We start from the raw sequence: 112,405 nt of genomic DNA, 5'->3' as shown, positions 1-112,405 counted from the left end.
TCCCGGGCCGGGTCGGTGACCCGGCTGCGCACCGGCCGTCCGGGCGCGGAGAGCAGCAGCAACGCCTTGGCGACCGCGCTGGTCAGGTCATGGTCGGCGCCCTGGATCAGGCCACGGGCACCGGCATTGATGCTCGCCGCCGCGGCCTCGGACTCCTCGGTGCCGAGCAGCACCACGGCGGCCTGCGGCGCCCGAGCCAGCACCCGGCGGACGAAGCCCGCGCTGTCGGGCCGGGTCAGGGCGGTGTCGGCAAGCACCACGTCGACCGGCCGCTCGGCGAGCCGGAGCATCACCTCGGGATCGGAGACGGCCGTCCGGACGACGCCGGACAGCCCGAGCCGCGCCGCCGCGGAGGTCAGGTGCTGAGCCGCGAGTGGTGTCCGAACGCACACGAGAACGCTACGCACAGTGGTCTCCTCTCCGCCTCAGAGCAGACCACGGCGGGGTGTGCCGGGGAGGAGGTTCCGGGCAATCATCCGAACTTTTCCGGCAGATGGGGCATATGCCGCCGACTGCCCGAGCTTTTCGATCACGGATGTGTGAGCGCGGGAAAGCCCGGGTACCGAGGGGTCCAGGCCGGAACCGGTGTCCCGCGCGGACCGCCGCCCGGTTGCTCACCAGACGGATTCTCCGCGGTGCCGCGCGGGAGGAGGGGTGCTGATGTCGAACGTACGTAGGCTGCCTGGACCCATCGTCGACCTCTGGGACTGGCAGCGACTCGGTGCCTGCCGGGGCCGGGACAGCGCCCAGTTCTTCCACCCGGACGGCGAGCGCGGCTCGTCGCGGCTGCGCCGCGAGTCCGGTGCCAAGGCGGTCTGCCGGGCCTGCCCGGTACGCGCCGAGTGCGCCGCGCACGCCCTGTCGGTCCGCGAGCCGTACGGGGTCTGGGGCGGGTTCAGCGAGTCCGAGCGGCTGCGGCTGCTCGCGCTCGGCTGGGAGGACCTGGCCGACCGCCGGCAGACCCGGGTGGACGTGGCCCGGCTGGAGGCCCGCCTCGGCCGGCCGCACAAGTCCGCCGTGCCGGACCAGCGCAAGGTCGCCTGACCGGCCCGCAGCGACCACCGCGACGCCGCGCTCCTCCGGGGCGCGGCGTCGCGCCGTGTCTGCGCGCGGCCGGGTGGATCAGCCGACTGTGACCGGGAGGGTGTGCCAGCCGGTGGCGCCGTCCGGGGCGACCGGGCTGCGCTGCTCCGGCTGCGTCTCCCCGGTGGCGTCCGTGGCCCGGACCTGGAGGGTGTGCTCGCCCGGCGTGGCGTCCCAGCGCCACGACCACTGCACCCAGGTGTCGACCGAGACCGTGGGGGCCAGGGTCGCCTCGTGCCAGGGGCCGCCGTCGACGCGTACCTCGACCCGGCGGATGCCCCGGTGCTGGGCCCAGGCCACCCCGGCGACCGTGACCGGCCCGGCGGTCAGCCCGTCGCGCCGGCGGGGCGTGTCGATCCGGGACTCCGTCTTGATCGGCCCCTGCGCCGACCAGCCGCGCGGCACCCAGTACGCGTCGAAGTCCGCGAAGCTGGTCAGCTCCAGCTCGGTCACCCACTTGCAGGCGGAGACGTACCCGTAGAGGCCGGGCACCACCATCCGTACCGGGAAGCCGTGCGCCACCGGCAGCGGCTCGCCGTTCATCCCGACCGCCAGCAGCGCGTCCCGGCCGTCCCGCAGCACCGCCGTGGGGGTGCCGCAGGTCCAGCCGTCGACCGAGCGGCCGACCACCTGGTCCGCACCCTCCTCCGGCTCGACCTCGGCCAGCAGGTCCCGGATCGGCACGCCCAGCCAGCGGGCGTTGCCGATCAGGTCGCCGCCCACCTCGTTGGAGACGCAGGCCAGGGTGATGTCGCGCTCGACCATCGGCCGGGCGAGCAGGTCGTCGAAGCTCAGCTCGAGCGGCTTGCGGACCCGGCCGTGGATGCGCAGCCGCCAGCTCACGGGGTCCACCTGCGGCACCACGAGGGCCGTGTCGATCCGGTAGAACTCCCGGTTCGGGGTGACGAACGGGGCGAGCCCGCGCACCCCCAGGTCCGCGCCGGCCGGCACCGGCGGGGCGGGCGCGACCGGTGCGGGCAGGCGTACCGCCGCGCGGGCCGCCGAGACGCCGCGCCGCCCGGCCAGCCAGTGCCCGCCGAGCCCGGCCACCGCCGCCGTGCCGGCCAGCAGGCCGACGCCGCGCAGGAACCGGCGGCGCGACTCGTCCCCGGCGGGCTCCGCCGGCTCCCACCCGGCCGGGCCCTCGTCCGGCGCGAGCGCGGCGACGGCCGGCGGCACGGCGGGCCGGGTGGCTGCCTCCGGCGGCGGGCTCGAGATGTCGGCCCCGCGCGCCGGGCCCGGGCTGACCGCCTCGCGCAGCGGGCCCGGGCTGGGATCCTGGCGCAGCGGGCCCGCGACGAACGCCCAGAGCGTGAGCGCGCCCAGGACGCCGCCGACCAGGGCGGGCAGCGCGTCGAAGGCGTCCGCGCCGGCCCGGGTCAGCGCGGCGGCCACCCCGAGGGCGGCGAACGCGGCGATGCCGGCCAGCCCGATCCGCAGCCGCCGGGCCGCCAGCACGCCGATCAGCGCCGCGATCGCGGCCAGCAGCACCGCCGTGCCGACCAGCAGGGCGATCTTGTCGTACCGGCCGAAGACCGCGATGGCGAACTGCTTGACCGGCTCCGGCACCACGTCGACGACCAGCCCGCCGACCGCGATCAGCGGGGCGGACCGGGGACCGGTGAGGACGGCCACCGGCTCGGCGACACCGATCGCGACGGCCGCGGCCGTGACCCCGGCCAGCGCGGCCCGGCCGCGCGACATGCTGCTCACGGCGACCAGTCTCCCCGGCCGGAGCGGACGACCGCCAACCTCGTCAGGGTTTCGTAAGCAGAGACGGGTCAGGGCACACCGCCGCGATGGCGGTGTGCCCTGACCGTCAGGCCGTACGGCGCGGGATCAGAAACCCGGGCCGTGCTGGTGGCCGTGGCCGTGCGAGTGGCCGTGCCCACCGGCGGCGGCCGGCTCGGGCTGCTCCGGCTTCTCCACCACCAGGCTCTCGGTGGTGAGCAGCAGGCCGGCGATGGAGGCGGCGTTGGTGACCGCGTTGCGGGTCACCTTCACCGGGTCGAGGATGCCCGCCTTGACCAGGTCGACGTACTCGCCGGTGGCGGCGTCGAGGCCGTTGCCCCACTCCTTGGCGGCGACCTTCTGCACCACCACGTAGCCGTCGTGGCCGGCGTTCTGGGCGATCCAGCGCAGCGGCTCGACCAGCGCCTTGCGCACGATCGAGACACCGACCTTCTCGTCACCGGTGAAGCCGAGGTCGTCGTCGAGCACCGGCAGGATCTGGACCAGGGCGGCGCCGCCGCCGGGGACCGTACCCTCCTCGACCGCCGCCTTGGTCGCGGCGATCGCGTCCTCGATGCGGTGCTTGCGCTCCTTCATCTCGACCTCGGTGGCCGCGCCGACCTTGATCACGGCGATGCCGCCGGAGAGCTTGGCCAGCCGCTCGGCCAGCTTCTCCCGGTCCCACTCGGAGTCCGAGGCCTCGATCTCCTTGCGGATCTGCGCGACCCGGTCGGCGACCTCGCTGGCCTGGCCGCCACCGTCGACGACGGTGGTGTTCTCCTTGTCGACCACCACGCGGCGGGCGGTGCCGAGCACCTCCAGGCCGACCTGGTCGAGCTTGTAGCCCAGCTCCGGGGCGACCAGCTCGGCGCCGGTCAGGATCGCCATGTCCTGCAGCATCGCCTTGCGGCGGTCGCCGAAGCCGGGGGCCTTGACCGCGCAGACCTTGATGGTCTTGCGGAGCGCGTTGACCACCAGGGTGGACAGCGCCTGGCCCTCGACGTCCTCGGCGACGATCAGCAGCGGCTTGCTGTTCTGGAGGACCTTCTCCAGCAGCGGCAGCAGCTCCTCGATCGCCGAGATCTTCTGCGTGGTGATCAGGATGTACGGGTCCTCCAGGACCGCCTCCTGCGCCTCCACGTCGGTGACGAAGTTCGGCGAGATGAAGCCCTTGTCGAACTGGAGACCCTCGGTCACCTCCAGCTCGGTGGTGAGCATGGAGCCCTCCTCGACGGTGATGACACCGTCGCGGCCGACCCGCTCCATCGCCTCGGCGATCAGCTCGCCGATGGTCGCGTCCTGCGCGGAGATCGTCGCCACGTTCGCGATCGACTGCTTGTCGGCCACCTCGACGGCCCGGCCGAGCAGCGCCTCGGAGACCTTGCCGGCCGCCGCGTCGATGCCCCGCTTCAGGCCGGTCGGGTTGGACCCGGCGGTCACGTTGCGCAGGCCCTCGCGGACCATGGCCTGGGCCAGCACGGTCGCGGTGGTGGTCCCGTCGCCGGCGACGTCGTTGGTCTTGGTCGCCACCTCCTTGACCAGCTGCGCGCCGAGGTTCTCGTACGGGTTGGTGAGCTCGATCTCCTTGGCGATCGTCACGCCGTCGTTGGTGATCGTGGGCACACCGAACTTCTTGTCCAGGACGACGTTGCGCCCGCGCGGGCCGAGAGTGACCTTGACCGCGTCCGCGAGGGCGTTGACACCGTGCTCCAGCAGGTGCCGGGCGTCGTCCGAGAAGCTCAGGATCTTCGCCATCTGTATCCCTTCGAAGCGACGTTGCCCCGGCCCGGCGAGCCGGACCGGGGCAACGACACTGATCGGTTGCTTACTTCTCGATGACCGCGAGGACGTCGCGGGCGGAGAGCACCAGGTACTCCTCGCCGGCGTACTTGACCTCGGTGCCGCCGTACTTCGAGTAGAGGACGGTGTCGCCGACCTTCACGTCGATCGGCACGCGGTTGCCCTTGTCGTCGATCCGGCCCGGGCCGACAGCGAGGACGGTGCCCTCCTGCGGCTTCTCCTTGGCGGTGTCGGGGATCACGATGCCCGAGGCGGTGGTGGTCTCGGCCTCGTTCGCCTGGACCACGATGCGGTCCTCGAGCGGCTTGATCGCAACCTTGGTCGCGGTAGTCACGGGCATACCCTCCTGGGGTACTTGGTGTCGTTGCCGGTCGGCGAGCCGACCGGCGTCAATCTGCCACATGCCACCGGGCGGGGCCGTCGTCGCGGGTGCCGGTCCGCCTGGCGTTCAACCCCCGGGCACCAGGGCCCGGGTGTTGGCACCCTCAGGGCGAGAGTGCTAATCGCAGGTTATTCCTCGGCTAGCACTCCGTCAAGGAGAGTGCCAACGCGTCGCCCCTCGTGTCGCCGGAGAAACCACCGTCCGGGCCCGCGACACGCCCGGCGCCGGGCGGCGCGCCGGGACCACGGCCCCCGGAGTCGGCGCCCTCGACGGTCCGGCACCGGGGCGGCAGCGGACCGCCCGGGGGCGGCCGGGAGAATGCCCGGGTGGACCTGGAACAGCTCGCCGCGTTGCGTACCCCCGAGGGGTCGGCCGCGCTCGACGCGGCGGCCCGGGTGGCCGGCGGCGACCCGCTGGCCGCGGCGGCCGCGCTCCGCTCCGCCGGGCTCCCGGCCGGGCTCGCCGCCGCCGCGCTCACCCAGGCCGAGCTGCGCCGCCGGGCGGTGGGCAAGTTCGGGCCGGCGGCCGCGGGCATGTTCCTCACCCGTCCCGGGCTGGAGCAGGCCACCCGCCGGGTGGTCGCCGACCGGCGGGCCGCCCGGCTGCGCGCCGCCGGGGTCGGCACCCTGGCCGACCTCGGCTGCGGCCTCGGGGCGGACGCGCTGGCCGCCGCCCGCGCCGGCATCCGGGTGTACGGGGTGGAGGCCGACCCGGTGACCGCCGCGATGGCCGCCGCGAACGCCGAGGCCGCCGGGCTCGCCGAGCTGTTCACCGTCGAGTGCGGGGACGCCACCGCGTTCGACGTGACCCGGGTCGAGGCGGTCTTCTGCGATCCGGCCCGGCGCCGGGCCGGCACCGGACGGCGCGTCTTCGACCCGAACGCCTACGCGCCGCCCTGGGACTTCGTCACCGGGCTCGCCGAGCGGGTGCCGTACACCGTGGTCAAGGTGGCGCCCGGCCTGGACCACGCGCTGATCCCGGCCGGCGCGGAGGCCGAGTGGGTCAGTGTGGACGGCGACCTGGTCGAGGCGGCGCTCTGGTGCGGCGCGCTGGCCGAGGTGCCCCGCCGCGCCACCGTGCTCCGGGAGAAGGTCTCCGGTGCCGGCGCGGCCCCCGTTCGGCAGCTCACCGGCTCCGGCGCCGAAGCGGCGCCGGTCGGGCCCACCCGCCGCTTCCTGTACGACCCGGACCCGGCGGTGGTCCGCGCCCACCTGGTCGCCGAGCTGGCCGGCACGCTGGGCGGGAACCTGGCCGACCCGAGCATCGCCTACCTCTACGCCGATCAGGCCCGGCCCACCCCGTACGCCCGCTGCCTGGAGCTGACCGACGTGCTGCCGTTCTCGCTGAAGCGGCTGCGCGCCCTGCTCCGGGAGCGCCGGGTCGGCCGGGTGGAGATCCTCAAGCGCGGCTCGGCGCTCGAGCCGGAGCGGCTGCGCCGGGACCTGCGGCTGGCCGGGGACGACTCGACCAGCGTGGTGCTGACCCGGGTGGCCGGCGCGCCCACCGTGCTGCTGGGCCGCCCGGTTCCCGCCTGACGGTTTCCGCTCGCCCGCCGGCCCGGCGACGGCTAGCTTGGCGGGCATGGCGGGACAGGGCACTCCGGCGACGGCACTGCTGAGCCGGCGGAAGATCTCCCACAGCACCCACCCGTACGACGTCTCGCCCGACGCGCCGAACTACGGCGGGCTGGTCGCGGCGGCGCTCGGCGTACCCCCGGAACGGGTGTTCAAGTCGCTGGTCACCGAGGTCGACGGCGGCCTGACCGTGGCGGTCGTACCGGTCACCGGCGAGCTGGACCTCAAGGCGCTCGCCGCCGCGGTGGGCGGCAAGCGGGCCGCCCTGGCGGACCGGACGGTGGCCGAGCGGGCCACCGGTTACGTGCGCGGCGGGATCAGCCCGCTCGGCCAGCGCAAGCGGCTGCCCACCGTGGTGGACGCGTCGGCGCTGGACCACCCGACGGTCTACGTCTCGGCGGGTCGCCGCGGGCTGCAACTGCAACTCGCGCCGACCGACCTGGTGGCGCTGACTGGCGCCGTCACCGCCTCGATCGCCACCGGCTGAGCCGGGCTTCGGCCGGCCCCCAGCGCCGGCCCGGCGCCCGGCGCTGGGAGCGTTCCCGCAGGTCTTCGCGGGAACCCTGGCCATGGGATGACAGCGGGGCGACAATCGCGTTGCTGAATTGTTACCGCTGCCAACAAACTTCCGATCTCGGCTCCCTTGCGCGGCTCGGGACGCGGGGAATACGTTGCCGGACACAACAAACACCGACAACGACTCCCCCAACCCCCGAAAGGACCCATGCACATGCGCAAGGGCTTCCTCACCTTCGCGGCCGTCGGTCTGCTCGCGACCGGCAGTATGGCCGCCTGCGGCGACGACGGCGGTTCTGACAAGGCCGGCGGCTCGACCGACAAGAAGCCGAAGATCGGCGTCATCCTGCCGGACAGCAAGTCCTCCGCTCGCTGGGAGGGCGCGGACCGCAAGTACCTCAAGGCGGCGTTCGACGCGGCCGGCGTCGAGTCCGACATCCAGAACGCCCAGAACGACAAGAACGCCTTCCAGACCATCGCCGACCAGATGATCACCAACGGCGTCAACGTGCTGATGATCGTCAACCTGGACTCCGGCACCGGCAAGGCCGTGCTCGAGAAGGCCAAGTCGCAGGGCGTGGCCACCATCGACTACGACCGGCTGACCCTGGGCGGCTCGGCCCAGTACTACGTCAGCTTCGACAACGAGGCCGTCGGCAAGCTCCAGGGCGAAGGCCTGGCCAAGTGCCTGACCGACAAGGGCGTCAAGAACCCCTCGATCGCCTACCTCAACGGCTCGCCGACCGACAACAACGCGACCCTGTTCAAGAACGGGTACGACTCGGTGCTCAAGCCGAAGTTCGACTCGAAGGAGTACACGAAGGTCGCCGACGACTCCGTGCCGGACTGGGACAACGCGCAGGCCGCCACCATCTTCGAACAGCAGCTCACCAAGGCCCGCGGCAAGATCGACGGCGTGCTGGCCGCCAACGACGGCCTCGGCAACGCGGCCATCTCGGTGCTGAAGAAGAACAAGCTCAACGGCAAGGTCCCGGTGACCGGCCAGGACGCCACCAAGGAAGGCCTGCAGAACATCCTGCTAGGCGACCAGTGCATGACCGTCTACAAGGCCGTCAAGAAGGAGGCGGACGCCGCCGCCGGCCTGGCCATCGCGCTGGCCAAGGGGGAGAAGAAGGAGACCGGGCAGACGGTCAAGGACCCGGAGGGTGGCCGGGACGTCCCGTCCGTCCTGCTGGAGCCGAAGGCCATCTACAAGGACAACGTCAAGGACGTCGTGGACGACGGCTACGTCACCAAGGAAGAGCTTTGCACCGGTAACTTCGCCAAGCTCTGCGCCGACGCCGGCCTCAGCTGACCCATCCCGCCTCAGGCGGCGCCGCCCGGTACGGATCTCCGTGCCGGGCGGCGCCCACGCCGGACGGGCTCCGAGCCCTCCCCTCCGTGCCAAAGGAGAACCCCGTGTCCGCTACCCCCCTGCTGGAGCTACGCGGGATCGACAAGAGCTTCGGTCCCGTCCAGGTGCTGCGCGACGTGGCCTTCACCGCCTACCCCGGTGAGGTGACCGCGCTGGTCGGCGACAACGGCGCCGGCAAGTCGACCCTGGTCAAGTGCATCAGCGGCATCTACCCCACCGACGGCGGCGAGTTCCACTTCGACGGCCGGCCGGTGAGCATCAACAGCCCGCGCGACGCGGCGGCGCTCGGCATCGAGGTCGTCTACCAGGACCTCGCGCTCTGCGACAACCTCGACATCGTGCAGAACATGTTCCTCGGCAGGGAGAAGCGCAGCGGGATCGTGCTCGACGAGCCGACCATGGAGCAGTTGGCCGCCGAGACCCTGGCCGGGCTCAGCGTGCGTACCGTCAAGTCGCTGCGCCAGCACGTCGCCAGCCTCTCCGGCGGGCAGCGGCAGACCGTGGCCATCGCCAAGGCGGTGCTCTGGAACAGCAGGCTGGTCATCCTGGACGAACCCACCGCCGCGCTCGGCGTCGCGCAGACCGCCCAGGTGCTCGAGCTGGTCCGCCGGCTGGCCGACAACGGCCTGGCCGTGGTGCTCATCTCGCACAACATGAACGACGTCTTCGCGGTCTCCGACCGCATCGCCGCGCTCTACCTCGGCCAGATGGTCGCCCAGGTGAAGACCACCGACATCACCCACTCGCAGGTGGTTGAGCTGATCACGGCCGGTCGCTCCGGCAACCTCGGCCTCGCCGACCCGGGCAGCAACGGCACCGGCGCCGCGCCCGCCGACACCACCCCAGGAGCCGTCCGATGACCACCACCGCCGTGAAGAAGGAGGGCCCCGCCGCGGTCGCGCCGGCGCCCACCGTCGGCATCCACCTCAGCTCCTACCTGCGCCGGGTACGCGGCGGCGACATCGGCGCGCTGCCGGCGGTCTTCATGCTTCTCGCGCTGGCGATCGGCTTCTCGGTCGCCCGCCCGTCGTTCTTCACCGCCGGCAACTTCGCCAACCTGTTCACCCAGGGCGCCGCGACCACCCTGATCGCGATGGGCCTGGTCTTCGTCCTGCTGCTCGGCGAGATCGACCTCTCCGCCGGCTTCGCCAGCGGCGTCTGCGCGGCCATCCTGGCCAACGCGGTCACCGAGCGCGGCTACCCGTGGTACGTCGCGATGCTCGCGGCCATCGTCACCGGCGTGCTGATCGGCACCGTGCTCGGCCTGCTGGTGGCGAAGGTCGGCATCCCGTCCTTCGTGGTCACCCTCGCCGGCTTCCTCGCCTTCCAGGGCGTCGTGCTGATGCTCATGAAGGAGGGCTCCAACATCTCGGTGCGGGACGAGACCATCCTCGCCATCGCCAACCGCAACCTCACCCCGGCGCTCGGCTGGGCGCTGACCGCGGTGGCCGTCGCCGGGTACGCGGCCACCCAGTTGCTGCGGTACCGCAACCGGGCCGCGCGCGGCCTGCTCACCGACCCGATCGCGGTGGTGCTGGCCCGGATCGCCGGCCTGGCCGTCATCCTCGGCGCCGCGGTCTACGTGCTCAACCTGGAGCGCAGCCGCAACGTGCTGGTCGTCTCGCTCAAGGGCGTGCCGATCGTGGTGCCGGTCATCGCGCTGCTGCTGGTGCTCTGGACCTTCGTGCTGCACCGCACCAGCTACGGCCGGCACGTCTACGCGGTCGGCGGCAACGCCGAGGCCGCCCGCCGGGCCGGCATCAACGTCGACCGGATCCGGATCTCCGTCTTCGTCATCTGCTCCACCATGGCGGCGATCGGCGGCATCGTGGCGGCCAGCCGGGCCAACTCGGTGGACCCCAACACCGGTGGCAGTAACGTGCTGCTCTACGCCGTCGGCGCGGCGGTGATCGGCGGCACCAGCCTCTTCGGCGGCAAGGGCCGGGTCCTCGACGCCGTGCTCGGTGGCGCGGTGGTGGCGGTCATCGACAACGGCATGGGACTGATGGGTTACAGCTCGGGCGTGAAGTACGTGGTCACCGGCGTGGTCCTGCTCGCCGCCGCCACCATCGACGCGCTGTCCCGGCGGCGGGCCGCCGCCACCGGCAACCGCTGAACCTGGCGTGGACATGGCGTTGGCGATGCGCGCGGGCCCGAGCCAGGACGAGGTCCGCCGGCAGAACCTGGGCGCGCTGCTCCGCTACGTCCACGTGCACGGTGCCACCAGCCGCGCCGAGCTGACCACCGCGCTCGGGCTCAACCGCAGCACCATCGGCGCGCTGACCGCCGACCTGGCCGGCGCCGGCCTGGTCAGCGAGGGGACGCCGAAGGAGACCGGCCGGGCCGGACGACCGTCGCTGGTCGTCCGGCCCGAGTCGGCCCGGGTCTACGCGTACGCGTACAGCGTCGAGGTGGACCGGCTGCGGGCCGCGCGGGTCGGACTCGGCGGTGAGGTGCTCGACCGCCGGGAACTGGACCGGCCACGCAACCTGGTCGCCGGCGAGGCCGCCCCGCTGCTGGCCGGCGCGGTCAAGGAGATGCACCAGTCGGTGCCGCCGGGCTCCGTCTGCGTCGGCGCCGGGGCGGCCGTCTGCGGCATGGTCCGCCGGGAGGACGGGCTGGTCCGGCTGAGCCCCACCACCGGCTGGGTGGACGAGCCGATCGGCGCGGCCCTCGCCGCCGAGCTGGGCATCGACGTGCCGATCACGGTCGGCAACGTGGCGGACGTGGCCGCCTACGCCGAACACGCCCGGGGCGTCGCCGCCGGCTGCGACAACGTCATCTACCTCTACGGGGACGTCGGCGTCGGGGCCGGCATCATCGCCGGCGGGCGGCGGCTCACCGGGCACGGCGGCTACAGCGGCGAGGTCGGCCACATGGTGGTGGTCCGCGACGGGATGCGCTGCGACTGCGGCCGGCGGGGCTGCTGGGAGACCGAGATCGGCGAGCACGGGCTGCTCCGGGCCGCCGGCTGGTCCGACGCCCGGGGCCGGGACGCGCTGGTCGCCGTCTTCGACGCCGCCGACCGGGGCGACGCCCGGGCCCAGACCGCCGTCCGGCAGGCCGGCGACTGGCTCGGCTTCGGGGTGGCCAACCTGGTCAACATCTTCAACCCGGAAATGGTCATCTTCGGCGGCACCATGCGCGACCTCTACCTGGCCGCCGCCGCCCAGGTACGCAGCCGGCTCAACTCCAACGGGCTGCCGGCCTGCCTCGAACACGTCCGGCTGCGTACCCCCAAGCTCGGTGACGACGCGGCCCTCATCGGGGCCGCCGAGCTGGCCTTCGAACGCCTCCTCGCCGACCCCCTGGACGCCGGCTGAACTGATCGGGGTCGTGATCCGTACCAGTGTGCGGACGGGCGGCCGGCGGGTGCGGCCGTCCGCGACATCCGCGTACCGGTCCGGACCGAGGAGGCACCCCCACCATGGCACCGCTGGAATCCGCCCGCCGCCGTCTGGCGCTGCTGCTGCTCGCGCTCGTCGCGGGGATCGGCGTGCTGCCCGGCACGGCGATGGCCGCCCCCGCGCCCGGCCAGCAGCTCAACGCCGCCGACATGACCCTGCTCAACGGGGTACGGCTGGCCGGGCTCTGGGAGATGCCGGCCGGTCAGATGGCCGCCGAGAAGGGCCAGTCGAAGCGGGTACGCGAGATCGGCGCGGAGATCGCGCGCCAGCACGCCGTCCTGGACCAGCTCGTGGTCCAAGCGGCGAACAAGCTGGGCGCCACCCTGCCGACCACACCGACCACCCAGCAGCAGGGGTGGCTCACCGAGATGCAGAACGCCACCGGCGCCCGGTTCGACCAGATCTTCGTGACCCGGCTCCGGGTCGCCCACGGCAAGATCTTCCCGGTGATCGGCGCGGTCCGGGCGAGCACCCGGGACCCGATCGTGCGCAAGCTCGCCGAGCAGGCCAACACGTTCGTCAACGACCACATGACCATGTTGGAGAGCACCGGGCTGGTCCGCTGGCAGCAGCTCCCGCCCGCCGCGCTGCCCCCGGCGCAGAGCGACTCGCTGGTCGCCGCCGCCGCGGCCAACGTCGGCACCGGCGGCGGGGTGCAGGTCAGCACCACCGTGGTCTGGGCGGTCTTCCTGCTCGCCCTGCTCACCGGCGGCTACGCGACCTGGCGCATCCTGCGCCGCACCTGAGGTGGTGGGCCGGCGCCCCCGGCACGGCGGACCGCGTCGACCGGGAGCGCCGGCCCACCCCGGTCAGCCATGCCAGGACCGCCAGAGGGCCGCGTACGAGCCGCCGGCCGCGACCAGTTCGTCGTGCGAACCCAGCTCGGTGATCCGGCCGTCCTCGACCACCGCCACCCGGTCCGCGTCGTGCGCCGAGAAGAGCCGGTGCGCGATCGCGATGACGGTCCGGCCCGACAGCACCGCGGCCAGCGAGCGTTCCAGGGCCCGGGCGGCCCGCGGGTCGATCAGCGAGGTGGCCTCGTCGAGCACCAGGGTGTGCGGATCGGCGAGCACCAGCCGGGCCAGCGCGAGCTGCTGCGCCTGGGCCGGGGAGAGCGGATGCCCGCCCGCACCGACCCGGGTGTCCAGCCCGTCCGGCAGCGCCGCCGCCCAGTCCAGCGCGTCGACCGCGGCCAGCGCGGCGCGGATCCGCGCCGGGTCGGCGTCCGGGCGGACCATCGCCACGTTCTCGGCCAGGGTGCCGATGAAGACGTAATGCTCCTGGCTGACCAGCGCGACGTGGCCGCGCAGGTCGGCCAGGGGCAGCTCGGTGAGCGGCCGGCCGTCCACCGTCACGGCGCCCGACCGTGGCGCGTGCACCCCGGCCAGCAGCCGGCCCAGGGTCGACTTGCCCGCCCCGGACGGGCCCACCATGGCCAGCTTCTCCCCCGGCCGGGGCACCAGGGTCACCCCGTGCAGCACGTCGTGGCCGGCCCGGTACGCGTAGCGGACGTCGTGGGCGGCCAGCCGGCCGTCGGTCGTCGCGGGCCGCACCGGGGACGGGGCGCCGGCCGGCGCCGGCCGGTCGGCGGGCTCGGCCGCCACCCCGAGCAGCCGGGCCAGCGAGGCGCCGCCGACCTGGAACTCGTCCAGCCAGGAGAGCAGCCGGTCGACCGGGTCGACCAGTTGCTGGGCGTAGAGGGTCGCGGCGGTGACCTGCCCGAGGCTGGCCCAGCCCTTCAGGTAGAACCAGCCGCCGAGCAGCAGGGTGCCGGCCACCGGCAGCAGGTAGCCGATCTCGGCGATCGGGAAGAAGACCGTCCGCAGCTGCAACGTGTAGTACTCGGCCGCGTACGACCGGCGGATGTCGGTGGCGGTGCGGGCGCGGCGGCGGGCCTGCTGGCGCAGCGCCTCGGTGGTCCGGGCCCCCTCGGCCGTCTCGCTGAGCCCGTCGGTGATGTCGGAGTACGCGGCGTTCTCCCGCAGGTACCCCGCCGGCGCCCGGCGCAGGTACCAGCGGGTGCCGGCCACCAGCAGCGGCACCACGAACACGCAGGGCAGCACCAGCAGCGGGCCGGTCAGCACCAGCGCGCCGAGGATCAGCAGCACGGTGACCCCGGCGATCAGCGTCTCCGGGGCGGCGAACCGGACCGTCCGGGACAGCGCCGCGACGTCCCGGGAGGTGCGGGTGAGCAGGTCGCCCGTACCGGCCCGCTCCACCGTGGAGAGCGGCAGGGCGAGCACCCGGTCGACGAACTCCTCGCGCAGCTCCGCGAGGACCCGCTCGCCGAGCCGGGCCGAGGCCAGGTGGGCGAAGCGGACCAGCACCGACTGGGCGATCACGAAGCCGGCGATGGCCAGCGCGATCCGGTCGACGGTGACCGCGCCGACCCCGCGCGAGATGCCCTCGACCAGGTCGCCGAGGAGCCGGGGCGCGACCAGGCCGGCGGCCGCGGCGAGCGCGTGCAGGCCGAGCGCGGCGGCCAGGGCGCGCGGGTGCCGGCGGGCCAGCTCCCGGGCGTACCGGCGGACCTGCCGCGCGTCGGCGACGGGCAGGGCGTTGCTCACCGCTCCTCCTCCCGGCTCACCGTGGCCCGGTACCGGGGCTCGGCGGCGAGCAGCTCGTCGTGCCGTCCCTCGGCGACCACCTTGCCGTCCTCCACGAAGATCACCTGCTCGGCGCGGCCCAGCATCAGCGGGCTGGTGGTGCAGACCAGCGTGGTCCGGCCGCGCCGGGCCGCCGGCAGCCGGTCGGCGATCCGCGCCTCGGTGTGGGTGTCCACCGCGCTGGTCGGCTCGACCAGGATCAGCGTCTCCGGGTCGGCGACCAGCGCCCGGGCCAGCCGCAGCCGCTGCCGTTGCCCGCCGGAGAACTCCCGGCCGCGCTCGGCGACCGCGCCGTCCAGGCCGCCCGGGAGCGCCTCGACGATGTCGGTCGCGCTCGCCGCGACCAGCGCCGCCTCGACCGCCGGGCGGTCGCCCCGGTCGTGCGGGTCAAGCTCGGCGCGGAGCGTGCCGCTGAAGAGCTGCGCGTCGTTGTCGGCCACCAGGATCCGCTCGCGCACCGTCGCCAGCGCCACGTCCCGCAGCGGTACGCCGTGCAGCGTCACGTCCCCGTCGGCGTACCGGCCGAGCCGGTCGGCGATCTCGACCGCCTCCTCGGGGCTGGTGGCGGCCAGCGCGGTGAGCCGGCCCGGCCGCAGCACCACCCCGGACCGCACGTCCACCAGCTCGCCCGGCCCGGCGGGCACCGGCACCGGGCGGGCCGGGTCGGTGAACTCGGGGGCGAGGCGGAGCAGCCGCACCACCCGGCGGGCCGCCACGTGCCCCCGGGCCATCTTGTCGGCCGCCTCGGTGAGGTTGCGCAGCGGGCTGACCAGGAACGCGGTGTAGCCGTAGAAGGAGACGAGCTGGCCGGCGCTGATCTCGCCGCGCAGCGCGAACCGCGCCCCGAGCCAGGTCACCAGCACCACGAAGACGCCGGGCAGCAGGATCTGCGCCGCCTGGAGCAGCGACTCCACCCGGGCCACCCGCAGGCCGTCCGCGCGCAACGTCTGGGACTGCTCCCGGTAGCGGGCGCCCAGCACCGGCTCGCCGCCCACCCCGCGCAGCACCCGCAGCCCGGAGACGATGTCGGCGGCCCGGGCGGTCAGCTCGCCGGTCGACTCCCGGTACGCGGCCTGCTGCCGGTGCAGCGGCCGGATCAGCAGCGCCACCAGCGCCATGAGCAGCGGCACCCCGAGCACCACCACGAGACCGAGCGGCACCGACGCGGTGAGCAGGATCACCGACACGGTGCCGATGGCGACCACCGCGCCGGCGCCCCGGGCGGTGATGTCCACCGCGCTGCCGATGTGCTCGATGTCGGCCGTACCGATGCTCACCACCTCGCCGGCGGCGACCCGGCGGGGCAGCGCGGCGCCCAACCGGTTGGTGGCCTCCACGGTGAGCTGCACGGTCCGGTAGGCGGCCGCGAGCCAGTTGTGCACCGCGCAGCGGTGCCGCAGGATGCCGGCGATCGCCTGGACGACGCCCAGCCCGAGCAGCACGAGGCCCCAGCGGAGGAGGGCGTCCGGGTCGCGCTGGGTGAGGCCGGCGTCGACGGCCCGGCCGACCGCGGCCGGCATCAGTGCCTGGGCCACCATCCAGGTGACCCCGAGGGCGATGGCGCCGCCGAAGATCAGCGGCTGCCGTCCGGCGAGCCAGACCAGGTAACGGGTGGCGGACCGGGCGTCGGGGGTGCCGGGGTCACCGGCCGGTGCGAAGCGCATGACCACCCGACGCTAGGTGCCGGGCCGGGGCGGGCGCCAACCAGTTTCCGGCCGCCCGGCCGGCCGGATCAGCGGTCGACCTGGGTGAAGTCCCAACTGTGCGGGGGGCGGGCGACCAGGGTGGGCGGCGGCTCCGGCAGGGCTCGGGGGCTGCTCCGCCACTTCGAGATGACCACCAGCCGGTGGTCGGTGGAGGAGAACACCTCGCTGGACAGGTGCAGCGGGTCGTGCTCGAACTCGGGCAGCGCGGTCTCGCAGACCCAGGTGATCAGGTCCGCGAAGCCGTACGGCTCGGCCTTCGCCTCCCACATCCGGACGATCACGTCGTTCCCTTCCGCCTCAGACACTGACCACGGTCAGCGGCATCGCCGAGTCGGCGGGCAGGTCCAGGCGGCTGGGCGCGACGCCGGCGGCGACCAGGTGCGAGCCGAGCGCGGCCACCATCGCCCCGTTGTCGGTGCAGAGCCCCGGCCGGGGCGTACGCACCCGGATGCCGTGCTTCGCGGCCCGGTGCTCGGCCATCGCCCGCAGCCGGGAGTTGGCCGCCACCCCGCCGCCGATCACGAGGGTATCGATGCCGCTGGTCCGGCAGGCGTCCAGGGCCTTGCCGACCAGCACGTCGCAGACCGCCTCCTGGAAGGACGCGGCCACGTCGGCGACCGGGACCGGCTCGCCGGCCCGCTGCCGCGCCTCCACCCAGCGGGCCACCGCCGTCTTCAGGCCGGAGAAGGAGAAGTCGTACCGGTGCCCGGCCAGGTCCTTGGCGGCGGTCAGCCCGCGCGGGAAGGCGATCGCCGCGGGGTCGCCGGCGCGGGCCTCCCGGTCGATGAAGGGGCCGCCGGGGAAGGGCAGGCCGAGTAGGCGGGCCACCTTGTCGAACGCCTCGCCGGCCGCGTCGTCGATGGTCGAGCCGAGCGGGGTGACCTCCCGGGCGAGGTCGTCCACCCGCAGCAGCGAGGAGTGCCCGCCGGAGACCAGCAGGGCGATCGACGGCGCGGGCAGCGGGCCGTGCTCAAGGGTGTCCACCGCGACGTGCGCGGCCAGGTGGTTGACCCCGTACACCGGCTTCTCGGCGGCGACCGCGTACCCCTTGGCGGCGGCGACCCCGACGAGCAGCGCGCCGGCCAGGCCCGGCCCGGCGGTGACCGCGATCGCGTCGATGTCCGCGATCGTCACGCCGGCCTCGGTCAACGCCCGCTCCATGGTCGGCACGATGGCCTCCAGGTGGGCCCGGCTGGCCACCTCGGGCACCACGCCGCCGAACCGGGCGTGCTCCTCGACGCTGGAGGCCAGCGCGTCGGCGAGCAGGGTGTGCCCGCGGACGATGCCCACCCCGGTCTCGTCGCAGGAGGTCTCGATGCCGAGGATCAGGGATTCGTCAGCCATGCTCGTCAGTCCTCGTTGCGCTGCATGACCAGCGCGTCGGTGTTGCTCGATTGGTAGTAGCCGCGACGCACGCCGATCGGCTCGAAGCCGTACGTCGCGTAGAGCCGCTGCGCCGGGGCGTTGTCGGCGGCCACCTCCAGCAGCGTGCTGCGCGCGCCGAGCCGGGCCGCCTCGGCGAGCAACGCCTCCAGCAGGCGGCGGCCGATGCCCCGCCGCTGGACGTCCCGGCGGACCGCGATGGTCTGCACCCAGGCCTCGTCGGGCAGGGCCACGGTCAGCCCGGCGTAGCCGAGCACCGTGCCGTCGTCGTCCACGGCCACCCGGTAGAAGTGCCCGTTGGCCAGCTCGTTCCAGAACATCGCGGGGGACCACTGGTCGGCGCCGAAGGCGTCCGCCTCGATCGGCAGCACCTGCTCGATGTGCCACCACCGGAACCGGTCGAGGTGCAGGCCCGGCTCACTCCTCGCGCTCACGGCGCCACCTTTGTTCGCGACTGCGGGGCTCGCAAGCCCGGCTCACTCCTCGCGCTCACGGCGCCACCTTCGTTCGCGACTGCGGGGCTCGCAAGCCCGGCTCACTCCTCGCGCTCACGGGAGGACCGGCTTGTGGCCGGTGGCCGCGACGGCGTCCGGGCGGCGCAGGTAGAGCGGGGTGAGCGGCTCACCGGGGGCGCCCGCACGGACCCGCTCGGCGGCGAGCCGGGCCAGCGCCGTCGGGTCCGGGTACCGCGGCTCGGCACGGACCGGCAGACCGAGGACGTCCGCGTACCGGTGGGCGCCGTCACCGACCGCGACCGTGACGGCCAGTTCCCGGGCCCGCTCGGCGGCGACCGCCGGGGTGTCCACGTTCGGGCCGGCGATCCGCTGGCCGGCGCCGTCGTAGACGGCCCAGTAGATCTCGCGCCGGCGCGCGTCGCTCGCGGCCAGCACCGGCTCGCCGGCGGCCGCCGGGTGCCCGATCGCGTCCAGCGAGCAGACCCCGTAGGTGGGGACGTCGAGCACCTGGCCCATGGTGGCGGCGGTGACCAGGCCGACCCGCAGCCCGGTGAACGGCCCCGGGCCGAGCCCGGCCACGATCGCGGCCAGGTCGGCGGGGCGGGCGCCGGCGTCGGCCAGCACCGCGTCGACCTGCGGGGCGAGCAGTTCGCCGTGCGCCCGGGCGTCGACGGTGCACCGCTGGGCGCGGGCCCCCACGCCGTCTGCCGAGACCTCGACCAGGGCCGCGGTCACCGCGGGCGTCGAGGAGTCCACCACGAGTACGAGCACGGTAAGCCAGAGTAGCCGCCCTCCGGTCACCGCCGGTCACGGCCTGTCCCCACGAGACGCCCACCGGTGAGCTGCTCCCCCACCGCCCCCCGCCTGCGCCGCGCGGAGCCGAGCTCGCGCGCCCGACGAGCCGGCGGACCGAGCCGGCGGACCGAGCCGGCGGACCGAGCCGGCGGACCGAGCCGGCGGACCGAGCCGGCGGACCGAGCCGGCGGACCGAGCCGGCGGGCCGAGCCGGCGGGCCGAGCCGGCGGGCCGAGCCGGCGGGCCGAGCCGGCGGGCCGAGCCGGCGGGCCGAGCCGGCCGCGAAAGCGGCCGCTCGGCCCGCCGAGAGCGGGGCCGGCGGTGCGTCGGCGGGCGTTGCGGAGTGTGACGGGCGCCCAGCCGACACCGAGCTTCTTATCGATATGCCGCAGAGGCATAAAGATGACTGAGAGGCATATCGCGGAAAATTGCTCGTCCATCATCCAGGGATGCCTGACAGCAGACTGACCCGGCAGATCGCCGCCGCGCTGCGGGACGAGCGGGAGCGCCGGGAACTCACCCAGCGGCGCCTGGCCGACCTGGCCGGGCTGAGCCAGGGCACGGTCGCCCGGATCGAGCGGGGCGACCGGGTGCCGAGCCTGCCGGTGGTGGAACGACTCTTCGCCGCGCTCGGACAGCAGCTCCGGCTGGCGGTGGAGCCGCTGGACAGCCACCTCGACGCCGCGCTCGCCGGCCTGGCCGGACGGCCGCTGGCGGAGCGGCTCGACGAGCTGGGGTTGGACCGGACGCTCGACGCCCTGGGCGAGCTGCCGTACGTGCTGACCGGAGCGACGGCGGCGTTACTCCAGGGCGTCCCGCTACCCGTGGCGGCCGTCGAGGTAGCGGTGCGCTGGCGGGACGCGGCCCGCCTCACCGCCTTTCTCGAGCGGGAGTACGGGCTGCGCTGGAACGCCCGCTGGGAGGAGTGGGGCGGGTTGCGGCTCGAGCCGGAGGAACCGGGCGAGCACCGCTGGCAGACCCGCCAGGGCGAGCTGCGGGCCCGGATGTGCGACGAGCTGCCCGAGCCGGTGGAGGTGCGGCACGGCGAGCGCAGCTACCGGGTCGAGCCGCTGATCCAGGTGGAGCTGACCGACCGGCGCGCCGCCGACCTGCTCCGCCGCCACCGGCAGCGCCTCGGCGCCGCGCCGGCCGCGCGCGGCCCAGCCCGCTGAAACCCGGCGCCACGCGCGCTCGGCCCAGCCCGCTGAAACCCGGCGCCACGCGCGGTCGGCTCAGCCCGCTGAAACCCGGCGCCACGCGCTCGGCTCAGCCCGCTGAAATCCGACGCCGCGCCAGCCGTCCGGTCAGCCGGCTGAGCGCTCCCAGTCGATGGTGGGCAGCCCGGCGTCGGCGAGGGCCTTGTTCGCGGCGCTGAACGGGCGGCTGCCCAGGAAGCCGCGCGGGTTCATCGGGCTCGGGTGGCCCGCCTCCAGCACCACGTGCCGCGGGTTGGTGACCAGGGCGGCCTTCTTGCGGGCGTACCCGCCCCAGAGCAGGAAGACCACCCGCTGGTCGAGGCCGTCCAAGGCCCGGATGGTCGCGTCGGTGAACTCCTCCCACCCCTGGTTGGCGTGCGAGCCGGGGGTGGCCTCCCGAACCGTGAGCACCGAGTTGAGCAGCAGCACGCCCTGCGCGGCCCAGCCGTTCAGGTTGCCGCTGCGCGGCTTCGGCACACCCAGGTCCTCGGCCAGCTCCTTGAAGACGTTGCGCAGCGACGGCGGCACCGTCACCCCCTCCCGCACGCTGAAGCTCAGCCCGTGCGCCTGCCCCGCCTTGTGGTACGGGTCCTGCCCGAGGATCAGCACCCGGGTCTGCGCGGGGTCGCACAGCCGGTAGGCGGAGAACAGGTCCTCGACCGGCGGAAAGACGGTCCGGACGGCGTACTCCCGGGCGACGAACTGGGCGAGCGCCGCGGTGCGCGCCGGATCCAGGTGCGGGGTGAGCACCGCGCGCCAGGCGTCGGGCAGCAGCGCCAGCAGGTCGAGGGTGGGAGCGTCGTCGGGCATCGGCAGCCTTTCAGCGGTCGGATCGGTCCCCGGCACTGTAGGCAGCCGGTACGACAGCCGTCAGTCCAGGGTGGCCAGCCGGCGCGCCCAGTCGCCACCGACCGGTTCCAGGCTCACCACCCGGGTGTCGTCGTCCCGCCGGTCGATCCGGATCCGCAGGTGGGCGTCGACCAGCTGCTCCACCATGCCCTCGCCCCACTCCACCACGGTGACCGCCTCGTCGACCGAGGCGTCCAGGTCGAGGTCGTCGATCTCGGCGCGCGGGTCGGCGGACTCCCCCAACCGGTACGCGTCGGCGTGCACCAGGGTCACCCGGCCGCCCCGGGCCGGGTCGGGCCGGTGCACCCGGGCGATCACGAAGGTCGGCGAGGTGATGTCGCCGCGTACGCCCAGGCCGGCGCCGATGCCCTGGGTCAGCGCCGTCTTGCCGGCCCCGAGCGGGCCGCTGAGCAGCAGCAGGTCGCCCGGGCGCAGCAGCCCGGCCAGCCGGCGGCCGAAGTCGTGGGTGTCGTCGACCGTCTTCAGCTCCACCAGCACGCTCACAGCGCCTCCAGGAACCGTTGCAGCGCCGCGTTCACCTCGTCGGCGTGCTCCAGCATCACCACGTGCCCACTGTCGTGGATCTTGACGAACTCGGCGTGCGGCAGCCGCCGGACGATCTCCTCGGAGTGGGTCACCGGCGTGATCATGTCCTTGTCCCCCACGATCACCAGCACCGGCGTACCGGCCAGCGCGGCCAGCGCCGGGAACCGGGAGTGGGTGGCCAGGGTCCGCAGATACCGGGTGACCGTGTCGGCGGAGGTACGCGAGTTCATCGTCTCGACGTACGAGACCAGGGCGGCGCTCGGCTTCGGGGTGCCGAAGCCGTACTTGCGGGTGAGCAGCCAGGCGACGTTGGTGGTGGACTGCCGCGCCTTGTCGATCACCGTGCCGCCGTACCGGGTGGCGTTGCTCATCATGTAGAGCACCGGCGCGCCGACCCGGCCGAGCAGCGCCGGGGCGACCAGCTTGGTCTCGGCGAGCAGGCCGCCCGAGGTGGCCATCAGCACGGTGCCGACCACCCGGTCGCCGAACAGCTCCGGGTACAGCTCGGCCAACGCCATGATCGTCATCCCGCCCATGGAGTGGCCGACGAGCACCAGCGGACCCTCCGGAACCACCTCGTCGATCACCCGACGCAGCGTCCCGCCCAGCGTGGCCAGGTCGTAGTCACCGGTCTCCAACCGCCCCGACCGGCCGTGCCCGGGCTGGTCGTACGCGACGACCCGGTAGTCACCCCGGGCGGCGAGCATCTTGCGCTGGAAGTGGAACGTCCCCATGTCCAGGCAGAAGCCGTGCACCAGCACCACCGTCGGGTGCCCGGCGACCGGCCGGGTCGGCTCGACCACCTCCACCTGGATGTCGGTGCCGTCCGGCATCTCCACCAGGAACGCCCGGTCGTACGGCTGCTGGTCGAAGACCTCGCCGGCGTACCGGTCGGTGGGGTCGTTCTTGAACCGGCGGACCAGGACCCGCTCGCTCACCACGCCGGCGGCGAGCCCCGCGGCGGCGACGCCGACGGCGGCGCCGACCACCCCGGCGACCCGGCCGGCGGCGGTCCGCGGCCGGGGCACCCGGAACCGCGGACTCACGGTGCGTCCATTGTTCGCGACTGCGGGGCTCGCAACCCCGGCTCACTCCTCGCGCTCACGGGGCATCCTTCGGTTCGCGACTGCGGGGCTCGCAACCCCGGCTCACTCCTCGCACTCACGGCGCCACCCTGGTTCGCGACTGCGGGGCTCGCAACCCCGGCTCACTCCTCGCGCTCACGGCGCCACCCTGGTTCGCGACTGCGGGGCTCGCAACCCCGGCTCACTCCTCGCGCTCACGGCCGTTCGCCGTCGTAGACCCGGGGCACCCGCACACCGCCGAAGCGGGTGACGATCTCGTAGTTGATGGTGCCGACCGCCTCGGCCCAGTCGTCGGCGGTGGGCTCGCCGTCGGCACCGCTGCCGAAGAGGGTCGCCACGTCACCGGCGGCCACCTCGTCGTCGCCGCAGTCGATCACGAACTGGTCCATGCAGACCCGGCCGGAGATCGTCCGCCGCTTGCCGGCGAGCTGGACCGGGCCGGTGTTCGAGGCGTGCCGGGGCACCCCGTCGGCGTAGCCGAGCGGGACCACGGCCAGGTTGCTCTCGGCCTCGGTGAGGTAGGTGTGGCCGTAGGAGACGCCGGTGCCGGGCGGGACCCGCTTGGTGAGCATCACCCGGGCCCGGGCGGTCATCGCCGGGCGCAGCCCGAACTGCTCGCCGGCGACCGGCGACAGGCCGTAGACGGCCAGACCGGGCCGGACCAGGTCGAAGTGGGTGTCCCGGCGGGTCAGGGTGGCGGCCGAGTTGGCCAGGTGCCGGTAGCGGGGGCGCAGGCCGGCCCGTTCCACCATCTCCAGCCCCTCGTGGAAGACGGCCAGCTGGCGGTCCGTGGTGGGGTGGCCGGGCGAGTCGGCGTACACGAAGTGGCTCCACACCCCGACCACCTCGACCAGGCCGTCGGCCTGGGCCTTCGCGGCGGCCTCCAGCAGCGCCGGCCAGTCGGCGACGGTGGCGCCGCCACGCGCCAGCCCGGTGTCGATCTTCAGGTGGATCCGCGCCGGGCGGTCCGCCCGCCGGCCCGCCTCGATCATCTCGTCGAGCTGGGCGAGGCTGGCGCAGCCCAGGTCCACGCCGACCGCGACGCCGTCGTGCAGCGGCAGGCCCGGGTCGAGCAGCCAGGCCAGCACCGGCGCGCTGACGCCCTGCTGGCGCAGGGTGAGCGCCTCGTCGAGGGTGCAGACCCCGAGCCAGTCGGCGCCCGCGTCGAGGGCCGCCCGGGCGGCCGGGAGCATGCCGTGGCCGTAGCCGTCGCCCTTCACCACCGCCATCAGCTCGGCGCTCGTTCCCGACTTGAGCCGGGCCACGTTCTCCCGGATCGCGTCCAGGTCGACGCGCACCTCCGACTGCCACATGCCCCCAGCCTACTTCCGCCGGTGATCTCGGTGGCCCTGAGCCGCGCGGCCGGGTCGGCGCGGGTGGCGCGGCCGGGCCGGCGCGGGTGGCGCGGTCAGCCCAGGCCGGCGATCACCGGGCGGAGGGCGGTCGCCACGTCGGGCGCGGTCACCGGACCGCCGCGGGCCGCCTCCCGGCCGGCCAGCCCGTGCAGGTACGCCGCCGCGGCCGCCGCCCGCTCGGGCGCCAGCCCGGCGGCGAGCAGCGAGCCGAGCAACCCGGCCAGCACGTCCCCGGTGCCCCCGGTGGCCAGCGCCGGGGTGCCGGTCGGGTTGACGTACGCCCGGCCGTCCGGGGTGGCGACGATCGTGCGGTCCCCCTTGAGCAGCACCACGGCGTTCATCCAGGCGGCCAGCCGCTGCGCCGCCGCCACCCGGTCCGCCCCCGGGGTCTCGCCGCAGAGCCGGGCGTACTCCCGGTCGTGCGGGGTCACCACGATCGGGGCGTCCCGGTCCCGCAGCCGGTCGGCCATCTTGCCGTCGACCAGCAGGGTGAGCGCGTCCGCGTCGAGCACCACCGGCACCGGCGCGGCGAGCACCGCGCGCAGCTCGGCCACGGACTCCTCGCCGGTGCCCAGCCCGGAGCCGCAGACCCAGGCCTGCACCCGGCCCGCGTCGGCGACCCGCCCGGTGGCGATCACCGACGGATGCTGGTGCAGCACCTCCGCCCGGGCGCCGCCCGCGTACCGGACCATGCCGGTGGGACCGGCCAGCGCGCCGCCCACGGAGAGCACGGCCGCGCCCGGATAGGTGGCCGAGCCGGTCGCCACCCCGACCACGCCCCGGCTGTACTTCTCCGACGACGGGCCGAGCCGGGGCCACCAGTCGATGACGTCCGACCGTTCGACGACGCGCAGCGCCGGCGCCGCCCGCAGCCACGGGCCCAGGCCGATGTCGACCAGCTCGACATGGCCGGCGAGCGTGGCGGCCGGGCCGACCACCAGGGCCGGCTTCAGCGCGCCGAAGGCCACCGTCACGTCGGCGTGCACCGCGCAGGGCCGGCCGGAGTCGGTCAGCGGCACGTGGCCGGTGTCCACCACCACGCCGCTGGGCACGTCGACCGCGACCACCGTGGCCCGCGCGCCGTCCCGTCCGATCCGCCCGGCCAGGCTCGCGGCGAGCTGGTCGGCGGTCTCCCGCAGCCCGCCGGTGCCGCCGATCCCCACGATGCCGTCGAGCACCAGGTCCACCACGGCCGGCGGCCGGTCGACCACCCGCCCACCGGCGGCCCGGAACGCGGCCAGCCCTTCGGCGTGTGCCCGGCCCGGGGTGAGCAGCAGGGCGGCGACCGCCGCGCCCCGCCGGGCCAGCCGCGCGCCCGCGTAGAGCGCGTCGCCGCCGTTGTCCCCGGAGCCGACCAGCAGCAGCACCCGGGCGCCGTAGACCCCGCTCGCGGCACCGCGACCCGGCCGGTGCGGGGCGAAGCGGTCGGCGAGCAGCAGCGCGCACCGGCGGGCCAGCCCGGCCGCGGCCCGCTGCATCAGCGTCCCGGGCGGGACGGTGGCCATCAGGCCGGCCTCCGCCGCACGTACGTCCGCGACCCGCCACACCGGTCCCATGCCATCCCGTCCCGTCCGTATCCCTCCGGTCGGGCCGGCCGGCCCGACCGGTCGACTCAGCGTTCCGCGACCACCATCGCCGAGGCGATCCCGCCGTCGTGCGACAGCGACAGATGCCAGTGGTTGATCCCCCGCTCGGCCGCTGCGGCCGCCACCGTGCCGGCGACGGTCAGCCAGGGCCGGCCGGCCGGGTCCGCCACCACCTCGCAGTCGTGCCAGTTCAGCCCGGCCGGCGCCCCGAGCGCCTTGGCCACCGCCTCCTTGGCCGCGAAGCGGGCGGCCATCGACTCCGCCGAGCGCGGGTGACCGGTGCGGGTGTAGCGCTCCGTCTCGGTGAACAGGCGGTCGGCGAGCAGCGGCGTGCGCGCCAGGGACCGGGCGAACCGGTCCACCAGCACCACGTCGATGCCGACAGCCACGATCACGAGGCTCACCCTACCGGCGGCGGGGGCCGCACATTAGCCGCCGGGCACGCCGGGGGCAACGCCCTGTGGAGAACCGCCGGTACGGCCGCCGGCCGCCGTCCACAGGGCCGGCCGGGGTGCTCCCGCGCCACGTAGCGTCCCCGGTGTCCGTTCCGCTCCCGCCGGCCGCCGCGCCGGCGGCCCGTCGCCCCCGGGGAGGGCTTCGATGTCCGAGGAGCCGTTGACCGTCGAGCCGGAACTGCTCCGCGCGGTGGCCCGGGAGCTGGGCGACGACGCGTACCGGCTGGCGCACGGGCTGGCCGCCGCGCCGGGTCTGCTCGTCCCGGCGGACGGGTGGCGGGCCGGGGCGGCGCTGGCCGATCTGGAGGCGGCGGTGCACCGCTGGTGCGGGTCGCTGGCCGCCCGGCTGGCGCGCACCGCCGACGCGGTCCGCGCCGCCGCCGAGGGCTACGAGGCGGTCGACGAGCGGGTCGCCGCCCGGCTGACCGGGATCCCCCGGTGACCGGCCCGGCCACCCCGGTCGGGTACGCCCAGCTCTGGCGGGCCGACCCGGCCGGCTGGTCGGCCGCCGGGGCGGCCTGGCGGGCGCTCACCGATCCGCTCCGGCACCGGGCCGACGCGCTCGACGCCCGGGCCGCCGCGCTGCGTCCCGGCTGGTCCGGCGGGGCGGCCACCGGCGCGCAGGGGCGGCTCGGCGGGCTCCGGACCGACCTGGCCGACGTGCTGCCCGCGCTGCTGGAGGCCGACCAGACGCTGGCCGAGCTGGCCGCCCGGCTGCGGGTGGCGAAGGCCCGGCTCGCCGCCGCCGTGGTGCACGCCGAGGCGGGCGGCCTGTCGATCGACCGGACGGGCGCGGTCCGCCCCGGTCCGGGCCGCCCCCGGGCGCAGGCCGGTCCCGCGGTGGTCCAGGTCGCCGCCGAGGTACGCGGCGCGCTGGCGCTGGCCGGCGCGGCGGACCGGGAGGCCGCCGGCCGGCTGACCGGGTTGGCGACGGCCGCGGTCACCGGCTGGGTGAGCGTCCCGCCCGCCTGGCGGCCGCCGCCAGGGGCCACCCCCGCCGAGGTGAGCCGCTGGTGGTCCGGGCTCACCCCGGCCGAGCGACGGTGGCTGGTCCGGCACGAGCCGGCCCGGGTGGGCGGTCTCGACGGGGTGCCGGTGGCGGCCCGGGATCAGGCCAACCGGCTGCTGCTGGCCGAGCGGCGAGCGGAGCTGACGGCCCGGCGCCGCCGGCTGCTGCGGCCGGTGCCGCCGGGGCCGGCCGAGCTGGCCCGGCTGGCCGCGCTCACCCGGGTCGAGGCGGCCCTGCGCGGCCTCGACGGGCTCGCCGAGCGGCTGGCCGCGCCGGGGGACCCGCGCGCCTACCTGCTCGGGCTCGACCCGGCGGCGGACGGGCGGGCGGTGGTGGCGCTGGGCAACCCGGACCGGGCGGGCGCCGTGCTGACGTACGTGCCGGGGATGACCGCGGACCTCGCCGATGCCCCGGGTGAGCTGGGCCGGGCCGCCCGGGTGCTGGACCGGTGCGCCGCGCTCGCCCCGACCGAGGAGGCCGCGGCCGTGCTCTGGCTGGACTACGACGCCCCGGACTTCCTGACCGAGGCGTCCGGTGCCCGGCAGGCCGAGGAGGCCGGCCCCGCCCTGCACCGGTTCCAGGAAGGGCTGCGCGCCTCGCACGACGCCCCGCCGGCCCGGCAGACCGTGCTCGGGCACAGCTACGGCTCGCTGGTGGTCGGCGCCGCCGCCCGCGACCACGGGCTCAGCGCCGACGCGCTGGTCTTCGTCGGCTCCCCCGGCGTCGGGGTCGACCACGCCGCCGAGCTGCGGATGCCGCCCGGTCAGGTGTGGGCCGCCACCGCGCCGGACGACGTGATCCGGCTGACCCGGCCGCCGGAGGAACTGGCCCGCCGGGCCGTGCTGGCCGGTACGCCGCTCGGCCCGGTGCTGGCCGTGCTGCCCGGCGAGCACGAGCTCTGGTTCGGCCGGGACCCGAGCGACCCGGATTTCGGCGGCCGGAGTTTTCCCAGCGGCCGGCACGGCCACACCGGCTACTGGGACCCGGGCAACCCGGCACTGGACGGGATGGCCCGGATCGTGCTCGGCCGATGACCGCGCCCCGCGCACCCGGCCCGGACGGGCGGCCCGCGCCGGACCCGCACGCGCCCCGCACACCCGGCCCCGGCGGGCGGCCCGCGCCGGATGCGCGCGGGCCCCGTCACCGGCGTACGGCGGCGGGGCCCGGGCGGGGTCGACTACTCGACGGTGACCGACTTGGCCAGGTTGCGCGGCTGGTCGACGTCGTGACCGCGGGCGGCGGCGATCTCGGCGGCGAGCACCTGCAACGGCACCGTGGTCACCAGGGGCGCCAGCAGCGTCGGCGTGCGCGGCACGTAGATCAGGTGGTCGGCGTAGCGGACCACCGCCTCGTCCCCCTCCTCCGCGATCACGATGGTGCGGGCGCCCCGCGCGCGCACCTCCTGGATGTTGGAGACGACCTTGTCGTGCAGCATGCCCCGGCCGACCGGCGAGGGCACGATGCAGATGACCGGGGTGCCCTTGTCGATCAGGGCGATCGGGCCGTGCTTCAGCTCGCCGGCGGCGAAGCCTTCGGCGTGCATGTACGCCAGTTCCTTGAGCTTGAGCGCGCCCTCCAGGGCCACCGGGTAGCCGACGTGCCGGCCGATGAACAGCACGGTCGGCTCGGACTTCAGCTCCCGAGCCAGCTCCCGGACCGGCTCGATCCGGTCCAGCAGCTCGCGCAGCTTGCCCGGCATCTCCTGGAGCTGGGCCACCACCGCGCCCACCTCGTCGGCGAACTTGATCCCGCGCACCTGGGCCAGGTGCAGGCCGATCAGGTAGCAGGCGACGAGCTGGGTGAGGAACGCCTTGGTGGAGGCGACCGCGATCTCCGGGCCGCCGTGGGTGTAGAGGACGGCGTCGGACTCGCGCGGGATGGTGGAGCCGTTGGTGTTGCAGATGGCCAGCACCCGGGCCTTCTGCTCCTTGGCGTGGCGCAGCGCCATCAGGGTGTCCATGGTCTCGCCGGACTGCGAGATCACCACGATCAGGGTGGACCGGTCCAGCACCGGGTCGCGGTAGCGGAACTCGCTGGCCAGCTCGACCTCGCAGGGGATCCGGGTCCAGTGTTCGATGGCGTACTTGGCGACCAGGCCGGAGTGGTAGGCGGTGCCGCAGGCGACGATGAAGATCTTGTCGACGTCGCGCAGGTCCTGCTCGCTGAGGCGGACCTCGTCGAGGGCGATCTCGCCGGTCTCGGTGAGCCGGCCGAGCAGCGTGTCGGCGATGGCCTGCGGCTGCTCCTCGATCTCCTTGAGCATGAACCAGTCGTAGCCGCCCTTCTCGGCGGCCGAGGAGTCCCAGTCGATGTGGAAGTCCTTGCCGGTGGCGGGCTGCCCGGCGAAGTCGGTGATCTCGATGTCGTCCGGGGTGATCAGGACGATCTGGTCCTGACCCAGCTCGACCGCGTCGCGGGTGTGCTCGATGAACGCCGCCACGTCGCTGGCGAGGTAGTTCTCCCCAACACCGCGGCCGACGACCAGGGGCGAGTTGCGCCGGGCGCCGACCACCGCGCCGGGGATGCCGGCGTCGGCGGCGAGCAGCGTGAAGGCGCCCTCCAGCCGCTGGCAGACCACCCGCATGGCGGAGGCGAGCAGCTGCGGGCTGTCCACCTCGCCGGCCGAGCGCAGGTCGGCCAGCGCCCGGGCGAGCAGGTGGGCGGCGCACTCGGTGTCGGTGTCGCTGGCGAACTCGACGCCGTCGGCCTCCAGCTCGGCGCGGAGCTTGGCGAAGTTCTCGATGATGCCGTTGTGGATCACCGCGACCCGGCCGTCGGGCGACAGGTGCGGGTGGGCGTTGCGGTCGGTCGGGCCGCCGTGGGTGGCCCACCGGGTGTGGCCGATGCCGGTGGTGCCGTCGCCGATGCCGATCGGGCTGGCGGCGCAGTCCTCGGGGTTGTCGGCCGCCCGCTCGGAGAGGACCTTCTCCAGGTTGGCCAGCTTGCCGGCCTTCTTCTCGATCAGCAGCTCGTCCTCGCAGACGACGGCCACGCCGGCCGAGTCGTAACCGCGGTATTCCAGCCGCCGCAATCCGTCCAGCACGATGCCGAGCGCCGGGCGCGCGCCGGCGTAACCCACGATTCCACACATGGTCCGCAGCCTAACCCAGTTTCGCTCATCGCGCGTGCTCGGAAGCCCGGTAAACGATCACAGAATTTGAGCGAACTGGTGAGCGGAGGGCGAGGATCGGACAAACCACTCGAACGCCCCGGCCGGCCGGCCGCATGGCGACGGATCGACGGCCGGCGGCCCGGCGGAGCCCTCGGGGGGACGCCTCGCGCGGGTACCCGCGAATGGCGGCCCGGCCCTACATTGAAGGCCCTGGTCGGGCCGACCGGCCCCGACCCGCCCGTCCCGCGTTCGTCCGCGCCGTCCCCCTGCGAGCTGAGCCCGATGTCCGAGACGACCCCGACCCCCGAGCCGGGCCAGCACAGCGGCCCGAGCGATCCCACCGCCTCGCCGGCCGCCCCGGAACCCACGACCTGGACGCCGCCGGACCCGCTCAGCGCCCCGCGGCCCTGGGCCCCGCCGGCCCCCTGGACCCCGACCCCCTGGACCCCGAGCCCGTGGCAGGCGCCGGGGTCGGCCCCGGACGCCGCCGGAGCGACCCCGCAGCCCGGAGCCGAGCCGCCGGCCAGGCCGGGACCGCCGCCCGACGCGCCGGCGGCACCCTCCGGCTGGACACCGGCACCGGGGCCGGGCGGCTGGCCCGCAGAGCCCGGCCCGGGCGGCTGGCCCGCAGAGCCAAGGCCGGGCGGCTGGCCCGCAGAGCCGGGACCCTCCGGTCGGCCGGCGGCACCGGGATCGACCGCTTGGCCGGCGGAACCGGGGCCGGGCGGCTGGCCCGCGCCGGGGGCGGGCGGTCCGGGTGCCCCGGCGGGCCCGCCGCCGCCCGGCGGCGGCCCGCCCGCGCCGATCTGGTCCGGCGGCGCGCCCGGTTCGGGCTGGCCCCCGGCCGGCTACCCGCCGCCGTACGCGTACCCCACGCCGGCCCGGGGCCGCTCCGCCGGCGGAAGGGTGGTGGCCGTCGTGGTGACCGTGGTCGTCGCCGTGGTGCTCGCCTTCTGCGGCTGCATCGGGCTGGGCGTGCTCGGCAGCTTCCTGAACGACCCGGGCGCCTCCGGCGAGCCGTACCACCCGACGTTCGACGGACCCGACGCCGACCCGACCGACGAGCCGGCCGGGGACGCGGCACCGGCCCCCGCCACCACCCCCTCCGGCGGGCCCGGCCGGTTCACCGTGCTGTACGAGGTCACCGGCACGGGCGCGGCGAACGTCCAGTTCTACGACGCCAACGGCGTCTTCCGCCACGTCAACCGGGTAGCGCCGCCCTGGCGGCTGGCGCTCACCGCCAACGACCGGAAGCACCTGCAGATCGTCGCCCTGGCCGCCGACCAGCGCAACGACGGGGTGACCTGCCGGATCACCATCAACGGCACGGTCGTCTCCCGGGACTCGAGCGCGACCGGAGGCATGGCGAGCTGCTTCGGCTCGTGACGACCCGGCGGTCGTGCGGCGTCCGCGCCGGCCCGTAGGCTGGCCGGCGTGACCACGACCGATCCGCTGGTGGCCCGGATGCGGCCGTTCGGCACCACCATCTTCGCCGAGATGTCCGCGCTGGCCGTCCGCACCGGCGCGGTCAACCTCGGGCAGGGTTTCCCCGACACCGACGGCCCGCCGGAGATGCTCGCCGCCGCCGCCCAGGCGCTGCGCTCCGGCCACAACCAGTACCCGCCCGGTCCGGGCATCCCGGCCCTGCGCGCGGCCGTCGCGGCTCACCAGCGGCGGTTCTGGGGACTGGCGTACGACCCGGACGGCGAGATCGTGGTGACGGCGGGCGCCACCGAGGCGATCGCCGCGGCCATCCTCGCCCTCTGCGAACCCGGCGACGAGGTGGTCTGCTTCGAGCCCTACTACGACTCGTACGCGGCCTCGATCGCCCTGGCCGGCGCGGTCCGCCGGCCGGTCACGCTGCGCCCCGGCGCCGACGGCCGGTACGCCTTCGACCCGGCCGAGCTGCGCGCGGCGTTCGGGCCGCGGACCCGGCTGGTGCTGCTCAACTCGCCGCACAACCCGACCGGCAAGGTCTTCACCCCCGACGAGCTGGCGCTGGTCGCCGAGCTGTGCCAGGAGCACGACGCGTACGCGGTCACCGACGAGGTCTATGAGCACCTGGTCTTCTCCGACGCCGCCGCGCCGCACGTACCGCTGGCCACCCTCCCCGGGATGCGGGAGCGGACCCTGCGCATCTCCTCGGCCGGCAAGACGTTCTCCTGCACCGGCTGGAAGGTCGGCTGGGTGAGTGGCCCCCGGCCGCTGGTCTCCGCGGTGCTGCGGGTGAAGCAGTTCCTCACCTTCGTCAACGCCGGGCCGCTGCAACCGGCCGTCGCGGTGGCGCTCGCCCTGCCGGACGCCTACTTCACCGACTTCCGGGACAGCCTGCAACGCCGCCGCGACCGGCTCGTCGCCGGCCTGGCGGACGCCGGGTTCGACGTGTTCACCCCGGAGGGCAGCTACTTCGTCACCGCCGACGTGACCCGGCTGGGCGGGCGGGACGGGGTGGAGTTCTGCCGGTCGCTGCCGGAGCGGTGCGGGGTGGTGGCCGTACCGACCCAGGTCTTCTACGACGACGCGGAGGCGGGACGGCGGCTGGTCCGGTTCGCCTTCTGCAAGCGTCCCGAGGTGCTCACCGAGGCCGTCGCCCGGCTGCGCGAGCTGAAGGAGGGCCGATGACCGACGGGTACGCCGACCGGCTGCGCCGGATCAGCGCGCAGCGCGGCTGCGACACGGTGCTCTCCGGCACCCGGCCGGCCTCGGTGCCGGAGCAGTTGGCGGCGCTCGGCGCCATCGCCGGCGACGCCGCGCTGCCGGACAGCTACGGCGAGGGCGGGGCGGTCGAGGAGCTGGAGGGCCGGGTCGCCGAGCTGCTCGACGTCGAGGCGGCCGTCTTCTTCCCCACCGGGACGATGGCCCAGCAGGTGGCGATGCGCCTCGGTGCCGAGCTGACCGGCCGGGACAGCGTCGGCCTGCACCCGCTCAGCCATCCGCTGGTGCACGAGCGGGACGCGTACGCGGTGCTCGGCGGCCTGCGGGCGGTGCGGACCACGGCGGCGCCCCGCAACCCGACGGCCGAGGAGGTCGCCGCGCTCGACGAGCCGATCGGCACGCTGCTGCTGGAGCTTCCGCTGCGCGACGCCGGGTTCGTGCTGCCGACCTGGGACGAGCTGGTGGCGGTGGTCGGCGCGGCCCGCCGGTGCGGCGCCCGGGTGCACCTGGACGGGGCCCGGCTCTGGGAGTCCACCGTCCACCTCGGACACTCGACGGCCGAGGTCGCGGCCCTGGCCGACAGCACGTACGTCTCGTTCTACAAGTCCCTGGGCGGCCACTCGGGCGCGGCCCTGGCCGGCGACGCCGAGCTGGCCCGGTACGCCCGTGCCTGGCGGCACCGGCACGGCGGGAACCTGTTCCAGCAGTGGCCGGCCGCGCTGGCCGCGCTCGCCGGGCTGGCGCGCGAACTGCCCCGGCTGCCCGGGTACGTGGCTCACGCGAAGGTGGTCGCCGCCGCGCTGGCCGCGCTGCCCGGCGCGCGGGTCCATCCGGCTCCCCCGCACACCCATCAGTTCCGGCTCTGGCTGCCGCATCCGGCGGAGGCGCTCAACGCGGCCAACCTCGCACTCGCCGAGGAGGAGCGGGCGTGGTTCGTCGCCGGCTGGCGGGACACCGAGGTGCCCGGCCTGGCGCTGGCCGAGGTGACCGTCGCCGGTCCGGCGCTGGAACTGGGCCCCGACCAGATCCTCGACCTGGCCGACCGGTTCCTCCGCCGGCTCCCGCCCGCCTGACGCCCCCCACGCCGGCCCGGCCGCGGGGGCCCGCCGGCCCGCCGGACCGCCCCGCGGACCGGTGGGCCACGTTCGCGGTCAGCCGGCGGCCTGGGCGGGACCGCTCGCCGGCCTCGGCGCGCTGTGCGTGGACGGGCTGCCGGTGAGCGTGGCGAGCAGCGCGCCGCCGTCGGCCAGCAGCACCGCCTCGGCGTCGTCGACGAAGGCGAGGTCCGCCTCGACGTGCCGGCTCGCCGCCGCGAGCAGCAGCCCGACCACCGGATCGTCGGTCCGGCGGCGCAGGCCGTCGAGGTTGCGCAGCTCGCGCATCAGGTGGCCGCGCTGATTGGTGAGGACGGTGCGCACCGTCGCCGCCTCGCCGGACCGGGCGGCGGCGGTGATCTTCAGGAAGAAGTCGTCCCGGAAGCCGCCGCTGCGCGGGCTCGGTTCGGCCAGCCAGCGGTCCAGTTCGGCCCGGCCGGCCTCGGTGATCTCGTAGACCACCCGGTCCGGCTTCACCGGCTGGGCGTGCCGCTCGGCCACCACGAGGTCGTCCCGGGAGAGCCGGTCGAGGATCTGGTAGAGGTGCCCGATGTTGAGTGGGCCCCACTGCGGGCCGACCGCCGCCTCGAAGGCGCCCTTCAGCTCGTAGCCGTAGCTGGGACCGCGGGCGAGCAGGGCCAGGACCGCGTGCTGGATCGCCACCGTCTCCTCCGATCCGGTTCCGGACAGGCACCCCGAGGGGCCTTGCATTGTCACAATGTATCGCGCACAGTGTGAGTCAGCACACGGGGAGGCGCGAATGTTCCATGTCATCTGGGGGCAGCTTCGTGGCCGTGCGGGGCGGTCGGTGGCGCTGCTGGCCGGGGTCCTGGTGGCAACCACCGGCTTCACCGTCCTGACCGGCGCCACCACGACCTCCCGGCTGGAGGTCACCGGCACCGTGGAACGGAACACCGGGGCCGCGTACCAGATTCTGGTCCGTCCCAAGGGGACGCGCACCCCGCTGGAGGTCGAGCGGCGGCTGGTCCGCCCCAACTATCTCTCCGGCCTCTTCGGCGGCATCACCACCGCTCAGTACGAGCAGGTCAGGGCGGTGGGCGGGGTCGACGTGGCCGCGCCCATCGCGATGCTGGGCCACTCCACCGCGCCGGTGCCCATGTCGTTCGACGTCACCGACGCGGTGGACCGCGGCCTGGACCGGCAGGTGATCCGGGTCGACCCCACCTTCGTCGCCGAACGCGGCCTCTCCACCGCGCCGGCCAAGCCGCGCTACGTGTACGTGACGAAGCACCGCCTCATCTACCCCCGCTTGGAAGGCGACCTCTCGGCGCAGACGGTGCCGTACACCGACGGCCGGTCGTACCCGTGGGACGACCTGTGCGGGCCCGTTCCGCGGGAGGTGTTCCCGGGCGGGGTGAGCCGTCCGATCTGCGATCCGATGTTCGGCGGGCTGCAGGCCAGTCCCGCCACGCTCTCCGAACGGCAGGTGTGGAGCCTGGACTCGGTACGGCTGCTGCCGGACGGCCGGTTCGAGGCGGCCAACGGGCTGCTCGCGCCGGGCAACGCCCCGACCACCACCGACCGCCTGGTGCTCAGCTATCAGCTGACCGTGCCGTTGCTGGTCGCCGCCGTCGACCCCGGCGCCGAGAACCGGCTCGTGGGACTGGACTCCGCGGTGGTCAGCGGCCGGCCGGTGCGCGCCGACGACCCGGTGGCCGAAAGCCGGGGCGGCACGTTGGTCACCCAGACCGCACCGGCGCTCGTCACCAACCGTCCCTTCTTCGACAGCACGGTGCGGGTCCGGTTCACCCGACTGCCCACGGCCCGGCCGGCCACCGTGCCGGCCATCGACCTCGAGCAGACCCTGAACCGCGCCACCGGCATCCCGGCCGGCACCGGTGCGGTCGACGCCGGCGCCGCCTACCAGGCCCACCTGGCGAAGGGCGTCGCCGGGGACGCCTGCTGCCGCGGCCAGCTCCAGCGGGTCATCCAGGCCGGCCCGGTGACCTATCGCGAGCTGCCGGACGGCACCCTGCGCGCCGACGCGGTGCCGCCCGCGGACCGCGACGTCTACGGCACCCAGTTCACCTACAACTTCCTGCCCCGGCCCTGGCTGGCCGAGGACACCGGCTTCCGGCCGATCCGGGCCCTCGCTGGCAAGGAGGGCGGCGCGGCCACGCGGTACCGCCAGTGGCAGGCCGTCGGGGTGTTCGACCCGGAGAAGCTGGCCGGCTTCAGCGACCTGGGCGCGGTCCCGCTGGAGGCGTACGAGGCGCCGCGCGCCGAGGGCGCGGACGAACGCAGCCGCACCACGCTCGGCGGCCAGCCCCTGGAACCGAGCGGCAATCCGGCCGGCTACCTCTCGGTGCCGCCGCTGGTGCTGCTCAACCTCGCCAACGTTCCGAAGATGCTGGCGGACAGCAACAGCCCGCAGCGCGCCGCGCCGATCAGCGCGATCCGGGTGCGGGTCGCCGGCGTGGCGGGATACAGCAGGCAGGCCGCGGAACGGGTCCGGCTGATCGCCGAGCAGATCAACCGGTCGACCGGCCTGGACGTCGACATCACGCTGGGCTCGTCCGCCGCCCCGCAGACCGTGGAGCTGCCGGCCGGCGCGTTCGGCCGCCCCGACCTGCGGTTGACCGAGAACTGGTCGGCGCTGGGTGTCGCCTCGACCATCGTCCAGGCGGTGGACCGCAAGAGCGCCGTGCTGTTCCTGCTGGTGCTGGTGGTCTGTGTGCTCTTCCTTGGCAACGCCGTCTCCGCCGCCGTCCGGGACCGCCGCTCCGAACTGGCGGTGCTGGCCTGCCTCGGGTGGCCGGCCCGCCGGATCGGGGCCCTCATCCTCGGCGAGGTCGCCCTGCTCGGCCTCGCCGCCGGGCTGCTGTCGCTCGGGCTCGCCGTTCCGCTCGGCGCCGCCCTCGGCATCGGCGTCGACTGGCGGCGGGCGTCGCTCGCCGTACCGGTGGCGCTGCTGCTGGCGCTGGCCGCCGGCCTGGCGCCCGCGCTGCGGGCGGCCCGCGCCCATCCGGCCGCCGCGCTGCGCCCACCGGTGGCGACCGCCCGGTGGGTACGCCGGCCGCGCACCCTGCCCGGCCTGGCCCTGGTGAACCTGGTCCGCACTCCCGGGCGGACCCTGCTCGGCGCGGGTGCGCTGGCCATCGGGGTGGCCGCGCTGACGCTGGTGGCCGCCGCCGCGTACGCCTTCCGCGGCGCCATCGTCGGCAGCCTGCTCGGCGACACCGTGTCGCTCGGTGTGCGCGGCGCCGACACCCTGGCGGCCGTGGCCACGGTCCTGCTCGGGGCGGCGGCGGTCGCCGACGTCCTCTACCTGAACATCCGGGACCGCGCCGCCGAGCTGGCCACGTTGCGCGCCACCGGCTGGACCGACGCCGCACTGGGCCGCCTGATCGGCTACGAGGGCTTCGCACTCGGGGCGCTCGGCGCGCTCGCCGGCGCCGGCCTCGGGCTCGGCGGCGCGGCCTGGCTGGTCGGTGAGCTGCCGGCGGCGCTGGTGACGGTGGCCGCCGTCGTGGCGCTGGCCGGCGTGCTGGCCAGCTGCCTGGCGGCGCTCGTCCCGGCCGCGCTGCTGCGCCGCCTTCCCACCGCACGACTGCTGGCAGAGGAGTGACCATGGATGCGACGACGGGCAGTACGGTGCGCACCGCCGGGCTGGTCCGGCAGTTCCGCAGCGGCACCGAGCGGCTCACCGCCGTCGACGACGTGTCGCTGGAGATCGCGCCGGGATCGGTGGTGGCGCTGACCGGGCCGAGCGGCTCGGGCAAGTCCACGCTGCTGCACCTGATCGGTGCGATCGAGCAGGCGGACCGGGGCACCGTGACGGTGGACGACGTGGAGGTCACCGGTCTGCGCCGGGCCGCGCTGGCCCGCTACCGGCAGCGGGTCGGTTTCGTCTTCCAGCGCTACCACCTGCTGCCGGCGCTGACCGTGCTGGACAACGTGATCGCGCCGGTGCTGCCCCGGCGGGGCCGCGCCGACCACGCGGTCCGCGCCCGGGAACTGCTGGACGCGGTCGGGCTCGCCGGCCGGGAACGCGCGCTGCCCGCCCAGCTCTCCGGCGGCCAGCAGCAGCGGGTGGCGATCGCCCGGGCGCTGATGGGCGCGCCCCGGCTCCTGCTGGCCGACGAGCCGACCGGCAACCTCGACTCGACGACCGGCACCCAGATCCTCGACCTGCTGCTCGATCTGCGCGACCGGCACGGCATGACGGTCCTGCTGGCGACCCACGAACGCGCCATCGCCGCCCGGTGCGACCGTCTGATCCGTCTCGCCGACGGCCGGGTCGTGGAGGACATCGACCTCACCGACGGGGAGGACCCGGCCGACACCCTCGACCGCGCCTCCCGCCTGCGGCTCTAGCCGAGCGCGTCCGGTCAGCCGACCGGGCTGGCGGTGCGGACCTGCGCGGCGATCCGCTCGGCCACCGAGCGGGCGGCCGACTCGGTGGCGGCCTCGACCATCACCCGGACCAGCGGCTCGGTGCCGGACGGGCGGAGCAGCACCCGGCCGGTCTCGCCCAGCTCCGCTTCGGCCCGCTCCACCTCGGCCCGGACGGCCGGCGCGGCGGCGCCCACCGTGCGGTCCCCCACCGGCACGTTGATCAGCACCTGGGGCAGCTTGGTGACCACGCCGGCCAGGTCGGCGAGGGACCTGCCGGTGGCGGCCATCCGGGACATCAGGTGCAGCCCGGTGAGCACTCCGTCGCCGGTGGTCGCGTGTGCCGGCATCACGATGTGGCCGCTCTGCTCGCCGCCCAGCGCCAGGCCGGAGGCGCGCAGTTCCTCCAGCACGTACCGGTCGCCGACCTTGGTCTCGAGCAGCCGGATGCCCTGCGCGGACATGGCCAGCCGCAGGCCGAGGTTGCTCATCACGGTGGCGACCAGGGTGTCCCGGGTCAGCTCGCCGGCCTCCCGCATGGCCAGCGCGAGGATCGCCATGACCTGGTCGCCGTCGACCTCGTCGCCGTCGGCGGTGACCGCGACGCAGCGGTCGGCGTCGCCGTCGTGGGCGATGCCCAGGTGGGCGCCGTGCTCGACCACGGCGGCGCGCAACGCGTCGATGTGGTTGGAGCCGCACTCGTCGTTGATGTTCAGGCCGTCCGGCTCGGCGTGGATGGCGATCACCTCGGCGCCGGCCTCCCGGTACGCCACCGGGGCCACCTCGGCGGCGGCGCCGTTGGCGCAGTCGACCACGACCTTGATCCCGTCCAGCCGGTGCGGCACGGTCCCGACCAGGTGCTGGACGTAGTGGTCGGCGCCGTCGAGCAGGTCGTGCACCCGCCCCACCCCGGCGCCGATCGGGCGCTCCCAGGCGGTGGTGGCGTTCGCCTCGACCGCCGCCTCGATCCGCATCTCGATCTCGTCGGGCAGCTTGTGTCCGCCGGCGGCGAAGAGCTTGATCCCGTTGTCCGGCATGGGGTTGTGCGAGGCGGAGAGCATCACGCCCAGGTCGGCCTTGGCCTCGGCGGTGAGGAACGCCACCGCCGGGGTGGGGAGCACGCCGACCCGGACCACGTTGGCGCCGGCGCTGGTCAGTCCGGCCACCACGGCGGCCTCCAGCATCTCGCCGCTGGCTCGGGTGTCCCGCCCGACCACGGCGAGCGGCGGATGGCTCCGGTCCGACTCGGCCAGCGTGTGCGCGGCGGCGACCGCCACCGCCAGTGCCAACTCCGGGGTCAGATCCGCGTTCGCCCGCCCGCGTACGCCGTCCGTGCCGAACAACCGGCCCATACCCGCCAACCTCCGATGGAACTGCCGTTGAGGGAGAGGAAAACGGACGGCCGGGTCCCCCTCCCGCGGTGGGGAGGCGGACCCGGCCGTCCGTCAGAAGTACACGGCGCTGGTGGTGATCAGCGCTTCGAGTACTGAGGAGCCTTGCGGGCCTTCTTGAGGCCGTACTTCTTGCTCTCCTTGACCCGGGCGTCGCGGGTCAGGAAGCCGGCCTTCTTCAGGGCCGGGCGGTCGTCCGGCTCGCTCACGATCAGCGCCCGGGCGATGGCCAGGCGCAGCGCGCCGGCCTGGCCGGTGGTGCCGCCGCCCCGCAGGTTGGCGATCACGTCGAACGCCTCGGGCTTCTCGGCGGTGACCAGCGGGTCCTTGATCAGCTGCTGGTGCACCTTGCTCGGGAAGTAGGCCTCGAGGTCGCGGCCGTTGCAGGTGATCTTGCCGGTGCCGGGGACGATGCGGACCCGGACGATGGCCTCCTTGCGCCGACCCACGGTCTGGATCGGGCGGTCGCCACGAGGCGCGCGGGCGACGGGCGCCGGCGCCTCGGTGGCCTCAGGGGCAACCTCGGTGGCGGTGATGTCGGTCATGCTGCTTCCTTCGCCCGCGCTCACTGCGCGATCTGCTTGATCTCGAACGGCACCGGCTGCTGCGCGGCGTGCGGGTGCTCGGCACCGGCGTAGACCTTCAGCTTCTTGAGCAGCTGACGGCCCAGCTTGTTGTGCGGGAGCATGCCCTTCACGGCCAATTCGATGGCCCGCTCGGGCCGCTTGGTCAGCAGCTCCTCGTAGCCGACCTGCTTCAGACCACCCGGGTAACCGGAGTGCCGGTAAGCGATCTTGGTCTGCCGCTTGTTGCCGGTCAGCGCGACCTTGCCCGCGTTCACGATGACGACGAAGTCGCCCGTGTCGACGTGCGGCGCGAAAGTCGGCTTGTGCTTGCCACGCAGCAGCGTGGCGGCGTGGGTCGCGAGGCGGCCCAGCACGACATCAGAGGCGTCGATGACGTGCCACTGACGCTCGATCTCACCCGGCTTCGGGCTGTACGTACGCACAGGTCTACCTTGTCTCGTCGTCGGTCTGGGGTCGCGCGCCGAGGTGACCAGGGCTCCCGGCCGGACCAGCGCGCACGAACGACCAAGCGTACCTGATGCGGCACGCCTCTGAATGTCGTACAACAGCAGGCAACGATACCCGGCCGCCGGGCGGCAGGTCAAAACGGGGTGTCACCCCGCGTGGCCTGCGCCTTTCCCATGGCGGAGGTCACACGCCGGCCAGCTTACGCCGTCCCGGCCGCAGGTACATCGCCCAGGTCACCAGGAAACAGAGCGCGTACCAGCCGATGAAGGCCAGGTAGGCGGCGTCGGCGGTGCCGGCGGCGAGGAAGGACTGCCGGAAGGCCACGTTCACCAGCACCCCGCCCGACGCGCCGACCGCACCGGCGATGCCGATCAGCGCCCCGGAGAGCCGCCGGGCCCGCCGGTCCGCCGCCGCCCGGTCCCCGGTCAGCTCCGCCTCGATCGTCGCCCGGGCCCGGAAGATCGCCGGGATCATCTTGTAGGTCGACCCGTTGCCGATCCCGGAGAAGACGAAGAGCGCCAGGAACCCGGTCAGGTAGAGCGGGAAGGAGCGGTCCCGGGCGGCGTAGAGCACCAGCCCGGCGCCGGCGGCCATCGCCACGAAGTTCCAGAAGGTGATCCGGGCCCCGCCGAGCCGGTCGGCGAGCTGGCCGCCGAGCGGCCGGATCAGCGAGCCGATCAGCGGCCCGAGGAAGGTCAGCCAGGCGGCGTCGACCGGGGTCGGGAACCGGTCGTGGAACTGGAGCTGGAGCACCTGCCCGAAGGCGAACCCGAAGCCGATGAACGAGCCGAAGGTGCCGATGTAGAGCAGCGACATCACCCAGGTGTGCGGGTCGCGGGCGGCCGCGCGCAGCGCGCCCGGCTCGTTGCGCGCCCCGGGGACGTTGTCCAGCCAGCGCGCCGCGGCGAGCGCCGCGAGCACGATCAGCGGCAGGTAGACCGCCGGCACCAGCCGGGGGTACGCGGCGCCCGCGGTGGCCAGCACCGCCAGCCCGACGAGCTGCACGGCCGGCACGCCGAGGTTCCCGCCGCCGGCGTTGAGCCCGAGCGCCCGGCCCTTGAGCCGCTCCGGGAAGAACAGGTTGATGTTGGCCATCGAGGAGGCGAAGTTGCCCCCGCCCACCCCGGTGAGGCAGGCCAGCACCATGAGCGTGGCGTACGACACCCCGGGCTCGATCAGCACCGCCATGGGCACCGCCGGCGCCAGCAGCAGCAGGGCGCTCACGATGGTCCAGTTCCGCCCGCCGAAGCGGGCCACGGCCAGCGTGTACGGCAGCCGCAGCACCGCCCCGAGCGCGGCCGGCACGGCGGTGAGCAGGAACTTCCCGGCCGGGTCGATGCCGTACTGCGGGCCGAGGAAGAGCACCATCACCGACCAGAGGCTCCACACGGAGAAGCCGACGTGCTCGACGAAGATCGAGACGTACAGGTTGCGGCGGGCGACCGGCGCGCCGGTCGTCGCCCAGAACTCGGGGTCCTCGGGGTGCCATTCGGTGATCGGGACCCGGCGGCCGGCGGCGGCCGGGGCCGGGGTGCGGGGGGACACGAGCGTGCTCACGGCGGCTCCTCCTCGTCGGCGACGAGGGGGACGCTAGGAACCGGCCGTTTCCCGGCCGTGCCCGCCGGGCGTCGGGACGGAAACGGAGATCGCACGTCCGCCGTGGGGCGGTCGTGAAGCGGCTCAGATCTCCTGGAGGATGCGCAGCGCCCGGCCGACCCGCCGCATGGTCTCGGTGTCGGCCACGTCCACGCACTCGGTGAACCACTTCTTCATCGGGGACGAGAGCCGGTCGGGCATCACCACGTAGCTGCCCATCGCCACGGCGAGCGGCGAGTCGCGCAGCAGTGACTCCTCGACCACCTCGGCCACGATCACGATCGGCACCTCGGTGGAGTTGTAGACGTCGGAGCTGATCACCAGTCCGAGCCGTTCCCGGGCGCCGGAGATGCGCCAGATCTCGCCCCTACGCAGCACGCGGTCCCCCGCCGCCGAAGAGCGCGTCGTCGACCATGGCAGCCTCCCGGGCGTCGGCCAGCGCGGCGGACTCCAGGTCCAGGCCGGCGCGGCCGAGCGCCGCGGCGTGCGCGGTGAACACCTCGCGCAGCGCCTTCTCCCGGGCGGCCTGGTCCATCCAGGCGGAGAGGGAGAGCCCTTCCCGCTTGGCGAACCGGCGCGCCTCCTCGATCGTCTCGTCGGAGAACGACAACGTCACCTTGGCGGTCATGCCGGACAGATTACCCATCGGTATGACCGCCAGTCATCCCCGCTCGCACCCGTCGCCGAACCGGACACCGCGGCCGGGGCTGGGCTGGGGCCGGGGCCGGAGCCGGGGCTGGGGCCGGAGCCGGGCGCCGTCAGGGGCGGCGGCCGCCGAGGACCGCGAAGCGCCAGGCCTTGAAGAAGCAGTCCACGTCGGCCAGGCCGGCCTCGCGGAGCCAGTCGAGCTGGTCCGGCACCGACGCCGGGCGGTCGTGCCGCATCCGCTTGCGGGCGCCGGCGATCTCCTCGGCGTCCGAGCCGAGCGCGGTGATCTGGGCGGTCCACACCTCGTCGTACCGGCGGTCGAGCGCCGGGGTCGGGCCGGCCACCTGCTCGGCGTTGACGAAGACCCCGCCGGGTCGCAGCGCCTGCGCCGCCCGCCGGTAGAGCGCCCGCTTGCCGTCGTCGTCGAGGTGGTGGATGGCCAGCGCGGAGACCACCGCGTCGTAGCGGCCGGCGGGCAGCGGGTCGGTCAGGTCGGCGCGCACGGTCCGGTGCGGCACGCCCCGGGCGGCCAGGTGACCGGTGGCCACCGCCAGCATCCCGGGCGCGGCGTCGAGCAGGGTCAGCCGCACCCCCGGGACCGCCGCGGTGAGCAGCAGGGAGAGCAGCCCGGTGCCCGCGCCCAGGTCCAGCACCTCGGGGGTACGCCCGGCGGCGAGCGCCGCCCGCAGCGGCGGCGCGGCCACCTCGACCGCCGTGCCGTAGAAGGCGTCGAAGCAGGGCACCAGCCGCCGCCGCGCCTCGTCGTAGCTGCCCGCCACCGCGTCGAACGCGTCAGCCACATCCATCGCACGCCTCCCATATTCCGAGACAGATTTCCCACATTCTAAACCCGACGGGCCGGTCCGTCACTCCCGTGCGGTGTGAGCCGCTCTTGACAGGACCGAAACAGAAGGGACCCGGACCGGAAACCGCCCCCCGGCACGCTCTTCGGACATGACGGAGGGTGCACGCGTGGCAACGCGACCGGAGGCGCAGCCCCGGGAGGCGGCCACCCACTGCCCGTACTGCGCCCTCCAGTGCGGCATGGTGCTGCGCCAGACCGGCCGCCGGATCGAGGTGACCCCCCGGCAGTTCCCCACCAACCGGGGCGGCCTCTGCCAGAAGGGCTGGACCGCCGCCGAACTGCTCGACCACCCGGACCGGCTGACCACCCCGCTGCTGCGCGACCGGCCCGGCGCCGGGCTGCGGCCGGCGAGCTGGGACGAGGCGCTGGACCGGATCGCCGCCGGGCTGCGGTCGATCCAGCACCGGCACGGGCCCGACGCGGTGGCGGTCTTCGGCGGCGGCGGGCTGACCAACGAGAAGGCGTACGCCCTCGGCAAGTTCGCCCGGGTGGCGCTGCGGACCCGGCACATCGACTACAACGGACGGTGGTGCATGTCCTCGGCCGCCGCGGCCGGACTGCGCGCCTTCGGCGTCGACCGGGGCCTGCCCTTCCCGCTGGCCGACCTCGGCCGGGCGGACACCCTCCTGCTGGTCGGCGCGAACCCGGCCGAGACCATGCCGCCGCTGCTGCGCCACCTCGCCGAGCAGCGCGAGCGGGGCGGCCGGCTGATCGTGGTCGACCCCCGGCTCACCGCCACCGCCCGCCAGGCCGACCTGCACCTGCAACCCCTGCCCGGCACCGACCTGGCGGTGGCCAACGCGCTGCTGCACATCGCGCTCACCGAGGGCTGGCTCGACCGGGCGTACGTGGCCGACCGGACGACCGGCTTCGACGAGGTCCGGCGGACCGTGGCCGGCTACTGGCCGGCCGAGGTGGAGCGCCTCTCCGGGATACCGGTGGCCGACCTGGAGGCGACCGCCCGGGCCCTGGCCACCGTGGACCGCGCGATCATCCTCACCGCCCGGGGCGCCGAACAGCACGCCAAGGGGGTGGACACGGTCACCGCCTTCATCAACCTGGCGCTCGCCCTGGGCCTGCCCGGCCGACCCGGCTCCGGGTACGGCTGCCTCACCGGGCAGGGCAACGGGCAGGGCGGCCGGGAGCACGGGCAGAAGGCCGACCAGCTCCCCGGCTACCGGCGGATCGACGACCCGGCGGCCCGGGAGCACGTCGCCGGGGTCTGGGGGGTGGATCCCGCGACGCTGCCCGGGCCCGGCGTGCCGGCCTACCAGCTGCTCGATTCGCTGGGCACCGCGGACGGTCCCCGGGCGCTGCTGGTCTTCGGCTCCAACCCGGTGGTCTCGGCGCCCCGCGCGGCCCGCGTCGAGTCCCGGCTGCGCGATCTGGACCTGCTGGTGGTCGCCGACTTCCTGCGCTCGGAGACGGCCGAGCTGGCCGACGTGGTGCTGCCGGTGGCCCAGTGGGCCGAGGAGGACGGCACGATGACCAACCTGGAGGGACGGGTGCTGCGCCGCCGGGCGCTGCGCGAACCACCGCCCGGGGTCCGCACCGACCTGGCCGTGCTCGCCGCCCTCGCCGACCGGCTGGACGCGCCGAAGACGGCCTTCCCGACCGACCCGCGCCTGGTCTTCGCGGAGCTGCGCCGGGCGTCCGCCGGCGGTCCGGCCGACTACGCCGGCATCAGCTGGGACCGGATCGACGCCGACACCGGCGTCTTCTGGCCCTGCCCGGATCTCGACGCCCCGGACACGCCCCGGCTCTTCGCCGACCGGTTCCCCACCCCGGACGGGCGGGCCCGGTTCCGGGCGGTCACCCACCGGCCGGCCGCCGAACCGGTCTGCGGCGACTACCCGCTGCACTTCACCACCGGCCGGGTGCTCGCCCAGTACCAGTCCGGCGCGCAGACCCGGCGGGTGGCCGCGCTGCGCCGGGCCGCCCCGGGCGGCTTCGTCGAGCTGCACCCGGACCTGGCCGAGCGGCTGGGCGTGGCCGACGGCGAGGAGGTGCGGGTGGTCTCCCGCCGGGGCGAGCTGCGGGCCCCGGCCCGGCTCAGCGCGGCGATCCGGCCGGACACGGTGTTCGCCCCGTTCCACTGGCCGGGCGCGGCCCGGGCCAACTCGGTGACCAACGACGCCGTCGACCCGGTCTCCGGCATGCCGGAATTCAAGATCTGCGCGGTCAGGGTGGAGAAGCCATGAAGGTCGTGATCGTCGGGTACGGGATGGCGGGCGCGCGGCTCGCCGCCGAGCTGCACGCCCGGGACGGGGACCGGAAGGTCACCGTGCTCGGCGCGGAGCCGCACCGGGCGTACAACCGGATCATGCTCTCCACGTTGCTCGCCGGGAAGATCGACGAGCCGGACGTGGAGCTGGCCGAGGTCGCCGGGCAGGGCGTGGACGTCCGGACCGGCGCCGCGGTCACCGCGATCGACCGGGCCGCCCGGGAGGTACGCACCGCCGACGGCGAACGGATCGGCTACGACCACCTGGTGCTGGCCACCGGCAGCCGGGCGCTGGTGCCGCCGCTGCCCGGGCTCGACCCGCTGCCCGAACGGGTGGTCCCGTTCCGCACCCTGGACGACTGCCGGCGGATCCTCGCCGCCGCCCGGGGCGCCCGCAGCGCCCTGGTGCTCGGCGGCGGGCTGCTCGGGCTGGAGGCGGCCCGCGGGCTCGCCGCCCGGGGCCTGGCGGTGACCGTGGTCCACCCCGTCGGGCACCTGATGGAACGGCAGCTCGACCCGTCGGCGGGGGCGGTGCTCGCCGGCACCCTCGCCGCCCTCGGCGTGCGTACCCGGCTGGGGGTGCTGGCGACCGGGGTGGCCGCCGACGCCGACGGCGTCCGCCTCGACCTCACCGACGGCGACCCGCTCGCCGCCGACCTGCTGGTCCTCTCCTGCGGCGTGCGCCCGGACACCGGGCTGGCCACGGCCGCCGGGCTGACCGTGGAGCGGGGCGTGGTGGTGGACGACCGGATGCGGACCAGCGACCCGCGGATCTCGGCGATCGGCGACTGCGCCCAGCACGGCGGGACGCTGACCGGGCTGGTCGCCCCGGCCTGGGCGCAGGCCCGGGTGGTGGCCGAGGTGCTCGCCGGCGGTGACCCGCTCGCCCGGTACCGACCCCGGCCGGTGGTGACCCGGCTCAAGGCGGCCGGCATCGACCTCGCCGCGATGGGCGACGCCGCCGACGCCCCGGCCGACGGCGGGCCGGTCGAGGAGCTGACCTTCGCCGACCCGGCCCGCGGCACGTACGCCCGGCTGCGCATCCGCGACGAGCGGTTGACCGGCGCGATCCTGCTCGGCGACAACCCGGCCGTGGGCACGGTGGTGCAGCTCTTCGACCGGGGCGCCCCGGTGCCGGCGGACCGGCGGTCGCTGCTGCTCGGGCGCGCGTTCGGGGCCGCCGCGGCCAGCCCGGCCACGTCCCCGGCGCTGATGCCGGACGCGGCCACGGTGTGCCAGTGCAACGACGTCAGCAAGGGCGCGCTGGTGGCGTGCTGGCGCTCCGGCGCCCGGACGGTCGCGCAGCTGGCGGCGGCCACCCGCGCCACCACCGGCTGCGGCGGCTGCCGGGACGCGGTGGCCGGCATCGCCGGCTGGCTCGCCGAGGCGGATCCGGTGGCGGCGCGATGAACGGGCCGCGCGGACGGGCAGCGCCGGTGGCGCGACAGCGCACGGCCGGCTCCGACGGGCCGTGCGGGCGGGCGGAGCCGGTGGCGCGACGACGCGCGGCCGGCGACCACGGCGCGGGCCCGGATCGGGCCGGCGGCGACGGCACACCGCCGGCCGGGCAGGGCACACGAGTGGAGGTGACGCGATGAGCGAGCGGGATGCCGGCGCCGGTGGCGGGCGGCTGGTGGTCGTCGGCAACGGCATGGTCGGGCAGCGTTTCGTCGAGGCGCTGCGCGCCCGGGACCACGACCGGCGGTGGCGGGTGACGGTGCTCGCCGAGGAGCGGCGACCGGCGTACGACCGGGTGCGGCTCTCCGCCTTCTTCGACGGGGTGAGCGCCGAGGAGCTGAACCTGCACACCCCGGACGACGGGGTGGAGCTGCGGCTGGGCGAGCCGGCGCTGGCCGTCGACCGGGAGCGGCGGGTGGTGGTCACCGCGACCGGCGAGCACCCGTACGACGCGCTGGTGCTGGCCACCGGCTCGTCCGCGTTCGTGCCGCCGGTCGACGGCACCGACCTGCCGGGCGTGTTCGTCTACCGCACCCTGGACGACCTGGCCGCGATCCGGGCGCACGCCGCGGGCCGGCGCACCGGCGCGGTGATCGGGGGCGGGCTGCTCGGCCTGGAGGCGGCCAACGCGCTGCGCCTGCTCGGCCTGGCGACCAGCGTGGTGGAGTTCGCGCCCCGGCTGATGCCGGTGCAGGTGGACGAGGCCGGCGGGGCGATGCTGCGCCGCTACGTCGAGGAGCTGGGCGTCACCCCGTACCTCGGGGTGGCCACCAGCGCGCTGCGCCCCGGCCCGGACGGCACGGTCGGCGCGCTGGTGCTCGCCGACGGCCGGACCGTCGAGGCGGACCTGGTGGTGGTCGCCGCCGGCATCCGGCCCCGGGACCAGCTGGCCCGGGCGGCCGGGCTGCCGCTCGGCCCGCGCGGCGGGGTGCTGGTCGACGCGACCTGCCGCAGCGCCGACGAGCGGATCTGGGCGGTCGGCGAGTGCGCGGCGGTGGACGGCACCTGCCACGGCCTGGTCGCCCCCGGGTACGCGACCGCCGAGGTGGTCGCCGACCGGCTGCTCGGCGGCGCGGCCACCTTCCCGGGCGCGGACACCGCCGCCAAGCTGAAGCTGCTCGGCGTGGACGTGGCCTCGTTCGGTGACGCGCACGGCACCACCCCGGGCTGCCTCGACGTGACGTTCACCGACCCGGCCACTCGCGCGTACGCCAAGCTGGTCCTCTCCGACGACGCGCGGACGCTGCTCGGCGGGGTGCTGGTCGGGGACGCGAGCGCGTACCCGACGCTGCGGGCCAGTGTCGGCGGACCGCTGCCGGCGCCGCCGCTGGCGCTGCTGGCCCCGGCCGGCGGTCCCGGCGCCGGGGCCGGCGCGCTGCCGGCCGCCGCGCAGGTCTGCTCCTGCAACGCGGTGACCCGCGCCGACATCGACGCGGCCATCGCGGGCGGGGCGGGCGACGTGCCGGCGCTCAAGGCCTGCACCCGGGCCGGGACCAGCTGCGGCTCCTGCGTGCCGATGCTCAAGCAGCTCCTCGACGCCGCCGGGGTCAAGCAGTCGACCGCGCTCTGCGAGCACTTCGACGCCAGCCGGCAGGAGCTGTTCGACCTCGTCCGGGTCCGCGGCATCCGGACCTTCTCCCGGCTCATCGCCGAGCACGGCCGGGGCCGCGGCTGCGACATCTGCAAGCCGGTGGTGGCCTCGATCCTGGCCTCGCTGGGCAGCGGGCACGTGCTCGACGGCGAGCAGGCCTCGTTGCAGGACACCAACGACCACTTCCTGGCCAACCTGCAACGCGACGGCAGCTACTCGGTGGTGCCCCGGATCCCCGGCGGCGAGATCACCCCGGAGAAGCTGATCGTGATCGGGGAGGTGGCCCGGGACTTCCAGCTCTACACCAAGATCACCGGTGGGCAGCGGATCGACCTGTTCGGGGCCCGGGTCGAGCAGCTCCCGCAGATCTGGCGGCGGCTGGTCGACGCCGGCTTCGAGTCCGGCCACGCGTACGGCAAGGCGCTGCGCACGGTGAAGTCCTGCGTCGGCGAGACCTGGTGCCGGTACGGGGTGCAGGACTCGGTCGGGCTGGCCGTCGCGCTGGAGCTGCGCTACCGGGGGCTGCGCGCGCCGCACAAGCTCAAGTCGGCGGTCTCCGGCTGCGCCCGGGAGTGCGCCGAGGCGCGCAGCAAGGACTTCGGCATCATCGCCACCGAGACCGGCTGGAACCTCTACGTGGGCGGCAACGGCGGCTTCCGTCCCCGGCACGCCGACCTGTTCGCCACCGACCTGTCCACCGAGGCGCTGGTCACGCTGATCGACCGGTTCCTCATGTACTACATCCGCACCGCCGACCGGCTGCAGCGCACCGCCGCCTGGATCGAGGCCATGGACGGCGGCCTGGACCACCTGCGGGCGGTGATCGTGGACGACTCGCTCGGGCTCTGCGCCGAACTCGACGCGGCGATGGCCCGGCACGTGGCGTCGTACTCCGACGAGTGGCGGGACGTGCTGGAGGACCCGGAGCGGCTGCGCCGCTTCACCTCGTTCGTCAACGCGCCCGAGGTGCCCGACCCGTCCATCACCTTCGCGGTCGAGCGCGGCCAGCCGGTGCCGGCGCGCGGAACGCCGTCGGGCCCCGCCGCCGACCGCCGCCCCCAGCCCGTCGCGCTCGGCCTGCCGGAGGTACGCCGGTGAGCCGCGCGATCAGCCAGACGTACGCCGCGGCGGCCGGCCGCGGCGTGGAACGGAGCGAGGTGACGCGATGACCGTGGCGACGATGAGCCGGACGGCGACCCGGGGCTGGACGGCGGTCTGCCCGCTGGACCGGCTGGACCCCGACCGTGGGGTGGCCGCGCTGGTGGACGGGGTGCAGGTGGCCCTCTTCCGGACCGGCGGCGAGCTGTACGCGGTGGACAACCTGGACCCGGTGGGCGGCGCGTACGTGATGTCCCGGGGCATCGTGGGCAGCCGGGGCGGGCTGCCCACGCTCGCCTCGCCGCTGCACAAGCAGGTCTACGACCTGACCACCGGGCGCTGCCTCGACCTGACCGGGGTGACGCTGCGGCGGCACGAGGCGCGCTGCCGCGACGGGCTGGTCGAGGTGCGGCTGCGACCGGAGGAGTGATGCGGGACGAACTGGCCGGCTTCACCATCGGGGTGACCGCCGACCGGCGGCGCGACGAGCTGGCCGCGCTGCTGCAACGGCGCGGCGCGCGGGTGGTGCTCGCCCCGGCGCTGCGGATCGTGCCGCTCACCGACGACACCGAGCTGCGCGAGGCCACCCGGGCCTGCCTCGACCAGCCGCCGGACGTGCTGATGGCGAACACCGGCATCGGCATGCGCGGCTGGTTGGAGGCGGCCGAGGGGTGGGGGCTGGCCGAGCCGCTGCGGGGCGTGCTCGGCCGGTCGTACGTGGTGGCCCGCGGCCCGAAGGCGACCGGCGCGATCCGCGCCGCCGGCCTGCGCGAGCACTGGTCCCCGGCCTCGGAGAGTTGCGAGGAGGTGATCGACCACCTGGTCCGGCGGGGGGTGGCCGGCAAGGTGGTGGCCATGCAACTGCACGGCGAGCGGCAGCCGGAGTGCACCGAGGCGCTGGAGGCGGCGGGCGCCACGGTGATCGAGGTGCCGGTCTACCGGTGGGCCCCGCCGACCGACCCGGCCCCGCTGCACCGGCTCATCGACCTGGTCGCCGGGCGGCTGGTGGACGCGGTCACCTTCACCTCGGCGCCGGCCGCGGAGGCGCTGCTGCGGGCGGCCGGGGACCGCACCGAGACGGTGCTGGCGGCGCTGCGCGGGGATGTGCTGGCCAGTTGTGTCGGCGCGGTCACCGCCGAGCCGCTGGTGCGGCGGGGGGTGCCGGTCAGCGCGCCGAACCGGGCCCGCCTCGGCGCCCTGGTCCGGACGATCGTCGACGAACTGCCCCGGCGCACGGTCACCGTGAAGGCCGGCGGGCACCTGCTGACCCTGCGCGGGCACGCGGCCGTGGTCGACGGCGAGCTGCGGCCGCTCGCCCCGGCCCCGATGGCGGTGCTGCGGGCGCTGGCCGCGTCGCCCGGGAAGGTGCTGTCCCGCACCGCGTTGCTGCGTACGCTCCCCCGGGGCGCCGACGAGCACGCCGTGGAGATGGCGGTCGCCCGGCTGCGGGTCGGGCTGGCCGCCCCCCGGGTGGTCCAGACGGTGGTCAAGCGGGGCTACCGGCTCCGCGTCGACTGAGCGGGCGGGGCCCGCCCGGCCGGCCGCTCAGCCGACCGGGGTCGCGAAGCCGTGCTCGGCCTGGAGGCGGAGCATGGCGTGCTCGACGACGGTCACCAGCACCTGCTTGACCGATTCGCGCTGCCGCGCGTCGCACATCACCAGCGGCACGTCCGGCGAGATGGCCAGCGCCTCGCGGACCTCTTCCACCTCGTAGTGCGGGGCACCGTCGAACCGGTTCAACGCCACCACGTACGGCAGGTTGCGGTTCTCGAAGTAGTCCAGCGGGGCGAACGCGTCGGTGATCCGGCGGGTGTCGACCAGGACGGCCGCGCCCACCGCACCCCGGATGATCTCGTCCCACATGAACCAGAAGCGGGTCTGGCCGGGCGTGCCGAAGAGATACAGGATCAGGTCCTCGGCCATGGTGATCCGGCCGAAGTCCATGGCGACCGTGGTGGTCTCCTTGCCGGGCACCTTCGACGGGTCGTCGATGCCCACGCCGGCCGCGGTCATCAGCGCCTCGGTGGTCAGCGGCTGGATCTCGGAGATCGCACCGACCATGGTCGTCTTGCCCACGCCGAAGCCGCCCGCGATCACGATCTTCGCGGAGATGATCTCCCGGCTGCGGTTCGCCCCGGCGGGGTCATAGTTCGCGAAGTCCACTTAGCACCCTTCCAAGCAGGTTCATCCGCGCCGCGAACCCCGTGGCGGGAGCGGCAGTGTGTAGCGTCAACAGGCCCTCGGCCACCATGTCGGCGACCAGCACCCGGGTGACGCCCAGCGGCATCCGGGTATACGCGGCGATCTCGGCGAGCGACTGCGGTCGGCCCTCGCAGACCGAGGCGATGCGGTACTTGTCGTGGCCGGCGAACCGCGCCTCGGCCACCTGGGTGGCGGAGCCGGAGAGCACCGCCTCCAGCGCGATGTTCTGCAACGGTTCGGTCCGGCCCCGGGTGACCGCGTACGGACGCACCAGCGCCCCACGTGGATCCCGCCGTGGTTCCATCTCGCGATCACCTCCCTCCGTACGGAGCCGGCCGGCTCCGGATCACCCAGTCACACGGACGCGCCGGTCAGGACCGGACGGCGTCCCTCGGCAGCGGGGACAGCGCCTGGCCGACCCGCTCCACCAGCAGCGCCATCTCGTAGCCCACCTGGCCGACGTCGCAGCTGCGGGCCGCCAGCACCGCCATCGACGAGCCGTCGCTGATGGACATGAGGAAGAGGTATCCGCTGTCCATCTCGATGACCGTCTGGAGCACCCCCCCGGCGCTGAACATCCGGGCGGCACCCTCGGTCAGGCTCACCACGCCGGAGGTGATCGCGGCGAGCTGGTCGGCCCGGTCGGCCGGCAGGTCCCGGGAGGAGGCGAGCAGCAGCCCGTCCGCCGACACCGCCACCACGTGGGCGATGCCCGCCACGCTGTCGGCGAAGTTGGTGAGCAGCCAACCCATGTCCTGCATGGCCGCTGGCCTGTTCATCGGTTCGTCTCCTTGGTCGAGGTGCTGTTCAGGTCCGCGCCGGCCGTCCGACCCCGCTGAACACCGCGGTGGTAGGCGGACAGCAGGCCGCGTACTTCGTCCGGCGTGCGCCGGGCCTGGGCCCGGCCACCCTTGGGTTCGATGCCGCCGGGCACGAGCTGGGCCTGCGGCACCCGCTTGGGCAGGCCGGAGCGGGTGGTGCCGCCGGCGGCGGGCTCCGCCGCCCGGCTGGCCCGCGACCAGCCTTCGTCGGCCGCGGTCCGCCACGCTCCCGGGTCGGTGGCCGGCGGCGCCGGCGGTGGCGCGGCGGCGGCCGGCACGGGCGGCGGCGCCGCGGCGGCGGGCACGGCCGGCGCCGGCGGCGGGGTGTACGGCGGTGGCGTCGTCAACCCCGCGGCCTGGGCCCCGGGGGTACGCGTCGGCAGCGGCGGCGGCGTCGCCGCGGCGGCCGGCTGGGCCGGCCCGGCGGGCGGCTCGTCGAAGGCCGGACGGGCGAAGATGGTCGTCTCGTCCTCGCCGTGCGAGCGGAACCAGACGGCCTCCATCTCCCGGAATATCGGCGCCTCGGCCCGCTGCTCCGGGCGGGACACCGTCGGGGTGGCCGGGGCCGTCTCGACGGCGGGCGCCATGGCGGCCGGCTGGTACGCCGGGGCGGGCGGGTAGCCCGCCGGCTGGTAGGTCGACGGGGCCAGCGAGGCCTGGTCCGCCAGGTCCCCGGGGCTCCGCTTCGGCAGCGGGTCCCGCGCCGGGTACCCGTGGCCCGACCCGCCGGCCGCGTAGCCGGCCCCGGAGACGGGGGGCGCCGCGGCGGGCGGCGCGGACGCCACCGGCACGGCCGACGGCATCGTCGGCAGGCTGGGCATCGCCCCGGTCGCGCCGCCCAGCTGTACGGCCGAGCCGGTGTCCCGCGCCTCGGCGCCGGCCTGCCAACGGGCCGGCGGGGCCGCGCTGCGCCACTGGTCGGTCAGGGTCGCCGTGCCGCCGCGCCCGGCGCCGGCCAGCGACTCCGGCCCGGCGCCCAGCTGGCTCAGCGGCGACGGCTCGACGGCGAGCGGCTGGCGCGACCGGCTCAGCGGGGCCGGACCCCGGTTGGCCGGCAGCACCACCGCGGAGTTCGGCAGGGTCACCTGGGCGACGGTGCCACCCTCGACATTGCGCCGCAGCTCCACCCGGATGCCGTAGCGGGACGCCAACCGGCTCACCACGGCCAGACCCATCAGCCGGAACGCGGCCACGTCGACCGTGGGCGGCGCGGCCAGCCGGCGGTTCAGCGAGTCCAGCTGCTCGTCGCTGAGCCCCAGGCCGCGGTCCTCCACCTGGATCAGCACGTAGTCGCGGATCCGCCGGCCGTCGGCGACCACGGTGGTGTTCGGCGGGGAGAACCGGGTGGCGTTGTCCAGCAGCTCGGCGACCAGCCGGACCACGTCGTTGACCGCGTGCGCGGCGACCGAGATGTCGGTGTCGACGGTGCCGAACTCGATCCGGTTGTAGAGCTCGACCTCGGACTGGGCGGCGCGCAGCACGTCCACCAGGAGCGCGTCCTCGCGGCGCGGCACGGCCGAGTCGGCGCCGGCCAGCACCAGCAGGTTCTCGTCGTTGCGGCGCATCCGGGTGGCCAGGTGGTCGAGCTCGAAGAGCTGGGCGAGGCGCTTCGGGTCCTCCTCGCCGCGCTCGATCGCGTCCAGCTCGCCGATCATCCGGTCGACCAGGCTCTGCGAGCGGCGGGCCAGGTTGAGGAACATCGCCGAGACGCTGGTCCGCAGCGCGGCCTGCTCGGCGGCCACCCGGACCGCCTCCCGGTGGACCACGTTGAAGGCCGCCGCCACCTGGCCGATCTCGTCGCGGTTGGTCAGCTTGATCGGGTCGCGGACCTGCTGGACGATCTCGTCCACGCCGCCGTCGCCGATCGCGTTGACGTTCTGCAGCCGGCCCACCGCGTCGGGCAGGTCGTGGTTCGCCACCGCCAGCGCGCCCTCGCGCAGCCGGCGCAGCGACTCGTTGAGCGAGCGGGCCAGCACGACCGCCAGGGTGACCGCGACGATCAGGGTGAGCAGGACCAGCAGGCTCTCCACCACGGCCTGCCGGATGACGTCGCTGCGGACGTCGTCGGCGTCGGCGAGCAGCTGGTCCTGGAGCTGGATCTCCGCCCAGCGCATGAGGTCGTTGACCGCGCCGATCGCCTCGGCGGCGTCGTTCCGGTTCACCAGCGGGGCCTGGTTGACCGAGCGGGACAGGTCGTTGGCGACCCGGTCGGCGAGCTGCACGGCGTCACCGGAGACGGTGCCATCCACCAGGGACCGCTGCGCCGGCTCGGCGGCCCGGGAGAACGTCAGCAGCGCCTCCTGCTGGCCGGTCAGGGTGGCCACCAGGGAGGAGAACTGTTCCTCGTCGAGCTGGCCGGCGGCGAGGGCGGTGAACGCGACCGCCTGCTCCTGGGCGACCTGCGCCTTCGCGTGGGAGAACGCGGCCACCGCGCGCCGGGCGTCGGCGATGCGCTCGGCGCCGGGCTGCTGGGCCAGGGTGTCGCCGTACGCGACGAGGTCGCTGAGGATGATGCCGTAGCGCAGGCTGGCCTCGGCCACCGGCATCTGCTGCCGGTCCAGCACCTCCTGCCGGGTGCCGTTCAGCGTGCCCAGGTGGTCCTCGATGACCTTCAGCCGGGTCCGCACGGACGCCGGCACCTCGCCGATCCGTCCCCGCTCCTCGCGGTACGCGGCGATCCGCTCGTCGGTGCGGCGGACCCGCAGGTTGTAGTCGTCCGGCTTCTGGTCCGGCGCGACCAGGTAGGCCGCCGCCGCCATCCGCTCCTTGTGCAGGTCCTGGGTGAGCGCCGAGACGTCGATCGACAGCGCGGTGAGCGACCGGATCCGGGTCGCCTCGTACGCGCCCTGGCCGGTCGAGACGAGTCGGATAGTTGCCAGTGCCATGACAGCGGCGACCGGGACGACCAGGATGAGAGCGAGCTTCGACCGGATCCGCGCGTCACGCAGCCGAGGCAGCCGCCGTCGCCGGTTCCGGTGGTCGGATCCGGCGCTCTCGGGCAGGGTCGTAGGTCCGGTGCTCACGACATCGCCTCCGTCGTTTCTTCCACGCCTGACCCGCCGACCCGTGCCTGGAGCGGCGGGCGGCGCCGCGCGCGGCACGGCCGCGATTTCATCAGACGAGATGCAGTTTGGGAAGCCGCAGTGGGGCCGAAAACGGTTGGCGGGGACTCAACCCGTGCAGCGGTCAACTAATACCTTCATTTCCGCAGGCCCCTGAACAGGGCATGTAACTCCAGAGTGGTCGGTCGTATCTGTGCAGTAATTGCCGGTTAACGTTTCGTGTCCCCACCATGTGGGATGGGTGTCCCGAAACCGCTCCTGGCATCGCCGCTTGACCACAGGCCCCGGCATTGGCAAGGTTTTGCAGGCTTCGCGCACACCGTACGGCACACCAATCCCGTTCCTCTACTGAGGACGGATGAGCGGCGGTGATCGGGCCCCCCGCCCGCGCCGCACCTGGAGGACTGAGTTGAGCCCCATCCGCTCCGCGAGCATCGCGGCGCTCGCTTCGGCCGTGCTGGCCACCACGCTCACCGGCTGCCAGTTCGGCGGGGAGCAGCAGGACGACAGCCCCATCGTGATCGCCGCGGACCTCGAACTGTCGGGCGCCTCCGCTGCCCTCGGCAAGGTGTACCAACGGGCCCTCGAACTGAAGGTCGAGCAGTTGAACGCGTCCGGCGCACTCGGCGCCCGGAGGATCGACCTCAAGGTGAAGGACAACCGCTCCGACGCCGCCGAATCCTTGCGCAACATCAACGATTTCAGCAGTGACTCCCGGGTCAGCGCCATCATCATGGGCGGCTGCAACGAATGCGCCGTCGGCGCCGTCCGCACCATCGGCGAGAAGCACATTCCGACCATCGCCCTGGCGTCCGCCGGCGCGATCACCGAACCGGTCGCCGAACGCCGGTACGTGTTCAAGCTCGCCCCGAACGCGACCGACAGTGCCGCGGCCATCACCGTCGAGTTGGGCCGGCGCGGCGTCAAGAAGGTCGCCCTGCTGCGCAGCGACGACAGCTACGGCCAGGAAGGCATGGCCGCGCTGCGCCGCCAGTTCGACAAGACCGGCATCCGGCTGGTCGGCACCGAGTCGGTACGCGTCACCGACACCGACGTGAGCGGCCAGGTCGAGGACCTCGTCGGCAGCAGACCGCAGGCCATGGTCCTCTGGACGCCCCCGGAGCAGGCGGCGCTCGCGGCGGCCAGCGCCCGGCAGAACCGGTTCACCGGCCACCTGTTCTTCGACGCCTCGGCGGCCGGCGACCTTTTCCTGGGCGCCTCCGCCCGGTCCACCGAGAAGGCCACCCTGATCTTCACCCAGACCATGGTGATCGACGACGTCATCGCCACCACGCCGGCCAAGGCCGCCCGGCGGCAGTGGTTCCAGGAGTACACGGCCCGCTTCGGCGGCTACAACGGCTTCTCCTCGTTCGCCGCCGACGCGGTCCAGCTCATCACCAACGGCGAGCTGCGGGCCGGGACGAAGCAGGGCACCGTCGACCGGGAGGCGCTGCGGGACTTCCTGGAAACCTCGCAGCTCGACGGGCTCTCCGGGCCGATCCGGATGACCCCGGACAACCACTCGGGGTTGATGCCGCAGGCGTTGACCACGCTGGTGGCGCGGGGTGGACGGTGGCGGCTCGCCGGGTAGTGGTCGCTGTTGTGGGTGTGGCCCCGGCGCAAGTTGTGGGTGTGGCCCCGGAGGATGCTCGGTCGACGTCGGGTCTTCGGTCGGGGTGGGGCGGATTCGGCGGCCGCGGCCGGCCTCCCTGGGGAGGCCGGCCGGGTCAGCGGGCGGAGGTGGTGGCTCGGACCCAGGGCAGGGCCAGGCGTTCGAGGAGGCTGAGGGCGGCGTACAGGACGATGCTCATCAGCCCGACCAGGACGATGGCGGCCCAGGCGGTGGGGGTGTCGCCGGCGCCGTTGTACTGCAGGATCTGGTAGCCCAGGCCGGGCTTGTCCGAGTAGAACTCACCGATCACCGCACCGATCGCGGCCAGCGGCATGGCCACCTTCAGCCCGACGAAGATCTGCGGCAGCGCGGCCGGGAAACGCACCTTGCGGAAGGCCTGCCACCAGGACGCGTTCAGCGAACGGCCCAGCTCCGCCAGGTCGGCCGGGGTGGTGGTCAGCCCGGTCGCGGTGGACAGCACGATCGGGAAGAAGCAGAGCAGGAACACCATGGTCAGGATGGGCTTCTGCCCCCAGCCGACCGCGACCACCAGCAGCGGACCGAACGCGATCTTCGGTACCGCGTTGACGGCCACCAGCAGCGGCGAGAACATCCGCTCCACCCGGCCGGACGCGGCCAGCGCCATCCCGATCAGCACGCCGGCCACCGACGAGAGCAGGAAGCCCAGCACGGTGACCCCGGTGGTGATCCCCAGCGCCGGCAGCAGCACGTCCGTGGCGGCGGTGAGACCTCGCCAGACCGCCAGCGGCGGCGGCAGCGCCGCCGGGTGGACCAGATGCAGCCCCGAGGTCACCAGCCACCACGCGGCCACCGCGATCAGCAGGCCGAGCGCCGGCAGCCCCACCGCGGCCGGGCGTACGGCCAGCCGAGCCGGAACGGCGGCGGGCGGCGGGGACGCCTCCGGCGCCGACGGATCGGGCCGGACTCCGGTCACCTGTGCCAACGTGTCCTCCTCTCTCGGCCGGCCCGCACGGCCGGCACGCGAAGGGGTGCGCCCCGCCGGAACCCCGGCGGGCGCGCACCCCCGTTGTCCGAGCCGACCGGTCAGGCCTTCGGCACCAGGTTGAAGTCGATGATCTGGTCGGGGGTGAGGTTCTGCTTGAGCGCGCCCGCGCCCTGGAGCAGGGCGATGGTCTTGGCCACCCGGCCGCTGTCCACGGTGCCGATCGCGGTGCCGGTGTTGCTGGACCGGACGTACGCGGCCATCAGCTGGAGCTCGGCGGAGGCCGCCGCCGGGACGGCCGCCGGGACGTTCTTCTTCAGGATCGTCCCCGCCTCGTCCGGGTTGGCCAGCGCGTACTCCAGGCCCTTGAGCAGCGCCGCGGTGAAGCGCTTGACCATCTCCGGCTTCTCCTTGGCGAGCTTGGTGGAGGTGACCAGCACGTTGCCGTAGAGGTCCTGCATCACGTTGCTGTAGGGCAGCATGACCGGCTTCTTCTTGGTGACCGCCGCGATGGTGGGCTGACCGACGACGAACTGGCCGATGCCGTCGACCGAGCCGGAGGCGAGCGTGCCGATCAGCGTCTGCGCCTCACCGTTGACCCAGGTCACCTTGCTGGCGTCGACGCCGGCCAGCTTGGCGTACGTCGGGAAGAGCATGCGCACGACGGAGGCCGGGCTGTCGGCGAGCTTCTTGCCCTCGAGGTCCTTCGGGGTGGCGATGTTCTTGCCCTCGACCGAGGCGATGGCGGCCATGGTCCGCTGCTGGACCGCCGCCACCGCGACGAAGTCCTTGGCCTGACCGTTGGCGAGCACGAGGATGGCACCGGTCAGGTCGATCGGGGCGAAGTCGGCCTGCCCGGTGGCGACCTGGATGACGCCGCCGGTGCCCTGGCCGGGCTTGATGTCGACGTCGAAGCCGGCCTCCTTGAAGAAGCCCTTCTCCTTCGCGACCCAGGCGTACGAGTCACGCCCGAAGTTGCCGAACGAAGTGAGGTAGGTCACTTTCTCCAGCGCCTTGCCACCGGCGGCCTTGTCCTCGGACTTGTCCGAGTCGCTGCTGCACCCGGAAACCAGGGCGAGTGCGGTCGCCAGCGCGGCGGCGGCGACCGTACGGGTCAGCCTTCTCATCAGTGCACCATGTCCTTTCCGACCAGGGCATGCTCGCCCGGACGGGTCGTGGTTCCGACGGTGTCGGCGGGAGGGGCAGCCGACGGGATCGTCGTGAGGGGACTCTTCGCGCGCAACAGCGTACGAGAAGCTCCCTGCACCGACGTCCGGCGCTCGGTTGCGGAACGGAAACGAAGTTGCCTGACGGAAAGTGGACTGACGTCCACCCCGGACGGTGCTATAGGGAGCGCATCCCGCTACGCTAGCCCGGCTCGCGTTCGCGACGTGGAAGGGAGCCGGCGGGAGATGATCCGACTGTCCGGGGTGTCCCGCACCTTCGACGGCCGCTCAGGGCGGGTGGAGGCGCTGCGCGACATCGACCTCGACGTCGCCGAGGGTGAGTTCGTCGCCGTGGTCGGCCGCTCGGGGTGCGGCAAGTCCACCCTGCTGCGCATGATCGCCGGCCTGCTGCCGGTGACCGCCGGCGAGATCACCGTGGCCGGTACGCCGATCACCCGGCCCCGCCGGGACATCGCCATGCTGTTCCAGCGGCCCGCCCTGCTCCCCTGGCGCTCCGTGCTGGACAACGTCCTGCTCCCGGTGGAGATCTTCGGCTGGCGCCGGGCCAAGCACCGGGACCGGGCCCGCCAGCTGCTGGAGATGACCGGGCTGGGCGGGTTCGAGAAGCGCCTGCCGCACGAGCTATCCGGCGGCATGCAGCAGCGGGTCTCGCTCTGCCGGTCGCTGATCGGCGAGCCCCGGGTGATGTTGATGGACGAGCCCTTCTCGGCGCTCGACGCGCTCACCCGCGAGGAACTCTCCGGCGAACTCCAGCGGGTGCACATGGAGACGAAGGCGACCATCGTCTTCGTCACCCACTCGATCGACGAGGCGGTGCTGCTCGCCGACCGGGTCGTCGTGCTCAGCCCGCGTCCCGGCCGGATCCGCGAGGTGGTCGAGGTCAAGGTGCCCCGGCCGCGCACGCTGGGCCGCAACGCGCACCTGGCCGAGGTGGCCCGGATCAGCGCCGAGCTGCACGAACTGCTGATGGAACGGGACGGGCCGACCGGGCCCGCACCGGCCGGCCCGGTCGCGCCGGCCGACGGGACCGGGACACCGACGGCCGCCGGCGCGGGAGGGCAGTGAGCATGCGGGTGACGGTCTTCACCGAGCCGCACCGGGGTGCCAGCTACGACGACCAGCTCCGGTTCGCCCGGCGGGTGGAGGAGACGGGCTTCGACGGCTTCTTCCGGGCCGATCACTACCAGGCGATGGGCGACGAGCCGGGGCTGCCCGGCCCCACCGACGCCTGGCTGACCCTGGCCGCGCTGGCCCGGGCGACCTCCCGGATCCGGCTCGGCACCCTGGTCACCTCGGCCACCTTCCGGCCGCCCGGGCCGCTCGCGGTGATGGTCGCGCAGGTCGACCAGATGAGCGGCGGCCGGGTCGAGCTGGGCATCGGCGCCGGCTGGTACGAGCGGGAGCACACCGCGTACGGCATCCCGTTCCCCGGGGTCGCCGAGCGGTTCGACCGCCTCGCCGAGCAGCTCGAGGTCATCACCGGGCTCTGGCGCACCCCGACCGGCGAGACGTACAGCTTCAAGGGCGAGCACTACCAGCTCGTGGACGCGCCCGCGCTGCCCAAGCCGGTGCAGCGCCCCGGCCCGCCGGTGATCGTCGGCGGTCGCGGCCCACGCCGCACCCCCGACCTGGCCGCCCGGTACGCCGACGAGTTCAACATGCCGTTCAAGACCGTCGCCGAGACCGCCGCCGCCTACCAGCGGGTCCGCGAGGCGTGCGAGCGCACCGGGCGGGCCGCCAGCGGCCGGCCGCCGCTGGTGCTCTCCGCCGGGGTGGTGGTGGCCATCGGGCGTACCGACGCCGAGGCGCAGCGCCGGGCCGCGCCGCTGCACGTCAAGAGCGCCCTGCCGCCGGAGGACCCGGTGGTCGGCTCCCCCGCCCAGCTCGTCGACCGGCTCGGCGAGTTCGCCGCGATCGGCGCCAGCCGGGTGCACCTGCGCCTGATCGACTTCGCCGACCTCGACCACCTGGAGCTCATCGCCGCCGAGGTCCTCCCCCAACTGGACGGACCACGATGACCGGCACCCACACCGAGCTCGGCCCGGTGGGCCAGGAGATCGTGTACGAGAACGACCGGGTCCGGGTCTGGCACATCCGCCTCGAGCCGGGCGAGCGGCAGCCGCTGCACCGGCACGACCACCCGTACCTGGTGGTGGCGATCCAGGGCGCCAAGAACGTGGTGCAGACGGTCGACGGCACCACGATCGACGCCGATGAGCCGACCGGCGGCGTGGTCTACCGCGACCCGGGCGCCGTGCACATGCTGACCAACGTCGGCGACACCACCTACCTGGCCCGGTTGGTCGAGCTGAAGTAACGACGCCGACACCAGCGCGCCAGGTGGCCTCCTTGGTGGCGATCGGGGGCACCGGGCCGTAACGTGCCCGACATGGCCTTTCGGACGTGGGGCAGGCTGCTGCTCACGGCGCTCGGCGTGAGCATGCTGGCCGGAGCCGGCCAGCTCGGCATCGCGTACGGCTTCGGCGTCGTACGCCTCGACGGCGCGTTCGCCGACGGCACGGTCAACCGGTGGCCCGCCCAGCTCGCCTGGGTCGGCTGGTTCGCGGCGATCGCCGCGGTGGCGGGCGCGGTGGTGACCGAACGCCTCGCCCGCCGGGACGGATCCCCGGCCGGCGGCACCGCCGAGCAGCTCGCCATCGCCGGCGTCGCGGCGCTGGGTGCGACTGTGGTCGCACCGCTCTGCATGCAGCCGGCCCGCGCCGCCGAACTCGACGGCACCGTCGACCCGGTCTGGGCGGTCGGCATCTGCGCCGTCCTCGGCGCGCTGATCGGGGCGGGCGCGGCCATCGCCGTCCTGCTCAGGCCCGCGTTCGGGTGGAGCATCGCGCTGACCGCCGGGCTCGTCTGGGTGCTCGCGTTGATCTCCGCGGCGCCGACGGTCGCGTCGACCGGGCCGCTGCGCACCGTACGCCTCGGGGTCCTCGAACCCTCCTGGCTGGACGCCGCGGCGGCGCAGCGCCTCGCCATGCTGGTCCTGCCCGCGCTGTCCCTACTGGCCGGCGCGGCGATCGGTGCGCTGGCCCGGCGGCACGGCCAGCTGCCGCTGATCAGTGGCGCGGCCGGCGCGGCCGGGCCGATCCTGCTGGCCTTCGCCTACCTGACCGCCGGACCCGGCGACGCCGCCGACCGGTACCAGCTCGCCCCCTACTACGGCGCGCTCCTCGCGGTCGCCGCCGGCGCGCTCGGCTCGACCGCCGCCACGGTGCTGCGCCGGCCCGCGCCGGCCGCCGACGGCGAGGCGATCGCGCCCACCGACATCCTCCAGCCGCTCCCGGCCGCGCCGGCCGGCGCGCCGCTCGCCGCACCGGGCGGCTCAGCGCTCGCCGCTCCGGCCGGCGCCGGCCCGGGCACGGCCGCCTACCTGGGTACGGCCGCTCACCTGGGTACGGCCGCCGAACCGGGTCGCGCCGGCCGGGCCGACGGCTCGCCCACCCCCGCGCACTGGGACTGGCCGGAGGCGCCCGGCCTCACCCCCGCCGGCCGGAGCACGCCCCGGCAGACCCTCGCCGACCGCGCCGCCGGTCCGGCCGCTCCCGGCGTACCGGACGGGACGGGCGCGGACCGGCCGCCGGCCCCGGTCGAAGCGGCGGGCCCGGACCTCACGGGCGGGACGGCCGCCGCGGATTCGGCCGGCGCGGCCGGCACGGCTCCCCCGACCGGCACCGCTCCCCCGACCGGCACGCCTCCTCCGACCGGCACGGCTCCCTTGGCCGGCACGGAGTCGGCACCCGCGGGCGGGTCCCCGAGCGACGCGGGCGACCGCCACCTCGATGACCTGGCCCGGAACCTGCCGGGCTCCGGGCTGCTGCCGCCGGCCCGGCGGACCTCCGCGATCGACGTGCTCGCCGCCGGCCGCCCGGCCGCGCGATCCGGCCCGGAGCCGGCCGCCCCCAGCCCGGCCCCGGCGTCGTCCCTCGCCCCGGCACCGCCGGCCGCGGATGCCGCGGCACCGCCGAGCGCCGATGCGCCGGAACCGGTGCCGGCCGGGCCGGCACCGGCGGCCGGGGCGCGACCGCTCGCCCCGGCGGCCCCGACCTCGTCGGCCGACGAGGGACCGCAACACCCGGACCCGACCCCGCTACCGCACCACGGCGCCGCGCCGGAGCGACCGCAGCACACCGACCCGGCCGGGCGACCGCAGCAGCAGGCGGACGCCCCCGAGCGACCACAGCGCACGGCCGCCACCCAGCTACCGCAGCACGCCGGCCCGGCCGGGCGGGACGCCGATCCGGCCCGCCGCGCCGAGCCGGCCGCTGCGGCCGACGGCCCGGGCGACGCCGTGCTGACCACGGCGCCGACCAGCACCGCCGCAGGACGGCCGGCGGACGACGGCGCCGCCCCGGCGGAGGGCACGACGAAGCCCGCACGCGGCGGGCGGGCCCGGCGGGGCCGCAAGCCGGCGACGGCCACCAGCGGACCGTCGGCGGCGGCCGTGCCCGTCGCCGGAGCCGACCAGCCGGCGACCCCACCCCCGGCCACCACCGACCCGAGCCGCGCGGAGCAGGACCGCACAACCGTCACCGGCCCGGGCCACGAGGACCACGACCAGACCCGGCCCACCGCGCACGCGGACCACGACCAGACCCGGCCCACCGCGCAGGCGGACCACGACCGGACAGCCGCCGCTGCCGACACGGACCACGAACGGACACCGGCCGCCGGCCGCGCGGATCACGAGCAGACACCGACCGCCGGCCGGGCGGGCCACGAGCGGACACCCGTCGCCGGCGGCGGCCCGGGCGCCGAGGAGGTGGAGCAGCCCAGTCGCCGCTTCTTCTTCGACGAGCCGGCCGGCGGCGAGGGTCCGCCCGCGTCGCCCCGGCCACGCTTCCCGATCTTCGAGGACGTGACGGAGCGACCGGGCGAGGTCCGGCCGGCGTGGCCGATCGCGCCCGCGCCGGGCTGGTCGGCCGCCCCGCGCGGCACCACCACCCCCGGCCCGGCCGGTGTTCCGGAGGCCGGCCCGGCCGCCGAGCCCGACCCGGCGTCCGCACCACGCCCCCGGCACCGGGCGCTGCCGGACCTGCGCGCGTCCAACTGGGAGGCCCTCGCCAACGCCCGGCCCGCCCCGGCGGCGGGGCCCGGTGGCCGGCACGCCGATCCGCCGCCGGCCGGCCCGGAGCCCGGACCGGTCGAGCCGGCCGAGGGCGCCGGGACGGCTGAGCCGCCCGGGGCGGTCGAGGAGACGGCGGGCGAGGAGACGGCGGGCGGGAAAACCAAGTCCCGCCGAGGGCTGTTCCGGCGTAACCGGGGCAAGGCGGCCGAGCCGGTGGAGGCCGACCGCGAGGCGGAGCCGCTGCCGGCCCAGGACGAGGAGTTCGTCGACTGGGTCGCCGGCCTCGCCTCCGACGACAACGCCGACGACGCCCGTTCGCTGCGTACCGGCCGGCACCACCGCGACTGACCCGCCGGGTGGTACCGGGCCGACCAGCGGCCCGGTACCCATCCGACCCGCGCGGTCCCACCCCACCGCCCGGCCCCCGTGCAGCGGTCCGGGCAGCGGTCAGGCCAGCGGCAGGTAGACCCGCCCGCCGGCGTTGAGGAACTCCTCGGACTTGTCCCGCATGCCGCGCGCCGCGTACTCCTTCAGCTCCTGGGTGATCTTCATGGAGCAGAACTTCGGCCCGCACATCGAGCAGAAGTGCGCGGTCTTCGCCGGCTCGGCGGGCAGCGTGGCGTCGTGGTACGACCGGGCGGTCTCCGGGTCGAGCGAGAGGTTGAACTGGTCCTCCCAGCGGAACTCGAACCGGGCCTTGGAGAGCGCGTCGTCCCAGGCCTGCGCCCCGGGGTGCCCCTTGGCCAGGTCGGCCGCGTGCGCGGCGATCTTGTACGCGATCACGCCCGCCTTCACGTCGTCCCGGTCCGGCAGCCCGAGGTGTTCCTTCGGGGTGACGTAGCAGAGCATGGCGGTGCCGACCATGCCGATCATCGCGGCGCCGATGGCCGAGGTGATGTGGTCGTACGCGGGCGCGATGTCGGTGGTCAGCGGCCCGAGCGTGTAGAACGGCGCCTCGTGGCACCACTCCTGCTGGCGGTCCACGTTCTCCTTGATCTTGTGCATCGGCACGTGCCCCGGACCCTCGATCATCACCTGGACGTCGTGGGCCCAGGCGACCTTCGTCAGCTCACCGAGCGTGCGTAGCTCGGCGAACTGCGCCTCGTCGTTGGCGTCCGCGATGGAGCCGGGGCGCAGCCCGTCGCCGAGGGAGAACGTCACGTCGTACTTCGCGAGCAGCGCACACAGCTCCTCGAAGTTGGTGTAGAGGAAGTTCTCCTCGTGGTGCGCCAGGCACCAGGCCGCCATGATCGAGCCGCCCCGGGACACGATCCCGGTGACCCGGTCCACGGCCAGCGGCACGTACGGCAGCAGCACCCCGGCGTGCACGGTCATGTAGTCGACGCCCTGCTCGGCCTGCTCGATCACGGTGTCCCGGAACACCGCCCAGCTCAACTTCACCGGGTCGCCGCCGACCTTCTCCAGCGCCTGGTAGATCGGCACGGTGCCGATCGGCACCGGCGAGTTGCGCACGATCGCCTCGCGGGTCTCGTGGATCCGCTTGCCGGTGGAGAGGTCCATCACGGTGTCCGCGCCCCACCGGGTGGCCCAGGTCAGCTTCTCCACCTCCTCGGCGACCGACGAGCTGACCGCCGAGGTGCCGATGTTGGCGTTCACCTTGACCAGGAACGCCCGCCCGATGATCGCCGGCTCGCACTCCGGGTGGTTGACGTTGAGCGGCAGCACCGCCCGCCCGGCGGCGATCTCGTCCCGGACGAACTCCGGCGCGACGCCCTCCCGGATCGCCACGAACTCCATCTCCGGGGTGACGATCCCGGCCCGGGCGTAGCCGAGCTGCGTCGGGCGCTTCCCGTCGACGCCGGCCAGCGGGGTGCCCGCGCCCCGCACGGGGGCGACGTCGCCCCGGGCGGCGATCCACGGCCCGCGCAGCGGCGGCAGCCCGACCGCCGGGTCCGAGCCCGGGCCCGAGGTGTCGTAGAGCCGCACCGGGGGGTTGTCCCCGGCCAGTTCCACCTCGGCGAACGGCACCCGGAGGTCCGGCCGCGACCCCTCCACGTAGACCTTGCGTCGTGCCTGCATGACAGCCTCCCTGTCGCTCATGCGGACCAGCCGAAGTGGTCCAGCGGGCCGCGTCCCGCGCCCAGCGCCCAGTCGCGCGCGCCGGTCAGCGCGCGGGTCACGTACTCCTTCGCGGCGGCGACCGCGACCGGCACCGGATCGCCCGCCGCCAGCCGGACCGCGATCGCCGCCGAGAACGAGCAGCCGGTGCCGTGGTTGTGCCGGGTCGCCACCCGGGGCGCGCGCAGCAGCGTGGTCCGGCCCGCGCCGGCCAGCACGTCCACCGACTCGCCGCCGGCGTCCACGTCACCGCCGGTCACCACCACGTGCGCCGGGCCCGCGGCCGCCAGCGTCTCGGCCGCCGCGACCATCTCCTCGACCGTGCCCACCGGGCGTCCGGTGAGGGCCGCGGCCTCCGCGCGGTTCGGCGTCGCCACCTCGGCGTACGGCAGCAGCCGCTCGACCGCCTCCACCACGCCGAGCCGGTGTCCACTGGTGGCGACCAGCACCGGGTCGACGACCAGCCGGGGCAGCCGCCCGGCCCGCGCCGCCTCGGCCACCGCGCCGGCGACCGCCGGGCTGCCGAGCATGCCGGTCTTCACCGCCCGGACGTCGAAGTCGCCGAGCACGCTGTCGAGCTGGTCGCGCACGGTCTGCGGGGGCAGCGGCAGGACGGCGTCCACGCCCCGGGTGTTCTGGGCGGTGACGGCGGTGAGCACGCTGGCGCCGTACGCGCCGAGGGCGGCGAAGACCTTGAGATCGGCCTGGATGCCGGCGCCGCCGCCGGAGTCTGATCCGGCGATGGTGAGGACTGTCCTCGGGGTCACGTCGCTCCCTGGGCTGTGGTGGTGGGCCGCGGCCGGTCGTGGGCCGCCGCGCTGAGGGTGGCGGCGGCCGCGGTGGGCCGCTCGGCGCGCATGATCGCGCCGAGCACGGCGACCCCGCTGGCGCCGGCCGCGACGCACGCCCGGACCTGGTCCGGGGTCTCGATGCCGCCCAGGGCGAGCACCGGTACCGGACAGACCCGGATCAGCTCGCGCAGCCCGGCCGGGTGCAGGGGTGGGCCGTAGCCGGGTTTCGTTCTCGTCGGGAAGACCGGCGACAGGGTCACGTAGTCCTCGGTGCTGAGGCGGGCCAGCTCGGTGGTGTCGTGGCAGGACCGGCCGACCAGGGCGACGGGCGGCGGCGGGTACGGGCCGGCGGCGGGCAGGTGCACGGCGTCGCCGCCGAGCGGGTCCGGGCCGGCGACGATCAGCCGGCCGCCGGCCCCGGTGAGGATCGCGCGCAGTTCGCCGGCGAGGGCGGCCCGCTCGGCCCGCGGCAGGTCCTTGTCCCGCAGCACCACCCAGCGCACTCCCCCGGCCACGGCCGCCTCGACGACCTCGGCCAGGGGTCGCCGGGCCATCCGCCGGTCGGTCAGCAGCACCACGCCCGACGGCAGCTCGCGAGCGCCCGACGAGATCGTGGCGGAGGCCGGCCCCGCCGGCCGTACCCGGCCGGCGGCTCCGCCCGTCGCGCGGGCGGCCATGCCGGGCGGCGCCGTCACAGCTCGGGCCGTCCGTCGTCGGGGGTGGAGGCCAGGGCGTGGAAACGACGGGGGATCCGCCCGGCCCCGTACGCCAGCCGCCCGGCCCGCACGGCGTGCCGCATCGCGGTGGCCATCGCCACCGGGTCGGCGGCCCGGGTCACCGCGCTGGCCAGCAGCACCCCGTCACAGCCCAGCTCCATGGCGAGCGCCGCGTCGGAGGCGGTGCCGATGCCGGCGTCGAGGATCACCGGCACGGCCACGGCCTGCCGGATCAGCCGGATGTGATGCGGGTTGCCCACGCCCAGCCCGGAGCCGATCGGCGCCCCCGCCGGCATCACCGCCGCGCAGCCCACGTCGGCCAGCCGCCGGGCCAGGACCGGATCGTCCGACGTGTACGGCAGCACGGTGAACCCGTCCGCCACCAGCTCCTCGGCGGCGCGCAGCAGCTCCACCCCGTCCGGCAGCAGCGTGCGCTCGTCGCCGATGACCTCGAGTTTCACCCAGTCGGTCGCGAACGCGTCGCGGGCCAGCCGGGCCACCTTCACCGCCTCGGCCGCGGTGTGGCAGCCCGCCGTGTTCGGCAGCAGCCGTACCCCGCACCGTTCCAGCAGGTCGAGCAGGCCACCGGCGCTGCCCGGCGCGGTGTCGACCCGGCGCAGCGCCAGGGTGACCAGTTCGGTGCCGGAGGCCCGGATCGCCTGTTCCAGCACGTGCAGGTTGGCCGCGCCGCCGGTGCCGAGGACGAGCCGGGAGCCGAGGGTGACCCCGCCGATCTCCAGGGGCATGCCGCTCACCCGCCCTGCGCGGCGCTGAGCACCTCGACCCGGTCACCGTCGCGCAGCACGGTGGCCGGCCAGCCGCCGCGGGGTACCACCTCGCCGTTGACCGCGACCGCGAGGCCACGCTCCTGGGTGGTGACCGCGCGGACCAGCTCGGCGACGGTGACGCCGACCGGCAGGTCCCGCCCCGCGCCGTTGACGATCAGTCGCACGTCTCCTCCTCGGTGTCGGATGGGGCCCGGACCGGTCCGGTCCGGCCGGCGAACCGGGCCGCGCCGAAGGGCGCGAGCAGCGGGTCCGGCTCGCCGGTGACGACCAGCTCGGCGACCAGGTCGGCGGTGACCGGGGTGAGCACGATGCCGTGCCGGTGGTGCCCGGTGGCGACGAGCACGCCGGGGCGGCCGGGCAGCGCCCCGATGATCGGCGCGTTGTCCGGCGTGCCGGGCCGCCACCCGGCCGCCGCCTCCACCAGCTCGTACTCGGCCAGTTCGGGGACCAGGTCGACGGCGGCGCGGAGCAGCCGCAGCACCGCCCCCGCGGTCACCACGGTGTCGGCGCGCTCCTCGACGGTCGCCCCGACCACCACCTCGCCGCTGTCCCGGGGCACCAGGTAGACCGGCTCGCCGTCGGCGTACCCCCGGATCACGTGCCGGAAGCCGGGCGGACCGCCACCGGGCGCGCGGAGCCGGAGCACCTGCCCCTTCACCGGCCGGACCGGGAGGCCGGTGAGCGCCGCCGCGCCGCAGCCGGCCGCCACCACGACGACCCGGGCGGCCAGCTCGGACAGCGCGCCGACCGCCGCCGGTCGCAGCACCGCGCCGGCCCGCTCGGCCGCCGTGCGCAGCGCGGCGACCAGCCGGCGCGGGTCGACCTGGTGGTCGCCGGGTGCGAGCGCGCCGCCGCGCACCCGGGGCGCCAGCGCCGGCTCGCGGTCCCGCAGCTCCGAGGGGCGCAGCGGCCTGATCGGCAGCCCCAGACCCTGCTGGTACGACCAGAGCCGGCCCGCCTCGGCCAGGTCGTCGGCGGTGAGCCCGACCACCAGGGTGCCGTCGGTGCGGTACCCGAGGTCGGCGCCGGCGGCCCCGGCCAGCTCGGCGGCGAAGCCGGGCCAGCGGGCGGCGGACTCGGTGAGCAGCCCGGTCAGCTCCCGCTCCCCGAAGTACGCCTCGGCGACCGGCGCCAGCATCCCGGCCGCCACCCGCGACGCGCCGGAGCCCGGCGCCGGGTCGTGCACGCTCACCCGCAGCCCGCGCTGCGCGCACCGCCACGCGATCGCCAGCCCCACCGGCCCCGCCCCGACCACCGCCACGTCGGCCTCGACGGTGCCCCGGCCGACGTCGCCGGTGCTGCCCGCGCCCCCGCTCAGCACGTCAACGCCCGGAGCAGCTCGGCCGTCGCCCCGGCCGGATCGGCGGCGGCCGACAGCGCCCCGACCACCGCCACCCCGTACGCCCCGGCGGCCCGCAGCGCCGGCACCGACGCGGCGGTCACCCCGCCGATCGCGATCACCGGCACGCTCACGGCCCCGGCGACCGCGCGGATCCCCGCGGGGCCGATCGGGTCGGGCAGCCCGGACTTGGTCGTGGTGGCGTAGCACGGCCCCACGCCGAGGTAGCTGGCCCCGGCGGCGACCGCCGCGGCGGCGGTGACCGGCTCCCGGGCTGTCGCGCCGAGCACGGCGGCGGCACCGAGCACCCGGCGGGCGGCGGGCACCGGCAGATCGTCCGCGCCCACGTGCCCGCCGTCGGCGGCCACCGCCAGCGCCACGTGCAGCCGGTCGTTGACCAGGCAGGTCGCCCCGTACGGCCGGCACAGCCCGGCCACCCGCCGGGCCAGCTCGTACGCCTCCCGGTCGGTGGCGTCGTCGGCCACCCGGACCTGGACCACCAGTTCGGCGCCGGCCACCGGCAGCGCGGCCCGCAGCACGCCGAGGGGGTCCCGACCGGGCCGGGTGTCGGTGATCAGATGCAGTCGCCCCAGGGACGGCACGGCAACACTCCTCCCTGCGCCGGCATTACCCGGATCAGGTTCAACGGTCGGGGGCTGTCAGCCCCCCTCTCAGCCCGGTCCGCACCGGGCTCCCGTGGGTCACTTGCGGCCTACCGTACGGCGTTCCCCGGCGATCCGCCAAGGGCGGGTGACACTTTTCCCACCCACCGTCCGGAGTGGAGGGCGGGGACGGCGAGTGACCTTCCGGTCACGTCATGCTGTCCGGATGCCCTCGCCTGCCCGCGTTCCGCGCCGGTTGTCGTTCCTGCCGTTCCGCGGCAGCGTCGCCGTCGCCGAGGGCCAGCTGACCTGGGCGATGGTGCGCGGGCCGGCCTGGCGGCGGCTGCTGCCCGATGTCTACGTGCACCGCGACGGCCACCGCCCGGACGACCACCGGATGTGGTGCGAGGCCGTCGCCCTGCGCCTGCCGCCCGGTGCCGCCGTCGCCGGGCGCAGCGCCGCGTACCTGTGGGGCGTCGACCTGCTCGAACCAGCCGCCCCGGTCACCGTGCTGCTGCCCCGGACGGCCCGGCTGCGCCCGCATCCCCGGGTACGCGTCGTCCGCTCGGTGCTGCCGGACAGCGACCGGACCCGGTTCGCCGGGCTACCGGTCACCACGGCCCTGCGCACCGCCTTCGACCTCGGCCGGCAGGCCCCACGCACGGACGCGCTGGTCGCCGTCGACGCGCTGCTGCACCGGCGGGTGGTCAAACTGACCGACCTCCGGGCGTACGCCGCGGCGCGGTCCGGCTGGCCGGGCACCAGGCTGCTCCGGGAGGTGCTGGCGCTCGCGGAGCCGCTGAGCGAATCTCCGATGGAGACCCGGCTCCGGCTGCTCCTGCTCGACGCCGGGCTCGGGCCGCTCGTCGCCCAGCACGACGTGCTCGACGCCCGGGGCCGCTTCGTCGGACGGGTGGACCTCGCCTGGCCGGCCCGCCGCGTCGCGGTCGAGTACGACGGCGACCACCACCGGGAACGCGCCCACTTCCGCCAGGACGTCGCCCGCCTCAACGCGCTCCGGGCGGCCGGCTGGCTGGTCCTCCGCTTCACCGCCGACGACGTGCTCCGCCACCCGCGCGCCACCGTCGCCCTGGTCCGCCAGGCCCTCGCCGAACGTGCCGCCACCGCACGCCACCCCTGACCCTGGCCGCCCGCCCCGCCGCGCGCCGCCGCTGAGCGGCACAGCGTCGCCGCCGGTGTCGCGCTGTGCGTACCCCGGGCCGCTCGGCGATGACGCCGATCTGGCCGGTCACCGCAGGCAGCGCGTGCGACCACCGACCACCAACCACGATGGACATCACGGCCCGCTGTGATGTCCACAGCGCTCACACCTCCCGTCTCGCCCGCCGCGTTTGCGCTCTGCCGCTTCGCGCCCCGCTCTGCTCAGCCGCCGCGCTGCTCAGCCGCCCGCGCTGCTCACCCGCCCGCTCTGCTCAGCCACCCGCTCTGCTCAGCCACCCGCTCTGCTCAGCCACCCGCTCTGCTCAGGCTCCCGCCCACGCCCTGCTCTGCGCCCGCTCAGTTCAGGCATCCGCCCACTCAGGCGTCCGGCCCCACGCCGTACCCCGTCCAGCGCCCAACCGGACGTCGTCGGTGGAACGCTATGGAGGTCAAAGAACGCTCTTGACCTCCATAGCGTTCCACCCGCTCCCGTGCCGTTCGGCCGCCGACCCGCTCAGCGTCCCGTCCCACGCGGCGCCCGGCCCAACGGGCCGACCGGAGGCAATCGGTGGATCACCATGGACGCCACAAGCGCGCCTTGGCGCCATCAGCGCCCAACCCGCCCGCCCGGTCCCCCCCGGCCACTCACGGCACCCACCGGGCCGGCCAACAGAGACCACCGGTGGAACACCATGGAGGTCAAAGAGCGCTTTTGACCTCCATGGTGTTCCACCGAGGCCGTCACTCGACGGCGTGCCCGGCCGGCGGCGGCCCAGCACCCAACTCGCAGAGCCCAGCGCCCGGTCCGTCGAGCGAAAGACCCCGCCGCGGGGTCAGCACCCGGGCCGTCGAACGAAAAGGCCAGCGACAGGGCCCACGCCCGGTCCGTCGGGCGAAGGACCCGCCCGCAGCAGAGCAGCACCCAACTCGCAGAGCCCAGCGCCCATTCGGTAGAGCGAGAGACCCGCCCGCAGGGCCGACGACCCCGCCCACAGCGCCAGTGAGCCCGTACGCCGAGGGTCGGGCCGCCCAGGAGCAACCGGCACGCAGGGCGCAACGGGCCCGGCCGGCGTGGCCCGGGGGTGGAAAGCAGGCTGCCCCGGTGCCGGAGACGGCACCGGGGCAGCGCTGAGCCCGGTCAGAGCAGGGCGTCGAGGGCGTCCAGGTCCTCGTCGGTGGGCTGCCAGGTGCCCGCCTCGGCGTTGGCGCGTACCTGCTCGGGGGTGGTGGCGCCGGCGATCACGGAGGTCACCGCCGGCCGGGCGGCCAACCCGCCGATGGCCACCTGGAGCATGCTGAGCCCGCGCTCGGCCGCGTACGCCTCAACCGCCTCGATGGTGTCCCAGTCGGCCGCGGCGAGCCGCTCGGCGTACCGGCCGCCACCGGCGAGCCGGCTGCCGGCCGGGGGCGTCTCGTTCCGCTTGTACTTGCCGGTGAGCAGCCCGTTGGCGAGCGGGAAGAACGGCAGCATGCCCAGGCCGAACCGCTCGCAGGCGGGGATGACCTCGGTCTCCACGCTCCGCTCCAGCAGCGAGTAGTGGTTCTGCGCGGAGACGAAGCGGGTACGGCCCTGGGACGACGCGGTCCAGTCGGCGTCGGCGATCTGCCAGCCGGCGAAGTTCGAGTTGCCGAGGTAGCGCACCTTGCCGGCGCGGACCAGGTCGTCCAGGGCGGCGAGGGTCTCGTCGATCGGCGTACCGGGGTCCGGCTCGTGCATCTGGTAGAGGTCGATGTGATCGGTGCCGAGGCGGCGCAGCGACGCCTCGACCGCGCGGGCGATGTACCGGCGGGCGCCCCGGGCGCCGTGGTCGGGGCCGTTGAGGCCGTGCATGTCCATGCCGAACTTGGTGGCGACCACCACGTCGTCCCGGCGCCCCTTCAGCGCCTCGCCCAGCAGTTCCTCGGAGCCGCCCTGCGGCTCGCCGTAGATGTCGGCGGTGTCGAAGAAGTTGATCCCGGCGTCGAGCGCGGCGTCGACCACCGCGCGGGTCCCGTCGCGGTCGAGCTTGCGGCCGAAGTTGTTGCAGCCGATGCCGACCACGGACACCACGAGCCCGGAGTCGCCCAACCGGCGATAGGTCATCTCAGTCACGAGATCCACCCTATGCCGCCCGCCACCAGGTCACCGCTCGAGCCCGCGGGCCGGCCCGGCTCGCCGGCTGAGCCGTCCCCGACATCAGGTCCGTAGCGACGCCGACAGGGCCTCGGCGGCGACCAGCACCACGCCCCACGACGACCAGCGCCACGCCCCGCGACGACCAGCGCCACGCCCCGCGACGACCAGCGCCACGCCCGGCGGCGACGCCGCGGCGGAGGCGCACCGAACGCCGGCGGGACCCGACCCCGCCGCCAGAACCCCACCCGCCGCCGGCGCGGAACCGGTCGACGAGCGCGCCGTCGGTCAGCGGACGTCCCAGACCGGCTCGGGCGTCTCGACCACCTCTCCGTCGCCGCGGAACAGCACGAACCGGTCGAACGAGCGGGTGAACCAGCGGTCGTGGGTCACCGCGACCACCGTCCCGTCGAAGGCCGCGAGTCCGGCTTCGAGCGCCTCGGCGGAGGCCAGGTCGAGGTTGTCGGTCGGCTCGTCGAGCAGCAGCAGGGTCGCCCCGGACAGCTCCAGCAGCAGCACCAGGAAGCGCGCCTGCTGCCCGCCGGAGAGCGTGCCGAAGCGCTGGTCGCCCTGGCCGGCCAGCTCGTACCGGGACAGCGCCGCCATGGCCGCGTGCCGGTCCATCCCGGCCCGGTGCTCGTCGCCCCGCCACAGGATGTCGACCAGCGTCCTGGCCATCAGCTCCGGCCGGTCGTGGGTCTGGGAGAAGTGGCCGGGCCGGACCCGGGCGCCGAGGCGGATCATCCCGTCGTGCGCGACGGGCGCCAGCTTCGCGGCCTCGGCCGGCACGCTGGCCGGGTCGGGGTCGGTGCCGCCGCGGGCCAGCAGCCGCAGGAAATGCGACTTTCCGGTCCCGTTGGCGCCGAGCACCGCCACCCGGTCGCCGTACCAGAGTTCCAGGTCGAAGGGGTAGGTCAGGCCGTCGAGTTCGAGCTGCTCGGCGATGACCGCGCGCTTCCCGGTCCGCCCGCCGCTCAGCCGCATCCGGATGTCCTGGTCCTTCGGGGGTACGGGCGGCGGCCCGGCCTCCTCGAACTTGCGCAACCGGGTCTGCGCGGCCTGGTAGCGGGAGGCCATGCCGTCGTTGTACGCGGCCTTCTGCTTGTACATGAGCATCAGCTCGCGCAGCTTCTGGTGCTCCTCGTCCCAGCGGCGACGCAGCTCGTCGAGGCGGGCGTGCCGGGCGACCCGCGCGGAGTGCCAGCTCGCGAAGCCACCCGGGTGCACCCAGGCGCTGCCGCCCTCGACGGCGACCACCCGGTCGGCGGTCTGTGCCAGCAGTTCCCGGTCGTGCGAGACGTAGAGCACGGACTTGCCGGACTCGCGCAGCCGGCCCTCCAGCCAGCGCTTGCCGGGCACGTCGAGGAAGTTGTCCGGCTCGTCGAGCAGCAGCACCTCGTCGGGGCCGCGGAGCAGCAGTTCCAGCGCGAACCGCTTCTGCTGGCCGCCGGAGAGGGTCCGCACCGGGCGGTCCCGGGCGGCGTCCCAGGGCAGGTCGAGCACGATGGTGGCCACCGTGTCGAAGAGCACCTCGACGTCGTACCCGCCGGCTTCGCCCCAGGCGGCCAGCGCGTCCGCGTACGCCAGTTGGGCCTTGCCGGCGGCGCTGCTGTACTTGCCGCGGACCTCGGCCGCCCGCATGGCCGCCTCGGTCTCGGCGAGCCGGCGGCCGGCGTCGCGCAGCGCCGGCGGGGCGAGCGACAGCGCCAGGTCGGCGAGGGTCGACTCGTCCCCGATCATGCCGATGAACTGGCGCATCACGCCGAGCCCGCCGGAGCGGGCGATGGCGCCGGTAGGCACCGGCAGGTCGCCGGCGACCATCCGCAGCAGGGTGGTCTTGCCGGCGCCGTTGGGGCCGACGAGGGCCACCTTGGCGCCCTCACCGACCCGGAACGACACCTCGGCGAAGAGCTCCCGGCCGTCCGGGAGGGTGTGCCCGACCCCTGCCACGTCCACGTATCCCACGCCGGCATCCTGCCCGAGAGGCGGGGGCGGGCGACACTCGTTTACCGGGTGACCCGCAGCACCCGGAAGCCCTTCTGGCTGGCGTGCCGGGCCACCTGCCAGCCCTGGTCGGTCAGCCAGCGGTGCAGCGAGTCGCCGCCGAGGTTCTTCGCGACGACCAGCCACGCCACCCCGTCCGGGGCGAGCCGGGGCAGCCAGTGCCGGAGCAGGTCGTGCAGCTCGGACTTGCCGATGTGGATGGGCGGGTTGGACCAGATCTGGGCGAAGGTGACCTCGGCCGGTACGTCGTCCGGAGCGACCGCCCGGACCCGCTCGGCCGCGCCCACCCGGGCGGCGTTCGCGGCGGTGAGTTGCCGGGCCCGCTCGTTGACGTCGACCGCCCAGACCGTGGCGGCCGGCGCGCTGGCGGCCAGGACGCAGGTGATGGGGCCGAAGCCGGAGCCGATGTCGAGCAGCGGACCGGTGACGTCGGGCGCCGGCAGCGGGGCCTTGCGCAGCAGGACGGCGGTGCCGGGGTCGAGCCGGGCGGCGGAGAAGACCCCGCTGGCGGAGGCGAGGGTGTAGTCCCGCCCCGCCACGGAGAACTCGACCTCGCGCGGCTGGACGGCGCTCGTGGGCTGCGCGGTGAAGTAGTGGTCGCCGGTCACGCCGGGAATTGTCGCACCGGCGTGGATGGGCGTCGGCGACGGTGTGCTGAACCGGGTCGGACGCCACTCCGCCCAGATTTCCCGATATTACCCTCGAAAGGGACAATCGACCCCTACTGTGTCTCACATGGTGTATCGGTACGAGTCCGATGAGGACGCCTTCCTGGAGTACCCGGGGTCCGGGCCGGACCCGTCCGCGCCGGCCGCCGCGCCACCGCCGCCGGCGGGCCCCTCGCCGTCCCGCTTCCCCACCCCGTCGCTGCCGCCGGCCCGGGTCGCCCGACCGCCCGTCGACACGGCCCCAGCCCCGGCGCCGGCCCCGGCCCCGGCCCCGGCTCCGCTGCCCGCGCCGGCCCCGCCACCGGTTCCGGCTCCCTCGCCGGCCCCCGTGCCGGGCCGGCTCGAGCCGGACGCCCCCCGGGCCACCGCACCGCCCGCCGCCGTGCCACGCCCGGCGCCGGCCGCGATCTTCCGGACGACCGAACCGCTGGACCTGTCCCGCCCCAGCCGGGCGGAGCGCAGGCGCGGCGGGGGGCGGGCCTGGCAGGCCCTGATCGGTGGCGCCGCCGTCCTGATGCTGCTCGCCCTCGGCGGGCTGGCCGTCGCCGCGCTGCTCGACGAGCGCACCGGCACGCCGCAGGCCGGCACGCCCAGCGGGCAGCCGGTGGTGGAGCAGTCCGCCGCGGCCGACGGGACGGACCTGGACTCCCGGGACACCGACCAGCTGGCGCTCACCGTCAAGGAGGTCTTCCCCGGCAAGAAGCTGGTGGTCGCCGACGGTCAGCCCGCGTACCCGGTGCTCAAGACCCATTCCAGCGGCAGCTGCGGGGTCGCGGTGACCGGGGAGATCGCCGACCTGCTCACCCGGCTCGGCTGCAACCAGGTGGTCCGGGCGACCCTGCGCTCCCCCGACGGCGATCACCTGCTCACCGCCGGGCTGTTCAACCTCACCGACGTGGCCAGCGCGCAGCGCGCCCGGGACCGGATCCGGCAACTGCTCGACGAACGGCAGGGCCGGTTCCGAGGCATGGCCGCCGACGAAGACACCGAGGCCGTGGCGAAGGCCGCCGCCCGCATCGGCTGGCAGGTACGCGGCCACTACATCGCGTACTGCCTGGTCACCCGCGCCGACGGGAAGAAGATCGCGGCCACCGACAGCCGGACCCGCGAGATCCTGTACGACATGATCGAGGTCTACCTGAACCGGGGCGTGCTGGAACGCCGGGCCAACGGCGGGGTGGCCAACCAGCCCACCGACACCACCTCGGACGGTCCCGCCGGCCAGGACGGCACCGACGACCGGAACTCCTCGGACAACTGACCGACCACCCGACGGCCCGCCGTTTCCCCGTCCCGGGGCGGCGGGCCGTCCGGCGTCCGGGCTCGCTCCCGGGGGGGGTCGGCGGCCAGAAGATCCCGGCGCCGGGGTGGGGTGTCAGCCTTCGGCGACGGGGACGCGGAGCCGGCGGGTGAGGTCGGCGCGGCGGGCGTACTCGGCCGGGTCGTCGGGGTAGCCGACCGCCACCAGAGCCAGCCCGTGCGCGGGCGCCACGGTCACCTCGCTGGACCGCTCCCGGCGGCTCAGCAGGCCCGCCGGCCACTCCACCGGCCGGCGGCCGTCCCCGGCCACCAGCATGGCGCCGACCAGGCTGCGCACCATGTTCTGGCAGAACGCGTCGGCCTGCACGGTGGCGACCAGGATGCCGTCCGGGTCGCGCCGCCAGTCCAGCCGGGTCACCTCGCGCAGCGTGGTGGCGTTCTCCTTGCGCCGGCAGTACGCGGCGAAGTCGTGCTCCCCCACCAGGCCGGCCGCGGCGGCGTTCAGCGCCGCCAGATCGAGCGGCTTCGGCCAGGCGAGGGTGTCGGTACGGCGCAGCGGCTCGGCGCCCCACGGGGCGTCGGTCACCCGGTACTCGTAGCGGCGGAAGGTCGCCGAGAAACGGGCGTCGAAGTCGGCCGGCACCTCGGTCATCGCGCGCACCCGCACGTCGGGCGGGAGGAGCCGGGCCAGCCGGCGCAGCAGCCGCCCGTCGTGCTGCCGCCACACCTCGGTGGGCAGGTCGAGATGGCAGACCTGCCCGGTGGCGTGCACGCCGGCGTCGGTCCGGCCGGCCACGGTCAGCCCGGTGGCGGTGCCGGTGCCGAGGACCAGGTCCAGGGTCGCCATCAGCACCCCGGCGACGGTGCGCCGGGTGGGCTGGGGCGCCCAGCCGGAGAAGTCGGTGCCGTCGTAGGAGACGTCCAGCCGCAGCCGGGTCCGCTCGTCCACCTCGTACCTCCCGTTCACGCCGTCGGGCCCGGCACCCCAGGAAGGGATGCCGGGCCCGACGATGCTGCCTGTGCTCAGGCCTTGTCGTTCTCGGTGGCCTCGTCGTCGTCCTCGCGCGCCTGGGCGGTGTCGCCAGTGGCCGAGACCGGCGCCTCGGCGTCCTGGTCGGCGACCTCGCTGGAGCGCGGGGTCTCCTCGGCCGGGGCCAGGGCCTCGACCTTGTCCTGCTGGGCGGACTTGCGGGCGGCGGTCTTCTTGTTCGCCTTCGGCTCGGCGACCTGAAGCTCCTCCACCAGCTCGATGATCGCCATCGGAGCGGCGTCACCCTTGCGCGGACCGGTCTTCACGATCCGGGTGTAGCCACCGTTGCGGTTGGCGTACCGGGGCGCGATCTGGTCGAACAGGGCGTAGACCACGTCCTTGTCCTTGACGACGCCCAGCACCCGGCGGCGCGAGGCGAGGTCGCCGCGCTTGGCCTTGGTGATGAGCTGCTCGGCCAGCGGACGCAGCCGCCGGGCCTTCGTCTCGGTGGTCTGGATCTTGCCGTGCTGGAACAGCGCGGTGGCCAGGTTGGCCAGCATCAGCCGCTCGTGCGCGGGGCTGCCGCCGAGGCGGGGGCCCTTGGTGGGCGTGGGCATGCTTGGTGCTCCTCAGGTGTGGCGGCAGCGCGGACTAGAGCTGCTCGGTCTCGCGGTAGTCGTCGGTGTCGTAGTCGGCCTCGCCGAAGGCGTCCACGACGTGCGCCGGGTCGAAGTTCGGAGCCGAGTCCTTCAGCCCCAGGCCCATCCCGGCGAGCTTCATCTTGACCTCGTCGATCGACTTCTGACCGAAGTTGCGGATGTCGAGGAGGTCGGCCTCGGTACGCCCGATCAGCTCACCAACGGAGTTGATGCCCTCGCGCTTGAGGCAGTTGTAGGAGCGGACGGTCAGGTCCAGCTCCTCGATCGGCAGAGCCAGGTCCGCGGCCAGCTGGGCGTCCTGCGGGGACGGCCCGATGTCGATGCCCTCGGCGGTCTCGTCCAGCTCACGGGCCAGCCCGAACAGCTCCACCAGCGTCGAACCGGCGGAGGCCAGCGCGGTACGCGGGCCCATCGACGGCTTGGTCTCGACGTCGATGATCAGCCGGTCGAAGTCGGTCCGCTGCTCGACACGGGTCGCCTCGACGCGGTAGGTGACCTTGAGCACCGGCGAGTAGATCGAGTCGACCGGGATCCGGCCGATCTCGGCGCCCGCCTGCTTGTTCTGTGCCGCCGTGACGTAGCCCCGACCCCGCTCGACGGTCAGCTCCATGTCGAGCCGGCCCTTGCCGTTGAGGGTGGCGAGCTTCAGGTCCGGGTTGTGCACCGAGACGCCGGCCGGGGGCTGGATGTCACCGGCGGTCACGTCGCCCGGGCCCTGCTTGCGCAGGTACATGCTGACCGGCTCGTCGTGCTCGGAGCTGACGCACAGCTCCTTGATGTTCATGACGAGCTCGACCACGTCCTCCTTGACCCCGGGGATGGTGGTGAACTCGTGCAGGACACCGTCGATCTTGATCGAGGTGACGGCCGCACCCGGGATGGAGGACAGCAGCGTACGCCGCAGCGAGTTGCCGAGCGTGTAGCCGAAGCCGGGCTCCAGCGGCTCGATGGTGAACCGGGACCGGGTCTCGTTGATCGACTCTTCGGAGAGAGACGGTCGCTGGCTGATGAGCATTTTTTCTCTTCTCTTCCGGGGCGCCCGCCATATGACGCCCGACGAAACTGTTCCGGTGGCCCGCCCCGGAGGGCGGGCCACCGCAACGAGCCCTTACTTGGAGTAGAGCTCGACGATCAGCTGCTCCTGGACCTGGGTGTCGATCACCTGGCGGGCCGGGAGCGAGTGCACGAGGATCTTCATCTGGCTGGGGATGGCCTCGAGCCACGCCGGAACGGTCTTGGAGCCGGCCTCGGCCTGCGCGACGATGAACGGGGTGAGCTCCTTGCTCTTGCCCCGGACCTCGACGATGTCGTGCTCCTTGACGCGGTACGACGGGATGTCGACCTTCTTGCCGTTCACCGTGAAGTGACCGTGCTTGACCAGCTGACGGGCCATGTCCCGGGACTTGGCGTAGCCGGCCCGGTAGACCACGTTGTCCAGCCGCGACTCGAGGATCTGGAGCAGAACCTCGCCCGTCTTGGCCTTCTTGCCCACGGCCTCTTCGTAGTAGCCGCGGAACTGCTTCTCCAGCACGCCGTAGACACGACGGGCCTTCTGCTTCTCACGGAGCTGGAGCAGGTACTCCGTCTCCTTGGTGCGGCCGCGGCCGTGCTGCCCGGGCGGGAACGGCCGGGACTCGAACGGGCACTTCGGGCCATCGCACTTGCTGCCCTTGAGGAACAGCTTCATCTTCTCCCGCCGGCAACGGCGGCAGTCAGCACCGGTGTAACGAGCCATCTCTCTCTAACCTCTCAGACCCGGCGACGCTTCGGCGGACGGCACCCGTTGTGCGGCTGCGGCGTGACGTCGGAAATCTGCCCGACCTCGAGACCGGCGGCCTGCAACGAACGGATGGCGGTCTCCCGGCCGGAGCCGGGACCCTTGACGAACACGTCGACCTTGCGCATGCCGTGCTCCATCGCCCGACGCGCGGCGGCCTCGGCGGCCAGCTGCGCGGCGAACGGAGTCGACTTGCGGGAGCCCTTGAAGCCCACCTGGCCGGAGGAGGCCCAGGAGATGACCGCACCGGTCGGGTCCGTGATGGACACGATGGTGTTGTTGAAGGTGCTCTTGATGTGCGCCTGCCCGTGGGCGACGTTCTTGCGTTCCTTGCGCCGGACCTTCTTGACGGCGGCTCCGGCACGAGCCTTCGGTGGCATAAGTCTGTGCGCTCCTAGTTGACTTTCCGGACCGGGTTGCGGCCTCGCCCACCTCGGCGGTGGCCGACCCGTCATCCGGTTAAGAACTACTTCTTGCCGGGCTTCTTCTTGCCGGCGACGGTCCGCTTCGGGCCCTTCCGGGTCCGCGCGTTGGTCTTGGTGCGCTGACCACGCACGGGCAGACCGCGGCGGTGCCGGATACCGGCGTAGCAGCCGATCTCGACCTTGCGGCGGATGTCAGCGGCGACCTCGCGGCGCAGGTCGCCTTCAACCTTGTAGTTGGCCTCGATGTGGTTCCGGAGCTCGACGAGCTCCTCGTCCGTGAGGTCCCGAACGCGCTTGTCCGGCGAGATGCCGGTCGCGGAGAGCGTCTCCAGGGCGCGGGTGCGACCGACCCCGAAGATGTAGGTGAGCGCGATCTCCATCCGCTTCTCGCGGGGGAGATCCACGCCGACTAGACGTGCCATGTGCGGGCGTACTCCTCGTGATGTTGTGACGGAGGTGTGGACCCGTCCCACCCCGCTACCGACCGTCCCTGTCCTTCCGGCGTCATGCCGGCGACCGGGAGCGGTCGCTGCCCGAGCAGGCCCCGGCCTCCGACCGGGGGTCAACCACGAGGGAGTACGCGCTGCGTACCGCTCGCGGCTGGGACGAGCTGATGATGTGTTCGAGGGATCCGCGACCGGGACCGATCCGACCGGCCGTCACGGCCGGTGGGACTGGTTCAGCCCTGGCGCTGCTTGTGGCGCGGGTCGGTGCAGATGACCATGACCCGGCCGTGCCGGCGGATAACCCGGCACTTGTTGCAGATCCTCTTGACGCTCGGCTTGACCTTCACGGTTGCCTTACTTCCCATCTGGCCCGGGGACGCGCGCTACGCGACACCGGACGTCGAAGACGGACACGGGACTTCCCGGCCGTCGTCAGGACTACTTGTAGCGGTAGACGATGCGCCCGCGGGTCAGGTCGTACGGCGAGAGTTCGACGACGACCCGGTCCTCCGGAAGGATGCGGATGTAGTGCTGCCGCATCTTGCCGCTGATGTGAGCCAACACCTTGTGGCCGTTCGCGAGCTCCACCCGGAACATGGCGTTCGGCAGGGGCTCGATGACCCGACCCTCGATCTCAATGGCTCCGTCTTTTTTCGGCATGTCCTCCGCTGTCCTGACGTCGATTGCTCCGGGCGGCCCACAACGTCTTACACGGACGCACTGATCAAGATCAGGACATCCGCGCCAGCCGCGGCTCCAGCTCCCACCGAAGCGCTGGGCGGGCATGCCGGAGTGGACGCTGTGCGCCGATCTGAAAGTGTACGCCCGCCTGCGCGCCGTCGCCAAACCGGCCGCGGGCCGAGTCACCCGCGGGAGGAAATTCGGCGAGCCGGACGCGCCGCTGTGACGTCGACCACCGCCGCCGAGCGGCTCAGGCCCGGCCCCGCCGGCGCCGGTCCCGACCCCGGTAGCGCCGCGCATCCCGCCCCGGCCCGGACCCGTGCACGCCGCCGATCAGGCCGACCCACTGCATCAGCAGCAGGGCTCCCCACGGCCCGAGCACCCAGGCGGGCCAGAAGTTCCCGAAGTCCCGGGCACCGAGTGAGCTCAACAGCCAGATCGGCACCAGCACCGCCGCCACCCGCAGCCAGGACATCCAGAGCCCCAGCAGGTGGGACCCGCGCCGTGGGCCGGCCGACGGCCGCACCGGCGCTGCGTCCGGTGGCGTGGGCGCTGGCGCCGACGCGGCGGCCGGGTGCGGCGGGGCGGCCGCCGTGGGGCTGGGCGCCGGCGGGGCGGGCACCACCGCGGACCGCTCGACCGGCGTCGTCCCGGGCAGGTCGACCAGCACCTCGTCCAGCTCGGCGTAGGTCTTCGCACCGTACGTCCGGCCCAGCCGCTCGTCGTACTCGTGCAGGCTCAGCCGCCCCTCCTCGAGGGCCACCCGGAGCCGCTCCGCCGTCGCCTCGCGGTCGGCGTCGGCCGCCCGCATCCCGCTCCGCTCCATGCCGGCAAGAATGCCACCCGTACGCCACCGCGTGGTAACGCCGGTCTCCCCCACCCCGCCGAGACGTCGGTGTCCGCGCGGTCGCCCCGAATCGCCGCCAGGCCGATGGCCGCCCGCGATACCCCTGGGCCGCCCGGGCTGCGCCAGCACCGGACGGCGGACCGGACAGCCAGCGCACCCGACCTGTTCGGGCGATCCCCGGGGTCAGGCCGCTGGCGAGTTCGCCGGTTCGCGGGAGGTGACCAGGTCGCCGAGCCGGGCCCGGCCGCCGTCCTCGGCGGTCAGCACCCAGACGCCGTCGGCCAGCAACGCCATCGAGTGCTCGACGTGCGCCGCCATCGACCTGTCCCGGGTCACCACGGTCCAGCCGTCGGCCAGCTCCACGGTGCGCGGCGAGCCCATCGTGATCATCGGCTCGATGGCCAGCGCCAGGCCGGGCACCAGCCGGGGACCCTTGCCGGGACGACCGTGGTTGAGCACGTGCGGATCCTGGTGCATCTCGGTGCCGATGCCGTGCCCGCCGTAGCCGTCGACGATGCCGTACCGGCCACCCTTGCGGACCGCGTTCTCCACCGCGTGGGAGATGTCGGTGAGCCGGCCCTTGCCGCTGGCGGCGCCCCGGGCGGCGGCGGCGATGCCGGCCCACATGGCGTCCTCGGCCACCGCGGCCATCTTCAGCAGGGCCGGGTCGACCTCGCCGACGCCGACCGTGATCGCCGCGTCGCCGTGCCAGCCGTTCAGCACCGCGCCGCAGTCGATCGAGATCAGGTCCCCCTCGCGGAGCACCTGTGCCGACGACGGGATCGCGTGCACCACCTGCTCGTTGACGGACGAGCAGATCGACGCCGGGAAGCCGTGGTAGCCCTTGAACGAGGGGACGGCGCCGGCCTCCCGGATGGTCGACTCGGCGATCGCGTCCAGGTCGGCGGTGCTGACCCCGGGGGCGACCGCCTCCCGCATCCGGCGCAGCGCGCGGGCGACCACCAGACCGGCGGCCCGCATCAGCTCGATCTGCTCGGGGGTCTTCAGCTGGATGTCCAGCTGGGGACGACGCATGGAGCCGTTACCTTTCGTCGCGCGGAACAGCGGGGCACGTCGCACGTACCCCGCTGTTCGCACTCTATCCGCCGGACCGCCGGCGGGACGTCAGCCGCCGTACGAGCGCAGGGCGTCGATGGCGCGGACGGTGACGTCCTCCACCGGCCCGGTCGCGTCGATGCCGACCAGCTTGCCCTGGGCGCCGTAGTAGTCCACCAGCGGCGCGGTCTTGTCGGCGTACTCGCGCAGCCGGGCCGCGATGGTCTCCGGCTTGTCGTCGTCCCGCTGGAACAGCTCCGCGCCGCAGCGGTCGCAGACGCCGTCCTGCTTCGTGGCGTCGAACTCGACGTGCCAGATCTTGCCGCAGCCCCGGCAGGTACGCCGGCCGGAGAGCCGCCGGATCACCTCGTCGTCGTCGACGACCAGCTCCAGCACCAGATCCAGCGCGGTGCCCAGGTCGGCGAGGAGCTTGTCCAGCGCGGCGGCCTGCGGCGTGGTCCGCGGGAAGCCGTCGAGGAGGAAGCCCTCGCTGGCGTCCGGCTCGGCGAGCCGGTCCCGCACCATGTTGATGGTGACCTCGTCCGGGACCAGCTTGCCCGCGTCCATGTACCGCTTCGCCTCGACCCCCAGGGGCGTGCCCTGGGAGACGTTGGCCCGGAAGATGTCACCGGTCGAGATCTTCGGCACCGAGAGGTGGGCGGCGATGAACTCCGCCTGTGTGCCCTTGCCCGCGCCCGGCGGGCCAACCAGAACGAGTCGCATCTACCGCAGGAACCCTTCGTAGTTCCGCTGCATGAGTTGGCTCTCGATCTGCTTAACGGTCTCCAGACCGACGCCGACCATGATGAGCACAGCGGTGCCGCCGAACGGGAAGTTCTGGAACTGCTGGTTGTCGAGCCAGATGAAGAAGAAGTTCGGCAGGATCGCGACGATGCCCAGGTAGAGCGCGCCCGGCAGGGTGATCCGGCTGAGGATGAAGTCGAGGTACTCGGCGGTCGGCTTGCCGGGGCGGATGCCCGGCACGAAACCGCCGTACTTCTTCATGTTGTCCGCGACCTCGGTCGGGTTGAACGTGATCGACACGTAGAAGTACGTGAAGAAGATGATCAGCAGGAAGTAGATCGCGATGTGCTCCGGCGCGCTCGCCTTCACGATGTGGTTCGAGATCCAGGCCTGGGTCTTCCCCGGGTTGTTCTGGTCGAAGAACTGAAGGATGAGCGTCGGCAGGTAGAGCAGCGACGAGGCGAAGATGACCGGGATGACGCCGGCCTGGTTCACCTTGAGCGGGATGTAGGTGGAGGTGCCGCCGTACATCCGCCGGCCGATCATGCGCTTGGCGTACTGCACCGGGATGCGGCGCTGCGCCTGCTCGATGAAGGTGACCGCGGTGATGACCACGAGGACCAGGACGATGACGAGGAGGAACATCCCCCAGCCCTTGGTGGTCTTGATCTTCCAGCCCTCGCTGGGGAGCCGGGCCGCGATCGAGGTGAAGATCAGCACGGACATGCCGTTGCCGACGCCGCGGTCGGTGATCAGCTCGCCCAGCCACATGACCACGCCGGTGCCGGCGGTCATCGTCATGACCAGGATCGTCAGGGTCAGCCAGTTCGGGATGCCGGTGCCCTCGGGCACGATCGGGAACTGGTCGCAGCGGTTCTGGAAGAGCTGCCCGGAGCGGGCCAGCGCCACGAACGCCGAGGACTGGAGGATGCCCAGGCCCAGGGTCAGGTACCGGGTGTACTGGGTGATCTTCGCCTGGCCGGCCTGGCCCTCCTTGCGGAGCTGCTCCAGCCGCGGGATGACCACCGTCAGCAGCTGCAGGATGATCGACGCGGTGATGTAGGGCATGATGCCCAGCGCGAAGACCGAGAGCTGCAGCAGCGCGCCACCGGAGAAGAGGTCCAGCAGGCCGAGGACGCCGGTGCCGTTCCCCTGGATGGCGTCGAGGCACTTCTGCACGTTGCCGTACGAGACGCCGGGGCTGGGCAGCGTGGCGCCGAGCCGGTAGACCGCGATGATGCCTACTGTGAACAGCAGCTTCTTGCGCAGGTCAGGCGTACGGAACGCACTGAGAAAGGCGGACAGCAACTTCTTCCTCCTGCGCGAGGCGGGCCGCCGGTGGTGGTCCCTGGCGGGGCGGGGTGGGTGCCGGGCGAGCGCCCGATATCCATAGCTGGGAAGGGACTCTAACAGCCCGATCCCGGTCGGGGCAGATGCGCCCGGCTACATAAACCGAATCCAATGTTACCCGGCGCACACCGGGCTGGTAGACCATGGCGCCCGCCCAGTTGCGGACAACTGAGCGGGCGCCATGACATGCCTTACAGCTCGGTGACCGAGCCACCGGCGGCAGTGATCTTCTCCTTGGCCGACGCGCTGAACGCGTGCGCCGACACCTGGAGCGTCACACCGCCGAGGTCGCCGGTGCCGAGCACCTTGACCGGCTGGCCCTTGCGGACCGCGCCGGCCTCGACCAGCTCGACCGGGCCGACCTGGCCGCCGTTCGGGAAGAGCTCGGCGAGCCGGTCCAGGTTGACCACCTGGAAGACGACCTTGAACTTGTTCTTGAAGCCCTTGAGCTTCGGCAGGCGCATGTGGATGGGCATCTGCCCACCCTCGAACGCCGCCGAGATGTTCTTCCGGGCCTTCGAACCCTTGGTACCGCGACCGGCGGTCTTGCCCTTCGAGCCCTCACCGCGACCCACGCGGGTCTTCTCGGTCTTGGCCCCGGGCGCCGGACGCAGGTGGTGGACCTTGATCGTCATTACTCGACCTCCTCGACCTTCACGAGGTGGTTGACCGTGAAGATCATGCCCCGGATCTCCGGACGATCCTCCTTGACCACCACGTCGTTGATCCGCTTGAGACCGAGCGAACGCAGCGAGTCACGCTGGTTCTTCTTGGTCCCGATCTCGGATCGGACCTGGGTGACCTTCAGACGCGCCATCAGGACGCCACCCCCGCCCGCGACGCCAGCATGGCGGCCGGCGCGACGTCCTCGACCGGCAGGCCACGACGGGCCGCGACCGCCTCCGGCGACTCGAGCGCCTTCAGGGCCGCCACCGTGGCGTGCACGATGTTGATCGGGTTGGACGAGCCGAGGCTCTTGGAGAGCACGTCGTGGATGCCCGCGCACTCCAGCACGGCGCGGACCGGGCCACCGGCGATGACGCCCGTACCGGCGGAGGCCGGCTTGAGCAGCACCACACCGGCCGCGTCCTCACCCTGCACCGGGTGCGGGATCGACTGACCGATCCGCGGCACCTTGAAGAAGTGCTTCTTGGCCTCCTCGACACCCTTGGCGATCGCCGCGGGCACCTCCTTGGCCTTTCCGTAGCCCACGCCGACGGTGCCGTCGCCGTCGCCCACGATCACCAGGGCGGTGAAGCTGAAGCGACGACCACCCTTCACGACCTTGGCGACGCGGTTGATCGCGACGACCCGCTCGAGGTGCGGGGTCTTCTCGACGGGCGCGTTTCCGCGGCCGCCCTCACGGCGGTTGTCGCGGCGACCACCCTCGTTGCCACCGGACCCGCCGCCACGGCGCTGTTGACCTGGCATCAGCAGCCTTCCTTCTCTCTCGTGACGGGGTTTCTAGAACTCGAGCCCGGCTTCGCGGGCGGCGTCGGCAAGCGCGGCGACCCGCCCCGCGTACCGGTTGCCACCGCGGTCGAAGACGACCTTCGAGACGCCGGCGGCCTTGGCCCGGTCGGCGAGCAGAGCGCCGACCTTGCCGGCCAGGGCGCTCTTGTCGCCCTCGGAGCCGCGCAGCGAGGCGTCCATGGTCGAGGCCGACGCCAGGGTGTGACCCTTGGTGTCGTCCACGATCTGGGCGACGATGTGCCGCAGGGACCGGGTGACGACCAGGCGGGGACGCTCGGTGGTACCGCTGATGTTCTTGCGGACCCGGAAGTGCCGGCGCGCACGCCCGACGGCGCGCTTGGCGGCGACGCCGCGGCGGCGCTTGAGCAGCGTGGCGCTCACTTCTTACCTGCCTTTCCAGCCTTACGGCGGATGACCTCGCCCTGGTACTTGACGCCCTTGCCCTTGTAGGGCTCCGGCGGGCGGATCTTCCGGATGTTGGCGGCGACCTCGCCGACCTGCTGCTTGTCGATGCCGGCCACGTGGAACAGGGTCGGCCTCTCCACCGTGAAGGTGATGCCGTCCGGGGCGGGCACGAGCACCGGGTGCGAGAACCCGAGCGCGAACTCGAGGTCCTTGCCCTTGGCGGTCACCCGGTAACCGGTGCCGGCGATCTCCAGGCTCTTGCGGTAGCCCTCGGTGACCCCGACGATCATGTTGGCCACCAGCGTCCGGCTCAGGCCGTGCAGCTCCTTGGCCTTGCGCTCGTCGTTGGGCCGGTTGACGTGCAGCGCACCGTCCTCGCCCCGCTCCGCCTTGATCGGCTCGGCCAGTACGTGGCTCAGCTCGCCCTTCGGGCCCTTGACCTTGACGGTCTGGCCGTCGATCGTGATCTCGACGCCGGCGGGCACCGGGATCGACTTACGTCCAATTCGCGACATTTCTACCGTTCTCCCGTTACCAGACGAAGGCGAGGACTTCCCCGCCAACGCTCCGCTTGCGGGCCTGCCGGTCGGTGAGCAGCCCCTGGGACGTCGAAATGATCGCCACGCCCAGCCCGCCGAGCACCCGCGGGAGCCCGTCCGACTTGGCGTAAACCCGCAGACCGGGCTTGGACACGCGCTTGATGCCGGCCAGGCTCCGCTCCCGGTTCTGGCCGTACTTCAGCTCGACGACCAGTCGCTTGCCGACGGCGCCCTCCTCGGGCTCCTCGACCGACCAGGTGGCGATGTAACCCTCGGCCTTGAGGACCTCGGCGATGTTCGCCTTGATCTTCGAGTAGGGCATCGTCACCCGGTCGTGGTACGCCTGGTTGGCGTTGCGCAGACGCGTGAGCATGTCTGCGATCGGGTCGGTCATCGTCATGAAACTCGTCAACCTTTCTCGCCGGGGTTCCCCGGGCCAGGCCCGGGGCCTACGGCGAAGAGACAGTTCAGCTGACGCGCGGAGCGCGCCGGGCTATTACCAGGAAGCCTTGGACACGCCGGGCAGCTCACCGCGGTGGGCCATCTCCCGGATGCACACCCGGCAGAGACCGAACTTGCGGTAGACCGCCTTCGGACGCCCGCACCGCTGGCAGCGGGTGTACGCGCGAACCGAGAACTTCGGCTTCGCGGCCGCCTTGAGGATCAGCGCCTTCTTGGCCATCTCAGTTCTCCTTGAACGGGAAGCCCAGGAGCTTGAGCAGCGCCCGGCCCTCGTCGTCGGTCGTGGCGGTCGTGACCACCGTGATGTCCATGCCCCGCTGGCGATCGATCTTGTCCTGATCGATCTCGTGGAACACCGACTGCTCGGTCAGACCGAACGTGTAGTTGCCGTGCCCGTCGAGCTTGCGCCCGTCCAGGCCGCGGAAGTCGCGGATACGCGGCAGCGCGATGGACAGCAGCCGGTCCAGGAACTCCCACATCCGGTCGCCGCGCAGGGTGACCTTCGCGCCGATCGGCATGCCCTCGCGCAGCTTGAACTGCGCGATCGACTTGGTCGCCCGCCGCACCTGCGGCTTCTGGCCGGTGATGGTGGCCAGGTCGCGGACGGCGCCGTCGATGAGCTTGGCGTCCCGAGCGGCCTCGCCGACACCCATGTTGACGACGATCTTGACCAGCCGCGGCACCTGCATGGCGTTGCCGTACTGGTACTGCTCGCGCAGCTGGGCCACGATCTCGTTGCGGTACCGCTCCTTGAGGCGCGGCATGGTCTTGGTTTCGGTAGCCGTGGTCATCACAGGTCCTTACCGGTGCTACGCGCGATGCGGACCTTCTGGCCGTTGTCGTCGATCCGGTAACCGACACGGGTCGGCTTGCCGTCGGAGTCCACGACCATCACGTTCGAGACGTGGATCGGGGCCTCCTGGGTGACGATGCCACCGGTCTTGGCGCCACGCTGGGTGGTGCTGATGCGGGTGTGCTTCTTGACCCGGTTCACGCCCTCGACCAGGATCTTGTCCTGCCGCGGGTAGGCCGCGATGACCTTGCCCTTGGCACCCTTGTCCTTGCCGGCGATGACGACGACCGTGTCGCCCTTCTTGACCTTCACGGTCACAACACCTCCGGCGCGAGAGAGATGATCTTCATGAACCGCTTGTCCCGCAGCTCACGACCCACCGGGCCGAAGATGCGGGTACCGCGCGGGTCCCCGCCGTCCTTGATGATGACGGCGGCGTTCTCGTCGAAGCGGATGTACGACCCGTCCGGCCGCCGCCTCTCCTTGGCGGTGCGAACGACGACCGCCTTGACGACGTCGCCCTTCTTCACACCGGCACCGGGGATCGCGTCCTTGACCGTGGCCACGATGACGTCGCCGATGCTCGCGTAGCGCCGACCGGAGCCACCGAGAACGCGGATGCACAGGATCTCCCGGGCACCCGTGTTGTCGGCGACGCGCAGTCGCGACTCCTGCTGAATCACGTCTATCTCCTATGTCTGCCGGTTCTCCGGCCGCCCGGGGGCGGCCGGAGCCTGGCGGAACCTGCGCCCGACCGATCCCGGCCGAGCTCGAGCCTTCGCTACTTGGCCTTCTCGAGGATCTCCACGAGCCGCCACCGCTTGGTGGCGGAGAGCGGCCGGGTCTCCATGATCAGGACCCGGTCGCCGATGCCGGCCGAGTTCTGCTCGTCGTGCACCTTCAGCTTGCGGGTCCGGCGCATGATCTTGCCGTACAGCGCGTGCTTGACCCGGTCCTCGACCTCGACCACGACGGTCTTGTCCATCTTGTCGCTGACCACGAGGCCCTCACGCACCTTGCGGCGGGCCCGCGCGGCGGCGGTAGTGGTGGTGTTCTCACTCATGATGCAGTCACCTCAGTCGGCGCGGCCGAGAGACCCAGCTCACGCTCACGCATGATCGTGTAGATCCGGGCGATCTCCCGACGGATGACCTGCAGCCGCCGGTTGTTGTCCAGCTGCCCGGTTGCGGCCTGCACGCGGAGGTTGAACAGCTCCGCCTTCGCCTCGCGCAGCTTCGTGACCAGCTCCTCCTCGGAGAGCTCACGCAGCTCGGAGGCCTTGACGCCCGCTGCCATCAGGATTCACCCACTTCGCGCGTAACAATGCGGCACTTCATCGGGAGCTTGTGGATCGCGCGACGCATCGCCTCTCGCGCGATCTGCTCGTTGGGGAAGGACATCTCGAAGAGGACCCGCCCCGGCTTGACGTTGGCGACCCACCACTCGGGCGAACCCTTACCGGAACCCATCCGGGTTTCCGCCGGCTTCTTGGTGAGGGCCTGGTCCGGGAAGATCGTGATCCAGACCTTGCCACCACGCTTGATGTGCCGGGTCATCGCGATACGCGCCGACTCGATCTGCCGGTTGGTCACGTACGCCGGCTCGAGAGCCTGGATCCCGAACTCGCCGAACACCACCCGGTTACCGCCCTTGGACGCGCCGTGGCGGTCCGGGTGGTGCGGCTTGCGGAAGCCCTTCGGGGGCTTGCGCGGCATCAGCATCTGTCAGCCCTCCTGCTGCGTTTCTGCCGGCTGGGTAGCCGCCGGAGCCGAGGCTGCCGCGGCGACCGCAGCGCCGTCGACCGGCTCACCGGCCGGCGTCTCCGCCTGCTGCGCGATGGTGGTCGCGGCAGCGCGGCCGGCCTCGGTGCCACCGGCGGTCGTACCGGACGAGCCCGACCGGCCACGGCGCGGCCGCTCCGGCCGGTCACCGCGGTCGCGGCGCGGGCCGCGCGACGGGGCGGCCTCGGCCTGGGCCTCACGGCCCGGGACGGCGTCGCCCTTGTAGATCCAGACCTTCACGCCGATCCGGCCGAAGGTGGTACGGGCCTCGAAGAAGCCGTACTCGATGTTGGCCCGCAGCGTGTGCAGCGGAACCCGGCCCTCGCGGTAGAACTCGGTCCGGCTCATCTCGGCGCCGCCGAGGCGACCCGAGACCTGGACCCGGATGCCCTTGCAGACCGGGTTCTTCATCGCGGACTGCATCGCCTTGCGCATGGCCCGACGGAAGCTGACCCGGCTGGACAGCTGCTCGGCGACGCCCTGGGCGACCAGCTGCGCGTCCGACTCGGGGCTCTTCACCTCGATGATGTTCAGCTGAACCTGCTTGCCGGTGAGCTTCTCCAGCTCGCCCCGGATCCGGTCGGCCTCCGCACCCTTCCGGCCGATGACGATGCCCGGCCGGGCGGTGTGGATGTCGACCCGGACCCGGTCCCGGGTGCGCTCGATGTCGACCTTGGAAATGCCCGCGCGCTCCAGGCCCTTGGACATCATCCGGCGGATCTTGACGTCCTCGCCGATGTAGTCCTTGTAGAGCTTGTCCGCGAACCAGCGGGACTTCCAGTCGGTCGAGATGCCGAGCCGGAACCCAGTGGGGTGAACCTTCTGACCCATTACTCGGCACCCTCCGTCGTGCTCTGCCCCTCAGCCGTCCCGGCCTGGTCGGCCGACTCGGCCTTCTTCGCCGGCGCGGCCTTCTTGGCCGACTTCTTCGGCGCGGCCGGCGCCACCGCCTCGACCGCCACGGTGATGTGGCAGGTCCGCTTGCGGATCCGGTACGCCCGGCCCTGCGCCCGCGGCCGGAACCGCTTCATCGTCGGGCCCTCGTCGACGAACGCCTCGCTGACGAGCAGCGCGTCGGGGTCCAGCCGCTCGTTGTTCTCCGCGTTGGCGATCGCGCTCGCGAGCACCTTGTACACCTGCTCGCTCGCAGCCTGCGGCGCGAACTGCAGCACCGTGAGCGCCTCCTTCGCGGGCAGGCCGCGGACGAGGTTGACCACCCGGCGCGCCTTCATCGGCGAGATGCGCACGTGCCGCGCAACCGCCCGCGCGCCCGGAAGCACCGGAGCGTCGCCCTTTACTGGCATCGCTGTAACCCCTTGTTCCTCTATCCGTATGCCCGCGGCGTCAGCGCCGGCGGCTCTTCCGGTCGTCCTTCTCGTGACCCTTGAACGTGCGGGTCAGCGCGAACTCGCCGAGCTTGTGCCCGACCATGGCCTCGGTCACGAACACCGGGACGTGCTTGCGTCCGTCGTGCACGGCGATCGTGTGCCCCAGCATCTCGGGGATGATCGTCGAGCGCCGCGACCAGGTCTTGATGACGTTCTTCGAGCCCTTGTCGTTCTGCGTCTCCACCTTCTTGAGCAGGTGGTCGTCGACGAACGGGCCCTTCTTCAGGCTGCGAGGCATGCTCTATCTCCCTCAGCCGCGCTTACGCGTGGCGTAGCGGCGGCGGACGATCAGCCGGTCGCTCGGCTGGCCCTTACGACGGGTGCGGCCCTCGGGCTTACCCTGCGGGTTCACCGGGTGGCGACCACCAGAGGTCTTACCCTCACCACCACCGTGCGGGTGGTCGACCGGGTTCATGGCGACACCACGGACGGTCGGGCGCTTGCCCTTCCACCGCATCCGGCCGGCCTTACCCCAGTTGATGTTCGACTGGTCGGCGTTGCCGATCTCGCCGATGCTGGCGCGGCAGCGCACGTCCACGCGCCGGATCTCACCGGACGGCATGCGCAGGGTCGCGTACGCGCCCTCCCGGCCGAGCAGCTGGATGCCGACGCCGGCCGAGCGGGCCAGCTTGGCGCCGCCGCCCGGACGCAGCTCCACGTTGTGGATGGTGGTACCCACCGGGATGTTGCGCAGCGGCAGGTTGTTGCCCGGCTTGATGTCGGCGCCCGGGCCCGACTCGACGGCGTCGCCCTGCTTCAGGTCCTTCGGCGCGATGATGTAGCGCTTCTCGCCGTCGGCGTAGTGCAGCAGCGCGATACGCGCGGTGCGGTTCGGGTCGTACTCGATGTGGGCGACCTTCGCCGGCACGCCGTCCTTGTCGACCCGCTTGAAGTCGATCAGACGGTACTGGCGCTTGTGGCCGCCACCGTGGTGCCGGGTGGTGATCCGGCCGTGGGCGTTGCGTCCGCCCTTCTTCGGCAGCGGAGCCAGCAGCGACTTCTCGGGCGTCGACCGGGTGATCTCAGCGAAGTCGGCGACGCTCGAGCCACGCCGGCCCGGCGTCGTCGGCTTGTACTTACGGATAGCCATTGTCTACACCCCTCAGCTGACCGGGCCGCCGAAGGCCTCGATACGGTCACCGTCAGCCAGCTTCACGATCGCCCGCTTGGTGGCCTTGCGCTGACCGAAGCCGGTCTTGGTGCGCTTGCGCTTGCCCTCGCGGTTGAGCGTGTTCACCGTCAGGACGCGGACGTTGAAGATCTGCTGGATAGCGATCTTGATCTGGGTCTTGTTCGCGTCCGGGTGCACCAGGAAGGTGTACCAGTTCCGGTTCAGCTCGCTGTAGCTCTTCTCCGAGACGACCGGCGCCACGATGATGTCGCGCGGATCGGCAATCGTGCTCACTTGCCACCCTCCTCGGTGGTCTCGGCGGGAACGCCCAGGAACTCGTCCAGGGCCTCCTTGGTGAAGACCACGTCGTCGGCCACCAGCACGTCGTACGTGTTGAGCTGGCCGGCCTCGATCAGGTGCACCCGCGGCTCGTTGCGCAGCGACACCCAGTTCAGCTCGTCGGTGCTGCTCAGCACGACCAGGACGCGCCGCGCCTCGGTCAGCTTCGCCAGCGTGGCCAGCGCGGCCTTGGTCGACGGCTTCTCGCCCGAGACGAACGCCTCGACGACGTGCACCTGGCCGGCGCGCGCCCGGTCGGAGAGGGCGCCACGCAGGGCGGCGGCCTTCATCTTCTTCGGGGTGCGCTGGCTGTAGTCGCGCGGCACCGGGCCGTGGACCACGCCACCGCCGGCGAACTGCGGCGCGCGGATCGAGCCCTGGCGGGCCCGACCGGTGCCCTTCTGCTTGTACGGCTTCTTGCCTCCACCGGAGACCTCGCCGCGGGTCTTGACCTTGTGCGTGCCCTGCCGGGCCGCCGCGAGCTGAGCCACCACGACCTGGTGCATCAGCGCGATGTTGGCCTGGACGTCGAAGATGTCGGCCGGCAGCTCGACGGAGCCGCTCTTGGCGCCTTCGACGTTGCGGACGTCAACGGTGGTCACTTGGCCGCACCGCCCTTCTTCACCTTGGCCTTGGCCGCGGTACGGACCAGGACCAGCGCGCCCTTGGGGCCGGGGATGGCACCGCGGACGAGCAGGAGGTTGTTCTCGGTGTCGACCGCCTGGACCGTCAGGTTCTGGACGGTGTAGCGCACGCCACCCATCCGACCCGCCATCCGGGTGCCCTTGAAGACGCGACCCGGGGTCGCGCAGGCGCCGATGGAGCCCGGCGAACGGTGCTTGCGCTCCACACCGTGGCTGGCGCGCAGACCGTGGAAGCCGTGCCGCTTCATCGGGCCGGCGTAGCCCTTGCCCTTGGTCTTGCCGGTGACGTCGATGGTGACGCCGGCCGGGAACTCCTCGACCGTGACCTCCTGGCCCAGCGAGTAGTCCGCGGCGTCCGTGGTCCGCAGCTCGACGATGTGCCGGCGCGGCGCGACGTCCGCCTTCGCGTAGTGCCCGCTGATCGGCTTCTTGACCTTGCGCGGGTCGATCGTGCCGTACGCCAGCTGGACCGCGGAGTAACCGTCCTTCTCGGCGCTACGAACCTGGCTGATGACGCAGGGGCCGGCCTGAACCACGGTCACCGGGACAACCTTGTTGTTGTCCCAGACCTGGGTCATGCCGAGCTTTGCGCCCAGGATCCCCTTGACTTGCCTGTCCATTTGTCCGGTCCCTACAGCTTGATCTCGATGTCGACGCCAGCCGGCAGGTCGAGGCGCATGAGCGAGTCGACCGTCTTCGGGGTCGGGTCGATGATGTCGATCAGACGCTTGTGCGTACGCATCTCGAAGTGCTCGCGCGAGTCCTTGTACTTGTGCGGCGAGCGGATGACGCAGAAACGGTTGATCTCCGTGGGCAGCGGCACCGGGCCAGCGACCTGCGCCCCGGTACGCGTCACCGTCTCGACGATCTTCCGAGCCGAGGAGTCGACGACCTCGTGGTCATAGGCCTTGAGCCGGATGCGGATCTTCTGTCCCGCCATGGTGGCTTCTGTTCCTTCTCTCGATGCCGCTGTGTTGCGGGCACCTGTACCGGCTGGTACAGGCCCACTTCCGCCGACCCCCGCGGTCGGGCGTGTCGCGCCCGTGGGCCAGGCTCCGCCCCGGGACTCCGGAGCGATTCTCTGACCACGCGGTGGGTCATGGCGCCGGCCGCGATCACCGCGACCTGAACGCCGTGCGAGGGTGGTTGACCGCCCTTGGGCGATCAACCACCCGACGCGCGACTGTTTGTCGGCCCGGAGGTCCAGCTTGCACCGGACGCAGGCGACTAACCGTCGTTACGCAACCTGACTAGTATGCCGCACGACCGGCGGCGACGCTAATCGGGGTTACCCAGCTCACTTGATGATCTTGGTGACGCGACCCGCGCCGACCGTACGGCCACCCTCCCGGATCGCGAACTTGAGGTTCTCCTCCATCGCGATGGGCTGGATCAGCTTCACGGTCATCGTGGTGTTGTCGCCCGGCATGACCATCTCGGTGCCCTCGGGCAGCGTGACGACGCCGGTGACGTCCGTGGTCCGGAAGTAGAACTGCGGACGGTAGTTCTGGAAGAACGGGGTGTGCCGGCCGCCCTCCTCCTTGGAGAGGATGTAGACCGTCGCCTCGAACTCCGTGTGCGGGGTCGTGGTGCCCGGCTTGATGACGACCATGCCGCGCTCGACGTCCTCGCGCTTGATGCCGCGCAGCAGCAGACCGACGTTCTCACCCGCGCGGGCCTCGTCGAGCAGCTTGCGGAACATCTCGATGCCGGTGCAGACCGTCTTCTGCGACTTCTCGCGGATACCGACGATCTCCACCTCCTCGTTCGGCTTGAGGATGCCGCGCTCGGCGCGACCGGTGACCACGGTGCCGCGGCCGGTGATCGTGAAGACGTCCTCGATCGGCATGAGGAACGGCTTGTCGGTCTCGCGCTCCGGCTGCGGAATCGCGGTGTCGACAGCGTTCATCAGGTCCAGGAGCTTCGTGGTCCACTCCGGGTCGCCCTCGAGGGCCTTCAGCGCCGAGACCCGGACGACCGGCAGGTCGTCACCCGGGTACTCCTGCGAGGAGAGCAGCTCGCGGACCTCGAGCTCGACGAGCTCCAGGAGCTCCTCGTCGTCGACCATGTCGCTCTTGTTGAGCGCCACGACGATGTACGGCACACCAACCTGACGGGCCAGCAGCACGTGCTCGCGGGTCTGCGGCATCGGGCCGTCGGTCGCCGCCACCACCAGGATCGCGCCGTCCATCTGCGCGGCACCGGTGATCATGTTCTTGATGTAGTCGGCGTGACCGGGGCAGTCGACGTGCGCGTAGTGCCGCGCCTCGGTCTGGTACTCGACGTGCGCGATCGAGATCGTGATGCCGCGGGCCTTCTCCTCCGGCGCCTTGTCGATCTCGTCGAACGGCGTGTAGGGGTTCAGGTCCGGGTACTGGTCGTGCAGGACCTTGGTGATGGCCGCCGTCAGCGTCGTCTTACCGTGGTCGATGTGACCAATGGTGCCGATGTTGACGTGCGGCTTAGTCCGCTCGAACTTAGCCTTCGCCACTGGTGTCCTCCTGTGGACTTCTTGGTTCGTACGCCCGGCGCGCCGGTCGGCGCTTAGGACTCTGTCGACAGCCTTTCCGGCCTGACGGCCGGAGAGCCTTGGTGGGTTCTGCGGCGATGAAGCCTACAGGCCCGGTCTCACGCGATCCGATCGTGGTGGCCGCGGGCGGGCGAACCCTCCCGCGACCAACCACGAATCACCTGCTCAGGGCGCTACTCGCCCGTTGCCTTGGCGATGATCTCCTTCGCGACGCTCTGCGGAACCTCGGCGTAGGAGTCGAACTGCATGCTGTAGCTAGCCCGGCCCTGGGTCTTCGACCGCAGGTCGCCGACGTAGCCGAACATCTCCGACAACGGCACCAGGGCCCGGACGATGCGGGCGCCGCTGCGCTCCTCCATCGCCTGGATGATGCCGCGGCGGGAGTTGAGGTCGCCGATGACGTCACCCATGTTCTCCTCAGGAGTGGTGACCTCAACGGCCATCATCGGCTCGAGCAGCGCGGGGTCGGCCTTGCGGGCCGCCTCCTTCATCGCCATCGAGCCGGCGATCTTGAACGCCATCTCGGACGAGTCGACCTCGTGGTACTGACCGTCCACCAGCGTCAGCTTGACACCCACCAGCGGGAAGCCGGCGAGAATGCCGTACTGCATGGCGTCCTGGGCGCCCGCGTCCACCGACGGGATGAACTCCCGGGGGATACGGCCACCGGTGACGGCGTTCGCGAACTCGTAGGTCGGCGAGTCGTTGTCCAGCGGCAGCGGCTCCAGGCTGATGATGACCCGGGCGTACTGGCCGGAACCACCGGTCTGCTTCTTGTGGGTGTACTCGACCTTGTCCACCTTGCGGCGGATGGTCTCGCGGTACGCCACCTGCGGCTTACCGATGTTCGCCTCGACGTTGAACTCGCGGCGCATCCGGTCGACCAGGATGTCCAGGTGCAGCTCGCCCATGCCGGAGATGACCGTCTGGCCGGTCTCCTCGTCCAGCTTGACGCGGAAGGTCGGGTCCTCCTCGGCCAGCCGCTGGATGGCGGTGCTGAGCTTCTCCTGGTCGGCCTTGGTCTTCGGCTCGATGGCCACCTCGATGACCGGCTCCGGGAAGGTCATCGACTCGAGGATGACCGGGTTCGCCGGGTCGCACAGGGTGTCACCGGTGGTGGTCTGCTTCAGACCCTGGACCGCGATGATGTCGCCAGCCTTGGCGGAGCTGCGCTCCTCCCGCTTGTTGGCGTGCATCTGGTAGATCTTGCCGATCCGCTCCTTGCGGTCCTTGGTGGAGTTGACCACCTGGGACCCGGACTCGACCACGCCGGAGTAGACCCGGACGTAGGTGAGCTTGCCGAGGTGCTTGTCGGTCTGGATCTTGAAGGCCAGGCCGGAGAAGGGCTCCGAGATGGACGGCTTCCGCTGCAGCGGGGTCTCGCCGTCGGTCGCGGTGCCCTCGATGGCCGGGATGTCCAGCGGCGACGGCAGGTAGGCGACCACCGCGTCGAGCATGGGCTGGATGCCCTTGTTCTTGAACGCGGTACCGCAGAGCACCGGGTTGGCCTTGCCACCGATGGTGGCGCGGCGGATCGCGGCCTGGATGTCCTCGACCGAGATGTCCTCGCCCTCGAGGTACTTCTCCATCACCGAGTCGTCGACGTCGGCCAGCGTCTCGAGCAGCTTCTCGCGCCACTCGTTGGCGGTGTCGACCAGGTCGGCCGGCACCTCCTCGATCGCGTAGTCCTCACCCTTCTGGGTCTCCCCGCGCCAGGTGAGGGCGCGCATGCTGATCAGGTCGACGACGCCGATGAAGTCGGACTCGGCGCCGATCGGCACCTGGAGCACCAGCGGGGTGGCGTTGAGCCGGTCGATCATCATCTGCACGCAGCGGAAGAAGTCGGCACCGGTCCGGTCGAGCTTGTTGACGAAGCACATCCGGGGGACGTGGTACTTGTCCGCCTGGCGCCAGACGTTCTCCGTCTGCGGCTCCACGCCGGCGACACCGTCGTAGACCGCGACCGCACCGTCCAGAACGCGCAGCGACCGCTCCACCTCAACCGTGAAGTCGACGTGGCCGGGCGTGTCGATGATCTGGATCGTGTGGCCCTTCCACTCGCACTTCGTGGCGGCGGAAGTGATGGTGATACCGCGCTCCTGCTCCTGCTCCATCCAGTCCATGACGGCAGCGCCCTCGTGGACCTCACCGATCTTGTACGTGATGCCGGTGTAGAACAGGATCCGCTCGGTGGTAGTGGTCTTACCGGCATCGATGTGCGCCATGATGCCGATGTTGCGTACGTTGGCGAGCGCGTCTGCGGCGGCCACTTCAATCCCTACTTATCGTCGTCTAGACACAACTGGTGGCGGTTCCGGCGCCTGGTGGGCGCCGGAACCTCAGGTGTTACCAGCGGTAGTGCGCGAAGGCCTTGTTGGACTCGGCCATCTTGTGGGTGTCCTCGCGCCGCTTCACGGCGGCACCGAGGCCGTTGCTCGCGTCCAGCAGCTCGTTCATCAGCCGCTCGACCATGGTCTTCTCGCGACGGGCCTTGGAGTAGGTCACCAGCCAGCGCAGGCCGAGGGTGGTCGCGCGGGCCGGACGGACCTCGACCGGCACCTGGTAGGTGGCGCCACCGACCCGGCGGCTGCGCACCTCGAGCGTCGGCTTCACGTTGTCCATCGCGCGCTTCAGCGTGACGACGGGATCGGTGCCGGACTTCTCGCGGCAGCCCTCCAGGGCCGCGTACACGATGCGCTCGGCGAGCTGGCGCTTGCCGCGCATGAGGATCTTGTTCACCAGCTGGGTGACCAGCGGCGAGTTGTACACCGGGTCAGCGACCAGCGGCCGCCGCGGAGCGGGTCCCTTACGCGGCATGTCAGCTCTTCTCCTTCTTCGCGCCGTAACGGCTGCGCGCCTGCTTGCGGTTGCGGACACCCTGGGTGTCCAGCGAGCCGCGAACGATCTTGTACCGCACGCCGGGGAGGTCCTTCACACGACCACCGCGAACGAGCACGATCGAGTGCTCCTGCAGGTTGTGGCCGACGCCCGGGATGTAGGCGGTCACCTCGATCTGGCTGCTGAGCTTGACACGAGCGACCTTGCGCAGCGCCGAGTTCGGCTTCTTCGGGGTGGTGGTGTACACGCGGGTGCACACGCCGCGACGCTGGGGGGACCCCTTGAGCGCCGGGGTCTTGGTCTTGGTCGTCTTGGCCTGGCGGCCCTTTCGGACCAGCTGCTGAATGGTGGGCACCGGGTTTCTCCGCTCCCTTCGGCCGCTGCGAAGCGACCGCGCCGTCTGCTCTAGCCGGCCTGATGGACGGCTCTCGTACATTCCAACCAGGGCCACCTCACGGGGGTCCCAGCACCCGCGGTCGGGCGTGTCGCCCGGATCACGGTTTCCGGTGCGTCGTTCGCACGCCGTACCGGGTGTTGCTGCCACCGGCACAGGACTGCTCCGACGCCGGATCTTGGGGCTGTGTCGTGCGGCGGCGCGATCACCGGCTGACCGGCTCCAACGCACGCACGCATTGCCCGGGCTTGCCCGGGCACAAGGGGAAAGAGTACCTACCACAGCCGCGCAGGTCAAAACGGAGCGGCCCGGGAGAGCTGCGTCGCAGCCCCGGCCGATCGTCTCGTGCCTGCCCGCCCACGATGGGCACCTACAGTCACCAGTGTACCGGCTTCGGCCGTGGCCGACCCGGCAGCCCCGCTTCCGCCCGCGCAGCGACCCGCCGGCCACCGGCGTCACACCTGTTCACCCCCGCCACCGGACGGCCGGCAACCGATCAGGTGATCTGCACCACCAACGCCACCGCCAGCCCCAGCAGGCTCAGCAGCAGGCCCACCGCCCCGCACACCAGCCCCGCCACGGCCAGGCCACGGCCGGTGAAGCGGACCGCCGGCGGCGGCGCCGGGCGCCGGATCTGCCGGCGGGCCAGCAGCCCCGCGACCACCGCGCCGGTCCCGGCGAGCCCGCCGAGCAGGGTGAACGCCCCCGCCGCCCAGGCGCCGCCGTAGTTCGGCCCGGCGATCCCGAAGCAGAACACCAGCAGCGAGACCAGGATCGAGGCGATCCCGGCGGTCAGCGCCCCGACGGCCAGCCCGGAGGTCACCGGGGGCACGTCGAGGTGGACCACGCCGAACGGGGTGCCCGGCACCGGATCCACCCGCTTCGGCGGGCGGGAAGCCTCCCGCGGGGGCGGCGGCACCGCGGCCGGCCGGGGTCCCATGGGTGGCGGACCACCCCAGCCGCCGCCGACCGGCGCGCTCCCCCGGTCCGCCCACCCACCGCCGGACGCCGGCGGACTTCCCGGGTACGCCCACCCGCCGCCGGACGCCGGCGGACTTCCCGGGTACGCCCCGGACGGCGGCTGCCCGCCGGGATGCGGCCCGGACGGCGAGAGCCCGCCGGGGTGCGCGCCGGGCGCCACCGGATACGGGTGCCCCCCGGGGCCTGCCGGACTTCCCGGGTACGCCCCGGGCGCCGGCCAGCCGGGCGACGGCGAGCCGGGGTGCGGCCCGGGTCCGGCGGCCGGGCCGGGGCCGACGTGATGCGGTGGGACCCCGGGCGGCGACGGCACGGCGCTCGACGACGGGGCCTGCGGGTTCGGCGGGTTCGGCGGGTTCGGCCCGGCATTCGACGACGGGGCCGGCGGGTACGGCCCCGCGTTCGACGACGGGACCGGCGGGTACGGCCCGGCGGGCGGCCAGGGCCCGGCCGACCCGGGCTGCGGGGTGACCGGCGACGGGTGGTACCCCGTCGGGGTGGCCGTGGGGGTGTCCGGCCCCTGCTCGGACCCGGCCCCCGGCGCCGCCCACGGGCTGGCGGCCGGAGACGTACCGGCGGCCGCCGAAACGGCCGGGTCGGCGCCCGGCGGCGGCACGGCGTCCGATCCGGCGCCGGACCGGGTCGGGTCGCCTCCCGGCGGTGGGGCCGGTTCGGTCACGGGGTCCTCCTGTCGATGTGACTCACCCGCCACGGGGGCGGACACGGGCCAGGCTACCGCCGCGCGTGCCGCGGGCGGGGCCGGGCGCGGGACGCTCCCCCGCGCGATCAGTCGACGTTCGGGGCGTAGTCATGACCGAAGGGGGTGCCGGCGAGCCGGAGCACCCCGATCACCAGCGCCGCCACCACCGCGGTGGCGGCCAGCACCAGGCCGGTCCGCGCCAGCCGCTCCCCCCGCCGCAGCCGGTCCCCGCCGGTGAGATAACCGCCCGAGGCGTACGCCTCCCGGCGGGCCTGCCGGGCCAGGATGAGCGCGATGGTCGACGGCACCACGCCACCGATGAAGAACCCGGTCAGCGCCCCGATCAGGCCGAGGGCGAAGACCGCGCGGGCCTTCGTCGACCGGACCGGCTCAGGATCGAGCGGATGGCGCGGCCCCTGCTGGGCGACGGGCACCTGCCCGGGCGCGGTCGTCATGCCCACCATCATGCCCCGGCGCGGCCGCGCCCGGTCCCGCCGACGCACGGACCGGCGCCGGCACCGCGGCGCCCGAGAGACTTCTCGTCATATGGCGCACCCGGATATGCGACGAGGCCCCCGGCTGATGCCGGGGGCCTCGTCGTTTCCTACTGCTTAGCGGTACGACCCGAAGTCGAAGTCGTCCAGCGGCACCGCCTGGCCGCTGGCCGGCCCGAAGCCGTAGTCGGTCTCCGGGTAGCCGGTCATCGAGTAGACCTTGGCCTTCGCCTCCTCGGTCGGCTCGACCCGGACGTTGCGGTACTTGCTGATGCCCGTACCGGCCGGGATGAGCTTACCGATGATCACGTTCTCCTTGAGGCCGATCAGCGAGTCGCTGCGGGCGTGGATCGCCGCGTCCGTCAGCACCCGGGTGGTCTCCTGGAAGGAGGCCGCCGACAGCCAGGAGTCCGTGGCCAGCGAGGCCTTGGTGATACCCATCAGCACCGGGCGACCCGCGGCGGGCTCGCCGCCCTCGGAGACGAGCCTGCGGTTCTCCGACTCGAACAGCGCCCGGTCGACCAGCACACCCGGCAGGAACTCGGTCGAGCCGGAGTCGATGACCGTCACCCGCTTGAGCATCTGGCGGATGATGATCTCGATGTGCTTGTCGTGGATGAGCACACCCTGCGAGCGGTAGACCTCCTGGACCTCCTGGGTCAGGTGGACCTGGACCGCGCGCGGGCCGAGGATGCGCAGCAGCTCGTGCGGGTCGATGGTGCCCTCGGTGAGCTTCTCGCCGACCTCGACGTGGTCGCCGTCGTGGGCCCGCAGCTTCACGCGCTTCGAGATCTTGTCGTACACGATCTCGTCGCTGCCGTCGTCCGGGATCACCACGATCTTCCGGGACCGCTCGCCGTCCTCGATCCGGATCCGGCCCGGGGTGTCGGCGATGGGCGCCTTACCCTTCGGGACCCGGGCCTCGAAGATCTCCTGGACCCGGGGCAGACCCTGGGTGATGTCCTCACCCGCGACACCACCGGTGTGGAAGGTACGCATCGTCAGCTGCGTACCCGGCTCGCCGATGGACTGGGCGGCGATGATGCCGACGGCCTCACCGATGTCGACCGACTTGCCGGTCGGCAGCGAACGGCCGTAGCAGGCCGCGCAGACGCCCAGCTTCGACTCGCAGGTGAGCACGCTGCGCACCCGGACGGTCTCCACCCCGGCCGCGACGATCTTGTCGACGCCGATCGAGTTGATGTCCTGACCCCGCTCGGCGACCACGGTGCCGTCCGGCCCCTTGATGTCGTCGGCCAGGGTCCGGGCGTGCACGCTGGTCTCGGCGTGCGTGTGCACGACCAGCTTGCCGTCGATCCGCTCGCCGATCTGCATCGGGATGGCGCGGTCGGTGCCGCAGTCCTCCTCGCGGATGATGACGTCCTGCGACACGTCCACCAGACGCCGGGTCAGGTAACCCGAGTCGGCGGTCCGCAGCGCGGTGTCGGCGAGACCCTTGCGGGCACCGTGCGTGGAGATGAAGTACTCCAGCACGGAGAGACCCTCGCGGTACGAGGCCTTGATCGGACGCGGAATGATCTCGCCCTTGGGGTTGGCCACCAGACCACGGATCGCCGCGATCTGCCGGAGCTGGAGCAGGTTACCGCGGGCACCCGAGTTGATCATCTTCCACAGCGGGTTCTCCTGCGGCAGCGCGGTGTCCATCTCCTTGGCGACCTCGTTGGTCGCCTTGGTCCAGATCTCGATGAGCTCGCCGCGACGCTCCTCGGCGGTCATCAGACCACGCTGGTACTGCTTGTCGATCCGGTCGGCTTCCGTCTCGTACCGGGCCAGGATCTCCGCCTTGCGCGGCGGCGCGATGACGTCCTCCATGCCGATGGTGACGCCGGACCAGGTGGCCCAGTGGAAACCGGCCTCCTTGAGCCCGTCCAGGGTGGCCGCCAGGGCCACCTTCGGGAAGCGCTCGGCGAGGTCGTTGACGATCGCGGAGAGCTGACCCTTGCGGATCTCGTAGTTCACGAAGCGGTAGCCCGGGGGCAGCGTCTCGTTGAACAGGACCCGGCCCAGGGTGGTCTCCACGGTGACCGTGTCGCCCTCGGTCCAGCCCTCCGGCGCGACCCACGGCTCGGCGCCGGCGCCGTTGTCGACCCCGACGACGTCCCGCAGCCGGATCTTGACCGGGGTCTGCAGGTGCAGCTCGCCGTTGTCGTACGCCATCCGCGCCTCGGCGTCCGAGCTGAACGCCCGGCCCTCGCCCTTGCCCCCCGGAGTGAGGTGGGTGAGGTGGTACAGGCCGATGACCATGTCCTGGGTGGGCATGGTGACCGGCTTGCCGTCGGCCGGCTTGAGGATGTTGTTCGACGACAGCATCAGGATCCGCGCCTCGGCCTGGGCCTCGGCGGACAGCGGCACGTGGACCGCCATCTGGTCACCGTCGAAGTCGGCGTTGAACGCGGTGCAGACCAGCGGGTGGATCTGGATGGCCTTGCCCTCGACCAGCTGCGGCTCGAATGCCTGGATACCCAGCCGGTGCAGGGTCGGCGCCCGGTTCAGCAGGACCGGGTGCTCGCCGATGACCTCTTCCAGCACGTCCCACACGACCGGCCGCTGCCGCTCGACCATCCGCTTGGCGGACTTGATGTTCTGCGCGTGGTTGAGGTCGACCAGCCGCTTCATCACGAACGGCTTGAACAGCTCCAGCGCCATCTGCTTGGGCAGGCCGCACTGGTGCAGCTTGAGCTTCGGGCCGACCACGATGACCGAACGGCCGGAGTAGTCGACGCGCTTGCCCAGCAGGTTCTGGCGGAACCGGCCCTGCTTGCCCTTGAGCATGTCGGAGAGCGACTTCAGCGGCCGGTTGCCCGGACCGGTGACCGGACGACCGCGACGACCGTTGTCGAACAGCGCGTCGACGGCCTCCTGGAGCATCCGCTTCTCGTTGTTGACGATGATCTCGGGCGCGCCGAGGTCGATCAGCCGCTTGAGCCGGTTGTTCCGGTTGATCACGCGGCGGTACAGGTCGTTCAGGTCGGAGGTCGCGAAGCGGCCACCGTCGAGCTGCACCATCGGGCGCAGGTCCGGCGGGATGACCGGGACGCAGTCCAGCACCATGCCGAGCGGCGAGTTGCGGGTGTTCTGGAACGCCGCCACGACCTTCAGTCGCTTGAGCGCCCGGATCTTCCGCTGGCCCTTGCCGGAACGGATGGTCTCGCGCAGGCTCTCGGCCTCGGCGTCGAGGTCCATGTTCTGGACCAGCGCCTTGATCGCCTCGGCGCCCATGCTGCCGGTGAAGTACTCGCCGAAGCGGTCGCGCAGCTCTCGGTAGAGCAGCTCGTCGGTGACCAACTGCTTCGGCTCGAGCTTGCGGAAGGTGTCGAGGACCTCGTCGAGCCGGTCGATCTCGCGCTGGGCCCGGTCGCGGATCTGGCGCATCTCGCGCTCTCCGCCCTCCTTGACCTTGCGCCGGACGTCCGCCTTCGCGCCCTCGGCCTCCAGCTCGGCCAGGTCGGCCTCGAGCTTGGCGGCCCGCTTCTCGATCTCCGAGTCGCGGCTGTTCTCGGCCTGCCGCTTCTCGGCCAGGATCTCGTTCTCGATGGTCGAGAGGTCGCGGTGACGCGCCTCGGCGTCCACGCTCGTCACGACGTACGACGCGAAGTAAATGATCTTCTCGAGGTCCTTGGGGGCGAGGTCCAGCAGGTAGCCCAGCCGGCTCGGCACGCCCTTGAAGTACCAGATGTGGGTCACCGGAGCGGCCAGCTCGATGTGACCCATCCGCTCCCGGCGAACCTTGGAGCGGGTCACCTCGACGCCGCAGCGCTCGCAGATGATGCCCTTGAAGCGGACCCGCTTGTACTTACCGCAGTAGCACTCCCAGTCCCGCTGCGGACCGAAGATCTTCTCGCAGAAGAGCCCGTCCTTCTCCGGCTTGAGGGTGCGGTAGTTGATGGTCTCGGGCTTCTTGACCTCGCCGTGGGACCACTGACGGATGTCGTCAGCGGTGGCAAGGCCGATGCGCAGCTCGTCGAAGAAGTTGACGTCGAGCACTATGTCCCCTATGTCGTCGTCTGTACTGCCTAGCTAACGGGCGGGGTCGGGGGCCGGCGAACCGGCCCCCGAACCACCAACCTCAGACCTCTTCGACCGAGCTCGGCTCGCGCCGGGACAGGTCGATGCCCAGCTCCTCCGCCGCCCGGAACACCTCGTCGTCGGTCTCGCGCATCTCCAGGGCCACGCCGTCGCTGGAGAGCACCTCAACGTTGAGGCACAGCGACTGCAGCTCCTTGAGCAGCACCTTGAACGACTCCGGGATGCCCGGCTCGGGGATGTTCTCGCCCTTGACGATCGCCTCGTAGACCTTCACCCGGCCGAGGACGTCGTCGGACTTGATGGTCAGCAGCTCCTGCAGGGCGTAGGCGGCGCCGTACGCCTGCATGGCCCAGCACTCCATCTCGCCGAAGCGCTGGCCACCGAACTGCGCCTTACCACCCAGCGGCTGCTGCGTGATCATCGAGTACGGGCCGGTCGACCGGGCGTGGATCTTGTCGTCGACCAGGTGGTTGAGCTTCAGGATGTAGACGTAGCCGACCGCGATCGGATCCGGCAGCGGCTCGCCGGAGCGACCGTCGAACAGCTGCGCCTTGCCGGTACGCCCGATCAGCTGCTTGCCGTCCCGGTTGGGCAGGGTCGACTCGAGCAGACCGGAGATCTCCTCCTCGCGGGCACCGTCGAAGACCGGGGTGGCCACGTTGGTGTCCGGCTCGGACTCGTGCGCGTTGATCGAGCGGAGCTGGCGCTTCCACTCGGCGTCGTCGCCGTCCACGCTCCAGCCGGTCTTGGCCACCCACCCGAGGTGGGTCTCCAGGACCTGACCGATGTTCATCCGGGACGGCACACCGAGCGGGTTCAGCACGATGTCGACCGGGGTGCCGTCCTCCAGGAACGGCATGTCCTCGATCGGCAGGATCTTGGAGATGACGCCCTTGTTGCCGTGCCGGCCCGCGAGCTTGTCACCGTCCTGGATCTTGCGCTTCTGGGCCACGTAGACCCGGACCAGCTCGTTCACGCCCGGAGGCAGCTCGTCGCCGTCCTCGCGGGAGAAGGTACGCACACCGATGACCGTGCCGGTCTCGCCGTGCGGCACCTTCAGCGAGGTGTCCCGGACCTCGCGCGCCTTCTCGCCGAAGATCGCGCGGAGCAGCCGCTCCTCCGGGGTCAGCTCGGTCTCGCCCTTGGGCGTGACCTTGCCGACCAGGATGTCGCCGGGGACGACCTCGGCGCCGATCCGGATGATGCCGCGCTCGTCGAGGTCGGCGAGCATCTCCTCGCTGACGTTCGGGATGTCCCGGGTGATCTCCTCCGGGCCGAGCTTGGTGTCCCGCGCGTCGACCTCGTGCTCCTCGATGTGGATCGAGGTGAGCACGTCCTGCTGCACGAGGCGCTGCGACAGGATGATCGCGTCCTCGTAGTTGTGGCCCTCCCAGCACATGAACGCCACGAGCAGGTTGCGCCCGAGCGCCATCTCGCCCTCGTCGGTGCACGGACCGTCGGCGATGACCTGGCCGGCCTCGACGCGGTCGCCCTCGAAGACGACCGGCTTCTGGTTGACGCAGGAGCCGGCGTTGGAGCGGCGGAACTTGTGCAGCAGGTACGTCCGGCGGTGGCCGTCGTCCTGGTGCACGGTGATGTAGTCCGCGCACAGGTCCTCGACCACACCGCCGACCTCGGCGACGACCACGTCGCCGGCGTCCACGGCCGCGCGGTACTCCATGCCCGTGCCGACCAGCGGCGACTCGGCCTTGACCAGCGGCACCGCCTGGCGCTGCATGTTCGCGCCCATCAGCGCGCGGTTGGCGTCGTCGTGCTCGAGGAACGGGATCATCGCGGTCGCGACCGAGGTCATCTGGCGCGGCGAGACGTCCATGTAGTCCACGGCGCCGGGCGCGACGTCCTCGGTCTCGCCGCCCTTACGGCGGACGAGCACGCGGTCCTCGGCGAACGTGCCGTCGGACTTCAGCGGGGCGTTGGCCTGCGCCTTGACGAACCGGTCCTCCTCGTCCGCGGTCAGGTAGTCGATCTGGTCGGTGACCCGACCGTCGATGACCTTCCGGTACGGCGTCTCGATGAAGCCGAACGGGTTGACCCGGGCGAAGGTGGAGAGCGCGCCGATCAGACCGATGTTCGGGCCTTCCGGCGTCTCGATCGGGCACATCCGCCCGTAGTGGGACGGGTGCACGTCCCGGACCTCGAAGCCGGCCCGCTCCCGGGACAGACCACCCGGGCCGAGCGCGCTCAGCCGGCGCCGGTGGGTCAGGCCCGCCAGCGGGTTGGTCTGGTCCATGAACTGGGACAGCTGCGACGTGCCGAAGAACTCCTTGATCGCCGCCACCACCGGGCGGATGTTGATCAGGGTCTGCGGCGTGATCGCCTCGACGTCCTGGGTGGTCATCCGCTCGCGGACGACCCGCTCCATCCGGGACAGGCCGACCCGGACCTGGTTCTGGATCAGCTCGCCCACGGTCCGCAGGCGCCGGTTGCCGAAGTGGTCGATGTCGTCGGCCTCGTAGCCCTCCTCACCGGCGTGCAGCCGGCAGAGGTATTCCACGGTGGCGACGATGTCGTCCTCGGTCAGCGTGCCGGTGGTGATCGGCACGTCCAGCTCGAGCTTCTTGTTGAACTTGTAGCGCCCGACCTTGGCGACGTCGTACCGCTTCGGGTTGAAGAAGAGGTTGTCGAGCAGGGTCTGGGCGTTCTCGCGGGTCGGCGGCTCGCCCGGACGGAGCTTGCGGTAGATGTCCAGCAGCGCCTCGTCCTGCCCGGCGATGTGGTCCTTCTCCAGGGTGGTCATCATGAGCTCGGACCAGCCGAACTTCTCGCGGATCCGCTCCGCGGACCACCCGATGGCCTTGAGCAGGACGGTGACGGCCTGCCGACGCTTGCGGTCGATGCGGACGCCGACCGTGTCGCGCTTGTCGATGTCGAACTCCAGCCAGGCACCCCGACTCGGGATGACCTTGACGCTGGAGAGGTCGCGGTCGGAGGTCTTGTCCGGCTGCTTGTCGAAGTAGACGCCCGGCGAGCGGACGAGCTGGCTGACCACGACGCGCTCGGTGCCGTTGATGATGAAGGTGCCCTTCGGCGTCATCATCGGGAAGTCACCCATGAACACCGTCTGGCTCTTGATCTCGCCAGTGGTGTTGTTGGTGAACTCCGCGGTCACGAACAGCGGGGCGCAGTAGGTCAGGTCCTTCTCCTTGCACTCCTCGATCGAGGCCTTGACCTCGTCGAAGCGCGGCGCCGAGAAGGAAAGCGACATGGTGCCGGAAAAGTCCTCAATGGGACTGATCTCGTCGAGGATTTCCGCGAGACCCGAGCGTGCGTGCGGGTCGTCCGCCGACCGGCCCTGCCAAGCCTCGTTGCCGACGAGCCAGTCGAAGGACTCGTTCTGAATGGCGAGGAGGTTGGGGACCTCGAGGTGTTCGGTGATCCGACCGAAAGAAACTCGGCGGGGCGCGAATGCGCTCGACGTACGACTGGTCTTCGCAGGGCGGGAAGCTGCCAAGATGCGTCCTTCCGAGGACCGGTGCTGCAGAACGGCTGGTACGCGTGCACTCCAATGACCCCACCAGAAATAGCCGGAATCGGACATTCCTGAGCAGGGGTCAAGACGGAAGGCAGCGCAAACTAGCAGTGTAGCCGAGAGGCTAACCGCTGTCCAGCCCACCCCGCAGGTCGTCGCGGAACTTGCCTCGGGACCTGCGGAAAACAGGTCAACCGGGCCGCTCGGAACGCGACGGTCCTGCCGGGCCGCTCAGGTGTCACGGCGGTGGTGCTGCCGCTCCTCTTACCCAAGTGGTGGCCGTTGCAAGCGCGGAAGGTCTTGCTGGTGTCAGCGTGCCTGTCGGGCCGGTGCCGCGTCAAGGGCCGGTTACCGCTCGGGGTGTCTTTCCCACCGTCGGGCTACCGGCGCCCCACCCGGCCGGGCCTCGGCGACCGGCGCATCCGCCCTGCTCACGCCGCTGCCACCGGTACCACCAACACGGCGGGGGGGGGGGCCCCGGCCCCCCCCCCCCCCCCCCCCCCCGGGGGGGGGCGGGGGGGGCCGGGGGGGGCGGGGGGGGGGGGGGGGGGGGGGGGGGACCGCGGGGGGGGGTGGGGCCCC

The 112,405-nt window shown here is 73.3% G+C and carries 110 protein-coding genes and 1 riboswitch (1 of these 111 cut by a window edge); of the genes, 28 read left to right on the top strand and 82 right to left on the bottom strand.

The features are described from left to right. Positions 1–407, bottom strand: the 5' portion of a protein-coding gene (locus ACIBPB_RS16675) for a response regulator transcription factor (RefSeq protein WP_396840449.1). The gene continues 403 nt to the left of window position 1, outside the view; 407 of the gene's 810 nt are visible here — the first part of the coding sequence; it begins with the start codon at positions 405–407; the stop codon falls past the left edge of the window. 253 nt (positions 408–660) lie between these two features. On the opposite strand from ACIBPB_RS16675, the gene ACIBPB_RS16670 reads away from it, so the two are divergent. After that, positions 661–1,044: a WhiB family transcriptional regulator gene (locus ACIBPB_RS16670; protein ID WP_088964401.1), complete on the top strand. Its 384-nt coding sequence runs from the start codon at positions 661–663 to the stop codon at positions 1,042–1,044. 78 nt (positions 1,045–1,122) lie between these two features. Here the strand turns inward: ACIBPB_RS16670 and ACIBPB_RS16665 are convergent, their stop codons facing one another. From ACIBPB_RS16665 to groES, 3 genes are all read right to left on the bottom strand, one after another. Beyond that, complete coding sequence (locus ACIBPB_RS16665) at positions 1,123–2,787, bottom strand: molybdopterin-dependent oxidoreductase (protein ID WP_396840599.1); 1,665 nt, start codon at positions 2,785–2,787, stop codon at positions 1,123–1,125. 135 nt (positions 2,788–2,922) lie between these two features. After that, a complete protein-coding gene (groL, locus tag ACIBPB_RS16660; protein WP_396840448.1) occupies positions 2,923–4,569 on the bottom strand; it encodes a chaperonin GroEL in 1,647 nt (548 codons plus the stop codon). Positions 4,570–4,639: 70 nt separating this feature from the next. Continuing rightward, positions 4,640–4,954 (bottom strand): co-chaperone GroES, encoded by a 315-nt coding sequence (gene groES / locus ACIBPB_RS16655; RefSeq protein ID WP_018222648.1) that lies wholly within the window; start codon positions 4,952–4,954, stop codon positions 4,640–4,642. Positions 4,955–5,322: 368 nt separating this feature from the next. Here groES and ACIBPB_RS16650 point away from each other — a divergent pair, with 368 nt between their 5' ends. The 7 genes from ACIBPB_RS16650 to ACIBPB_RS16620 all read left to right on the top strand — a co-directional run bounded on the left by ACIBPB_RS16650 (position 5,323) and on the right by ACIBPB_RS16620 (position 12,614). Next, the gene (locus ACIBPB_RS16650) at positions 5,323–6,531 is read left to right on the top strand and encodes a methyltransferase domain-containing protein (RefSeq protein WP_396840446.1); all 1,209 of its coding nucleotides are present in this window, start codon (positions 5,323–5,325) and stop codon (positions 6,529–6,531) included. Between the two features lie 46 nt (positions 6,532–6,577). Continuing rightward, positions 6,578–7,057 (top strand): Cys-tRNA(Pro) deacylase, encoded by a 480-nt coding sequence (gene ybaK / locus ACIBPB_RS16645; RefSeq protein ID WP_396840445.1) that lies wholly within the window; start codon positions 6,578–6,580, stop codon positions 7,055–7,057. Between the two features lie 243 nt (positions 7,058–7,300). Further along, positions 7,301–8,401, top strand: a complete 1,101-nt coding sequence (locus ACIBPB_RS16640; RefSeq protein ID WP_396840444.1) for a sugar ABC transporter substrate-binding protein — start codon at positions 7,301–7,303, stop codon at positions 8,399–8,401. A 104-nt stretch (positions 8,402–8,505) separates the two neighbouring features. Further along, positions 8,506–9,321, top strand: a complete 816-nt coding sequence (locus ACIBPB_RS16635; protein WP_396840443.1) for an ATP-binding cassette domain-containing protein — start codon at positions 8,506–8,508, stop codon at positions 9,319–9,321. Beyond that, on the top strand, positions 9,318–10,577 hold the full coding sequence (locus tag ACIBPB_RS16630; protein WP_396840442.1) for a sugar ABC transporter permease: 1,260 nt from the start codon (positions 9,318–9,320) through the stop codon (positions 10,575–10,577). The genes ACIBPB_RS16635 and ACIBPB_RS16630 overlap by 4 nt, the downstream gene beginning before the upstream one ends. 25 nt (positions 10,578–10,602) lie before the next feature. Beyond that, a complete protein-coding gene (locus ACIBPB_RS16625; protein WP_396840598.1) occupies positions 10,603–11,784 on the top strand; it encodes an ROK family protein in 1,182 nt (393 codons plus the stop codon). Positions 11,785–11,888: 104 nt separating this feature from the next. Further along, positions 11,889–12,614: a DUF4142 domain-containing protein gene (locus tag ACIBPB_RS16620; RefSeq protein WP_396840441.1), complete on the top strand. Its 726-nt coding sequence runs from the start codon at positions 11,889–11,891 to the stop codon at positions 12,612–12,614. A gap of 63 nt (positions 12,615–12,677) precedes the next feature. On the opposite strand, the gene ACIBPB_RS16615 is transcribed toward ACIBPB_RS16620, so the two are convergent. From ACIBPB_RS16615 to tsaB, 6 genes are all read right to left on the bottom strand, one after another. Then, positions 12,678–14,435 (bottom strand): ABC transporter ATP-binding protein, encoded by a 1,758-nt coding sequence (locus tag ACIBPB_RS16615; RefSeq protein WP_396840439.1) that lies wholly within the window; start codon positions 14,433–14,435, stop codon positions 12,678–12,680. Next, positions 14,432–16,138 carry an ABC transporter ATP-binding protein gene (locus ACIBPB_RS16610; RefSeq protein ID WP_396840438.1) on the bottom strand — a complete coding sequence of 569 codons (1,707 nt, stop codon included), beginning with the start codon at positions 16,136–16,138 and terminating at the stop codon, positions 14,432–14,434. The genes ACIBPB_RS16615 and ACIBPB_RS16610 overlap by 4 nt, the downstream gene beginning before the upstream one ends. A gap of 68 nt (positions 16,139–16,206) precedes the next feature. After that, positions 16,207–16,461: a hypothetical protein gene (locus ACIBPB_RS16605; protein ID WP_396840597.1), complete on the bottom strand. Its 255-nt coding sequence runs from the start codon at positions 16,459–16,461 to the stop codon at positions 16,207–16,209. Between the two features lie 16 nt (positions 16,462–16,477). Beyond that, on the bottom strand, positions 16,478–17,524 hold the full coding sequence (gene tsaD, locus ACIBPB_RS16600) for a tRNA (adenosine(37)-N6)-threonylcarbamoyltransferase complex transferase subunit TsaD (protein ID WP_396840437.1): 1,047 nt from the start codon (positions 17,522–17,524) through the stop codon (positions 16,478–16,480). Between the two features lie 5 nt (positions 17,525–17,529). Then, positions 17,530–17,973 carry a ribosomal protein S18-alanine N-acetyltransferase gene (rimI, locus tag ACIBPB_RS16595; RefSeq protein WP_396840596.1) on the bottom strand — a complete coding sequence of 148 codons (444 nt, stop codon included), beginning with the start codon at positions 17,971–17,973 and terminating at the stop codon, positions 17,530–17,532. A 138-nt stretch (positions 17,974–18,111) separates the two neighbouring features. Next, a complete protein-coding gene (gene tsaB / locus ACIBPB_RS16590; protein WP_396840435.1) occupies positions 18,112–18,789 on the bottom strand; it encodes a tRNA (adenosine(37)-N6)-threonylcarbamoyltransferase complex dimerization subunit type 1 TsaB in 678 nt (225 codons plus the stop codon). Between the two features lie 473 nt (positions 18,790–19,262). Here tsaB and ACIBPB_RS16585 point away from each other — a divergent pair, with 473 nt between their 5' ends. Continuing rightward, positions 19,263–19,985: a helix-turn-helix domain-containing protein gene (locus ACIBPB_RS16585; RefSeq protein ID WP_396840434.1), complete on the top strand. Its 723-nt coding sequence runs from the start codon at positions 19,263–19,265 to the stop codon at positions 19,983–19,985. Between the two features lie 132 nt (positions 19,986–20,117). Here ACIBPB_RS16585 and ung read toward each other — a convergent pair whose 3' ends face one another. From ung to ACIBPB_RS16555, 6 genes are all read right to left on the bottom strand, one after another. Further along, positions 20,118–20,819 (bottom strand): uracil-DNA glycosylase, encoded by a 702-nt coding sequence (gene ung, locus ACIBPB_RS16580; protein ID WP_396840432.1) that lies wholly within the window; start codon positions 20,817–20,819, stop codon positions 20,118–20,120. A gap of 60 nt (positions 20,820–20,879) precedes the next feature. Next, positions 20,880–21,362 (bottom strand): tRNA (adenosine(37)-N6)-threonylcarbamoyltransferase complex ATPase subunit type 1 TsaE, encoded by a 483-nt coding sequence (gene tsaE, locus ACIBPB_RS16575; RefSeq protein ID WP_396840431.1) that lies wholly within the window; start codon positions 21,360–21,362, stop codon positions 20,880–20,882. Then, a complete protein-coding gene (locus ACIBPB_RS16570; RefSeq protein ID WP_396840430.1) occupies positions 21,359–22,450 on the bottom strand; it encodes an alpha/beta fold hydrolase in 1,092 nt (363 codons plus the stop codon). The genes tsaE and ACIBPB_RS16570 overlap by 4 nt, the downstream gene beginning before the upstream one ends. Positions 22,451–22,683: 233 nt before the next feature. Continuing rightward, a complete protein-coding gene (gene alr, locus ACIBPB_RS16565; protein ID WP_396840429.1) occupies positions 22,684–23,802 on the bottom strand; it encodes an alanine racemase in 1,119 nt (372 codons plus the stop codon). A gap of 95 nt (positions 23,803–23,897) precedes the next feature. Beyond that, on the bottom strand, positions 23,898–25,400 hold the full coding sequence (locus ACIBPB_RS16560) for an NAD(P)H-hydrate dehydratase (RefSeq protein ID WP_396840428.1): 1,503 nt from the start codon (positions 25,398–25,400) through the stop codon (positions 23,898–23,900). Between the two features lie 56 nt (positions 25,401–25,456). Next, entirely contained in the window at positions 25,457–25,825 is a 369-nt protein-coding gene (locus ACIBPB_RS16555) for a holo-ACP synthase (protein ID WP_046562860.1), read from the bottom strand. Positions 25,826–26,030: 205 nt separating this feature from the next. Here ACIBPB_RS16555 and ACIBPB_RS16550 point away from each other — a divergent pair, with 205 nt between their 5' ends. Both ACIBPB_RS16550 and ACIBPB_RS16545 read left to right on the top strand, forming a co-directional pair. Then, positions 26,031–26,327, top strand: a complete 297-nt coding sequence (locus ACIBPB_RS16550) for a type VII secretion target (protein ID WP_396840427.1) — start codon at positions 26,031–26,033, stop codon at positions 26,325–26,327. Next, positions 26,324–27,928, top strand: a complete 1,605-nt coding sequence (locus ACIBPB_RS16545; RefSeq protein ID WP_396840426.1) for an alpha/beta hydrolase — start codon at positions 26,324–26,326, stop codon at positions 27,926–27,928. Before ACIBPB_RS16550 ends, ACIBPB_RS16545 begins: the two co-directional genes overlap by 4 nt. Positions 27,929–28,071: 143 nt before the next feature. Here the strand turns inward: ACIBPB_RS16545 and glmS are convergent, their stop codons facing one another. Continuing rightward, on the bottom strand, positions 28,072–29,985 hold the full coding sequence (glmS, locus tag ACIBPB_RS16540; protein WP_396840425.1) for a glutamine--fructose-6-phosphate transaminase (isomerizing): 1,914 nt from the start codon (positions 29,983–29,985) through the stop codon (positions 28,072–28,074). Between the two features lie 930 nt (positions 29,986–30,915). On the opposite strand from glmS, the gene ACIBPB_RS16535 reads away from it, so the two are divergent. The 3 genes from ACIBPB_RS16535 to ACIBPB_RS16525 are packed head-to-tail and all read left to right on the top strand — an operon-like array spanning position 30,916 to position 33,734. Then, positions 30,916–31,392, top strand: a complete 477-nt coding sequence (locus ACIBPB_RS16535) for an MmpS family transport accessory protein (RefSeq protein ID WP_396840423.1) — start codon at positions 30,916–30,918, stop codon at positions 31,390–31,392. Between the two features lie 48 nt (positions 31,393–31,440). Beyond that, complete coding sequence (locus ACIBPB_RS16530; RefSeq protein ID WP_396840422.1) at positions 31,441–32,628, top strand: pyridoxal phosphate-dependent aminotransferase; 1,188 nt, start codon at positions 31,441–31,443, stop codon at positions 32,626–32,628. Then, a complete protein-coding gene (locus ACIBPB_RS16525; RefSeq protein ID WP_396840421.1) occupies positions 32,625–33,734 on the top strand; it encodes a threonine aldolase family protein in 1,110 nt (369 codons plus the stop codon). Before ACIBPB_RS16530 ends, ACIBPB_RS16525 begins: the two co-directional genes overlap by 4 nt. A 78-nt stretch (positions 33,735–33,812) precedes the next feature. Here the strand turns inward: ACIBPB_RS16525 and ACIBPB_RS16520 are convergent, their stop codons facing one another. After that, the gene (locus ACIBPB_RS16520) at positions 33,813–34,418 is read right to left on the bottom strand and encodes a helix-turn-helix transcriptional regulator (RefSeq protein ID WP_396840419.1); all 606 of its coding nucleotides are present in this window, start codon (positions 34,416–34,418) and stop codon (positions 33,813–33,815) included. Positions 34,419–34,515: 97 nt separating this feature from the next. Here ACIBPB_RS16520 and ACIBPB_RS16515 point away from each other — a divergent pair, with 97 nt between their 5' ends. Together ACIBPB_RS16515 and ACIBPB_RS16510 are read left to right on the top strand one after the other, a co-directional pair. Beyond that, positions 34,516–37,344: an FtsX-like permease family protein gene (locus ACIBPB_RS16515; protein WP_396840417.1), complete on the top strand. Its 2,829-nt coding sequence runs from the start codon at positions 34,516–34,518 to the stop codon at positions 37,342–37,344. Positions 37,345–37,346: 2 nt separating this feature from the next. Beyond that, positions 37,347–38,093: an ABC transporter ATP-binding protein gene (locus ACIBPB_RS16510; protein WP_396840416.1), complete on the top strand. Its 747-nt coding sequence runs from the start codon at positions 37,347–37,349 to the stop codon at positions 38,091–38,093. A gap of 14 nt (positions 38,094–38,107) precedes the next feature. Here the strand turns inward: ACIBPB_RS16510 and glmM are convergent, their stop codons facing one another. From glmM to ACIBPB_RS16475, 7 genes are all read right to left on the bottom strand, one after another. Next, a complete protein-coding gene (gene glmM, locus ACIBPB_RS16505; protein ID WP_396840415.1) occupies positions 38,108–39,463 on the bottom strand; it encodes a phosphoglucosamine mutase in 1,356 nt (451 codons plus the stop codon). Between the two features lie 119 nt (positions 39,464–39,582). Continuing rightward, positions 39,583–40,047 carry a 30S ribosomal protein S9 gene (gene rpsI / locus ACIBPB_RS16500; RefSeq protein WP_018784602.1) on the bottom strand — a complete coding sequence of 155 codons (465 nt, stop codon included), beginning with the start codon at positions 40,045–40,047 and terminating at the stop codon, positions 39,583–39,585. A 20-nt stretch (positions 40,048–40,067) separates the two neighbouring features. Continuing rightward, positions 40,068–40,511, bottom strand: a complete 444-nt coding sequence (gene rplM / locus ACIBPB_RS16495; RefSeq protein ID WP_396840414.1) for a 50S ribosomal protein L13 — start codon at positions 40,509–40,511, stop codon at positions 40,068–40,070. Positions 40,512–40,719: 208 nt separating this feature from the next. Next, the gene (locus ACIBPB_RS16490) at positions 40,720–42,093 is read right to left on the bottom strand and encodes an MFS transporter (RefSeq protein WP_396840413.1); all 1,374 of its coding nucleotides are present in this window, start codon (positions 42,091–42,093) and stop codon (positions 40,720–40,722) included. Between the two features lie 123 nt (positions 42,094–42,216). Next, positions 42,217–42,510: a hypothetical protein gene (locus ACIBPB_RS16485; RefSeq protein ID WP_396840412.1), complete on the bottom strand. Its 294-nt coding sequence runs from the start codon at positions 42,508–42,510 to the stop codon at positions 42,217–42,219. Beyond that, positions 42,500–42,760, bottom strand: a complete 261-nt coding sequence (locus ACIBPB_RS16480) for a DUF6364 family protein (RefSeq protein ID WP_357314211.1) — start codon at positions 42,758–42,760, stop codon at positions 42,500–42,502. The genes ACIBPB_RS16485 and ACIBPB_RS16480 overlap by 11 nt, the downstream gene beginning before the upstream one ends. Positions 42,761–42,890: 130 nt before the next feature. Beyond that, positions 42,891–43,586, bottom strand: a complete 696-nt coding sequence (locus tag ACIBPB_RS16475; protein WP_396840411.1) for a class I SAM-dependent methyltransferase — start codon at positions 43,584–43,586, stop codon at positions 42,891–42,893. Positions 43,587–43,734: 148 nt separating this feature from the next. Here ACIBPB_RS16475 and ACIBPB_RS16470 point away from each other — a divergent pair, with 148 nt between their 5' ends. The 5 genes from ACIBPB_RS16470 (at position 43,735) to ACIBPB_RS16450 (ending at position 51,534) form a co-directional block, all read left to right on the top strand. Further along, positions 43,735–45,846 carry a molybdopterin oxidoreductase family protein gene (locus ACIBPB_RS16470; RefSeq protein WP_396840410.1) on the top strand — a complete coding sequence of 704 codons (2,112 nt, stop codon included), beginning with the start codon at positions 43,735–43,737 and terminating at the stop codon, positions 45,844–45,846. Further along, positions 45,843–47,279: an FAD-dependent oxidoreductase gene (locus ACIBPB_RS16465; protein WP_396840409.1), complete on the top strand. Its 1,437-nt coding sequence runs from the start codon at positions 45,843–45,845 to the stop codon at positions 47,277–47,279. Before ACIBPB_RS16470 ends, ACIBPB_RS16465 begins: the two co-directional genes overlap by 4 nt. Before the next feature lie 184 nt (positions 47,280–47,463). After that, complete coding sequence (gene nirB / locus ACIBPB_RS16460) at positions 47,464–50,016, top strand: nitrite reductase large subunit NirB (protein WP_396840408.1); 2,553 nt, start codon at positions 47,464–47,466, stop codon at positions 50,014–50,016. Positions 50,017–50,083: 67 nt separating this feature from the next. Further along, positions 50,084–50,446 carry a nitrite reductase small subunit NirD gene (nirD, locus tag ACIBPB_RS16455; RefSeq protein ID WP_357314224.1) on the top strand — a complete coding sequence of 121 codons (363 nt, stop codon included), beginning with the start codon at positions 50,084–50,086 and terminating at the stop codon, positions 50,444–50,446. Continuing rightward, positions 50,446–51,534: a uroporphyrinogen-III synthase gene (locus ACIBPB_RS16450; RefSeq protein WP_357314226.1), complete on the top strand. Its 1,089-nt coding sequence runs from the start codon at positions 50,446–50,448 to the stop codon at positions 51,532–51,534. The genes nirD and ACIBPB_RS16450 overlap by 1 nt, the downstream gene beginning before the upstream one ends. A gap of 27 nt (positions 51,535–51,561) precedes the next feature. On the opposite strand, the gene ACIBPB_RS16445 is transcribed toward ACIBPB_RS16450, so the two are convergent. The 4 genes from ACIBPB_RS16445 to ACIBPB_RS16430 form a co-directional block, all read right to left on the bottom strand. Beyond that, positions 51,562–52,179, bottom strand: a complete 618-nt coding sequence (locus ACIBPB_RS16445; protein WP_396840406.1) for a GTP-binding protein — start codon at positions 52,177–52,179, stop codon at positions 51,562–51,564. Beyond that, the gene (locus tag ACIBPB_RS16440) at positions 52,160–52,522 is read right to left on the bottom strand and encodes a DUF742 domain-containing protein (protein WP_357314230.1); all 363 of its coding nucleotides are present in this window, start codon (positions 52,520–52,522) and stop codon (positions 52,160–52,162) included. Before ACIBPB_RS16440 ends, ACIBPB_RS16445 begins: the two co-directional genes overlap by 20 nt. Before the next feature lie 67 nt (positions 52,523–52,589). Continuing rightward, complete coding sequence (locus ACIBPB_RS16435; RefSeq protein WP_046567138.1) at positions 52,590–52,997, bottom strand: roadblock/LC7 domain-containing protein; 408 nt, start codon at positions 52,995–52,997, stop codon at positions 52,590–52,592. Beyond that, the gene (locus ACIBPB_RS16430) at positions 52,994–56,062 is read right to left on the bottom strand and encodes a nitrate- and nitrite sensing domain-containing protein (protein ID WP_396840405.1); all 3,069 of its coding nucleotides are present in this window, start codon (positions 56,060–56,062) and stop codon (positions 52,994–52,996) included. Before ACIBPB_RS16430 ends, ACIBPB_RS16435 begins: the two co-directional genes overlap by 4 nt. A gap of 448 nt (positions 56,063–56,510) precedes the next feature. On the opposite strand from ACIBPB_RS16430, the gene ACIBPB_RS16425 reads away from it, so the two are divergent. Continuing rightward, on the top strand, positions 56,511–57,692 hold the full coding sequence (locus ACIBPB_RS16425; protein ID WP_396840404.1) for an ABC transporter substrate-binding protein: 1,182 nt from the start codon (positions 56,511–56,513) through the stop codon (positions 57,690–57,692). A 136-nt stretch (positions 57,693–57,828) separates the two neighbouring features. On the opposite strand, the gene ACIBPB_RS16420 is transcribed toward ACIBPB_RS16425, so the two are convergent. Then, entirely contained in the window at positions 57,829–58,599 is a 771-nt protein-coding gene (locus ACIBPB_RS16420; RefSeq protein ID WP_396840595.1) for an ABC transporter permease, read from the bottom strand. Between the two features lie 179 nt (positions 58,600–58,778). After that, a complete protein-coding gene (locus ACIBPB_RS16415; RefSeq protein WP_357314238.1) occupies positions 58,779–59,804 on the bottom strand; it encodes an ABC transporter substrate-binding protein in 1,026 nt (341 codons plus the stop codon). 285 nt (positions 59,805–60,089) lie between these two features. Between ACIBPB_RS16415 and ACIBPB_RS16410 the strand changes: the two genes are divergently transcribed. The 4 genes from ACIBPB_RS16410 to ACIBPB_RS16395 all read left to right on the top strand — a co-directional run bounded on the left by ACIBPB_RS16410 (position 60,090) and on the right by ACIBPB_RS16395 (position 65,289). Further along, positions 60,090–60,929, top strand: a complete 840-nt coding sequence (locus ACIBPB_RS16410) for an ABC transporter ATP-binding protein (protein WP_396840403.1) — start codon at positions 60,090–60,092, stop codon at positions 60,927–60,929. Positions 60,930–60,931: 2 nt separating this feature from the next. After that, positions 60,932–61,882 (top strand): LLM class F420-dependent oxidoreductase, encoded by a 951-nt coding sequence (locus tag ACIBPB_RS16405; protein WP_396840594.1) that lies wholly within the window; start codon positions 60,932–60,934, stop codon positions 61,880–61,882. Beyond that, complete coding sequence (locus ACIBPB_RS16400) at positions 61,879–62,181, top strand: cupin (protein ID WP_357314243.1); 303 nt, start codon at positions 61,879–61,881, stop codon at positions 62,179–62,181. The genes ACIBPB_RS16405 and ACIBPB_RS16400 overlap by 4 nt, the downstream gene beginning before the upstream one ends. Positions 62,182–62,253: 72 nt before the next feature. After that, a complete protein-coding gene (locus ACIBPB_RS16395; RefSeq protein WP_396840402.1) occupies positions 62,254–65,289 on the top strand; it encodes a hypothetical protein in 3,036 nt (1,011 codons plus the stop codon). Positions 65,290–65,388: 99 nt separating this feature from the next. On the opposite strand, the gene thiC is transcribed toward ACIBPB_RS16395, so the two are convergent. The 7 genes from thiC to thiE form a co-directional block, all read right to left on the bottom strand. Beyond that, positions 65,389–66,981, bottom strand: a complete 1,593-nt coding sequence (gene thiC, locus ACIBPB_RS16390; RefSeq protein WP_396840401.1) for a phosphomethylpyrimidine synthase ThiC — start codon at positions 66,979–66,981, stop codon at positions 65,389–65,391. 17 nt (positions 66,982–66,998) lie between these two features. Further along, complete coding sequence (thiD, locus tag ACIBPB_RS16385) at positions 66,999–67,787, bottom strand: bifunctional hydroxymethylpyrimidine kinase/phosphomethylpyrimidine kinase (RefSeq protein ID WP_396840399.1); 789 nt, start codon at positions 67,785–67,787, stop codon at positions 66,999–67,001. Beyond that, positions 67,784–68,365, bottom strand: a complete 582-nt coding sequence (locus tag ACIBPB_RS16380) for a thiamine phosphate synthase (RefSeq protein ID WP_396840593.1) — start codon at positions 68,363–68,365, stop codon at positions 67,784–67,786. The genes thiD and ACIBPB_RS16380 overlap by 4 nt, the downstream gene beginning before the upstream one ends. A 137-nt stretch (positions 68,366–68,502) precedes the next feature. Beyond that, positions 68,503–69,282: a thiazole synthase gene (locus tag ACIBPB_RS16375; protein WP_396840398.1), complete on the bottom strand. Its 780-nt coding sequence runs from the start codon at positions 69,280–69,282 to the stop codon at positions 68,503–68,505. After that, positions 69,279–69,479: a sulfur carrier protein ThiS gene (gene thiS, locus ACIBPB_RS16370; RefSeq protein ID WP_396840397.1), complete on the bottom strand. Its 201-nt coding sequence runs from the start codon at positions 69,477–69,479 to the stop codon at positions 69,279–69,281. Before thiS ends, ACIBPB_RS16375 begins: the two co-directional genes overlap by 4 nt. After that, a complete protein-coding gene (gene thiO / locus ACIBPB_RS16365) occupies positions 69,470–70,636 on the bottom strand; it encodes a glycine oxidase ThiO (RefSeq protein ID WP_396840396.1) in 1,167 nt (388 codons plus the stop codon). The genes thiS and thiO overlap by 10 nt, the downstream gene beginning before the upstream one ends. After that, positions 70,630–71,256 carry a thiamine phosphate synthase gene (gene thiE / locus ACIBPB_RS16360; protein ID WP_396840395.1) on the bottom strand — a complete coding sequence of 209 codons (627 nt, stop codon included), beginning with the start codon at positions 71,254–71,256 and terminating at the stop codon, positions 70,630–70,632. The genes thiO and thiE overlap by 7 nt, the downstream gene beginning before the upstream one ends. Beyond that, positions 71,251–71,361: riboswitch (TPP riboswitch) on the bottom strand. (Overlaps the previous gene by 6 nt.) 121 nt (positions 71,362–71,482) lie before the next feature. Here thiE and ACIBPB_RS16355 point away from each other — a divergent pair. Beyond that, positions 71,483–72,397, top strand: a complete 915-nt coding sequence (locus ACIBPB_RS16355; RefSeq protein ID WP_396840394.1) for a DUF559 domain-containing protein — start codon at positions 71,483–71,485, stop codon at positions 72,395–72,397. Positions 72,398–73,555: 1,158 nt separating this feature from the next. Here the strand turns inward: ACIBPB_RS16355 and ACIBPB_RS16350 are convergent. The 3 genes from ACIBPB_RS16350 to ACIBPB_RS16340 form a co-directional block, all read right to left on the bottom strand. Then, positions 73,556–74,518, bottom strand: a complete 963-nt coding sequence (locus ACIBPB_RS16350) for an aldo/keto reductase (protein ID WP_396840393.1) — start codon at positions 74,516–74,518, stop codon at positions 73,556–73,558. Between the two features lie 300 nt (positions 74,519–74,818). Next, positions 74,819–76,495 (bottom strand): ABC-F family ATP-binding cassette domain-containing protein, encoded by a 1,677-nt coding sequence (locus tag ACIBPB_RS16345; RefSeq protein WP_396840392.1) that lies wholly within the window; start codon positions 76,493–76,495, stop codon positions 74,819–74,821. Between the two features lie 41 nt (positions 76,496–76,536). After that, positions 76,537–77,142: a methyltransferase gene (locus ACIBPB_RS16340; protein WP_357314268.1), complete on the bottom strand. Its 606-nt coding sequence runs from the start codon at positions 77,140–77,142 to the stop codon at positions 76,537–76,539. 127 nt (positions 77,143–77,269) lie between these two features. Between ACIBPB_RS16340 and ACIBPB_RS16335 the strand changes: the two genes are divergently transcribed. Continuing rightward, on the top strand, positions 77,270–78,463 hold the full coding sequence (locus tag ACIBPB_RS16335) for a hypothetical protein (protein ID WP_396840391.1): 1,194 nt from the start codon (positions 77,270–77,272) through the stop codon (positions 78,461–78,463). Between the two features lie 114 nt (positions 78,464–78,577). Here ACIBPB_RS16335 and truA read toward each other — a convergent pair whose 3' ends face one another. The 41 genes from truA to ACIBPB_RS16130 form a co-directional block, all read right to left on the bottom strand. Continuing rightward, a complete protein-coding gene (gene truA / locus ACIBPB_RS16330; protein WP_396840390.1) occupies positions 78,578–79,411 on the bottom strand; it encodes a tRNA pseudouridine(38-40) synthase TruA in 834 nt (277 codons plus the stop codon). A 74-nt stretch (positions 79,412–79,485) separates the two neighbouring features. Next, positions 79,486–80,049, bottom strand: a complete 564-nt coding sequence (gene rplQ / locus ACIBPB_RS16325) for a 50S ribosomal protein L17 (RefSeq protein WP_396840389.1) — start codon at positions 80,047–80,049, stop codon at positions 79,486–79,488. A gap of 34 nt (positions 80,050–80,083) precedes the next feature. Further along, complete coding sequence (locus tag ACIBPB_RS16320; RefSeq protein WP_007073009.1) at positions 80,084–81,106, bottom strand: DNA-directed RNA polymerase subunit alpha; 1,023 nt, start codon at positions 81,104–81,106, stop codon at positions 80,084–80,086. A 93-nt stretch (positions 81,107–81,199) separates the two neighbouring features. Beyond that, complete coding sequence (rpsD, locus tag ACIBPB_RS16315) at positions 81,200–81,826, bottom strand: 30S ribosomal protein S4 (protein ID WP_396840388.1); 627 nt, start codon at positions 81,824–81,826, stop codon at positions 81,200–81,202. A 14-nt stretch (positions 81,827–81,840) separates the two neighbouring features. Then, positions 81,841–82,248, bottom strand: a complete 408-nt coding sequence (gene rpsK, locus ACIBPB_RS16310; RefSeq protein WP_014440747.1) for a 30S ribosomal protein S11 — start codon at positions 82,246–82,248, stop codon at positions 81,841–81,843. Between the two features lie 86 nt (positions 82,249–82,334). Further along, complete coding sequence (gene rpsM, locus ACIBPB_RS16305) at positions 82,335–82,715, bottom strand: 30S ribosomal protein S13 (RefSeq protein WP_222956328.1); 381 nt, start codon at positions 82,713–82,715, stop codon at positions 82,335–82,337. A 257-nt stretch (positions 82,716–82,972) separates the two neighbouring features. Continuing rightward, a complete protein-coding gene (gene rpmJ, locus ACIBPB_RS16300; RefSeq protein ID WP_012184307.1) occupies positions 82,973–83,086 on the bottom strand; it encodes a 50S ribosomal protein L36 in 114 nt (37 codons plus the stop codon). A gap of 91 nt (positions 83,087–83,177) precedes the next feature. Further along, on the bottom strand, positions 83,178–83,399 hold the full coding sequence (infA, locus tag ACIBPB_RS16295) for a translation initiation factor IF-1 (RefSeq protein WP_007073013.1): 222 nt from the start codon (positions 83,397–83,399) through the stop codon (positions 83,178–83,180). A gap of 271 nt (positions 83,400–83,670) precedes the next feature. Next, entirely contained in the window at positions 83,671–84,246 is a 576-nt protein-coding gene (locus tag ACIBPB_RS16290; RefSeq protein WP_396840387.1) for a DUF1707 domain-containing protein, read from the bottom strand. Between the two features lie 204 nt (positions 84,247–84,450). Further along, positions 84,451–85,302, bottom strand: coding sequence for a type I methionyl aminopeptidase (gene map, locus ACIBPB_RS16285; RefSeq protein WP_396840386.1), 852 nt, complete (start codon positions 85,300–85,302; stop codon positions 84,451–84,453). A 90-nt stretch (positions 85,303–85,392) separates the two neighbouring features. Continuing rightward, complete coding sequence (locus ACIBPB_RS16280; protein ID WP_357314285.1) at positions 85,393–86,046, bottom strand: adenylate kinase; 654 nt, start codon at positions 86,044–86,046, stop codon at positions 85,393–85,395. Next, positions 86,047–87,375 carry a preprotein translocase subunit SecY gene (secY, locus tag ACIBPB_RS16275; RefSeq protein ID WP_396840385.1) on the bottom strand — a complete coding sequence of 443 codons (1,329 nt, stop codon included), beginning with the start codon at positions 87,373–87,375 and terminating at the stop codon, positions 86,047–86,049. 233 nt (positions 87,376–87,608) lie between these two features. Beyond that, positions 87,609–88,052 (bottom strand): 50S ribosomal protein L15, encoded by a 444-nt coding sequence (gene rplO / locus ACIBPB_RS16270; RefSeq protein ID WP_396840384.1) that lies wholly within the window; start codon positions 88,050–88,052, stop codon positions 87,609–87,611. Then, entirely contained in the window at positions 88,052–88,234 is a 183-nt protein-coding gene (gene rpmD, locus ACIBPB_RS16265; protein ID WP_013473693.1) for a 50S ribosomal protein L30, read from the bottom strand. The genes rplO and rpmD overlap by 1 nt, the downstream gene beginning before the upstream one ends. Then, positions 88,234–88,848, bottom strand: coding sequence for a 30S ribosomal protein S5 (gene rpsE, locus ACIBPB_RS16260; RefSeq protein WP_120780907.1), 615 nt, complete (start codon positions 88,846–88,848; stop codon positions 88,234–88,236). The genes rpmD and rpsE overlap by 1 nt, the downstream gene beginning before the upstream one ends. 33 nt (positions 88,849–88,881) lie before the next feature. Then, entirely contained in the window at positions 88,882–89,271 is a 390-nt protein-coding gene (gene rplR / locus ACIBPB_RS16255) for a 50S ribosomal protein L18 (protein WP_396840382.1), read from the bottom strand. Further along, positions 89,268–89,810 (bottom strand): 50S ribosomal protein L6, encoded by a 543-nt coding sequence (gene rplF, locus ACIBPB_RS16250; RefSeq protein WP_357314295.1) that lies wholly within the window; start codon positions 89,808–89,810, stop codon positions 89,268–89,270. Before rplF ends, rplR begins: the two co-directional genes overlap by 4 nt. A gap of 16 nt (positions 89,811–89,826) precedes the next feature. Then, positions 89,827–90,234, bottom strand: a complete 408-nt coding sequence (rpsH, locus tag ACIBPB_RS16245; RefSeq protein ID WP_013288624.1) for a 30S ribosomal protein S8 — start codon at positions 90,232–90,234, stop codon at positions 89,827–89,829. Positions 90,235–90,330: 96 nt separating this feature from the next. Continuing rightward, positions 90,331–90,516, bottom strand: coding sequence for a type Z 30S ribosomal protein S14 (locus ACIBPB_RS16240; RefSeq protein ID WP_007073023.1), 186 nt, complete (start codon positions 90,514–90,516; stop codon positions 90,331–90,333). 1 nt (position 90,517) lies between these two features. Next, positions 90,518–91,087 (bottom strand): 50S ribosomal protein L5, encoded by a 570-nt coding sequence (rplE, locus tag ACIBPB_RS16235; RefSeq protein WP_357314297.1) that lies wholly within the window; start codon positions 91,085–91,087, stop codon positions 90,518–90,520. Next, positions 91,087–91,407, bottom strand: coding sequence for a 50S ribosomal protein L24 (rplX, locus tag ACIBPB_RS16230; RefSeq protein ID WP_357314299.1), 321 nt, complete (start codon positions 91,405–91,407; stop codon positions 91,087–91,089). The genes rplE and rplX overlap by 1 nt, the downstream gene beginning before the upstream one ends. Beyond that, on the bottom strand, positions 91,404–91,772 hold the full coding sequence (gene rplN / locus ACIBPB_RS16225) for a 50S ribosomal protein L14 (RefSeq protein ID WP_007465279.1): 369 nt from the start codon (positions 91,770–91,772) through the stop codon (positions 91,404–91,406). Before rplN ends, rplX begins: the two co-directional genes overlap by 4 nt. A 98-nt stretch (positions 91,773–91,870) precedes the next feature. Further along, on the bottom strand, positions 91,871–92,152 hold the full coding sequence (gene rpsQ, locus ACIBPB_RS16220) for a 30S ribosomal protein S17 (RefSeq protein ID WP_357314303.1): 282 nt from the start codon (positions 92,150–92,152) through the stop codon (positions 91,871–91,873). Beyond that, the gene (gene rpmC / locus ACIBPB_RS16215; protein WP_007073028.1) at positions 92,149–92,385 is read right to left on the bottom strand and encodes a 50S ribosomal protein L29; all 237 of its coding nucleotides are present in this window, start codon (positions 92,383–92,385) and stop codon (positions 92,149–92,151) included. The genes rpsQ and rpmC overlap by 4 nt, the downstream gene beginning before the upstream one ends. Beyond that, positions 92,385–92,810 (bottom strand): 50S ribosomal protein L16, encoded by a 426-nt coding sequence (rplP, locus tag ACIBPB_RS16210; RefSeq protein ID WP_073834927.1) that lies wholly within the window; start codon positions 92,808–92,810, stop codon positions 92,385–92,387. Before rplP ends, rpmC begins: the two co-directional genes overlap by 1 nt. Positions 92,811–92,813: 3 nt before the next feature. Next, positions 92,814–93,701 carry a 30S ribosomal protein S3 gene (gene rpsC, locus ACIBPB_RS16205; RefSeq protein ID WP_396840380.1) on the bottom strand — a complete coding sequence of 296 codons (888 nt, stop codon included), beginning with the start codon at positions 93,699–93,701 and terminating at the stop codon, positions 92,814–92,816. Next, positions 93,701–94,174 (bottom strand): 50S ribosomal protein L22, encoded by a 474-nt coding sequence (gene rplV, locus ACIBPB_RS16200; RefSeq protein WP_396840379.1) that lies wholly within the window; start codon positions 94,172–94,174, stop codon positions 93,701–93,703. Before rplV ends, rpsC begins: the two co-directional genes overlap by 1 nt. A 40-nt stretch (positions 94,175–94,214) precedes the next feature. Next, positions 94,215–94,496 carry a 30S ribosomal protein S19 gene (gene rpsS / locus ACIBPB_RS16195; RefSeq protein WP_007073032.1) on the bottom strand — a complete coding sequence of 94 codons (282 nt, stop codon included), beginning with the start codon at positions 94,494–94,496 and terminating at the stop codon, positions 94,215–94,217. A gap of 12 nt (positions 94,497–94,508) precedes the next feature. Beyond that, positions 94,509–95,348, bottom strand: coding sequence for a 50S ribosomal protein L2 (gene rplB / locus ACIBPB_RS16190; RefSeq protein ID WP_046567215.1), 840 nt, complete (start codon positions 95,346–95,348; stop codon positions 94,509–94,511). A 12-nt stretch (positions 95,349–95,360) separates the two neighbouring features. After that, a complete protein-coding gene (rplW, locus tag ACIBPB_RS16185) occupies positions 95,361–95,663 on the bottom strand; it encodes a 50S ribosomal protein L23 (RefSeq protein WP_357314312.1) in 303 nt (100 codons plus the stop codon). Next, positions 95,660–96,310 (bottom strand): 50S ribosomal protein L4, encoded by a 651-nt coding sequence (rplD, locus tag ACIBPB_RS16180; protein WP_357314314.1) that lies wholly within the window; start codon positions 96,308–96,310, stop codon positions 95,660–95,662. The genes rplW and rplD overlap by 4 nt, the downstream gene beginning before the upstream one ends. Then, positions 96,307–96,972: a 50S ribosomal protein L3 gene (rplC, locus tag ACIBPB_RS16175; protein WP_396840377.1), complete on the bottom strand. Its 666-nt coding sequence runs from the start codon at positions 96,970–96,972 to the stop codon at positions 96,307–96,309. The genes rplD and rplC overlap by 4 nt, the downstream gene beginning before the upstream one ends. 11 nt (positions 96,973–96,983) lie before the next feature. Continuing rightward, positions 96,984–97,292, bottom strand: coding sequence for a 30S ribosomal protein S10 (gene rpsJ, locus ACIBPB_RS16170; protein WP_007073037.1), 309 nt, complete (start codon positions 97,290–97,292; stop codon positions 96,984–96,986). Positions 97,293–97,649: 357 nt separating this feature from the next. Further along, positions 97,650–98,843 (bottom strand): elongation factor Tu, encoded by a 1,194-nt coding sequence (gene tuf, locus ACIBPB_RS16165; protein WP_357314318.1) that lies wholly within the window; start codon positions 98,841–98,843, stop codon positions 97,650–97,652. Between the two features lie 212 nt (positions 98,844–99,055). Further along, positions 99,056–101,152 carry an elongation factor G gene (gene fusA, locus ACIBPB_RS16160; RefSeq protein WP_396840376.1) on the bottom strand — a complete coding sequence of 699 codons (2,097 nt, stop codon included), beginning with the start codon at positions 101,150–101,152 and terminating at the stop codon, positions 99,056–99,058. A 76-nt stretch (positions 101,153–101,228) separates the two neighbouring features. Continuing rightward, on the bottom strand, positions 101,229–101,699 hold the full coding sequence (gene rpsG / locus ACIBPB_RS16155; RefSeq protein WP_357314322.1) for a 30S ribosomal protein S7: 471 nt from the start codon (positions 101,697–101,699) through the stop codon (positions 101,229–101,231). A 1-nt stretch (position 101,700) separates the two neighbouring features. Then, positions 101,701–102,075 (bottom strand): 30S ribosomal protein S12, encoded by a 375-nt coding sequence (gene rpsL / locus ACIBPB_RS16150; RefSeq protein WP_007465318.1) that lies wholly within the window; start codon positions 102,073–102,075, stop codon positions 101,701–101,703. A gap of 535 nt (positions 102,076–102,610) precedes the next feature. Then, complete coding sequence (locus ACIBPB_RS16145) at positions 102,611–102,991, bottom strand: hypothetical protein (protein WP_396840592.1); 381 nt, start codon at positions 102,989–102,991, stop codon at positions 102,611–102,613. A gap of 887 nt (positions 102,992–103,878) precedes the next feature. After that, complete coding sequence (locus ACIBPB_RS16140; RefSeq protein WP_396840375.1) at positions 103,879–104,247, bottom strand: hypothetical protein; 369 nt, start codon at positions 104,245–104,247, stop codon at positions 103,879–103,881. A 156-nt stretch (positions 104,248–104,403) separates the two neighbouring features. Further along, complete coding sequence (locus ACIBPB_RS16135; RefSeq protein WP_396840374.1) at positions 104,404–108,291, bottom strand: DNA-directed RNA polymerase subunit beta'; 3,888 nt, start codon at positions 108,289–108,291, stop codon at positions 104,404–104,406. Between the two features lie 82 nt (positions 108,292–108,373). Then, positions 108,374–111,805: a DNA-directed RNA polymerase subunit beta gene (locus ACIBPB_RS16130; protein ID WP_357314329.1), complete on the bottom strand. Its 3,432-nt coding sequence runs from the start codon at positions 111,803–111,805 to the stop codon at positions 108,374–108,376. Between the last annotated feature and the right edge of the window lie 600 nt (positions 111,806–112,405).

It is taken from the genome of Micromonospora sp. NPDC049836 (genome assembly GCF_044465125.1).
Classification (GTDB): domain Bacteria; phylum Actinomycetota; class Actinomycetes; order Mycobacteriales; family Micromonosporaceae; genus Micromonospora.
The sequence above is the reverse complement of the archived record's forward strand: the minus strand, read 5'-3'. Positions and strand labels throughout refer to the sequence as shown.

Excerpts from the sequence above, each read along its gene's own strand:
- ACIBPB_RS16670 (WP_088964401.1), top strand. The coding sequence starts at position 661 with ATGTCGAACGTACGTAGGCTGCCTGGACCCATCGTCGACCTCTGGGAC.
- ACIBPB_RS16665 (WP_396840599.1), bottom strand. The coding sequence starts at position 2,787 with ATGTCGCGCGGCCGGGCCGCGCTGGCCGGGGTCACGGCCGCGGCCGTC.
- groL (WP_396840448.1), bottom strand. The coding sequence starts at position 4,569 with ATGGCGAAGATCCTGAGCTTCTCGGACGACGCCCGGCACCTGCTGGAG.
- groES (WP_018222648.1), bottom strand. The coding sequence starts at position 4,954 with ATGCCCGTGACTACCGCGACCAAGGTTGCGATCAAGCCGCTCGAGGAC.
- ybaK (WP_396840445.1), top strand. The coding sequence starts at position 6,578 with ATGGCGGGACAGGGCACTCCGGCGACGGCACTGCTGAGCCGGCGGAAG.
- ACIBPB_RS16640 (WP_396840444.1), top strand. The coding sequence starts at position 7,301 with ATGCGCAAGGGCTTCCTCACCTTCGCGGCCGTCGGTCTGCTCGCGACC.
- ACIBPB_RS16630 (WP_396840442.1), top strand. The coding sequence starts at position 9,318 with ATGACCACCACCGCCGTGAAGAAGGAGGGCCCCGCCGCGGTCGCGCCG.
- ACIBPB_RS16625 (WP_396840598.1), top strand. The coding sequence starts at position 10,603 with ATGCGCGCGGGCCCGAGCCAGGACGAGGTCCGCCGGCAGAACCTGGGC.
- ACIBPB_RS16620 (WP_396840441.1), top strand. The coding sequence starts at position 11,889 with ATGGCACCGCTGGAATCCGCCCGCCGCCGTCTGGCGCTGCTGCTGCTC.
- ACIBPB_RS16610 (WP_396840438.1), bottom strand. The coding sequence starts at position 16,138 with ATGCGCTTCGCACCGGCCGGTGACCCCGGCACCCCCGACGCCCGGTCC.
- tsaD (WP_396840437.1), bottom strand. The coding sequence starts at position 17,524 with ATGGCTGACGAATCCCTGATCCTCGGCATCGAGACCTCCTGCGACGAG.
- ACIBPB_RS16585 (WP_396840434.1), top strand. The coding sequence starts at position 19,263 with ATGCCTGACAGCAGACTGACCCGGCAGATCGCCGCCGCGCTGCGGGAC.
- ung (WP_396840432.1), bottom strand. The coding sequence starts at position 20,819 with ATGCCCGACGACGCTCCCACCCTCGACCTGCTGGCGCTGCTGCCCGAC.
- alr (WP_396840429.1), bottom strand. The coding sequence starts at position 23,802 with ATGTGGCAGTCGGAGGTGCGCGTCGACCTGGACGCGATCCGGGAGAAC.
- ACIBPB_RS16560 (WP_396840428.1), bottom strand. The coding sequence starts at position 25,400 with ATGGGACCGGTGTGGCGGGTCGCGGACGTACGTGCGGCGGAGGCCGGC.
- ACIBPB_RS16550 (WP_396840427.1), top strand. The coding sequence starts at position 26,031 with ATGTCCGAGGAGCCGTTGACCGTCGAGCCGGAACTGCTCCGCGCGGTG.
- glmS (WP_396840425.1), bottom strand. The coding sequence starts at position 29,985 with ATGTGTGGAATCGTGGGTTACGCCGGCGCGCGCCCGGCGCTCGGCATC.
- ACIBPB_RS16525 (WP_396840421.1), top strand. The coding sequence starts at position 32,625 with ATGACCGACGGGTACGCCGACCGGCTGCGCCGGATCAGCGCGCAGCGC.
- ACIBPB_RS16515 (WP_396840417.1), top strand. The coding sequence starts at position 34,516 with ATGTTCCATGTCATCTGGGGGCAGCTTCGTGGCCGTGCGGGGCGGTCG.
- ACIBPB_RS16510 (WP_396840416.1), top strand. The coding sequence starts at position 37,347 with ATGGATGCGACGACGGGCAGTACGGTGCGCACCGCCGGGCTGGTCCGG.
- glmM (WP_396840415.1), bottom strand. The coding sequence starts at position 39,463 with ATGGGCCGGTTGTTCGGCACGGACGGCGTACGCGGGCGGGCGAACGCG.
- rpsI (WP_018784602.1), bottom strand. The coding sequence starts at position 40,047 with ATGACCGACATCACCGCCACCGAGGTTGCCCCTGAGGCCACCGAGGCG.
- ACIBPB_RS16480 (WP_357314211.1), bottom strand. The coding sequence starts at position 42,760 with ATGACCGCCAAGGTGACGTTGTCGTTCTCCGACGAGACGATCGAGGAG.
- ACIBPB_RS16475 (WP_396840411.1), bottom strand. The coding sequence starts at position 43,586 with ATGGATGTGGCTGACGCGTTCGACGCGGTGGCGGGCAGCTACGACGAG.
- ACIBPB_RS16470 (WP_396840410.1), top strand. The coding sequence starts at position 43,735 with ATGACGGAGGGTGCACGCGTGGCAACGCGACCGGAGGCGCAGCCCCGG.
- ACIBPB_RS16465 (WP_396840409.1), top strand. The coding sequence starts at position 45,843 with ATGAAGGTCGTGATCGTCGGGTACGGGATGGCGGGCGCGCGGCTCGCC.
- nirB (WP_396840408.1), top strand. The coding sequence starts at position 47,464 with ATGAGCGAGCGGGATGCCGGCGCCGGTGGCGGGCGGCTGGTGGTCGTC.
- nirD (WP_357314224.1), top strand. The coding sequence starts at position 50,084 with ATGACCGTGGCGACGATGAGCCGGACGGCGACCCGGGGCTGGACGGCG.
- ACIBPB_RS16450 (WP_357314226.1), top strand. The coding sequence starts at position 50,446 with ATGCGGGACGAACTGGCCGGCTTCACCATCGGGGTGACCGCCGACCGG.
- ACIBPB_RS16440 (WP_357314230.1), bottom strand. The coding sequence starts at position 52,522 with ATGGAACCACGGCGGGATCCACGTGGGGCGCTGGTGCGTCCGTACGCG.
- ACIBPB_RS16435 (WP_046567138.1), bottom strand. The coding sequence starts at position 52,997 with ATGAACAGGCCAGCGGCCATGCAGGACATGGGTTGGCTGCTCACCAAC.
- ACIBPB_RS16415 (WP_357314238.1), bottom strand. The coding sequence starts at position 59,804 with ATGAGAAGGCTGACCCGTACGGTCGCCGCCGCCGCGCTGGCGACCGCA.
- ACIBPB_RS16410 (WP_396840403.1), top strand. The coding sequence starts at position 60,090 with ATGATCCGACTGTCCGGGGTGTCCCGCACCTTCGACGGCCGCTCAGGG.
- ACIBPB_RS16405 (WP_396840594.1), top strand. The coding sequence starts at position 60,932 with ATGCGGGTGACGGTCTTCACCGAGCCGCACCGGGGTGCCAGCTACGAC.
- ACIBPB_RS16400 (WP_357314243.1), top strand. The coding sequence starts at position 61,879 with ATGACCGGCACCCACACCGAGCTCGGCCCGGTGGGCCAGGAGATCGTG.
- ACIBPB_RS16395 (WP_396840402.1), top strand. The coding sequence starts at position 62,254 with ATGGCCTTTCGGACGTGGGGCAGGCTGCTGCTCACGGCGCTCGGCGTG.
- thiC (WP_396840401.1), bottom strand. The coding sequence starts at position 66,981 with ATGCAGGCACGACGCAAGGTCTACGTGGAGGGGTCGCGGCCGGACCTC.
- ACIBPB_RS16380 (WP_396840593.1), bottom strand. The coding sequence starts at position 68,365 with ATGGCCCGGCGACCCCTGGCCGAGGTCGTCGAGGCGGCCGTGGCCGGG.
- ACIBPB_RS16355 (WP_396840394.1), top strand. The coding sequence starts at position 71,483 with ATGCCCTCGCCTGCCCGCGTTCCGCGCCGGTTGTCGTTCCTGCCGTTC.
- ACIBPB_RS16335 (WP_396840391.1), top strand. The coding sequence starts at position 77,270 with ATGGTGTATCGGTACGAGTCCGATGAGGACGCCTTCCTGGAGTACCCG.
- rplQ (WP_396840389.1), bottom strand. The coding sequence starts at position 80,049 with ATGCCCACGCCCACCAAGGGCCCCCGCCTCGGCGGCAGCCCCGCGCAC.
- ACIBPB_RS16320 (WP_007073009.1), bottom strand. The coding sequence starts at position 81,106 with ATGCTCATCAGCCAGCGACCGTCTCTCTCCGAAGAGTCGATCAACGAG.
- rpsD (WP_396840388.1), bottom strand. The coding sequence starts at position 81,826 with ATGGCTCGTTACACCGGTGCTGACTGCCGCCGTTGCCGGCGGGAGAAG.
- rpsK (WP_014440747.1), bottom strand. The coding sequence starts at position 82,248 with ATGCCACCGAAGGCTCGTGCCGGAGCCGCCGTCAAGAAGGTCCGGCGC.
- rpsM (WP_222956328.1), bottom strand. The coding sequence starts at position 82,715 with ATGGCACGTCTAGTCGGCGTGGATCTCCCCCGCGAGAAGCGGATGGAG.
- infA (WP_007073013.1), bottom strand. The coding sequence starts at position 83,399 with ATGCCGAAAAAAGACGGAGCCATTGAGATCGAGGGTCGGGTCATCGAG.
- ACIBPB_RS16290 (WP_396840387.1), bottom strand. The coding sequence starts at position 84,246 with ATGGAGCGGAGCGGGATGCGGGCGGCCGACGCCGACCGCGAGGCGACG.
- map (WP_396840386.1), bottom strand. The coding sequence starts at position 85,302 with ATGCGTCGTCCCCAGCTGGACATCCAGCTGAAGACCCCCGAGCAGATC.
- ACIBPB_RS16280 (WP_357314285.1), bottom strand. The coding sequence starts at position 86,046 with ATGCGACTCGTTCTGGTTGGCCCGCCGGGCGCGGGCAAGGGCACACAG.
- rplO (WP_396840384.1), bottom strand. The coding sequence starts at position 88,052 with ATGACGATCAAGGTCCACCACCTGCGTCCGGCGCCCGGGGCCAAGACC.
- rpmD (WP_013473693.1), bottom strand. The coding sequence starts at position 88,234 with ATGGCGCGTCTGAAGGTCACCCAGGTCCGATCCGAGATCGGGACCAAG.
- rpsE (WP_120780907.1), bottom strand. The coding sequence starts at position 88,848 with ATGCCAGGTCAACAGCGCCGTGGCGGCGGGTCCGGTGGCAACGAGGGT.
- rplF (WP_357314295.1), bottom strand. The coding sequence starts at position 89,810 with ATGTCGCGAATTGGACGTAAGTCGATCCCGGTGCCCGCCGGCGTCGAG.
- rpsH (WP_013288624.1), bottom strand. The coding sequence starts at position 90,234 with ATGACGATGACCGACCCGATCGCAGACATGCTCACGCGTCTGCGCAAC.
- ACIBPB_RS16240 (WP_007073023.1), bottom strand. The coding sequence starts at position 90,516 with ATGGCCAAGAAGGCGCTGATCCTCAAGGCGGCCGCGAAGCCGAAGTTC.
- rplE (WP_357314297.1), bottom strand. The coding sequence starts at position 91,087 with ATGACCACGGCTACCGAAACCAAGACCATGCCGCGCCTCAAGGAGCGG.
- rpsQ (WP_357314303.1), bottom strand. The coding sequence starts at position 92,152 with ATGAGTGAGAACACCACCACTACCGCCGCCGCGCGGGCCCGCCGCAAG.
- rpmC (WP_007073028.1), bottom strand. The coding sequence starts at position 92,385 with ATGGCAGCGGGCGTCAAGGCCTCCGAGCTGCGTGAGCTCTCCGAGGAG.
- rplP (WP_073834927.1), bottom strand. The coding sequence starts at position 92,810 with ATGCTGATGCCGCGCAAGCCCCCGAAGGGCTTCCGCAAGCCGCACCAC.
- rpsC (WP_396840380.1), bottom strand. The coding sequence starts at position 93,701 with ATGGGTCAGAAGGTTCACCCCACTGGGTTCCGGCTCGGCATCTCGACC.
- rplV (WP_396840379.1), bottom strand. The coding sequence starts at position 94,174 with ATGCCAGTAAAGGGCGACGCTCCGGTGCTTCCGGGCGCGCGGGCGGTT.
- rpsS (WP_007073032.1), bottom strand. The coding sequence starts at position 94,496 with ATGCCTCGCAGCCTGAAGAAGGGCCCGTTCGTCGACGACCACCTGCTC.
- rplB (WP_046567215.1), bottom strand. The coding sequence starts at position 95,348 with ATGGCTATCCGTAAGTACAAGCCGACGACGCCGGGCCGGCGTGGCTCG.
- rplC (WP_396840377.1), bottom strand. The coding sequence starts at position 96,972 with ATGGACAGGCAAGTCAAGGGGATCCTGGGCGCAAAGCTCGGCATGACC.
- rpsJ (WP_007073037.1), bottom strand. The coding sequence starts at position 97,292 with ATGGCGGGACAGAAGATCCGCATCCGGCTCAAGGCCTATGACCACGAG.
- rpsG (WP_357314322.1), bottom strand. The coding sequence starts at position 101,699 with ATGCCGCGTAAGGGACCCGCTCCGCGGCGGCCGCTGGTCGCTGACCCG.
- ACIBPB_RS16140 (WP_396840375.1), bottom strand. The coding sequence starts at position 104,247 with ATGACGACCGCGCCCGGGCAGGTGCCCGTCGCCCAGCAGGGGCCGCGC.